General features: G+C 35.2%; 96 protein-coding genes (1 of these 96 running past the window's edge). 52 read left to right on the top strand and 44 right to left on the bottom strand.

The features are described from left to right. Window positions 1–1,404 (top strand): PKD domain-containing protein (locus tag EGI22_RS18850; RefSeq protein WP_369010885.1); only part of this gene is annotated, 1,404 nt, incomplete at its 5' end. Window positions 1,405–1,542: 138 nt separating this feature from the next. Here the strand turns inward: EGI22_RS18850 and nifJ are convergent. From nifJ to EGI22_RS18885, 7 genes are all read right to left on the bottom strand, one after another. Beyond that, complete coding sequence (gene nifJ / locus EGI22_RS18855) at window positions 1,543–5,103, bottom strand: pyruvate:ferredoxin (flavodoxin) oxidoreductase (protein WP_255069999.1); 3,561 nt, start codon at window positions 5,101–5,103, stop codon at window positions 1,543–1,545. Continuing rightward, window positions 5,100–6,737: an NAD(P)-binding protein gene (locus EGI22_RS18860; RefSeq protein ID WP_255070000.1), complete on the bottom strand. Its 1,638-nt coding sequence runs from the start codon at window positions 6,735–6,737 to the stop codon at window positions 5,100–5,102. The genes nifJ and EGI22_RS18860 overlap by 4 nt, the downstream gene beginning before the upstream one ends. A gap of 158 nt (window positions 6,738–6,895) precedes the next feature. Then, window positions 6,896–7,456, bottom strand: a complete 561-nt coding sequence (frr, locus tag EGI22_RS18865; RefSeq protein ID WP_255070001.1) for a ribosome recycling factor — start codon at window positions 7,454–7,456, stop codon at window positions 6,896–6,898. Between the two features lie 2 nt (window positions 7,457–7,458). Further along, the gene (locus EGI22_RS18870) at window positions 7,459–7,896 is read right to left on the bottom strand and encodes a hypothetical protein (RefSeq protein ID WP_255070002.1); all 438 of its coding nucleotides are present in this window, start codon (window positions 7,894–7,896) and stop codon (window positions 7,459–7,461) included. After that, window positions 7,880–9,109, bottom strand: coding sequence for an AAA family ATPase (locus EGI22_RS18875; protein WP_255070003.1), 1,230 nt, complete (start codon window positions 9,107–9,109; stop codon window positions 7,880–7,882). Before EGI22_RS18875 ends, EGI22_RS18870 begins: the two co-directional genes overlap by 17 nt. 2 nt (window positions 9,110–9,111) lie before the next feature. Beyond that, on the bottom strand, window positions 9,112–9,822 hold the full coding sequence (gene pyrH / locus EGI22_RS18880; RefSeq protein ID WP_255070004.1) for a UMP kinase: 711 nt from the start codon (window positions 9,820–9,822) through the stop codon (window positions 9,112–9,114). 52 nt (window positions 9,823–9,874) lie between these two features. Beyond that, window positions 9,875–10,768 (bottom strand): DMT family transporter, encoded by an 894-nt coding sequence (locus EGI22_RS18885; protein WP_255070005.1) that lies wholly within the window; start codon window positions 10,766–10,768, stop codon window positions 9,875–9,877. A gap of 89 nt (window positions 10,769–10,857) precedes the next feature. On the opposite strand from EGI22_RS18885, the gene EGI22_RS18890 reads away from it, so the two are divergent. After that, a complete protein-coding gene (locus EGI22_RS18890; protein ID WP_255070006.1) occupies window positions 10,858–11,964 on the top strand; it encodes a redoxin family protein in 1,107 nt (368 codons plus the stop codon). 45 nt (window positions 11,965–12,009) lie between these two features. Here EGI22_RS18890 and EGI22_RS18895 read toward each other — a convergent pair whose 3' ends face one another. Beyond that, window positions 12,010–13,854, bottom strand: coding sequence for a histidine kinase (locus tag EGI22_RS18895; RefSeq protein WP_255070007.1), 1,845 nt, complete (start codon window positions 13,852–13,854; stop codon window positions 12,010–12,012). 182 nt (window positions 13,855–14,036) lie between these two features. On the opposite strand from EGI22_RS18895, the gene EGI22_RS18900 reads away from it, so the two are divergent. The 4 genes from EGI22_RS18900 to EGI22_RS18915 all read left to right on the top strand — a co-directional run bounded on the left by EGI22_RS18900 (window position 14,037) and on the right by EGI22_RS18915 (window position 18,659). Next, window positions 14,037–14,666 (top strand): response regulator transcription factor, encoded by a 630-nt coding sequence (locus EGI22_RS18900; RefSeq protein WP_255070008.1) that lies wholly within the window; start codon window positions 14,037–14,039, stop codon window positions 14,664–14,666. A gap of 107 nt (window positions 14,667–14,773) precedes the next feature. Continuing rightward, window positions 14,774–15,094: a LytTR family DNA-binding domain-containing protein gene (locus EGI22_RS18905; protein ID WP_255070009.1), complete on the top strand. Its 321-nt coding sequence runs from the start codon at window positions 14,774–14,776 to the stop codon at window positions 15,092–15,094. A 2-nt stretch (window positions 15,095–15,096) separates the two neighbouring features. Beyond that, window positions 15,097–16,794 (top strand): hypothetical protein, encoded by a 1,698-nt coding sequence (locus tag EGI22_RS18910; protein ID WP_255070010.1) that lies wholly within the window; start codon window positions 15,097–15,099, stop codon window positions 16,792–16,794. Window positions 16,795–16,805: 11 nt separating this feature from the next. Further along, the gene (locus EGI22_RS18915; RefSeq protein WP_255070011.1) at window positions 16,806–18,659 is read left to right on the top strand and encodes a S8 family serine peptidase; all 1,854 of its coding nucleotides are present in this window, start codon (window positions 16,806–16,808) and stop codon (window positions 18,657–18,659) included. Between the two features lie 389 nt (window positions 18,660–19,048). On the opposite strand, the gene EGI22_RS18920 is transcribed toward EGI22_RS18915, so the two are convergent. Continuing rightward, a complete protein-coding gene (locus tag EGI22_RS18920; protein ID WP_255070012.1) occupies window positions 19,049–19,612 on the bottom strand; it encodes a thioredoxin family protein in 564 nt (187 codons plus the stop codon). Between the two features lie 80 nt (window positions 19,613–19,692). Here EGI22_RS18920 and EGI22_RS18925 point away from each other — a divergent pair, with 80 nt between their 5' ends. The 4 genes from EGI22_RS18925 (at window position 19,693) to EGI22_RS18940 (ending at window position 24,099) form a co-directional block, all read left to right on the top strand. Continuing rightward, window positions 19,693–20,205: a mechanosensitive ion channel domain-containing protein gene (locus EGI22_RS18925; RefSeq protein ID WP_255070013.1), complete on the top strand. Its 513-nt coding sequence runs from the start codon at window positions 19,693–19,695 to the stop codon at window positions 20,203–20,205. A gap of 57 nt (window positions 20,206–20,262) precedes the next feature. Continuing rightward, window positions 20,263–21,615: an RsmB/NOP family class I SAM-dependent RNA methyltransferase gene (locus tag EGI22_RS18930; protein WP_255070014.1), complete on the top strand. Its 1,353-nt coding sequence runs from the start codon at window positions 20,263–20,265 to the stop codon at window positions 21,613–21,615. 249 nt (window positions 21,616–21,864) lie between these two features. Then, entirely contained in the window at window positions 21,865–22,860 is a 996-nt protein-coding gene (locus tag EGI22_RS18935) for a glycosyl transferase (protein WP_255070015.1), read from the top strand. Between the two features lie 3 nt (window positions 22,861–22,863). Continuing rightward, window positions 22,864–24,099, top strand: coding sequence for a glycosyltransferase family 4 protein (locus tag EGI22_RS18940; protein WP_255070016.1), 1,236 nt, complete (start codon window positions 22,864–22,866; stop codon window positions 24,097–24,099). A gap of 5 nt (window positions 24,100–24,104) precedes the next feature. Here EGI22_RS18940 and EGI22_RS18945 read toward each other — a convergent pair whose 3' ends face one another. The 3 genes from EGI22_RS18945 to EGI22_RS18955 are packed head-to-tail and all read right to left on the bottom strand — an operon-like array spanning window position 24,105 to window position 26,513. Further along, entirely contained in the window at window positions 24,105–24,584 is a 480-nt protein-coding gene (locus EGI22_RS18945; protein WP_255070017.1) for an SRPBCC family protein, read from the bottom strand. Window positions 24,585–24,595: 11 nt separating this feature from the next. Continuing rightward, window positions 24,596–25,672, bottom strand: coding sequence for a glycoside hydrolase family 99-like domain-containing protein (locus EGI22_RS18950; RefSeq protein ID WP_255070018.1), 1,077 nt, complete (start codon window positions 25,670–25,672; stop codon window positions 24,596–24,598). Then, window positions 25,665–26,513 (bottom strand): 2OG-Fe(II) oxygenase, encoded by an 849-nt coding sequence (locus EGI22_RS18955; RefSeq protein ID WP_255070019.1) that lies wholly within the window; start codon window positions 26,511–26,513, stop codon window positions 25,665–25,667. The genes EGI22_RS18950 and EGI22_RS18955 overlap by 8 nt, the downstream gene beginning before the upstream one ends. A 283-nt stretch (window positions 26,514–26,796) precedes the next feature. Between EGI22_RS18955 and EGI22_RS18960 the strand changes: the two genes are divergently transcribed. The 10 genes from EGI22_RS18960 to EGI22_RS19005 all read left to right on the top strand — a co-directional run bounded on the left by EGI22_RS18960 (window position 26,797) and on the right by EGI22_RS19005 (window position 36,686). Beyond that, entirely contained in the window at window positions 26,797–27,900 is a 1,104-nt protein-coding gene (locus tag EGI22_RS18960; protein WP_255070020.1) for a thiolase family protein, read from the top strand. Window position 27,901: 1 nt separating this feature from the next. Continuing rightward, on the top strand, window positions 27,902–29,206 hold the full coding sequence (locus tag EGI22_RS18965) for an AMP-binding protein (protein ID WP_255070021.1): 1,305 nt from the start codon (window positions 27,902–27,904) through the stop codon (window positions 29,204–29,206). Window positions 29,207–29,319: 113 nt separating this feature from the next. Continuing rightward, the gene (locus EGI22_RS18970; RefSeq protein ID WP_255070022.1) at window positions 29,320–31,224 is read left to right on the top strand and encodes a TonB-dependent siderophore receptor; all 1,905 of its coding nucleotides are present in this window, start codon (window positions 29,320–29,322) and stop codon (window positions 31,222–31,224) included. Window positions 31,225–31,277: 53 nt separating this feature from the next. Next, window positions 31,278–31,688, top strand: coding sequence for a 6-carboxytetrahydropterin synthase (locus EGI22_RS18975; protein WP_255070023.1), 411 nt, complete (start codon window positions 31,278–31,280; stop codon window positions 31,686–31,688). Between the two features lie 9 nt (window positions 31,689–31,697). Then, window positions 31,698–32,795 (top strand): lipid-A-disaccharide synthase, encoded by a 1,098-nt coding sequence (lpxB, locus tag EGI22_RS18980; RefSeq protein ID WP_255070024.1) that lies wholly within the window; start codon window positions 31,698–31,700, stop codon window positions 32,793–32,795. A gap of 9 nt (window positions 32,796–32,804) precedes the next feature. After that, window positions 32,805–33,287, top strand: a complete 483-nt coding sequence (locus EGI22_RS18985) for a hypothetical protein (RefSeq protein WP_255070025.1) — start codon at window positions 32,805–32,807, stop codon at window positions 33,285–33,287. 79 nt (window positions 33,288–33,366) lie between these two features. Beyond that, window positions 33,367–34,812 (top strand): Fe-S cluster assembly protein SufB, encoded by a 1,446-nt coding sequence (sufB, locus tag EGI22_RS18990; RefSeq protein ID WP_255070026.1) that lies wholly within the window; start codon window positions 33,367–33,369, stop codon window positions 34,810–34,812. Between the two features lie 62 nt (window positions 34,813–34,874). After that, a complete protein-coding gene (locus EGI22_RS18995) occupies window positions 34,875–35,741 on the top strand; it encodes a DUF5694 domain-containing protein (protein WP_255070027.1) in 867 nt (288 codons plus the stop codon). A gap of 58 nt (window positions 35,742–35,799) precedes the next feature. Next, entirely contained in the window at window positions 35,800–36,231 is a 432-nt protein-coding gene (locus EGI22_RS19000; protein ID WP_255070028.1) for an antitoxin Xre/MbcA/ParS toxin-binding domain-containing protein, read from the top strand. Continuing rightward, window positions 36,228–36,686: an RES family NAD+ phosphorylase gene (locus EGI22_RS19005; protein ID WP_255070029.1), complete on the top strand. Its 459-nt coding sequence runs from the start codon at window positions 36,228–36,230 to the stop codon at window positions 36,684–36,686. Before EGI22_RS19000 ends, EGI22_RS19005 begins: the two co-directional genes overlap by 4 nt. 48 nt (window positions 36,687–36,734) lie before the next feature. Here the strand turns inward: EGI22_RS19005 and EGI22_RS19010 are convergent, their stop codons facing one another. Then, window positions 36,735–37,490 (bottom strand): SDR family NAD(P)-dependent oxidoreductase, encoded by a 756-nt coding sequence (locus tag EGI22_RS19010; RefSeq protein WP_255070030.1) that lies wholly within the window; start codon window positions 37,488–37,490, stop codon window positions 36,735–36,737. A 31-nt stretch (window positions 37,491–37,521) separates the two neighbouring features. On the opposite strand from EGI22_RS19010, the gene mtgA reads away from it, so the two are divergent. Then, complete coding sequence (gene mtgA, locus EGI22_RS19015; protein ID WP_255070031.1) at window positions 37,522–38,280, top strand: monofunctional biosynthetic peptidoglycan transglycosylase; 759 nt, start codon at window positions 37,522–37,524, stop codon at window positions 38,278–38,280. Here the strand turns inward: mtgA and EGI22_RS19020 are convergent. The 3 genes from EGI22_RS19020 to EGI22_RS19030 all read right to left on the bottom strand — a co-directional run bounded on the left by EGI22_RS19020 (window position 38,277) and on the right by EGI22_RS19030 (window position 40,275). Next, window positions 38,277–38,624 (bottom strand): MmcQ/YjbR family DNA-binding protein, encoded by a 348-nt coding sequence (locus EGI22_RS19020; protein WP_255070032.1) that lies wholly within the window; start codon window positions 38,622–38,624, stop codon window positions 38,277–38,279. The two genes, mtgA and EGI22_RS19020, sit on opposite strands and share 4 nt — an antisense overlap. Window positions 38,625–38,676: 52 nt before the next feature. Continuing rightward, window positions 38,677–39,186 carry a DUF4494 domain-containing protein gene (locus EGI22_RS19025; protein ID WP_255070033.1) on the bottom strand — a complete coding sequence of 170 codons (510 nt, stop codon included), beginning with the start codon at window positions 39,184–39,186 and terminating at the stop codon, window positions 38,677–38,679. 183 nt (window positions 39,187–39,369) lie between these two features. Beyond that, entirely contained in the window at window positions 39,370–40,275 is a 906-nt protein-coding gene (locus EGI22_RS19030) for an ROK family protein (RefSeq protein ID WP_255070034.1), read from the bottom strand. A 191-nt stretch (window positions 40,276–40,466) separates the two neighbouring features. Here EGI22_RS19030 and EGI22_RS19035 point away from each other — a divergent pair, with 191 nt between their 5' ends. The 4 genes from EGI22_RS19035 to EGI22_RS19050 are packed head-to-tail and all read left to right on the top strand — an operon-like array spanning window position 40,467 to window position 43,206. Continuing rightward, window positions 40,467–41,297, top strand: a complete 831-nt coding sequence (locus EGI22_RS19035) for an ATP-binding cassette domain-containing protein (RefSeq protein WP_255070035.1) — start codon at window positions 40,467–40,469, stop codon at window positions 41,295–41,297. A gap of 17 nt (window positions 41,298–41,314) precedes the next feature. Beyond that, window positions 41,315–42,130, top strand: a complete 816-nt coding sequence (locus EGI22_RS19040; protein WP_255070036.1) for a hypothetical protein — start codon at window positions 41,315–41,317, stop codon at window positions 42,128–42,130. A gap of 5 nt (window positions 42,131–42,135) precedes the next feature. Continuing rightward, entirely contained in the window at window positions 42,136–42,504 is a 369-nt protein-coding gene (locus tag EGI22_RS19045) for a GntR family transcriptional regulator (protein ID WP_255070037.1), read from the top strand. Between the two features lie 3 nt (window positions 42,505–42,507). Continuing rightward, on the top strand, window positions 42,508–43,206 hold the full coding sequence (locus tag EGI22_RS19050) for a DUF2807 domain-containing protein (RefSeq protein ID WP_255070038.1): 699 nt from the start codon (window positions 42,508–42,510) through the stop codon (window positions 43,204–43,206). Here EGI22_RS19050 and EGI22_RS19055 read toward each other — a convergent pair. From EGI22_RS19055 to EGI22_RS19070, 4 genes are all read right to left on the bottom strand, one after another. Further along, on the bottom strand, window positions 43,203–44,309 hold the full coding sequence (locus EGI22_RS19055; protein ID WP_255070039.1) for a glycerate kinase: 1,107 nt from the start codon (window positions 44,307–44,309) through the stop codon (window positions 43,203–43,205). The genes EGI22_RS19050 and EGI22_RS19055 overlap by 4 nt on opposite strands. Beyond that, window positions 44,309–45,055 carry a LytTR family DNA-binding domain-containing protein gene (locus EGI22_RS19060; protein WP_255070040.1) on the bottom strand — a complete coding sequence of 249 codons (747 nt, stop codon included), beginning with the start codon at window positions 45,053–45,055 and terminating at the stop codon, window positions 44,309–44,311. Before EGI22_RS19060 ends, EGI22_RS19055 begins: the two co-directional genes overlap by 1 nt. Continuing rightward, window positions 45,052–46,101 carry a sensor histidine kinase gene (locus tag EGI22_RS19065; protein ID WP_255070041.1) on the bottom strand — a complete coding sequence of 350 codons (1,050 nt, stop codon included), beginning with the start codon at window positions 46,099–46,101 and terminating at the stop codon, window positions 45,052–45,054. The genes EGI22_RS19060 and EGI22_RS19065 overlap by 4 nt, the downstream gene beginning before the upstream one ends. A gap of 109 nt (window positions 46,102–46,210) precedes the next feature. Next, window positions 46,211–46,846 carry a histidine phosphatase family protein gene (locus tag EGI22_RS19070; protein ID WP_255070042.1) on the bottom strand — a complete coding sequence of 212 codons (636 nt, stop codon included), beginning with the start codon at window positions 46,844–46,846 and terminating at the stop codon, window positions 46,211–46,213. 47 nt (window positions 46,847–46,893) lie between these two features. Here EGI22_RS19070 and EGI22_RS19075 point away from each other — a divergent pair, with 47 nt between their 5' ends. Genes EGI22_RS19075 through EGI22_RS19085 form a run of 3 tightly spaced genes read left to right on the top strand, consistent with a single transcriptional unit; the run spans window position 46,894 to window position 49,139 of the window. After that, window positions 46,894–47,307: a hotdog fold thioesterase gene (locus EGI22_RS19075; RefSeq protein ID WP_255070043.1), complete on the top strand. Its 414-nt coding sequence runs from the start codon at window positions 46,894–46,896 to the stop codon at window positions 47,305–47,307. Between the two features lie 56 nt (window positions 47,308–47,363). Then, a complete protein-coding gene (locus tag EGI22_RS19080) occupies window positions 47,364–48,167 on the top strand; it encodes an outer membrane beta-barrel protein (protein WP_255070044.1) in 804 nt (267 codons plus the stop codon). A 51-nt stretch (window positions 48,168–48,218) separates the two neighbouring features. Beyond that, window positions 48,219–49,139 carry a patatin-like phospholipase family protein gene (locus tag EGI22_RS19085; protein WP_255070045.1) on the top strand — a complete coding sequence of 307 codons (921 nt, stop codon included), beginning with the start codon at window positions 48,219–48,221 and terminating at the stop codon, window positions 49,137–49,139. Here EGI22_RS19085 and EGI22_RS19090 read toward each other — a convergent pair. Both EGI22_RS19090 and EGI22_RS19095 read right to left on the bottom strand, forming a co-directional pair. Further along, window positions 49,126–50,289, bottom strand: coding sequence for an MFS transporter (locus EGI22_RS19090; protein WP_255070046.1), 1,164 nt, complete (start codon window positions 50,287–50,289; stop codon window positions 49,126–49,128). The two genes, EGI22_RS19085 and EGI22_RS19090, sit on opposite strands and share 14 nt — an antisense overlap. 125 nt (window positions 50,290–50,414) lie before the next feature. Continuing rightward, a complete protein-coding gene (locus EGI22_RS19095; protein ID WP_255070047.1) occupies window positions 50,415–50,867 on the bottom strand; it encodes a beta-carotene hydroxylase in 453 nt (150 codons plus the stop codon). Between the two features lie 138 nt (window positions 50,868–51,005). On the opposite strand from EGI22_RS19095, the gene pafA reads away from it, so the two are divergent. Next, complete coding sequence (pafA, locus tag EGI22_RS19100) at window positions 51,006–52,610, top strand: alkaline phosphatase PafA (RefSeq protein WP_255070048.1); 1,605 nt, start codon at window positions 51,006–51,008, stop codon at window positions 52,608–52,610. A gap of 66 nt (window positions 52,611–52,676) precedes the next feature. Here the strand turns inward: pafA and EGI22_RS19105 are convergent, their stop codons facing one another. Next, complete coding sequence (locus EGI22_RS19105) at window positions 52,677–55,481, bottom strand: pitrilysin family protein (protein ID WP_255070049.1); 2,805 nt, start codon at window positions 55,479–55,481, stop codon at window positions 52,677–52,679. A gap of 304 nt (window positions 55,482–55,785) precedes the next feature. On the opposite strand from EGI22_RS19105, the gene EGI22_RS19110 reads away from it, so the two are divergent. From EGI22_RS19110 to EGI22_RS19120, 3 genes are all read left to right on the top strand, one after another. Beyond that, window positions 55,786–56,514, top strand: a complete 729-nt coding sequence (locus EGI22_RS19110; protein WP_255070050.1) for a DUF4290 domain-containing protein — start codon at window positions 55,786–55,788, stop codon at window positions 56,512–56,514. Between the two features lie 3 nt (window positions 56,515–56,517). Next, window positions 56,518–57,822: a UDP-N-acetylglucosamine 1-carboxyvinyltransferase gene (gene murA / locus EGI22_RS19115; RefSeq protein ID WP_255070051.1), complete on the top strand. Its 1,305-nt coding sequence runs from the start codon at window positions 56,518–56,520 to the stop codon at window positions 57,820–57,822. A 154-nt stretch (window positions 57,823–57,976) separates the two neighbouring features. After that, complete coding sequence (locus EGI22_RS19120) at window positions 57,977–59,269, top strand: DEAD/DEAH box helicase (protein WP_255070052.1); 1,293 nt, start codon at window positions 57,977–57,979, stop codon at window positions 59,267–59,269. Between the two features lie 78 nt (window positions 59,270–59,347). Here the strand turns inward: EGI22_RS19120 and lysS are convergent, their stop codons facing one another. Next, window positions 59,348–61,063 carry a lysine--tRNA ligase gene (gene lysS, locus EGI22_RS19125; protein WP_255070053.1) on the bottom strand — a complete coding sequence of 572 codons (1,716 nt, stop codon included), beginning with the start codon at window positions 61,061–61,063 and terminating at the stop codon, window positions 59,348–59,350. Between the two features lie 189 nt (window positions 61,064–61,252). Between lysS and EGI22_RS19130 the strand changes: the two genes are divergently transcribed. From EGI22_RS19130 to EGI22_RS19155, 6 genes are all read left to right on the top strand, one after another. Then, window positions 61,253–63,913 (top strand): carboxypeptidase-like regulatory domain-containing protein, encoded by a 2,661-nt coding sequence (locus EGI22_RS19130; protein WP_255070054.1) that lies wholly within the window; start codon window positions 61,253–61,255, stop codon window positions 63,911–63,913. A 39-nt stretch (window positions 63,914–63,952) separates the two neighbouring features. Then, window positions 63,953–65,515, top strand: coding sequence for a glycoside hydrolase family 10 protein (locus tag EGI22_RS19135; protein WP_255070055.1), 1,563 nt, complete (start codon window positions 63,953–63,955; stop codon window positions 65,513–65,515). Continuing rightward, the gene (locus EGI22_RS19140) at window positions 65,512–66,045 is read left to right on the top strand and encodes a DinB family protein (protein ID WP_255070056.1); all 534 of its coding nucleotides are present in this window, start codon (window positions 65,512–65,514) and stop codon (window positions 66,043–66,045) included. Before EGI22_RS19135 ends, EGI22_RS19140 begins: the two co-directional genes overlap by 4 nt. After that, window positions 66,038–66,649: a hypothetical protein gene (locus EGI22_RS19145; RefSeq protein ID WP_255070057.1), complete on the top strand. Its 612-nt coding sequence runs from the start codon at window positions 66,038–66,040 to the stop codon at window positions 66,647–66,649. The genes EGI22_RS19140 and EGI22_RS19145 overlap by 8 nt, the downstream gene beginning before the upstream one ends. Before the next feature lie 715 nt (window positions 66,650–67,364). Continuing rightward, complete coding sequence (locus EGI22_RS19150; protein ID WP_255070058.1) at window positions 67,365–68,456, top strand: slipin family protein; 1,092 nt, start codon at window positions 67,365–67,367, stop codon at window positions 68,454–68,456. Window positions 68,457–68,510: 54 nt separating this feature from the next. Beyond that, window positions 68,511–68,840 (top strand): protein tyrosine phosphatase, encoded by a 330-nt coding sequence (locus tag EGI22_RS19155; RefSeq protein ID WP_255070059.1) that lies wholly within the window; start codon window positions 68,511–68,513, stop codon window positions 68,838–68,840. Here the strand turns inward: EGI22_RS19155 and EGI22_RS19160 are convergent. Beyond that, a complete protein-coding gene (locus EGI22_RS19160) occupies window positions 68,823–69,836 on the bottom strand; it encodes a YafY family protein (protein WP_255070060.1) in 1,014 nt (337 codons plus the stop codon). The genes EGI22_RS19155 and EGI22_RS19160 overlap by 18 nt on opposite strands. 92 nt (window positions 69,837–69,928) lie before the next feature. Here EGI22_RS19160 and EGI22_RS19165 point away from each other — a divergent pair, with 92 nt between their 5' ends. Further along, window positions 69,929–70,702, top strand: coding sequence for a nucleotidyltransferase domain-containing protein (locus tag EGI22_RS19165; protein WP_255070061.1), 774 nt, complete (start codon window positions 69,929–69,931; stop codon window positions 70,700–70,702). A gap of 47 nt (window positions 70,703–70,749) precedes the next feature. Further along, on the top strand, window positions 70,750–72,258 hold the full coding sequence (locus EGI22_RS19170; RefSeq protein ID WP_255070062.1) for an RtcB family protein: 1,509 nt from the start codon (window positions 70,750–70,752) through the stop codon (window positions 72,256–72,258). Here EGI22_RS19170 and EGI22_RS19175 read toward each other — a convergent pair. Both EGI22_RS19175 and EGI22_RS19180 read right to left on the bottom strand, forming a co-directional pair. Next, the gene (locus tag EGI22_RS19175; RefSeq protein ID WP_255070063.1) at window positions 72,255–74,906 is read right to left on the bottom strand and encodes a glucosidase; all 2,652 of its coding nucleotides are present in this window, start codon (window positions 74,904–74,906) and stop codon (window positions 72,255–72,257) included. The genes EGI22_RS19170 and EGI22_RS19175 overlap by 4 nt on opposite strands. Window positions 74,907–74,992: 86 nt before the next feature. Continuing rightward, a complete protein-coding gene (locus EGI22_RS19180) occupies window positions 74,993–75,766 on the bottom strand; it encodes a biotin--[acetyl-CoA-carboxylase] ligase (protein ID WP_255070064.1) in 774 nt (257 codons plus the stop codon). 93 nt (window positions 75,767–75,859) lie between these two features. Here EGI22_RS19180 and rsfS point away from each other — a divergent pair, with 93 nt between their 5' ends. The 4 genes from rsfS to EGI22_RS19200 all read left to right on the top strand — a co-directional run bounded on the left by rsfS (window position 75,860) and on the right by EGI22_RS19200 (window position 82,166). Next, entirely contained in the window at window positions 75,860–76,252 is a 393-nt protein-coding gene (gene rsfS, locus EGI22_RS19185; RefSeq protein WP_255070065.1) for a ribosome silencing factor, read from the top strand. Window positions 76,253–76,283: 31 nt separating this feature from the next. Further along, a complete protein-coding gene (gene ftsH, locus EGI22_RS19190; RefSeq protein ID WP_255070066.1) occupies window positions 76,284–78,308 on the top strand; it encodes an ATP-dependent zinc metalloprotease FtsH in 2,025 nt (674 codons plus the stop codon). A 153-nt stretch (window positions 78,309–78,461) separates the two neighbouring features. Beyond that, window positions 78,462–80,705 (top strand): hypothetical protein, encoded by a 2,244-nt coding sequence (locus EGI22_RS19195; protein ID WP_255070067.1) that lies wholly within the window; start codon window positions 78,462–78,464, stop codon window positions 80,703–80,705. A gap of 69 nt (window positions 80,706–80,774) precedes the next feature. Then, entirely contained in the window at window positions 80,775–82,166 is a 1,392-nt protein-coding gene (locus EGI22_RS19200; RefSeq protein ID WP_255070068.1) for a WG repeat-containing protein, read from the top strand. 39 nt (window positions 82,167–82,205) lie between these two features. On the opposite strand, the gene ggt is transcribed toward EGI22_RS19200, so the two are convergent. Beyond that, on the bottom strand, window positions 82,206–83,981 hold the full coding sequence (gene ggt, locus EGI22_RS19205) for a gamma-glutamyltransferase (RefSeq protein WP_255070069.1): 1,776 nt from the start codon (window positions 83,979–83,981) through the stop codon (window positions 82,206–82,208). A gap of 151 nt (window positions 83,982–84,132) precedes the next feature. Here ggt and EGI22_RS19210 point away from each other — a divergent pair, with 151 nt between their 5' ends. Together EGI22_RS19210 and EGI22_RS19215 are read left to right on the top strand one after the other, a co-directional pair. Further along, on the top strand, window positions 84,133–85,374 hold the full coding sequence (locus tag EGI22_RS19210) for an ABC transporter permease (protein ID WP_255070070.1): 1,242 nt from the start codon (window positions 84,133–84,135) through the stop codon (window positions 85,372–85,374). A gap of 131 nt (window positions 85,375–85,505) precedes the next feature. After that, window positions 85,506–86,318: a universal stress protein gene (locus EGI22_RS19215; RefSeq protein ID WP_255070071.1), complete on the top strand. Its 813-nt coding sequence runs from the start codon at window positions 85,506–85,508 to the stop codon at window positions 86,316–86,318. Between the two features lie 52 nt (window positions 86,319–86,370). Here EGI22_RS19215 and argS read toward each other — a convergent pair whose 3' ends face one another. Then, the gene (gene argS / locus EGI22_RS19220) at window positions 86,371–88,146 is read right to left on the bottom strand and encodes an arginine--tRNA ligase (protein WP_255070072.1); all 1,776 of its coding nucleotides are present in this window, start codon (window positions 88,144–88,146) and stop codon (window positions 86,371–86,373) included. A gap of 100 nt (window positions 88,147–88,246) precedes the next feature. On the opposite strand from argS, the gene EGI22_RS19225 reads away from it, so the two are divergent. Together EGI22_RS19225 and EGI22_RS19230 are read left to right on the top strand one after the other, a co-directional pair. Further along, window positions 88,247–89,131, top strand: coding sequence for a YicC/YloC family endoribonuclease (locus EGI22_RS19225; RefSeq protein ID WP_255070073.1), 885 nt, complete (start codon window positions 88,247–88,249; stop codon window positions 89,129–89,131). A 3-nt stretch (window positions 89,132–89,134) separates the two neighbouring features. Continuing rightward, entirely contained in the window at window positions 89,135–89,713 is a 579-nt protein-coding gene (locus EGI22_RS19230; RefSeq protein ID WP_255070074.1) for a DUF4126 domain-containing protein, read from the top strand. Here the strand turns inward: EGI22_RS19230 and EGI22_RS19235 are convergent. The 14 genes from EGI22_RS19235 to EGI22_RS19300 all read right to left on the bottom strand — a co-directional run bounded on the left by EGI22_RS19235 (window position 89,700) and on the right by EGI22_RS19300 (window position 105,564). Then, window positions 89,700–90,161: an Lrp/AsnC family transcriptional regulator gene (locus EGI22_RS19235; protein WP_255070075.1), complete on the bottom strand. Its 462-nt coding sequence runs from the start codon at window positions 90,159–90,161 to the stop codon at window positions 89,700–89,702. The genes EGI22_RS19230 and EGI22_RS19235 overlap by 14 nt on opposite strands. Window positions 90,162–90,297: 136 nt before the next feature. Next, entirely contained in the window at window positions 90,298–91,026 is a 729-nt protein-coding gene (gene bla, locus EGI22_RS19240; protein WP_255070076.1) for a subclass B1 metallo-beta-lactamase, read from the bottom strand. 1 nt (window position 91,027) lies between these two features. Next, window positions 91,028–91,828 carry a pyrroline-5-carboxylate reductase gene (gene proC, locus EGI22_RS19245; RefSeq protein ID WP_255070077.1) on the bottom strand — a complete coding sequence of 267 codons (801 nt, stop codon included), beginning with the start codon at window positions 91,826–91,828 and terminating at the stop codon, window positions 91,028–91,030. 68 nt (window positions 91,829–91,896) lie between these two features. Then, window positions 91,897–93,048, bottom strand: a complete 1,152-nt coding sequence (locus EGI22_RS19250; RefSeq protein ID WP_255070078.1) for a TlpA disulfide reductase family protein — start codon at window positions 93,046–93,048, stop codon at window positions 91,897–91,899. 38 nt (window positions 93,049–93,086) lie between these two features. Further along, window positions 93,087–94,529: an Asp-tRNA(Asn)/Glu-tRNA(Gln) amidotransferase subunit GatB gene (gene gatB, locus EGI22_RS19255; RefSeq protein WP_255070079.1), complete on the bottom strand. Its 1,443-nt coding sequence runs from the start codon at window positions 94,527–94,529 to the stop codon at window positions 93,087–93,089. 127 nt (window positions 94,530–94,656) lie between these two features. After that, window positions 94,657–97,200 (bottom strand): TonB-dependent receptor, encoded by a 2,544-nt coding sequence (locus tag EGI22_RS19260; RefSeq protein ID WP_255070080.1) that lies wholly within the window; start codon window positions 97,198–97,200, stop codon window positions 94,657–94,659. A gap of 99 nt (window positions 97,201–97,299) precedes the next feature. Continuing rightward, on the bottom strand, window positions 97,300–98,196 hold the full coding sequence (gene gldN, locus EGI22_RS19265; RefSeq protein ID WP_255070081.1) for a gliding motility protein GldN: 897 nt from the start codon (window positions 98,194–98,196) through the stop codon (window positions 97,300–97,302). A 20-nt stretch (window positions 98,197–98,216) separates the two neighbouring features. Further along, on the bottom strand, window positions 98,217–99,815 hold the full coding sequence (gene gldM / locus EGI22_RS19270; RefSeq protein ID WP_255070082.1) for a gliding motility protein GldM: 1,599 nt from the start codon (window positions 99,813–99,815) through the stop codon (window positions 98,217–98,219). Window positions 99,816–99,874: 59 nt separating this feature from the next. Then, window positions 99,875–100,687 (bottom strand): gliding motility protein GldL, encoded by an 813-nt coding sequence (gene gldL / locus EGI22_RS19275; protein ID WP_255070083.1) that lies wholly within the window; start codon window positions 100,685–100,687, stop codon window positions 99,875–99,877. 46 nt (window positions 100,688–100,733) lie between these two features. Further along, on the bottom strand, window positions 100,734–101,822 hold the full coding sequence (locus tag EGI22_RS19280) for an SUMF1/EgtB/PvdO family nonheme iron enzyme (RefSeq protein WP_255070084.1): 1,089 nt from the start codon (window positions 101,820–101,822) through the stop codon (window positions 100,734–100,736). 208 nt (window positions 101,823–102,030) lie between these two features. Continuing rightward, window positions 102,031–102,981 carry a type IX secretion system membrane protein PorP/SprF gene (locus tag EGI22_RS19285; protein WP_255070085.1) on the bottom strand — a complete coding sequence of 317 codons (951 nt, stop codon included), beginning with the start codon at window positions 102,979–102,981 and terminating at the stop codon, window positions 102,031–102,033. 80 nt (window positions 102,982–103,061) lie between these two features. Then, a complete protein-coding gene (locus EGI22_RS19290) occupies window positions 103,062–103,838 on the bottom strand; it encodes a uroporphyrinogen-III synthase (protein ID WP_255070086.1) in 777 nt (258 codons plus the stop codon). Between the two features lie 67 nt (window positions 103,839–103,905). Further along, window positions 103,906–105,066: a DUF4271 domain-containing protein gene (locus tag EGI22_RS19295; RefSeq protein WP_255070087.1), complete on the bottom strand. Its 1,161-nt coding sequence runs from the start codon at window positions 105,064–105,066 to the stop codon at window positions 103,906–103,908. A 48-nt stretch (window positions 105,067–105,114) separates the two neighbouring features. Beyond that, window positions 105,115–105,564, bottom strand: coding sequence for a methylglyoxal synthase (locus tag EGI22_RS19300; RefSeq protein ID WP_255070088.1), 450 nt, complete (start codon window positions 105,562–105,564; stop codon window positions 105,115–105,117). Window positions 105,565–105,684: 120 nt separating this feature from the next. Between EGI22_RS19300 and EGI22_RS19305 the strand changes: the two genes are divergently transcribed. Then, the gene (locus tag EGI22_RS19305; protein ID WP_255070089.1) at window positions 105,685–107,142 is read left to right on the top strand and encodes a magnesium chelatase; all 1,458 of its coding nucleotides are present in this window, start codon (window positions 105,685–105,687) and stop codon (window positions 107,140–107,142) included. Between the two features lie 23 nt (window positions 107,143–107,165). Here EGI22_RS19305 and EGI22_RS19310 read toward each other — a convergent pair whose 3' ends face one another. Beyond that, on the bottom strand, window positions 107,166–109,295 hold the full coding sequence (locus tag EGI22_RS19310; protein ID WP_255070090.1) for a gliding motility-associated C-terminal domain-containing protein: 2,130 nt from the start codon (window positions 109,293–109,295) through the stop codon (window positions 107,166–107,168). Window positions 109,296–109,616: 321 nt separating this feature from the next. Here EGI22_RS19310 and EGI22_RS19315 point away from each other — a divergent pair, with 321 nt between their 5' ends. From EGI22_RS19315 to EGI22_RS19325, 3 genes are all read left to right on the top strand, one after another. After that, on the top strand, window positions 109,617–111,281 hold the full coding sequence (locus EGI22_RS19315; protein ID WP_255070091.1) for a lamin tail domain-containing protein: 1,665 nt from the start codon (window positions 109,617–109,619) through the stop codon (window positions 111,279–111,281). Window positions 111,282–111,654: 373 nt separating this feature from the next. Next, window positions 111,655–114,849: a TonB-dependent receptor gene (locus EGI22_RS19320; protein ID WP_255070165.1), complete on the top strand. Its 3,195-nt coding sequence runs from the start codon at window positions 111,655–111,657 to the stop codon at window positions 114,847–114,849. Window positions 114,850–114,900: 51 nt separating this feature from the next. Then, window positions 114,901–115,343, top strand: partial view of a RagB/SusD family nutrient uptake outer membrane protein gene (locus EGI22_RS19325; protein WP_255070092.1) — the 5' end (the start) only. The gene runs 1,285 nt beyond the window's last position; the window shows 443 of its 1,728 coding nt (coding positions 1–443); it begins with the start codon at window positions 114,901–114,903; its stop codon lies off the right edge, out of view.

The following is a 115,343-nucleotide window of genomic DNA, read 5'->3' on the forward strand; positions in this document are numbered from 1 at the left end:
ACATTCACAACTACCAATGCAGCAGGCTGTGATAGTGTAGCCACTTTGTTGTTGACCATAAAAGAAGCAACAACCAGCGAGACCACAGAGTCAGCTTGTGTAAGTTTTGACTGGAATGGAACCACTTACACTGAATCAGGTACATATACATTCACAACTACCAATGCAGCAGGCTGTGATAGTGTAGCCACTTTGTTGTTGACCATAAAAGAAGCAACAACCAGTGAGACCACAGAGTCAGCTTGTGTAAGTTTTGACTGGAATGGAACAACCTATACAGAGTCAGGTACATATACATTTACAACAACGAATTCAGCAGGCTGTGATAGTGTAGCCACTTTGTTGTTGACCATAAAAGAAGCAACAACCAGTGAGACCACAGAGTCAGCTTGTGTAAGTTTTGACTGGAATGGAACAACCTATACAGAGTCAGGTACATATACATTTACAACAACGAATTCAGCAGGCTGTGATAGTGTAGCCACTTTGTTGTTGACCATAAAAGAAGCAACAACCAGTGAGACCACAGAGTCAGCTTGTGTAAGTTTTGACTGGAATGGAACCACCTACACTGAGTCAGGTACATATACATTCACAACTACCAATGCGGCAGGATGTGATAGTGTAGCTACTTTGTTGTTGACTATAAAGGAAGCAACAACCAGTGAGACCACTGAGTCAGCTTGTGTAAGTTTTGACTGGAATGGAACAACATATACAGAGTCGGGGACATATACATTTACAACTACGAATGCGGCAGGATGTGATAGTGTAGCCACTTTGTTATTAACCATAAATGAAGTATCAACAAGTGAAACAACAGAGTCAGCTTGTGTAAGTTTTGACTGGAATGGAACAACATACACGGCGTCGGGTACATATACGTTCTCAACAACCAATGCAGCAGGCTGTGATAGTGTAGCCACTTTGTTATTGACAATCAATTCACCAGCCACTTTGGTTATTACTAATCCTAGTACAGCTGCAAGTGTTGATTTAACTGCTCCTGCTGTAACGGCAGGAAGTACCTTGCCGCTTGGCACTGTGTTATCGTATCATACAGATGCTGCAGGAACTTTGCCTTTAGCAACACCAAGTGCAGTTACTACAAGTGGTACTTATTACATAAAAGCCACTACGGCTGAAGGCTGTGAGTCGATTGCTGCGGTGGAGGTCACTGTTAGTACTTGCCCGGACGATATAGTTCTGGTAAGTCCAACAGATGATAAAACAACAACAGGTGTTTTGATCGAAGCTGGTAAAACTATTGGAGCAACGAATAAGATTGAAACGGGTGCAGGAGTGATATATGGAGCAGGTAATTCAATTACTTTAAATCCAGGCTTTGAGACTAAAGGAGGCTCAGTATTTAAAGCAGAAATTGGGGGCTGTGGCAGTCATTAAAATTTCAGTTTATTAGGACTTTCTAAATACAAAAAAACAAATGCAGACCTTTTTGAGGTCTGCATTTTTTAATTTATTTGAAGTTCAATTACTATTTAATGAGCTTTTCGAATTCTGTCTGATTTGCTAAATTCAACCTTAAAACACCGGTGAAAACTCATGAGCACCGAAGCCGGCCATGTCTTCATAGGTTTTCCAGCGGAGGTTTACTATTTCTTGTGCTATTTGCATCAATTTTTCGGCTTCTTCAGGGTTGGTTTGTTTTAAAACCCTGTAGCGGAGTTCATTGTAAGCATAATCTCTGAATTCTGTGCTTGGTTTTGGAGAATCCAAAATGAATGGGTTCAAATGGTTTTTTCTTAAAACAGGATTATATCTTATCAATGGCCAATAACCGCTCGATACGGCCAGTTTTTGTTGGTATAGGCCTTTTTCCATATTGATGCCGTGGGCAATGCAATGGCTATAAGCCAATATCAACGAAGGACCATCATAAGCTTCGGCTTCTCGTAATGCCAAGAGCGTTTGTTGCGGATTGGCACCAATGGCGATTTGAGCTACATAAACGTTGCCATAAGAAACAGCCTGTAAGGCTAAGTCTTTTTTGCCTACACGCTTTCCAGCAGAGGCAAATTTGGCGGAGGCTGCCGTAGGCGTTGCTTTTGACATTTGGCCGCCAGTATTGGAGTAAACTTCAGTGTCTAAAACTAAAACATTTACATTTTTACCACTGGCAAGGGCGTGGTCAAGACCACCAGATCCTATATCATAGGCCCAACCGTCTCCTCCTATCAACCAAATACTTCGGTGTACCAATTGATCAGCCACAGAATATAGGTGTTTGGCTTCAGGTTTGTCAATTTTATGCAAGGCAAATTTTAACAAACTAACCCTATGCCTTTGTTGGGCTATTTCGCTTTCAATAGTTTGAGGAGCCGTTTTGAGTTCTCTTACTAAGTTCTCGCCTAGTTCTGGTTTAAGGACTTCCAATAACTCGTAAGCCATGTGCAGCTGTTTGTCAGCTGTCATTCGCATGCCTAATCCAAACTCTGCATTGTCTTCAAAGAGTGAGTTTGACCAAGCTGGGCCTTGACCTTTTGCATTGGATGTCCAAGGCGTTGTCGGTAGGTTTCCTCCATAGATAGACGAACATCCTGTGGCATTGGCTACTAAAAGTCTATCGCCAAATAACTGTGTGAGAACTTTGACATAAGGTGTTTCTCCACAGCCTGCACAGGCACCCGAAAACTCAAAGAGGGGTTCGAGAAATTGTACACCATGCACAGTTGAATAATTTACGCCTGGTCTTTCATTTACGGCTAATTTTTCGAAGAAATCAATATTTTCTCTTTCGGTACTTAAGTCTTTTGGTTTTTCTCCCAAATTTATCGCTCTTGTATTTTCATCAACAATAACTGGGCAGGCTTCATAGCAAAGGTTGCAGCCTGTACAATCTTCTAAATATACTTGTAGTGTGTATTTAGTTTCTGGAAATCCACGAGCATTTACTGGTGCAGATTTAAAATCTAAAGGAGCATCTGAGAGGTGGTCTTTATGGTAAAATTTAGAACGAATGACACTGTGAGGGCAAATAAAACTACAGTTTCCACACTGAATACAAGTTTCTTGGTTCCAAATAGCTACAATGTCAGAAACATTTCTTTTTTCCCATTTGGTAGTGCCATTTGGGTAGGTACCATCTATTGGCATAGCACTTACTGGAATCAAATCTCCATGCCCAGCAATCATCTTTTGGGTTACATCTCTTACAAAAGCGGAAGCATTTTCAGCTGGATTCCATTGTTTTTTGTCTATGGCGGTTATCACATTTGGCACATTTACCACAAATAAATTGGCCAAAGTTTGATCAACGGCTTCAAAGTTTTTTTCTAAAACTGCTTTGCCTTTTTTGTAATACGTTTTTTCTATGGATTTTTTGATTTGTTTTATGGCTTCCTCTTCTGGCAAGACACCCGAAAGCTCAAAAAAACAAGTTTGCATTATTGTATTTATTCTCCCTGCCATACCTGTTTTTTGAGCAACTTCCGTGGCATCAATCACATAGAGTTTTATTTGCTTTTCGAGAATTTCCTTTTGAACATTAAAAGGTAGTTTATCCCAGACTTCATGAGGTCCAAAAGGGCTATTGAGTAAAAATGTTGCACCAGGCTTTGCATAGGTTAACATCTCCTCTTTTTCAACAAAGTTGAATTGATGACAAGCGATAAAATCAGCTGTTGTAATAAGATAAGGAGCTTTTATTGCGTTTTTACCAAATCTTAAATGGGAAACGGTTTTAGCACCTGATTTTTTTGAATCATAAACAAAATATCCTTGGGCGGAAAGCTCAGTGTTTTCGCCAATTATTTTTATTGAATTTTTGTTTGCCCCAACTGTTCCATCGGCACCCAATCCAAAAAATAAGGCTTGTGTCCAATCGGATTCATCAAGTTTAAAATAGGGGTCGTATGTTAAGCTCGTAAAAGTTACATCATCATTTATACCTAACGTAAAGTGATTTTTTGGGATTTCTGATTTTGAATTATCAAAAACTGCTTTGACCATTGCGGGAGTAAATTCTTTAGAAGAAAGGCCATATCTGCCACCCAAAATTTTGGGTATTTCTGCTAAATTATTGCTAGAAACAGCCTCCATTAATGTAATCATAACATCTTGATAGAGAGGCTCTCCTGTGGCACCTGCTTCTTTTGTTCTATCCAAAACAGCTAGGGTTTTACATGTTTTAGGTAAGACCTCAATAAAATCGTCCGAAGGAAATGGTCTAAATAAGCTTATTTGTAAAACCCCATATTTTTCGCCAAATCCATTCAAGAAATTGGCCGTTTCTATGGCCGTTTCTACGCCAGAGCCCATTATTACGATGATATTTTCGGCGTTTTCTGCTCCGTGGTATTTTACGGGGGCATAAGATCTGCCTGTCAATTCTTTAAATTTTGCCATCTCCTCTTTGATTATTTTCGGAATAGCATTGTAAAAAGGATTAACAGTTTCTCTGCCTTGAAAGTACACATCAGGGTTTTGAGCTGTACCTCTAATAAAGGGTCGCTCAGGATTTAGACCACGGTTGCGATGTTGAATTACTAGGTCATCATCAACCATGGCTTTTATTTGATTATCAGAGAGAAATTCAATTTTATTTACTTCATGCGAAGTCCTGAAACCGTCAAAAAAATGTATAAAAGGAATTCTGGCTCTTAAAGTGGTAGCTTGTGCCAATAGTGCCATATCATGGGCTTCTTGTACGCTGGCAGCTGCCAATAAAGCAAAACCTGTAGTTCGGGCAGCCATTACATCTTGATGATCGCCAAAGATAGACAAACCCTGTGCCGCCAAAGATCTTGCCGCAACATGAAATACCGCTGAGGTGAGTTCGCCAGCTATTTTATACATATTGGGCAACATCAACATCAAACCTTGCGAAGCGGTGAAGGTGGTGGTCAAGGAACCCGTTTGCAATGCACCATGAACGGTACCAGCAGCACCAGCTTCACTTTGCATTTCTATTACTTCGGGGACATTTCCCCATATATTTTTTATGCCTTTTGCTGACCATTCGTCGGCAAACTCTGCCATAGTAGAGGATGGCGTAATAGGGTAGATGGCACAAACTTCATTTACCCGATAGGCCACATATACAGCGGCTTCGTTTCCATCTAGGGTTACTACTTGCTTTTTCATTGTAAAATATTTTCAGTTTCTTGAACGATATCTATTGCATGACAAGGGCATTGCTCGGCACAAACGCCACATCCTGTGCATTTATCGTAGTTAAATTCGTATCTATTTCCTTTGCCTAGTTTTATAACGGCATCTTCTGGGCAGGAACCCAAGCAACCATCGCATTCAAAGCAGTTTCCACAGGAAAGGCACCTTTGGGCTTCGTATTTTGCTTCATCTTCGTTGTAGCCAGCTATTATTTCTTCAAAATTTTCCACAGCAACTTCTGCTTTCAAATGAAGCTGAAGTTTAGGTTCGGCTATGGTTTTGTACCAAACATGTAATTGCTCAATACCCACAAGTGCATTGCTAGGATTTTTGTGATATTGCTCGTTTTTCAACCATGCATCTATATTTCTTGCAGCTTTTTTTCCATGACCTGTAGCAATCGTTACAGTTCTATCACTTGGTACCATATCGCCGCCAGCAAAAATACCAGCATAGCCCGTCATCATATTTTGATCTACAATAACCGTTTTGTCTTCTTTAAAAGAAATGCCAGGAATAGTACTCAAGAAGTCCGTTTCGGTTTCTTGTCCTAATGCCAAAATAAGAGCATCAGCTTCTAAGGTTTCGAATTCACCCGTAGGAACTGGTTTTCCATCGATTACATCCATTTTTTCGACAGTGATCGAGGTTTCCTTCAAATTTTTAATGCTTCTTAGCCAATGGATTTTTACTCCTTCGCTTAGAGCCTCTTCGGCCTCGAAATCATGTGCAGGCATGTGCTCTCTGTCTCGTCTATAAATAATCATAGCTTCTTCTGCCCCCAGTCTTTTAGCTGTCCGGGCAGCGTCCATCGCGGTGTTTCCTCCCCCATAAATAGCCACTCTTCTGCCTAGCAATGGCGTGTTACCGAGTTCTACGTCTTTTAAAAAACTCACGGCATCTAGGATTTTTCCGGCGTCGCGAGCGGGGATATTTGTTTTTTTGCCAATATGAGCACCGATGGCAATGAAAACTGCGTCAAAATTTCCTTCTTTTTTTTCTTTTAAAATATCTTCTATTTTTTTATTCAAAATGATTTTTACACCATAATCTTCAATGCGTTTTATTTCTGCTCGAAGTATATTTCGGGGTAATCTGTAGGCTGGAATTCCAAAGTTCATCATTCCTCCTGCTATTGGCCTAGCTTCAAAAATAGTGACATCATGCCCTAATCTTCTTAAATGATAAGCTGCAGAAAGTCCACTTGGTCCTGCACCAATGATCATTATTTTTTTACCTGAATCTGGATTTTGTTTCTTAAAACCCCAATTTTCTTCAATCGCTTTGTCGCCTAGAAAACGTTCAATAGCATGAATACTAACGGTTGTATCCAAACTGCCGCGATTGCAAGCCGATTCACAAGGATGATAGCAAACTCTGCCATGAATTGCTGCCATGGGGTTGTCTTGGGTAAGCGTTTGCCAAGCTTCATGGTTTTTGCCTTCTTGGGCTAATGAAAGCCAAGCTTGAATGTTTTCTCCAGCTGGGCATGCGTGATTACATGGAGGAAGAAAATCAACATATTTTGGGATTTTGGTTCTAAACGAACCAGTGCCTTCACCGTGTTGGTATAGGTCAGTTTTACCTGTTAGGTCTGTATTGGGCATGACATATTAAAAATTAGGTGAAGCAAGCTATAAACACCACGCCTAAATTAATATGATGAAGGTCAAGAAGATAGATGATTTAAATCGAAGCGATTAATCAACAAAAAGCCCGATTGTTTTAATCAGGCTTTTGAAAAAAAAATATCTTACAAAAAAATCTATACTTGCATGATGTCTGTTTCCTTGTGGGCAAACATTTGATCAGTTTTGTCTATAAACTGATTCGTAATTTTTTGAACTTTCTCTTCTCCCATTTTTATAGCATCCTCTGACACACCGTCATTTTTTAGTTTTTTCAGGTCGTCGTTGGTTTCCTGTCTAACTTTTCGGATGTTTATTTTAGCTACTTCTATTTCCGCTTTCACTTTTTTTACCAAGTCTCTTCTTCGTTCCTCTGTCAGAGGAGGTACATTCAATCGGATAGTCTCCCCATCATTGGCAGGGTTTAATCCTACGTTGGAATTGATGATAGCTCTTTCTAAGTCACCGATGGTCTTTCTTTCAAAAGGCTTAATTTGAATAGTACGAGCATCAGGCGTTGTGATTGAGGATACTTGCGAAAGTGGCGTCATTATACCATAATATTCCACTTGGATACCATCAAGCATAGTTACGCTAGCTTTACCTGCTCTTATTTTTGATAACTCTATTTGGGTGTGTTTCATGGCTCTTTCCATACTATCCTGAGCCATTTCCAATAACATGTCTATTTCTTCCATTTTTATTTATAAACTATCTGATTGTTCTTTTTAATTATATTTTTTGTTCCAAATTCTTTCGCAAGTTTTTTATATCCATTTGAGAATAAGTCATTCTTGTTAAATTCCTTTTGTACAATTATTGCAACATTCTTAAACTGAAAATCTAATTGAGATTTTAAAAATACAAAGGTATTATAAATTTGTAAACAAGCTTTGTCAAAATTTTGTCTTCCTTTTAGCTCAATAAAGAGATTTTCTTTTCTTTCACATATTAAAACTAAATAATCAGATTTACTTCCTATTTCGTTTTTAAGTAAACCATTGTCGATTTTTATAATATGAAATAGCTCTGCTAATTTTAATTCAAAACTTGAACCATGCTCTTCAATCTTGGTTTTTTTTGAAATTTCATGTTTCGGCCCAAATGGATTACAAGTAGAACTATTTTTCTGACTCATACTCAATTTCTAATAATTGGCTGTATTCATCATTTAGAATGCCAGAAGTTTGTGTTAATTCTTCATGGTCAAATATCTCAGCTTCCTCAGAATATACGCTTTTCAATTCTCCGTCCTTTAGTCTACCCACAAAAACACGTTCCTTGTCCAACCAAATATCTTTGGGAATTATTTTTTCTACCTTATCTGGCCTATTTTGTCCAATTCTATGGGCATTAATCAAAACGTTGATAACACCAATAATGTAGTGGGAGTGGGTGGTGATGAAAAGTTCAGAGTGTGATTTGTTAAATAACTTCGTAAGGTATTTTATCAAATTCTTTTGTTTGTCTGGGAAAAGATGACTTTCGGGTTCTTCTATAAACAACCTGTTAGGTTCATCTTTTTTGTAAATTTGAAACAGGCAAACAAGAAACCAAAAAACTTCTTTTTGACCAGATGATAGCAGCTGAAAAATAATGTTTTGTTTATCAGCTATTTGAAGTCCATATCTGTTTGCATCAATCTTTTTTATTTTTCCACCAATAATACTTACCAACTCATCTATTTTTATACCTCTTTCAAGAATGTCTTTCAGAAAGAACTGAGCTTCAGTTATTAAGTCAAGAAAACTTTTCTGATATATGGGTAAATATTGTGATTCAAAATTTAAGGTTCCTCTTCCCTCAGGGAAATAGTATTTTTTTAATGAAACTATATTTTCAAATTCATAATTTAGGACTGATTTAATTTCGTCTCCAAAACTATACTTGAGTGATGTGAATTCAACAGTATGAGAGTTTTTATCTTTAATTTTATTCTCAAAAAAAGATTTAAGTTGACTTAAATAATCAAATATTCCATCAATTTTTCCACTATAATTCACTTCGAAAGAAACAGTATGAATTGGGGTTGTTAGTGGTACGAATTCAATTGATTTTTCACTATCATATTCAAATTTAATATAACTATCAGTACTAAAAGTTGTAGGAAAATCATAGGATAAAAAAGACCAATAGGAAACACCAATGGCGGATTTTAACTCATCATTTGTTAGACCAAAAGAATCTAAATATGCCTTTGAAATGTTCTCTGGTACTTTTAAAAAAAAGTAAATTAACTTAGCTAAAGTACTCTTGCCAGATGCATTTGGGCCAATAAAGACCATAAAGTCCTTGATTTCAAGGTCTATGTCTTTAAGTGGGCCAAAGTTTTTGACAATTATTCTTTGCATATTTATTTCACCAATGTTCCTATATTTTCTCCGTTTATTAGTTTCATCAGATTGCCGGTTTGGTTCATGTCGAAAACTATTATCGGCATTTTGTTCTCTTTACAAAGCGTAAAGGCCGTCATATCCATTACTTTTAAACCTTTGCTGATTACCTCAGAAAACGAAATCTCATCGAATTTTGTTGCCTCAGGGTTGGTTCTTGGATCGGCAGAATATACACCATCTACGTTTGTTCCTTTCAGCAAAACATCTGCTCCAATTTCTACTGACCTCAAAGCTCCGCCTGAGTCTGTTGAGAAATAAGGATTTCCAGTACCTGCACCAAAAATCACCACACGGCCTTTTTCGAGGTGTCTTATGGCTCTTCTACGGATAAATGGCTCAGCGATTTGCTCCATTTTTATGGCCGATAATAATCTGGTTTTAACACTCTCACTTTCCAAAGCACTTTGAATCGCCATGCCGTTGATAACTGTAGCCAACATTCCCATATAATCGCCTTGTGAGCGGTCGATGCCCGATTTTTGTGATGCACCTCTGAAAATGTTTCCGCCGCCTATTACTATCGCTACTTCGCAGCCAGTTTCTACTACTGCTTTTATCTCTTTGGCGTATTGTTCTAGGATGTCAGGATTGATGATTTGGCTTTTGTCGCCACCGTTTAAGGCTTCGCCACTAAGTTTAAGGAGAATTCGTTTGTATTTAAGAGCCATTGCTTATGATTTTATGCAAAGATAATTTCTAATTTATAAAAAATCGGAATACCTATTTCTTTTTATTTAAAAGATAGATGCCGATAAGTATAATTGCCATACCGAAATAATGCAGCAAATTGATGCTTTCTCCGTCAAAAAGGCCAGCAACGGTAGCTACAATAGGTATGAGGTAGGTTACAGATGAAACAAAAACTGGGCTGGAGATTTGCAAAACATAATTGTATAAAAAAGCTGCAAATCCTGAGTTTAAAGCTCCAAGAATAATGAAATAGAACAATAAAAGGTGGTTTTCAGGCAAGAATATCTTTTGAAAAAAGTCTGTCCCCAAAAGCATAAAAAAGGCAATAGAACCCACAAATAATAATGAAAAAGCACTAATGACTATGGGTTTTACAAAGCCCAAATAATGCCCAACTACGTTGCCGTTTAAACCATACATTAAGGTTGCCCCAAGGATCATTAAAGCATAAGGGTTGTTGAAGTTTAAAGAGAGGGTACCACCACTCAGGATTAATATTAAGCTACCTACAAATCCCAAAACGATACCTGAGATTTGAGAATTTAGAATTTTTTTTGAGAAAAATAATGCTCCCGTAATCAGTACAAAAAGTGGTGTTACGGAATTTAGTGTGCCAATTAAAGAGCTATTGAGCTTACTTCCTGTAACGCCAAAAATGACAGCTGGAATTAGATATCCAAGTAATCCAGAGGCAAGAATTGGTAGTGTTTTGTCTTTGGGGTAGTTTTTTAAGTTTTTTATTGCAAAAGGTAAAAATGTTAAACCAGCAATAAAAATACGTCCAGCTCCCAGTTCAATGGCGGTAAAATTAATAACGATTTTTTTAACGAGAATAAACGATAAACCCCAAACAACTGCAAGAAATAATAATAATATCCAAGAAATCAGGGTTTTGTCTTCGTTTGCTAATGCTTTGCGTATCAAGGAGATGAGTTTTTCTGCAAAATTACCTTTTTTTTGATAGTATTCTATTAAATGTGTAGTTTTAAACTTATTTCAACCTTTTTATAAAAATGAAAAATTTATACCTACTTTTTGTGGTGCTATTCACCGCAAATTTTACTTATGCTGAAGATTATAAAACCTTAGAAATCGGCTCGAAAGCTCCTGACTTTAGTTTGAAAAGCGTTGATGGCAAAATGTATAACCTTCAGAGTTTTAAATCTGCTGAAATATTGGTGGTAGTTTTTTCCTGCAATCATTGCCCAACGGCTCAGGCTTATGAGGATAGACTGATAGCTTTTCAAGATAAATATCAAGTCCAAAAGGTGAAGTTGGTGGTTATAAGTCCAAATGATGACCAAGCTGTTCGGTTTGACGAGTTGGGTTATTCAGACTTAAGTGATAGTTATGATGAGATGGTAATACGAGCGAAAGAGAAAAAGTACAATTTCCCTTATTTATATGATGGAGGTACGCAAAGTACGGCTCATGCCTATGGTCCTACAACTACACCTCATGCATTTGTTTTTGACAAAGCTAGAATCTTACGATATGTTGGTAGAATAGACGATGAGGAGCATATTGGCCGAGCTAAAGTATTTGATCTAGAGAATGCTACAGATGAACTTTTGGCTGGAAAAGAGGTAAGTAAGCCAACAACAAAAACTTTTGGATGCTCAATAAAATGGAAATCTAAAACTGATTGGAAAGTAAAAGAAGTGGAAGGTTGGGCGAAAGAGCCTGTGGCTTTGGAAAAAATAGATATTCAAGGAGTTAAAAACCTAATAAGCCATACTGATGGAAAATACCGATTGATAAATTTTTGGGCCACTTGGTGTGGACCCTGCGTGTCGGAGTTTTCTTCCTTGGTAGAAACCGACAAAATGTACCGACAAAGAGATTTTGATTTTGTGACCATCACGCTTGACGATCATAAATCACATGAAAAAGCCTTGTCGTTTTTGAAAAAGAAAATGGCTTCTAATAAAAACTATATTTTTGGCTCGGAAAATAAATACGACCTCATAGATGCCGTAGATGCCAAATGGCCAGGTGCCTTACCATTTACTATTTTGGTTTCACCAGAAGGTGAAATCGTTTTTCGTCAAAGTGGCATAATTGACCCAATAGCCTTAAGAAAAGCGATTGTTGACAAAATAGGGAGGTATTATCCATGATTTGGTTAAGGAGACTTAATAGATTCTTTCACTTAATCCGATGATTTAAATATTGGCAACAACAATGCTTATTAAGCTGCCTTCGTTTTTAAAGCTTTTTATATCTATTGTTCCATCAAGTTCAACAATTCTTTCTTTTATACTTGTCAAGCCAAATCCATTTTGCTTTTGTTTGTCAAAGCCAATGCCATTGTCTTGGGCAATCATGCGAATTTTCCCATTGTTTTCTTCCAAGGTCAAAGAAGCATTTTTTGCTTTTGCATGCTTACTGATATTGTTCAAAATCTCCATGGCAATGGCGTATAATTGCGACTTTAATCTGTCTTTTATTGGAGTTGTTAGCTTATAATACAGCACGTAGTCGACATTATCAGATAAATTCATTTTTTCAACCAGTCGATTAAGAGCACTCTCCAGCCCTTCGGTTTCAAGCACTTTAGGTGATAAATTATGTGAAATATGTCGTACTTCATTATAGGCATCAGAGGTCATGTTTTTTACATTAGAATAAAGCTTTCTTTCACGCTCGGTAAGTGATTTAGGGTCCAAAGCTTCTAAATTCATATTAATAGCTGAGAGCACGGAGCCCAAGTTGTCATGTAGGTCTGAAGCCAGCCTTTTTCTTTCCGAACTTTGGCCTTTGGCCATGGCCTCTTTTACCTCATTTAGAGCATCTTGTAATTCACTCGTTCGTTCTTCAACTTTCTTTTCAAGGTTCGTATTGAGCTGTTCTATTTTTTTGTTTTGAGAATCTATCTCTTTGTTTTTAGAATTCAGAAGTCGATTATTATAATAAATACCACCACCTATTAAAATTAAGGAAATAATGCCGCCCCAAAGCAAGAATTGCTGTAGCTGTTTATTTTTAAGACTTGCGTTTAGATTTTCTATCTCCAGCGATTTGTTTTCAGCTTCATATTTGAGTTCCAGCGTTTCGGTTCGGTCCTTTATTTCCATGGTATTGAGAGAATCTTTGGCTATCTCTTTTATTTTCATGCACTTAAGTGCATTTTTTGTGTCACCTATTTCTTCATAAATTTCACTCAGATTTACAGCCACACTTTTCAGAGGCCCCCAAACTTCATGCTTCTGCAATATTTCCAAAGCCTTTTCGCCGTAGTAAATAGATTTTGGGTAGTTTTTTTGCCAGCCGTAATAGTCGCAAAGGTTCACATATTCAGTAGCATACAAGCTGGGGTCGCCCGTAGATTCAAAAAAAGGAATCGTAGAGGTAGACAACTCAATAGCCTTGGCATAGTCACCTGCATTGCCCAAGTTCACCGCATAATTGCTCTTTACCATATTTATCACGTACTCATCCTTGAGCTTTTTACCTTCTGCTAATGCTTTTTCAAAATACGGATAGCCTTCTTTATCTTTATTTTCTAAATGATAGCTGTTTCCGATAGTCATGTAACACAAAGCCACATATTTAAACTGCTCGGCTTTCTTAAACTGCTCCGTTGCTTTCAAAAGCCATTCTCTCGTTTTGGGTCCATTACCAGATCTTAAAAAGGAAAAACCTATCTCTTTGGAGGCACTTGCTATAGTAAGAGGATCGTTGATTTGCTCACCTAGTTTTAGGGCTTTAAAGGCAAAGTCTGTAGATAATTTAAAATTGCTTTTTGCATCGTAAGCTTCTGCTGTATGCTGGTACGCCCTAGCTAGCTCTTTTTCGAATCCCGGTTTGTTTGCCAGTAATATTGTTTTTTCAGCATAAAATAAGGTGCTGTCATTTTGTCCCATTTGGGAGAACACATCAGTAATCTCATTTAAAGTTTCGATTTGGTTTTTTGAATTTAATAGTGCTTTTTTTAGTGAGTCCAAAGGCTCTTGAGCAAATGTGGTGTTGAAAGAAAAAAGGCAAATTAAAATTATTAGTTTATTCATAGTAAGGATTATAATTAGGCTTACAAACAAAATTATGATATTAATTTGAGGTATTCTTTGCCATAAAATAAAATGTTTTAGGGAAAATATTGAAAATTGTCATACTTTGAGGTGACAAAAAAATCACCAGAAATAAGGGTTGTGAGTTTTGTAATTCTACTGTTTTTTTGAAAAAAAATTAAATGGCATCAATTAACATTTTTATTACTGACGATCACTTGCTTATTCTTGAAGGACTTTCTGCGATTTTAGAATCGATAGAGGGGATCGAGGTGGTTGGTATGTCTCAGTCTGCAACAGCTACATTAGAAAAATTGCAAAGTATTCAACCTGATTTACTAATTACGGATTTTCACATGCCTGGTGTTAGTGGTCAGGAGTTGCTACGGGAAGTGAAAAAGAAGTACCCTAAAATAAAGGTATTGATCCTAAGCATGCACGAGGAAATACCTGAAATAGTGGACCTTATCAAGGACAAAGCCGACGGTTATATTCTAAAGAATTCAGGAAAAGAAGAATTTATTGTAGCCATACAAAAAGTAATGGTGGGTGAGAAATACTTTTCATCGTCAATAGTACACCAACTACTGAGAGATTTGAACAACCCTTTATTAGATACCAAAGCCTTATCTAACCAAGAGTTAAAAATTGCTAAAATGCTAGCCAATGGTTTAAGTAGTCCTATAATTGCTGAACAGTTATTTATAAGTGTTAATACAGTAAATACCCACAAAAAAAGAATCTACGCGAAACTCAATATTTCAAATCTTCAAGAGCTCGTAAAATTAGGGGCTCAGAAAGGTTGGTTTTAGAAATCCAATCTTTGTCACTGTATAAGGTGACACAAAAATCACATTATTAGGGAATTGAGCTTGAATAGTAAACGGCTTTACTTTGTGGAAGAAAACTAAGTAAAGCAATGAAATACAAATTTGAAAACGTAAGAGCTATTCAAAAAGCTGAAATTTCACCTCAAGATATAATATTAATAAAAGCCGACTTTAATTATACTGTTTTTCATTTGAAAAATGGCAAAAAATTAACTTTAGCTAAAACCCTCTTAGAGTGTGAACAGATGCTAGAGTCTTATGGTTTTTTACGGCCTTCTAGGTCAGTTTTAATTAATCTCAGCTTCTTGAAGACCATCAATGATTCGGAAGTGGTGATGGTTAATGACTTTATTTCTCCGGTGTCAAGGAGAAGAAAAATGAATGTATTATCAATAATTAAACAAAAATAAACATGAAAATTTTAGACTATGTAATCATCTTTTTTCTGTGTTTTGGCCTGAAACTGTCAACGGCTCAGTCTATTACGATTTCTCCTGATAACAGTGAAATGATAAAACTAGATAGGAATGGAGAATCTTATCAGAAGTTTTTTCACAACAACCTGTATAAGGCTTATCTTGGAATAGTAGGTGCTGAAAATTTTTATTTAAATACCACATTGGACAACAATCTCGGAAAATTACAATTTGGTACAAAAAATATAAGTCGATTAGTGATTCACCCTACCGGCAAAATTGGTGTTGGGATTTCTGATAATGTACCTATATCTAATCTTCAAATAGCTGGAGGTACAGAGGATCTGGCAAATAGTGGAGGTGATTTTTCTATTGGAAGTAGTTCGAATCATTTAAAAATTGGCGTTGCAGTTTCTGGTTTAAATTCTGGTTTTGCGAGACTATATGCTGCTGGTACTACGCCAAATCTAATTTTTGGGGCTGATAATAAAGATATTATGTCAGTTTCTTATTCAGGTGTTGGCATAGGAACCTTGACACCTTCAGAGTTTTTTGAAGTAGAGGGTGGGGATGTTAAATTTTCGAACAATAATTTACTCCTTAAACTAAAAAATACTAGTATTACAGGTAAATCAGAACTTAGATTTTTGAATTCTTCAGATGCAGCTAAAGCATATGTTTTATATGACCAGTCTATAAATAAACTAAATATTGGGCATTATGAAGCTTCTCAATCAACGGGAATGTATGTAGATAATAGCAATAGTTTTGGATTTGGAATAAATACGCCAACCGCTAAAATGCACCTTAAACACACTTCCTACAATGCTACGCCTACTTTGACATTGGAAGAAAACACTAGCAACCAAGGTGCATTAATAGAATTCAAAAATAATAATACAAACAAATGGTCTATTCTTGGAAACCCGAATGCGAGTGATGTCTCTGCATTATTTAAAATCGGATATTCTTCGGCATCGGCTGGCGAAATACTCACACTAAGTGGTGATGGAAAAATGACCCTTAAAGAAGGCACGACAAACAAAATTGAATTTTTTGCCAATAATACATTTAGCGGTAGTCGAATGACCATGCGTGATGTAAACGGTAATAGATCTATTGAAATGTTTTCCACAGATGGTAGTTCAAACAAACCAGGTCGATTAACTTTTAGAAACCCAAGTGACGATAGTATAATAATGGACTTAGATGCAGATTACTCCAATTCAGGAAAGAGTAGGATCAGAGTTGATGAACTGGAAATATTGGGGGGGGCAGATTTTGCGGAGTTTTTCAAGATTAACAATACAGGTGCTGTGGAGCCAGGGACAGTGGTTTCTTTAGATGAAAAAGAACATGGCTCATTGGTGGTTTCAACAAAGGCCAATGATTCAAAGGCCATTGGGATTGTGAGCGGTGCCAATGGCGTGTCAGCTGGAATTATGCTGCATCAGAAAGGTAACTCAGTGGTAGATGGATCACATCCAGTAGCAATTGCTGGTAGAGTTTATGTAAAGGCAGACGCTAGCAAAAAAGCGATTCGATTAGGAGATCTTTTAACTACTTCGGCACTGGATGGTCATGTGATGAAAGCTACTTCAAAATCTCGTAAAAATGGAGCGGTAATAGGAAAAGCACTCTCTGAATTGACAGCTGGGGAAGGTTTCGTTTTAATTTTATTAGGTAACCGTTAAAAAAAATTAAGATGAAAAATTATTATTCTTTGATACTTTTAATTTTGGGTTTTCTTAATATTTTGAAAGCTCAAACTGTGGAAAAAAGAACATTAGATTCCTTTTTTTATTATTCTGATAGTATTAAAACTATAAATTCCATTAAATTTAATTCACAAATAGATTTACTCATTCAAAATGATTTAGGTGAGATTCGTGTTGATATTTCCTACAAAATAGATGAGCTTAATAGTATTAATAATGCGAAAATTGATACAGCTTTATTGCAAAATTATGGATTTAAAGTTTTGACTGTATATAAGAATCATGCAATCGCATTGATTTCATTTGATAAACTGATGCAATTAAGTGAAAAGTTATCATCTGATTATTTTATAACCCCAATTTATAATATTACTGCAGGACAAAAAACTAAAAGTCTTCCTATAAGTGAGGGGCCAGAACTTCAAAATAGTAGCAGTTATATAAATGGTACGAGCTTAGGTGGCGAAGGAATTAAAATTGCAATAATCGATGCCGGATTTCAAAGTATAAACTGGGCAATCACAAACAATATTGTAAAAACGCCCGTATACATGTGGGCAAATGGTGGCCAAATTACTGATATTAATATATTAAACAGTGGTCAAAGTGTTCATGGAACCGCAGTTTTTGAAGCAATCTTTAATCATGCTCCTAATGCTGAATTTGAATTGTATGATATTGATATATCTGCTACCTCTCAAGCAGCAGCAATAACTCAAGCACTTGCAAATGGGTGTAAAATTTTAAACCTTTCAGTTACTTGCTTTGACGATAAATTTACCGATAACTCAGGTGTATGGTGTGATGCGGCTAACACTGCCAGTCAAAATAATGCGATTGTCTTTAAATCTGCTGGAAATTCAGCTAAAAAGACTTGGGTGGGTCAATTCAAAGATTCTAATAACAACAATTTGCATGAATGGTTAGATTTGGATGAAAAAAATGTTTTTAACCCAAACGACCCTTTCTTTCTCCGATTAAGCTGGGAACTTTTATTTGGAGCTGATTTAGATCTGCTTTTATACAGAGTAGATACTTTGTCTAATGGTACTACCCAAAATATACTTGTTGGATCAGGAACAAATAATGGTTGGAACTATGAAACGGTATCTTTGAACCCAGGCACTAATAAATATTTTTTCCAAGTTAGAAATCAAAATCCTAGTGTAAAGCCGAAATTCAAAATCACCACTAATTTAGGTATATCAAGTTACCAGTATTACACTGAAGAAAGCTCTGTTGACTCACCTCATTCAACAAACCCAAATGTAATGACAGTTGGTGCGGTTGATTCTACTAAATATTTATCACCTGCCTTCTCTACTGATATAATTACAAGCTATAGCTCACGTGGACCAAGTATTAGCGGTAATTTAGCACCAAATTTTGTTGCTCCGACAGGTACATATTCATTCGTTTATGGTGGTGATTTTACTGGTACAAGTTGTTCCTCTCCAAACGCAGCAGGCATGGCCGCTGCATTTTGGTCTGCTCACCCTTATTTAATTGCCAGTGGAGTATGTGAAATCATAACTCGAAAAGCTGAAATGTATAAAGATTGGGGAGATGCCGGTCCGGATAATATTTATGGGAATGGCGGAGTTTATCTTTATGATTATGTACCCAATACTTACTATGTACATCAAGAAGGGGGCAATATTGTACTGCCATCTCTTCCATATAGAAGTTTACAAACGGCTCAGAATTCAGTCCCGACCAATTCCAGTCTGTTTTTATTGGATAAGACAAATGTATTTACTCAAACCTTAGGTGTTGGGTCAGCAGCTAATAAAAACATTAAATATATTACAGCAAAAGGCTTTGGTGCTGTTGTTAAATAAAAAATCAAATGTCATGATTTTTTGTAAATCTTGGGATATAGTTTTAGCGATGGAAACAATTTCCTAAAAGTTTTAATTTTCCATAGCATTTTAATAATTAAGCATATTTGAGCTAATGACAAGCCCTGATTTTACATGAAAATCAGGGCTTATTTGTATTTATATATATATAGAAAGATGTATCCCAATAAAAACTATATTTTTTGCTCAGAAAATAAATACGACCTCATAAATGCCTAAGATGCCAAGTAGCCTATTGCCTTACCATTTACTATTTTGGTTTCACCAAAAGGCGAAATCGTTTTTAGACAAAGTGGCATAATTGACCCAATAGCCTTAAGAAAAGCTATAGTTGATAAAATTGGACGGTATTATCCGTGATGAAAAGATCAAACTTTCCATTTAATATTACATCCCATACTCGGAAATTGAATTTCTGAAACCATTTGATTGGCTAAAATTGCATTTAATGCTCCTCGAATATCTTTACCAGTTAATGGTTGTGGATTTTCTACTCGAGGTCTCGACTCATCTAATCGGCCACGGTAAGCTAGATGTAAGTCCGCACCAAAAATATAGAAATCTGGCGTACATGCTGCATCATAAGCTTTGGCAACTTCTTGCGTTTCATCAAATAAATATGGAAAATCAAGTTGCCATTCAGTCATGAACTCCTTCATTTTATCTGGGCCGTCTTGCGGATAAGCTTCTATATCGTTTGAACTTATGGCTATAAAACTTACTCCTTTAGCTTCATAATCGTTCAATAGTTTTACTATTTCGGGCATCACGTGCACTACATAGGGGCAATGGTTACAAATAAACATAATCAGCGTAGCATTTTTACCTTTTAATTCATTCAGTTTTTTAGGTGAATTTGTAAAGGTGTCTATGAGTTCAAATTCTGGTGCCACCGTGCCCAGGTTTATCATATTAGACGGAGTAAGTGCCATATTGTCTTAAATTAGTATCTCCAAATATATCAATTTGTGTTCTATTTTGGGTACTTTTGTGAAATTAATTAAAGGAAAATATGTTTGAAACGAGGTTTTTCGAAATTATTGCTTCGATTGTAACAATAGTGCTAGTTTTGGGTTTAAGAGCATTTTTACGTGAAATAATCCGGAAACATACACACACCAAAGGCTTGGAAATTGGCCAAAGAAAATATGCCAATAAGTTTTTTAATTTTATCTCTGTAGTTATTCTCTTTGTGGTTTTAGGCATTATTTGGGAAGTTTCGTTTAAGGGTCTTTCGTTTTATTTTGCTTCTATTTTTACCATTGTTGGTGTGGCCTTATTTGCCAATTGGTCTATATTGAGCAATATTACCACATCTATTATCTTGTTTTTTAATTATTCTTTCAAGATTGGCTCCGAAATACAAATCATGGACAAAGACGATTCTGTTCAAGGGACAATTATAGATATTACATTTTTCTCTATTCAGATATTAACAAAAGAAGGCGACATTATCTCGTATCCGAATAATATAGCCATCCAAAAGCCGATAAAATTATTTAAGAAAATTGAATTTGAGGACTAAGTTCTTTTTAATTAAAAACTCTTCCGATTTCTTTTATCAAATGTCCAAAGACCATCAATGACACTTCCAGAAAAATTTATAGAAAATATGCAAACAAGGCTTGGGGAAGCTTTGCCAGATTTTCAGAAAGCATTAGATACTGTACCACCCGTTAGTATAAGATTTAACCCTGCTAAAAGCACCCAAAAAACGGTCCTAGAAATTGAGGAAACTATTCCATGGTCAGAAAACGGTCGATATCTTAAATCTCGCCCAGTTTTTACCTTAGACCCCGCCTTCCATGCAGGTGCATATTATGTGCAAGAGGCCTCTTCTATGTTTTTGGAGCATGTTTTTAAACAAGTTGTACACCGTAAAGGACCCATTAAAGTATTAGATCTTTGTGCCGCTCCAGGTGGCAAAACCACGCTTTTGGCTTCACTTTTAGGTAAAGATGATTTTCTAGTGGCAAATGAAGTTGTAAAGAATCGGCTAGGGATTTTGAAAGAAAATCTGAGCAAATGGGGCTTTAATAATTTGATTATTTCAAACCAAGACCCTGAGACTTTTTCGGATTTAGAAGGTTTTTTTGATGTGGTTTTGGTAGATGCCCCTTGCTCTGGTGAGGGGATGTTTCGAAAAGATCTCAATGCACGCAACGAATGGTCTGAGGCACATGTCCAAATGTGTTCGGCTCGTCAACGGAGGATTTTGAGTGCTGCAGCAATGTTGGTAGCACCAAATGGTGTTTTGATTTACTCTACCTGTACTTTTAACGAACATGAAAATCATGATAACGTAAAGTGGCTCAATAGAACGCTTGATTTTGAAACTTTGAAAATTGAAACGCCTGACGAGTGGAATATTGAGGAAAAGGAAAATGGTTTTCAGTTTTTTCCACACCGAAACAAAGGAGAAGGTTTTTTCATAGCTACCATGAAAAATTTGAGTCGTGAGGCTCGGTTTGTAAAAGGAAAACCTGATTTTAATAGATTAAAAAGAGAACAAAGAGCATTGCTGGAAGCCTGGATTAAGCCTGAAGTATTTTCTGAACTTGAGTTTTACTACAAAAATGATGGGAATATTATTGCTATGCGTACTGCCCTTTTAGGACAATATGGCTCAGTTTTACGAGCTTTAAGCAAGCGTTCTTCCGGATTTGAAATAGGAATTTTCAAAGGTAAAGACTTTGTGCCTTCACATGCTTTTGCTTTGTCTGATATGGTTTCTGGTAGTATCAAAAGATTAGAACTAGAAGAAAAAGAAGCTTTGAAGTTTTTGAAAAAAGAAAATTTCGATTTTGAGGAAGGAGAAAACGGCTGGCTTTTAGTAACTTATGGCAACCTGGGCTTAGGTTGGATAAAAAAAATAGGAGATAGAATGAATAACTATTTGCCAACAGAGTGGAGGATAAGGATGGAGGTGGAGTAATGGAAAATGAGATTCGAATGGTTAGATGTGAGTGATGAATTTGTTTCAAAATTTTAGATAATCGTATTAATAAAAAATCTTTTGTTGGAACCTTCTTCTAAAACGCGGACTCTCAATAACCAATAACCAATAACCAATAACCAATAACCAATAACCAATAACCAATAACTAATAAACATTTTATCCAATTAACACCTTATAAATTAGGATAAAACCCTTAATTTTGGATTTTCAAACAAACCAAACCCAATGTCTCAAAAGTTCGCGTTTACTATTTGTTCTATCAATTATCTGGCTCAAGCTCGTGTTTTGGCAGAATCATTAAAAAAGACCAATCCAGATTATGAATTTGTAATTGGCTTATGTGATAAAATAGACGGAAGTGGGGTGGATGTTTCAAAATTGTCTAATTTTAACCTCTTGGAAGTGCATAAAATAGGCATTGATGGTTTTGAAGAAATGTGTGACAGATATGATATAACAGAGCTAAATACTGCAATTAAGCCTTTTTATATAGATTATTTCTTCAAGTCTCGACCAGATATTGATTCAGTTATTTATTTTGACCCAGATATCGAGATTTTTGATAAATTGAAAGGTTTGGAGGAAGGCTTAGCCAACAATAATGTCATCCTTACACCTCATTTTTATACACCGATTTTTGACAAAAAGACCCGAACCGAACAGCAAATGTTCGTAAACGGTATCTATAATTTAGGTTTTCTGGCAGTCAGTCGCTCGGAGGAGACCGACAAATTTATGCATTGGTGGATGACCAAACTCAAAACTGAGTGCTACATGGATATCCAGAACGGAATGTTTGTAGATCAGTTGTATTGTAACATGGTGCCTTTGTATTTTGAAGGCGTTAAAATTGATAAATATCCTGGATATAATATTTCGTATTGGAACTTACATGAAAGGAACTTTACATTCGAAAACGGCAAATATTTTGTAAACGGCCAACCATTGGTTTTTTATCACTTTAGTGGAATAAATGTAAAAGATCCTCAAAATATTTCTCGTTGGCAAGATAGATTTGACCTTAACAATAGGCCAGATTTGGTGGAGATATTTAAAAGTTATAGAGCCCAACTAGCAAAAAACGAAAACGATTATTTCAGAACTATACGTTGTTTTTATCTGAAACCGGTGCCAGTTCCTCCTAAAAAAAGCTTTTTGAAAAAAGTATTGACTTCTAGCACTTTTAGGATTTATAATTTCTTCGATAAACTACCGATTTAAAGCATGGATATTCTATTAGTAACAGTGGTTTTTCCGTACCCAATCAATGATGGGGGGCGAAGTGGCACTTTTAAAATGATAGAATTTCTCCGAAAAAAACATAAAATTACTCTCGTTTGTCCATCGTGTACTGCTGAGAATCATCAAAAACTTGGTAAACTTTGGCCTAATGTAAAACTCTTGACTTTTAATAGCCCAGATATTGCCAGTGGCTTTAATATTAAGGGATTTATAAAAAGTCTCGCAGGAAAAAAGAAACCAACAAAGTTGGAGCAGTTTAAGCAAAATATGGTGCTGAATACTACGGATTTGGTAAAGTTTTATTTTGCAAATCTTATAGAATTGTTTCAAGCTGAATTGGCTTCAAAAACCTACGATTTGGTTCAGATTGACTTCATTGAGTTGGCTCCTTTGGTGCATTTTATGCCTAAAAACTTGCCGAAAATATTTGTCCATCATGAGCTTAGATATGTCCGAATGGCCCAAGAGTATGCGACCTTAGGTTATGAGGATTCTTCAGAAGAATGGAAAATTCAAAATACCAAAGTCTTAGAAATCGGTCTTTTGTCAAAATTTGATAAAGTGATTTGTCTTTCAAAAATTGATAAAGATACACTAGTTTCAGAAGGACTTGAAGAAGCTAAAGTTGAAGTTTCTCCATTACCTGTTGATATTAAAGAACATCCTATCAATCAGCCTTTTGAATTTAAAAATAGATTGGTGTTTTTAGGGCCTGACGTACATTTTCCTAACCTAGATGGAATGGATTGGTTTTTAAATAATTGTTGGATTAGCTTGCTAAAAAAACACCCAAACCTTCAATTGAGCATTACAGGTAAATGGTCAGAAGCAGCGAAAAAGATGTTTGTTCAATTTTCAAATTTGCATTTTGAAGGATTCGTGCCTGACCTTGCTGGATTGATGAAAGGCTCCATTATGATAATTCCCTTGAGGATTGGAAGTGGAATGCGTATGAAAATATTGGAAGGGGCTGCATGGCATGTACCGATGGTGAGTACATCAATAGGTGCCGAAGGATTACCAATGCTCAATCAAGAAAATTGCATTTTGGCTGATAGTTCAGTAGATTTTACAGAAGGTATTTTAAATCTTATAAAAGACGAAGCTCTTCAAAATAAATTGGTTAATGCCGCAAAAGAAATCATAAAGTCAGGCTACTCAATAGAAGAATGTGGGCAGATTAGAGAGCGGATTTATAATGAGATTTCAAGCAAATGATGATTTTATTCTTTTGCTAAAATGTCTTTCCATTTTTGAGATTCTGCATATTCTTTAATAATTTCATTTCTCTCAATTAGGAATTTTCTCAAGTAATTTTTCAAAAATAAAGAATCAGCTATCCTTCCTAATATTCCCAAAGGAGAGATATATTCAAAAATGTCGATCATTATAATAATATTGGCGGTCTCTGAGAATAGATGTTGATGTTTAAAACTTTTGAATATGCCTTTTTCCATTTCATCTATGAAAAATTGAGGTTTTTGCATTGAAGTAATTTTGGAGGTTAGCGTTTGATAAATTCCAAAATGTTTTGCTCTCCAGGTAACACTTTCATTTAAGTTTATTAAGCCTCCTTTTATTCCGGCAACTGCTTCTTCTTTAGTATTTTGTGTAGAAATTTTATGCAAATCTATACTTCTTGATAAATCGAAAACTATATCTATTTTTGAATTTATTTTTGTTGTTAATTCAATTGTGGGCATTTTTTTTAATTTTATTTCCCAAATACATCCTTTACCGCTTCCAAAAACTTCCTTCCGAACTTCTGACAAGGTTCTAAATGATTTCCTTCCGCCCATTCGTTCCAAGCATTAATAAATACAATTTGTTCGTCTTCAGGAAAATCCTTTACATCATTTTTTGCATCAATCAAGGAATCTTTAAAGTCCTCAACGTTTTGATTTCGAAGAACGATGGCATTGGATTTTTTACGTGCGGTATTGTCAAATCCAACCAATACACACGGAAAACCCTTGTATTTTATTTTATGAAGTTTTACGCGGTCTTTGTATTGTTTGTAATCATAAATCTTCAAACTAGTGCTCCAAATTCCTTGTAAAAGATTGCGAATAAACTTTTTAGGCGTAGGCCCGTCTATCCAAAATTCCGAAAGGACATTGTGCCTCGCTTGGAAATGAATGGCCATATCAAAGCCCAAATCATACGGATTTCTATCTGCATCATGTGAGTTAGATGCCACAAAATAAGGTTTTTCCACTCCATGAGCTTTGCATACTTCCTCAAAAATCGAGAATGTTTGTTGAGGATTGGGTAAGTCGTAAGGTTTGTAAATCAAAAACAAAGGTCTATTTCCGACTTTGATGTATCGCGGATCTTTGAAAGATTCAACCAACCATTCTGCATGAGCTCTATCATCTTCAGGGCTATATATTTGTGCAGCAAGAATATTGGCTTCTGCTTCAATGCCTTCCCATCTTCTCGACCAACTTTCGTTTGCCCAAAAATAACAAAACGGAAAGTCAGGTTTTTTATCCTTTAAAATAGCATCTATGGGTTCATGCATTAGCCTTTTTCCGTGAAACCAATAGTGATAATAGCAAAAACCATCAATATTGTATTCCTTCGCCAAATCAACCTGAGCTTGTCTAGTTTCAGGCAATCTAAGATCGTAAAAACCAAGGTCAGTGGGTAACTGCGGCTGATAGTGGTTCTTGAAAAGTTTTTGAGCAGAAGTTACATTGGTCCACTCCGTAAATCCCTTTCCCCACCATTCGTCGTTTTCAGGAAACGGGTGGAATTGAGGTAAATTTATTGCTAATACTTTAGGCATTTTTTCTTTTAAGCAAGTTCGTAATAAATGGAGGCAGAATTTGCCCCATCACCCAGTTGAAGTTTTTGGTCACTTTTACACCGTCATAGTTGTCGCGGTTAAAGTGCGTGCCTTTCGGAACTTCCTCGCCTGGTCTTGCTAAAAATAAAGTTGATTTTTTTCCTTTTATTATTTCATGTTCTGGTCTACCTACTGTGAAATAAAAAAGGCCTATTGACTTTCTTGTCATGTTTTCAGGACAATTTAGAACATCCGGAACACCATGATAGTTGTAGTCTGTTACGTCAAAAACGGCAAGTCTATTAAATATCGGTGCTATTTTTTGAACACAAGTCGTCATATCCGTATCCCAAAGTTCCAAATGGCCATTGTATTCGTCTAACCAGTTTTCGTTAAGGTAAATTATGGCATTTACACGTCTTGATAGATGGGGTAATTTGCCATGTTCATTAAAATCCGCATGAATTCCGAGTTTTCCGCCACGCTTTAGTTGATGCAAACCGCCGCCTAGGAAGTATGGGTCAGGCATAAGGTTTTTGATGCCTGTCAGTGTTTCTAAAAAGTATAAAAATGGGGCAGAATTAAACTGATAAAGCAACTGAGATGTGAAATCAGAAACTTTTTCTTCGCCTTGGGCTTCTAGTTTACCTTCAAAATAATTTTCATATTCTCTCCATATTTTTTTGTCAGGTGAAGGGAAGTCTTCCAAAACCTTTTTTAAAGGTTCAGGGTCCATGAAATTGTCTATGGCAATATGCGGAAAAGGCTTCGCATTTTTATATTCACTGGCTTTGGATAGGGCTAATTTTTCTAGGTCTGAAGTATTAAAATACAGTTTCATAAATTAAATAAAAATTATTTTTCCTTTTAAATATGGATTCTCGAAGCTTAAGGATTCTTGATTTATTTAGACAAGATTTATTGTGATAAATAAATTTGTGTAAAGATAAAGTATTTGTACAAAATACTGAAATGCTTTGCTTTTAATTTGAGTTTTGGGAGCTAAAAGACTTTTATGGTAATTCAGAATTTGAGTTAGCTGAATATTGTAGAATTTTGAAATATTAGTTGATTCTGTTAAATGTTCATTTTGAAAATCTCTAAATTGCAGAAAAATTTAGGCTTTGACATACATTTTTGACGCTATTCGGCTGCCAATTGGTAAAGCAAATGGAATTTATAAAAATATAATTCCAGAAGAGCTAATGGCTTTTGTCTTAAAAAATCTCCTTATTAGGAATAAATTATATTCCGAAAATATAGATGAAGTGATTTTGGCCAATGCTTTTGGAACTGGCGGTAATATGGCTCGATTTGCAGCACTTTCGGCTGGTTTTTCAATAGAGAATTCCGTTTTTACAATAGATTCACAGTGCTCAGGTGGTCTTAAATCCCTGGAAATTGCCAATGCGTATTTAACATCTGGAATGAAGAATTTGATAATTGCTGGAGGAATGGAAAGCAAGTCTTTTGCTCCCACAAAAGCCTACCAAAGTCAAGATCCAAGGTTTCAACTAGAAAATCCTTTTTTTTCTACCGCACAATTTAGCCCAAATCAAGAAAGTGAATTTCCATTAATAAAAGCTGCGGAAAATGTGGCCAATAAATATCAAATTTCAAAAGCCGAAATGTTAGAATGGGCAACAGCTTCGCATAAAAAAGCTTCCTCTGATTTTTCAAAAAATGCAGTTGAATCATTTGTTGTAAAAATAAATGAAAAGCATGAAGATCAATCTATTAAAGGAAATACAGATTTGGATAAATTGGCGACTGAAAATATGATTGACCGCACAGTTTCTGCTCATTATAATGATGGTGCTGCAGCTGTTTTAATTGGAAATGAAAATGAATTACTAAAGCCAATTGCTAAAATTTTGGCTGTAGAATCTGTTGGATGTTCACCTGTGTATGCCCAAGAAGGTGTAATAAATGCTACTGACAAGCTTCTAAAAGTTGCTAATTTAAAAATTCAAGAGATAGACTTGTTCGAGATAAATGAATCTTTTGCTCTAATTCCCCTTATTTTTGCAAAAGTTTTTGGCGTTGCAAAGGAAAAAATAAATGTTTTGGGTGGGAATTTGGCCCATGGGCATCCATTTGGGGCTTCTGGTACCATAAATCTGATACATCTTTTGGCTAGTTTAAAACTTAAAAACAAAAAAGTAGGTTTAGTAGCCATACCAGCTGCTGGAGGACAGGCTACCGCAATGTTGGTCGAAAAATTATAAAATGTTATTAGAAAAATTTAAACATTTTGAATTAAATAAAATCGCTCTGAAAGGAAGCGGATTTAGTTTTTCTTATGCTCAAGTTTTAGAAATAATAAAATCAAGAGCGGGCTTTTTCCAAAAAAGAAATGAAACTTTTTTGCTGTGTCATACCCTTGAAATAGAGAATTTGTTGAATTTTCTGGCCATTATGGCTGCAGGTAAAAAGGCGGTAATGGGAGGAAAGAGCTTGGATTTTAATCAAAAAGACAGCTTTTCAAAGCAACATAATCTAAAAATCATCGACTTTGTTCCTGTATCTGAACAAAGAACTGAGGATTTCGAAAAACCTAAACCTTCGGATTTGTTTTTGGGAGTTTTGAGTTCGGGTACAAGTGGTCAATCCAAACTCATTTGGAAAGATTATCAAGCATGGTTTTCTGCTTTTCCACATCAATCTACGATATTTGGACTGAATCAGGAAGACAATGTTTTCGTTTTGGATGCATTGGCATATTCTGCGAATTTAAATACCATATTGCATGCTCTATGGTTAGGCTTAAGTGTGTTTTTAGGTAAAATTTCGGAGGCTTCAAAGTGGCAAGAGGAGATGGTGAAAAACGACATAAGTTCAGTTTTTTTGGTGCCATCGCATATTCGGCTTTTAATGGCTAATCATTCTGCCGAAATACCTAGATTAAAATCATTGGTTTCTGCGGGAGAAAAGTTAGATGCTAAACTTGCTCAGTCTATTTTAATTAAATTTGAAGGTGTTTTGCTCACTGAATATTACGGAGCGGCCGAGTTGGGTCATATTTCGTATATCCAAAATCAAGATATAATTAATCATCCAACTTCAGTTGGTAAAGCCTTTCCAGAAGTTGAAATCAAACTAAAAGAAAACAAAATTTGGGTAGAAAGTCCTTATGTTTCGCCTAATTATAGAGCCAATGCTACAGTTTCTGACTTTGGTGAAATAGATACAGATGGTTTCTTATATGTTTTGGGACGAGAAGGTCGAATGTTTAATAGACGAGGACTCAATATTTTTGCTGAGGAAATCGAAAATTCTGCTCTTTTACATCCATTTGTTTTAGAAGCAGTTGCTATTTCTAGCCCAAATCGCGAGCATTCAATCGATTTAATTGTAGTCAAGAAAGAGCCAATTTCTAAATCTGAACTTCGAGATTTTCTCATCAAGAAATTACCACAAAACAAACTTCCCAATAGAATTTTATTCAAAGAGTCTTTGCCAAGAAATCCATCTGGCAAAATAGACATAAAAGCACTTTCAAAAAGACCTGTCGAAGAAGAGATTTTTGCATAAAACTGCTTTTTTTAAAATTCTTAGATCATAAGAAACTGATTTTAAGATATTTTCATATTTTTCCTTTACAATGGAAGGAATCTTTTTCTTGTTTTTTATTTAAAATTCCAAAAATGAAATTTCTTTTTACTATACTTTTTTGTCTCGTTTTTTCTTTTTCTCAAGCTCAGGATTCTACTCAAATCGATTTGTCAGAACTTACTGTTACGGCTAATATTAACAAAACAGAACTCAAAAATGTTGGCAGAAATATCACGATAATAGACCAAAAAACTATCAAAGAATCTCCAGTAAAGACTTTAGATGGTATTTTGCAATATGCTCTCAATGTGGATGTTAGATCAAGGTCTTCTTTTGGTGTTCAGGCAGATATAAGTATTCGGGGCGGAAATTTTGACCAGACCTTGATATTGGTAGATGGCGTAAAAGTTAATGATCCGCAAACTGGTCACCATAGTTTGAATATTCCTGTGCCGTTTAGTATGATTGAAAAGATTGAAATATTGCAAGGTGGTGCCTCAAGGGTTTTTGGGCCGAGTGCTTTTGCTGGTGTTGTTAACATTATCACCAAAAAAGTCTCAAAAAACACATTGTCTCTTCAAGCTGTTGGTGGTCAGTACAATATGCAAAATTTGGGAATTAATGCTGGTGGTGTTTTTAATCAAAATTCTATTGGTTTAGCATTTGATTACCTAAAAAATGATGGTTACGCACCTAATACTTCCGTAAATAAAAAGACTTTCTCTGGTTCAATTGGACATATTTATAATAAAGGTTCTTTGGATTTTTCTGTTGGTAATTTAAGCAATCATTTCGGTGCTTCTAACTTTTACCATCCCAAATTTTATAATCAATATGAGGAGGTGGAAGCTTGGTTAAATAATTTGACGTGGAAACATAAGTTTTCTAAAAATCTAACAGGTGTTTTCATGGCCAATTATCGTCAGCATCATGATTTGTACGATTTTGATAATTATAGAAATACTGAAAAGCTTTCATCCGTAAATTTTCATAAAACAGATGTGATAGATATTGAATGGAAATTTAAATATTTCTCAAAGTTTGGTCAAAGTGCCTTTGGAGCTGAATACCGCAAAGAGTCGGTTTTATCAAACCGATTAGGAGATAATTTGGGAGAAAATATTGCCATTGAAGGTCATGAGGGTGTTTTTTACACAAAAGCAAAAAGTCGCGACAATACTAGTTTTTTTTTAGAACAGCTCAAAAATATTGGAAAACTGAGTTTGGCAATTGGAACGCTTGCTAATTACAACTCGAGTTTTGGTTTGTCTTTTTATCCAGGTATGGATATTAATTATTTGTATTCAAAAAACATTTCGGTTTATGGATCATTAAATCGGTCTCTCCGCTATCCAACTTTTACTGAGCTGTATCTCAATACTGCTACAGTCAAAGCTGATCCGAATTTAAAACCTGAGAAAGCTTTGAATTTAGAATTAGGCTTAAAATATTTAAAAGAAAGATATTCAGCTACTTATGCTGTGTTTTATAGAAAAACTTCCGATGCTATTGATAAAGTTAAAAGGCCTGAAATGCCTGTGCCAACTATAGAAAATATTAACAATATCAATATGTTTGGTTTAGAATTAAGTCAAAACTATGCTTTCTCCAAAGATGCAAAATTTATTGAGAAAATCAGTTTTAATTATGCATTCTTGAAAGCTGACAGAAAAGAGGAAGGGTTTCAATCTTTTTATACCCTAAATTATTTGAAACATAAGCTTTCGTTTGGCGTTTTTTTAGAACCTATAAAAAACACTCAGTTAAGTATTTGGTATACCTTAAAAAGTAGAGCTGGAAACTATCAATGGGATAACAATTCTCCTCTTTTAGCCTATCCTGAGGTGCATTTGGTGGATTTAAGGCTTAATAAAAACTTTAAAAAAATACGGGCATTTGGCGATGTCACCAATTTGCTCAATAAACAATATTTTGAATATGGATTTGTTGCTTTGCCAGGCAGATGGATATCTGTAGGAATAAATGCTGATTTTTAATTAGTTTTCAAGATTTTGATGGTAATTTTGCACCGTGAACAATACTTATTAGAATGATTCAGATCACAAGAAGAGAGACTTTTAATGCTGCCCACAGGCTTTATAATCCTAAATGGACCAAAGAGAAGAATTTTGAAGTGTTTGGCCCTTGTTCCAGAATTCATGGCCACAATTGGGAGCTTTTTGTAACTGTAGAAGGTGAAGTGCAGGAAGATACAGGGTTTGTAATAGACCTTAAATTGCTTCGAGATATTATGCGTGAGCATATTGTCAATAAAGTTGACCATACTTATCTCAATGAGGATGTTGATTTTTTGAGTGGTCAATTGCCAAGTACTGAGAACTTTGCAATAGCTATTTGGAAGATTTTATATCCAATTCTTATGGATAATTATGGTGTTGTTTTAGCAAAAATTAAACTTACAGAGACAGATAACCACTTTGTGGAATATTATGGAAAATAGCCTTTTTCTATGAAATATTTTATAATTGCAGGCGAAAAATCAGGCGACATGCATGCTGCCAATCTTTGTGAAGAGATTTTCAGAAATGATGATTCGGCTGAAATTATAGGTTGGGGTGGAGAAAGTATGGAAGCTCAAGGCGTAAAAGTGCTAAAAAATTATAGAGAATTGGCTTTTATGGGTTTTTTGGAAGTAATCAAAAACCTTTTTACGATTCTTGGTTTCTTAAAATTAGCAAAAAAACAAATTTTGGATTTTCAGCCTGATATATTGATTTTGGTTGATTATGCTGGCTTTAATCTAAAAATAGCCAAATGGGCAAAGAAAGAGAATTTCAAAATTGCCTACTATATTGCCCCAAAAGCATGGGCTTGGCAAGAGTCTAGAGCCAAATTATTGCAGAAATATGTAGATTTGGTTTTGGTTATTTTTCCTTTTGAAAAACCTTTTTTTGAAAATTATGGCATAAAAACTGTTTTTGTAGGAAATCCGCTTTTTGACCAAATCAGATATTTTGAAAAAGAGCAAGATTTTAAAGAGAGAAATGGTCTCAATCAAAAGCCAATCATTGCATTGTTGCCAGGAAGTAGAAAGCAAGAAATAGAAAAAATGCTAAGTCAAATGTCAGAATTAGCTAAAAATATGCCTGAATTTCAGTGGCTTGTAGCTGGAGTTTCTGATTTTGATGCTGAGTTTTATTATAGTTTTGGAAATGAATTTAAACTGATTTTCAACAAAACTTACGACATTTTATCAATTGCTACCGCAGCAGTAGTTACGTCTGGAACTGCCACTCTTGAAACGGCCCTTTTTAAAGTTCCTCAAGTAGTGGTTTATCGTACGAGTAATTTTAGCTATCAGATAGCCAAAAGATTGGTGAAAATTAAGTATATTTCATTGGTCAATTTGGTGGGGGAAAAAGCTGTAGTGAAAGAATTGATTCAAGATGAGTACTCGATTGAAAATACAAAAGCAGAACTAGAAAAGTTGATTTTTGATAATAAATACAGAGAAAATCAGTTAATGGAATACGATAGAATTATAAAAAAATTAGGCACTGCGGGAGCTTCTAAAAATGCCGCGATAGAAATTTTAAAAATAAAATAATTATTTAGAATGAAGAGTTTAGGCTTATTGTTTTTGGGTGTCTTGTTGGTGTTTTCTTGCAAAAAAGATCCTGTGGTAACAGTTGAAAAATCAACTTTAGAGTATCTTACAGGCACATCTTCAAAAAAATGGATAGTAACTGAAGGAATAGTTTCTTTTGAAGGTACTCAATTGAACCTTGTAGCCAACCAACCACCTTGTATTACAGACAATGTCTTGGTGCTTAATACTAACAAAACTTATGAATTAAATGAGGGAGCATCTAAATGCGACCCTTCTAAAGATCCTGATGTAATAATTAAAGCCAATTGGAGTTTGGTTGAAGAACCAAAAACGATAACTATTGACAAGTTTATTTTCTTGGGTTATGTTTTAGAAAATTCAAAGTTTCTAATTACTAGTATAGATGACAACAAGTTTGTAGGAGAAACAGAAGTTACATTACAAGGAAAAACCTACAAAGCCAACATTACTTTTTCGAAAGTAAACTAATTATTTATATTTGTTCTAAACAATCCGAACATATTTGTCGATTTTTGTGTTAGAATTGAATACCGAAAATCATTTTTAGATGAGCAAAGACATGGATTTGTTGGAGGAATTAACCACCTCCGACTATAAATATGGGTTTTATACAGACATTGAAGCAGACGAAGCTCCTCCAGGCTTAAGTGAGGACATCGTAAGATTTATTTCTGCAAAAAAGAAAGAACCGCAATGGATGCTTGATTTGAGATTAGCGGCATACCAGGAATGGTTAAAAATGATAGAACCTACTTGGGCCAATGTGCATTATATAAAACCTGATTTTCAGGCGATTAAATACTATTCTGCCCCAAAGCAAAAAGTTACTATCAATAGCTTGGATGAAGTTGACCCTGAATTGAGAAAGACTTTCGAGAGATTGGGGATTTCTCTAAAAGAACAAGAAAGACTAACTGGTGTGGCTGTTGATGCGGTTATAGACTCTGTGTCTGTTGCGACTACTTTTAGGGCTAAATTGGGCGAAATGGGTATCATTTTCTGTTCAATTTCAGAAGCCATTCATGATCATCCTGATTTGATTAAGAAGTATTTGGGTTCAGTTGTTCCTGTTAAAGATAATTTTTATTCTGCATTAAACGCAGCCGTTTTTTCTGACGGTTCGTTTTGTTATATCCCAAAAGGCGTTCGTTGTCCAATGGAGCTTTCCACTTACTTCCGTATAAACGCTGCAGGAACAGGTCAGTTTGAGCGTACGCTTATTGTGGCTGACGAAGGTTCTTATGTTAGTTATTTGGAAGGTTGCACCGCACCGAGTAGAGACGAAAATCAATTGCACGCTGCTGTAGTTGAGATTTTCTGTCATGAAAATGCCGAAGTTAAGTATTCAACTGTACAAAACTGGTATCCAGGCGATAAAGAAGGTAAAGGTGGTGTTTATAATTTTGTTACAAAAAGAGGAATCTGTTTTGGAGATAATTCAAAAATATCTTGGACACAAGTAGAAACAGGCTCTGCAGTTACTTGGAAATACCCTTCAGTTATTCTAAAAGGGGATAATTCGATAGGTGAGTTTTATTCAGTAGCCGTAACGAACAACTACCAACAAGCTGATACAGGTACCAAAATGATACATTTGGGTAAAAACACCAAAAGTAGAATTGTGTCTAAAGGTATTTCGGCTGGAAGAAGTCAAAACTCTTACAGAGGCCTTGTAGAAATATCGAAACGAGCTACAAATGCTAGAAATCACTCCCAGTGCGACTCTATGCTTCTGGGCGATAGATGCGGAGCTCATACTTTCCCATATATTGAGTGTAATAACTCTACTGCTACAGTAGAGCACGAAGCCACGACCTCAAAAATCGGAGAAGATCAGTTGTTTTATTGTAATCAACGCGGTATCGACTCAGAAACTGCTGTTGCTTTGATTATCAATGGTTATGCTAAAGAAGTTTTAAATCAACTACCAATGGAGTTTGCCGTGGAGGCACAAAAGCTTTTGGCGATTTCGCTCGAGGGTTCTGTTGGTTGATATTATTAATATATTTATTCAAGAAAGCTGCCTTTTGGCAGCTTTTTTGTTTTACAGCAAATATGAAAAAGCTATTGAGTGTTTTGTTTTGGTGGTTTTTATTTGGTTCAGCTTTTGCACAAGAGCAAGCCAAAATAAAAATCGCCATTATGGGCACCTTTCATTTTGGCGAATCATCTGATTATATAAGTTTGTCTCATCCGGATTTGCTAACTAGAAAAGGGCAAAGAGAAATTGATCATTTGGTGAAAAAATTAGCCAAGTTTTATCCAAATAAGATTTTTGTGGAAAATACGCCTGATACACAAAGTTTTTGGGACAATGTGTATGCTGATTTTAAAAATGGCAAAGAACCGCAAAGCTCTGAAATATTAAATAATGAGGTTTTTCAAATCGGAATTAAACTGGCAAATGAGATAAATGACCCTTTTGGGGTAATTTGTGTCAACTACCTTCAGCCTGAGCAAAGTGGAGGTTTGAAAACTTCGAAAAGCCCACTAGATACTTTATATACTTTGTATTCTAGTATGTTGCAGCGGCAAAAGCCAGACCTTGGGCAGTTTTTTGTTCAAAATCCATTGGTCAAGCAATCACTTGATAATTTTGTAAAAGACAATAAAGAATGGTCAAAGCATTCGCTTGAAAAGCACATCTTGGAATTGAATAGTGTTGAGTCTTTAAATACGCTTCATTATCTAAATATTACCTCTTGGATGGACCAAAATCCGAATGGGGTAGGAGCTGAGCTTACTTCAAAGGAATATTTTAGAAATGCTAAAATCCTACAAAATATTCTACATAAAATAAATCCTTATGATAAGCATATTTTGATAATAATCGGTGCAGCACATGTAAAGCCACTTCAAGATATGATTTCAGCACACCCATTATTAGAAATTGTAAAAATAGAAGACTTGTTGAAAAAATAGACAAAAAGTTTTTTATTTAAGACAAATGTCGTATATTTGGTTTGAAAATATAAAATATATGAGTGTTTCAATATTAGAGGATGTATTTGTGGCTTATGGTGAGCCGGTTATTCCTAGTTCGGTTTTTGATATTATCAATACCGTAAGAGAAGGTTTAAAATATACAATATTCCAAAAAATAGCCAAAAAGATGCCCTTCACAATGGTAGAATGGTCACAATATCTTCATATTTCTGATCGTACGATGTTGCGTTATAAAAACGACAATGCAGCTTTTGATGCTTTACAATCTGATAAGATTTTTCAGCTATCCTTACTTTATGATAAAGGCGTTGAAGTTTTTGGAGAGGGTGCTTTCTTTAATATTTGGTTAGATACCAATAATATAGCCTTAGGCGGTGCGAAGCCTAAAGAATTGTTAGATAATTCATTCGGCATTAATCTTCTAAATGATGAGCTGCTTAGGATAGAGCACGGTGTTTTAGCATGATAGTATTCAGATTAAGCAAGTCGCGGTTTTCCAAAGATTTAAGTGGAAGAGGAGCTGAATTGGCTGGAGGTAGGTGGAATAGTAAAGGTCTACCAATGCTTTATACCTCCTCATCAAGAGCATTATGTACTGCTGAGATTGCAGTCCATAGTCCATTGGGTATTGTACCGATGGATTATGAAATTATAGAAATTGAAATTCCTGATAGTTCTATTCAAATTATTCAAGTAAATCAACTGCCAGGCAATTGGAAACAGTTCCCCCATCAGAATTTTACCAAAAAACTGGGTGATGAATTTCTGAAAAATAATGAATTTCTTGTATTAAAAGTGCCATCCGCAGTAGTTTCGGGAGATTTTAACTATTTAATAAATCCATTTCATACTATTTTTTCGGAAATAAAAATTATTAAAATCGAACCTTTTGAGTTTGACAGAAGGCTTTTTGTTCGATAAAGTTTAGCTTTTACAAATCTAAATTGTTGACATTTTTTACTTCATTGCTCAATGAACATAGCTTCCTGCATTAAAATCTATTGTGCTTCCTGTAGCGTGATCCATCAAACCAGATGCTATTAATGTAACCGTAGAGGCAATGTGCTCAGGTAGTGTGAGTTCGTTTAATGATAATTCTTTTAAAATACTTTCTTCGCCATGCGTGGCTATAAAACTTTCTGCCATTGCTGTTTTAGTAAAGCCTGGGGCAATAATAAAAGACTTAATATTGTATTTTCCGAAAGATCTGGCAACGGTTCTGCCCAATGAAACCAAACCGCCTTTAGAGGCTGCATAAGCTAAATAATCTTCGGTTTCGCCTCGGAATGCCGCTCTGGAAGCAATATAAACCATAGTACCACTATTATTGCTTTTGAAATGTTGCAAACCAAGATGTGTCAAAATACCAACTGAATGAAGATTGATGTTCATGGTTTTATGCCAAATTTTCATCCAATTCTCATTGCTATCTTCTACTATGTGTTCCTTAAATATCCCGGCATTGTGTACTATCATGTCAATTTTACCCATTTGATTTACTACCTCCTCAAAAAATCGCAAAACTTCTGTTTCTTGACTTAAGTCGGCTTGAAATATTTTTGAATTATTACCTTCTTTTAAAAGGTTAAGGGCACCTTTTTCTCCATGATTATAATGTATCGCAACTTCGGCACCTGCCTTTATTAAGCTTTCGGCAAGTGCATAGCCGATACCACTTGAAGCTCCTGTTACAATTATTTTTTTATCTCTTAAATCAATTTGCATACTTTTGTGAAATTCTAATTAAAACCAATAGATGGCTGCGAAAAATACTTTTCGAAAAACTCCTCCAAAAATACGTAAAAAGCCTTCGCTTTTAATAAAAATCAAAAGCCTTGTTTATAAAGTTATCTATTATTTTTTAATAATATCGGTAGGAAGCGTTATCCTTTTTAAGTTTATACCTATACCCTTCACCCTAACTATGGTGGATCAAAAATTTTCTTCATTGTTTAGTGGGGATGATTCCGAAATCCATTATTCTTGGCGTTCTTATGATAATATTTCAAAAGAAATGCCATTGGCGGTAGTTGCTGCAGAAGATCAGCTTTTTCCAGACCATTTTGGGTTTGATTTTAAATCTATGCAAAATGCTTACAAGAATAACCTAAAAGGCAAAAAAGTAAGAGGTGCAAGCACAATCAGCCAGCAGGTAGCTAAAAACGTGTTTCTATGGCAAGGGAGGTCATATATTAGAAAAGGTTTGGAGGTTTACTTTACTACCTTGATTGAGATTATTTGGGGTAAGAGGAGAATATTGGAAGTTTATATTAATGTGGCTGAAATGGGTAAGAACACCTTTGGTGTAGAGGCAGCTTCTCAAAGATATTTTGGTGTATCTGCTAAAAATATAAATAGAAACCAAGCGGCAAAGCTAGCCGCTGTATTGCCAAGTCCCAGAAAATGGTCAGTCACAAAACCTGGACCGTATGTGTCGCGAAGAGTGCCAAAAATAATGGGTCAAATGAGAGCTTTGGGTGGAGTTTCATATATCAAAGACCTAAGGAAGTTTTAAAGGTCTTCAGAAATCACCAATTCTGCTAAGTTTTTCGGAGCTACAGAGCAGTATGCAGCCTTTAGCAATCCTTCTATTATTTCTTGCGAAAGGTCTAAATAGTGAAGGTGTGTCCAACCCATTTTACCCCATTTGTTGGGTACGGAAAATATGGAATCAGGATTTATTTTCGAAAAAATACCTTGTTCTTCAGGGGAGAATTTAAGCGTCGCTCGGTTTTCTTTTTCGTTTATGGTAGCAAAAATTTTCTTTTTAATTCTGAACGAAGATTTATCAAAATGTGGAGCTTCCTCTGCCTGCGGAAGAGCCATGGCTAGCTTACGAAAATCTGATATACTTGTCATTGTTAAAAAAAATTGAGTGTATCAATTTTGCTTTGATACACTCTTTATAATATTATTCTTCAGTACTTTGACCTATTTCTGCCATGACCTCACTTAAAGGTTTCAAGTTAGAAGGAATCGGTTTTTCCTCTGGTTCAGCCTCTTCATAAGGTATTACGTCCAATATTTTGGTAACATTAATGTCAGATATTATATAATCTTGAACCGAACCTAGTTTTTCAATCATCAAACCATACACTTCCTTAATGTCTTGTGCATTTAATAAAAATACAAACGGCACTTTTTTCTCTTTTTGAGATTTTTCATCAAAAACTATGTACTGAGCTCTAGCTTTCCACCAAAGTTCGGCATTGTTTTCAATAAAAAACACTTCGTTAAATTTCATTTTTGTTAATCCAACCAACTGAAAATCTTGCAATTCGGCCGCACAATACGCATAAGCTCTCGCCTCTGCATCGGTATAGGAAACTGCATCAAATAAATATGCCTGATTGATGGTCTTGTTGCCACCTTTTTCGTCTTGTTGTATAAATCGTATTTTTGCTTGGTACCACGTAGCCATTCTGTATATCTATTTTCTAAATGTAAAAATTATTTTCTCTTTTAAAATCTTCTCCAAATCAACAATTATCAAAATTGCCAATTGATCATTAAAACCTTCCAAGCAACCACCAAACCAATAAACTAATCAATCAATAACTAATCAACTATTCAACCAATCAACCAATAAACTAATAACAAATCCCTAAACCCTAACCAACTCTGCTGCTCCAAATACCCCAGCACTATCCCCAAGTTTTGGTTTTAAGAAAACCGTTTCTACTTTTCTGTCGTTGAAAATATAGTTTTCTATTTGTTTTACGCCTTCGGTGTACAATAAATCAATATTGCTTACACCGCCTCCCAACACTATAACATCTGGGTCTAAGACATTGATGATAGAACTGATGGCTCTTGCAAAAGAGGTCATTAAATGGTCAATAGTCGCCGTAGCATGTGGGTCGGAATGATCCAAATGGCGTTGATATATTTCTTTCAGTCTAAGTTTTTGGCCTGAAAGGCCTTCGTAATACCGCTCTAAGGCTGGCCCGGCAAATACTTTTTCGTTGCAGCCACTTTTACCACAATAACATGCTTCTCCGTCAACGTCTAATACAATATGTCCCCATTCGCCACCTATGCCATGTTTTCCGCCTATCACTTTGCCATTTACCACTACGCCACCGCCTACGCCTGTTCCCATTATTACACCAAATACAACCTCGGCATTGAGGTCTTTGGCTGCTCCCATGGTTGCTTCTGCTAAGGCAAAGCAGTTGGCATCGTTTGCCATTTCTATTTTTATTTTCAAAAGATCTTCGAGGTCTTTTTTCATAGGTTGGCCATTCATGCAAACTGTATTACAGTTTTTCATGGTTTGCAAACCTGGATCTAAAGTGCCAGGTGTGCTAAAGCCAATCGCTAAAGGTTGGAGGGAAGTTTCGGTTTTAACCGAATCAATCAGAAGGCCTATTTGTGATAAAATATGTTTATAGCCTTTATCTGCTTCTGTATCAATACGTTTTCGTATAAGTATTTCGTCGTTTTCGGCATTGATTACTATGCATTCAATTTTGGTACCTCCCAAATCCACACCCCATATATATTCCATAATTGTTCTGTCGTAAAATTTCAGCTAAATAAAGGTTTTTTGGGCAGAATAGAAAGGAAAACTTTGGTGAAAATGCCAATTGTTTGAAGAATTATGGACCATTAAATAGTTTTTAAAATATTTTTCAAAAAATATTTGGAAATAAAAAAAATAGATTCCACATTTGTAGTGTACTATTAAACTAATACACTATGATTTCCATTCAAAATCTTTCTTTTAAGTACAATAGAAAAAGAACTTTATTCGAAAACCTGAATCTGGAATTAGAATCGGGGAGTATATATGGGCTGCTGGGTAAAAATGGTGCAGGAAAATCAACCTTACTTTATAATATAACCGGCCTTGTGTTTCCACAAAAGGGTGAGATAAACGTTTTGGGTTTTAAGCCTCGGAATCGTAAACCTAGTTTTTTGTCTAATGTTTATTTTTTGCCTGAAGAGTTTGCCCTTCCTTCTATTTCTATCTCGCAGTTTCTGAAACTAAACGCTCCTTTTTATCCAAATTTTAATTCAACAAAGTTTTATGAATTTCTAAATGAACTGGATGTGGAGGCTTCTTCAAAATTGAATGATATTTCGTTTGGACAACAAAAGAAAGTCATGATAGCCTTTGGCTTGGCATGCAATACAAAACTTTTGATTATGGATGAACCTACCAATGGCTTGGATATACCTTCAAAGAGCAAGTTTAGGAAATTGGTGGCTGCGAATATCAGTGATGAAAAATTGTTTATCATTTCTACACATCAAGTTCGGGATTTGGAAAGCCTTATAGATCAGGTTATTATAATGAATGAGAGCAATATGGTACTGAAAGCATCGATGGAAAAAATAGGGCAAAAGCTCAGTTTTAAAACTTTAGATGACCCACAGGAAGAAGTTCTGTATTCAGAAGAATCCATACTTGGAAAGGTTGGTGTGGTTCTAAATACTGAGGAGCAAGAGAGCAAAATAAACATGGAGCACCTTTTCGGTGCGGTTATGAATAAAGGAGGTTTGGTTAAAGAAATTTTTAGTAAATAATTATAAATCAATTTATTATGAATGATATTTTTAGTTTTCGGAGGTTTTGGTATTTGTTAAGAAAAGAATTTGTTGAAAAGAGAGTATTTCTTTTGGGGATAGTTGGTGTAACATTGATTATTTTTTTATTGGCCTATGTTTCTGCGGATGTCGATAATGAAATAATGCAATATCAACATATATGTCTATTTTTAGGAATTATTTTGGGACCCGCTATTTTGGTGAGTTATATGCTCGGAGGATTTTCTGGAAAGAGTAAATCTATTCAATATTTAACCCTCCCAAGTTCATTCTTTGAGAGGTGGTTTTTAATTTTCTTTATTACTTTCTTTTTGTACGTCCCTTTTGTTTTACTTTCCCTTAATTTTTTTGATTTTTATTTTGTTTCAGATTTGCGAGAACTTGCATTGAGAAAACAATTTTCTGCAGAGGTTATTGATAGTAAGTTTAAATTTATTGACTCAATTATTAATCTTAAAAATGGGGTTTTCAAAGGTTATCTTCTTGTTTTAATCATACTGACAGGGCTTTTTACTTTGGGTGGTTTATTTTTCAAAAAACTATCTTTCTATAAAACTGCTTTACTGATTTTTCTTGTTTTTGTATTTATTATTTACTTCCGGAATATTACTACAGCCTATATTTTAGGTGAAAAAATCAACTCCAATATTAATAATTTTGGAAATGTAACGGTTGTTTTGAAAAATGCAGAGAGAGTTTATGTATCGTCTTCAGAAAATATTTCATTCCTAATTAATAATTTCGTTAGGATTGTTTTGCCGCTCTCACTTTGGTTAATTGCTATGTTAAGATTTAAAGAAAAAGAAATTTAATTCCTATGGATTTTAAAGATAAACAAGCAATTTATTTGCAGATAGCAGGATATGTTTTCGAGCAAATTCTACTTGGAGAAATACCTATTGGCGGAAAAATGCCATCCATAAGAGACTTGGCTGTGCAAATTGAAGTGAACCCAAACACTGTTCAACGGACCTACGATTTTTTACAACAAAAAGAGATTATTTCTACTAAAAGGGGGATTGGTTATTTTGTAAATGAGGATGCTCGAGAAAAAGTTATTGCATTCAAAAAAGAGCAATTTATTTCGGATGAATTGCCCATTGTATTTAGAAGTTTACATCTTCTGGATATTGATTTTGACGACTTGAAACAAAAATATTTAACATATATAGAAAACAATTTTTAAAAAATGAAACTAAGCACAAAACTTCTACTCGGCCTATTGTTATCTTTTATGATATTGGTAGTTATCAATGCCTTTTCCGTCAAAAGTAATTTAACGAAAATGGATAAAAATGAACAGTTTCTGAATTATGAAAAGTTATCAGATTTGCCTTTTAAATATTTAAAAGTTAATGCACCTGAAGGAGCCACAGGCAGAGTGAATATTTTAGAAAGCAATAAGTCTCAATTGTATGTTTCGCATAGTTGGGCAGACAAAGTGATTTATAAAATCAATAATGATACACTTTTCGTTGAGTTTCTAAAAGATCCTGAAGGGAAACCATACACTTATGACCAATTTGAGAAATTGGTGATTGTTACTTGTCCTGATTTGAACAGTTTAGAAACTAATAATGTATCTATATCTATTGATAGTCTTAGGCAAGATAAATTAAGCCTGATAGGGAAAGGATATGGTTCTTTTGAATTTAGGAAAATGAATATTAATGATTTTGATATTGATTTAGAAAGTCATGCATCTTGTAACTTTTATGTTAATCAATTTCAAAAAATAAGATCTTTAAAGGCAAGTTTAATAGATACAACTTCTTTAAATATTAGGGCAATAAATGCTGAAAGAATTGAAATAGAAAACGGCCCAATGACAGGATTGGAAGTAAATGGTGCTACTTTGAAGCTTTTAACAAAACAAATCAAATATTAATCTTTAAAAAACAAACCAATTTCTTTTCCAGTCTCAAATAGTAGGTCAGCTGCAATTGCTTTCGCATATTCAAGCGACATTTTAGGCTTTTTAATTTGGTAAACTTTGATAACATTGGGTTTGTTTTCAATATTGGTTTCGACTGAACCCCCAATCAATATCACCTTTTTGTTTTTGGCAGTTTCAAGGAGACGAGCAATGAGTTTGCCGTTCCAGGTTTGTTCGTCTATCCGGCCTTCGCCTGTTATGATTATGTCTGCTTTTTGGATTTTTTCTTGAAGGTCGCATATTTCAAAAACCAAGTCTGCGGCAGAAATCACTTTTGCATTAAGAAAAGCCACAGCTCCACCACCCAATCCACCTGCTGCACCAGCTCCTGGAATAGTTTGCACATCAATGTTTTGGGTTTTTGAAACTATCTCACTTAGATTTTTAAGACCCGAGTCGAGCATACGAATTTGGTCCTCAGATGCACCTTTTTGTTTTGCATAAATATACGCCGCACCATTTTCGCCATAAAACGGGTTGGTAACATCGGTAGCTACTATAAACTCGGTTTGTGATAAATCGATAGCTCCGCTATATGAATAACTCGCTATTTCAATTAATGATTCACCTATAGGATTTAAAGTATTTCCATCTTTATCATAGAAAAAATAGCCCAAGGCCGCCGCCAATCCAATACCGCCATCGTTTGTGGCTGAGCCTCCTATAAACAATATGATTTTCTTTGCTTTTTGTTTTAAAGCATCTAAAACCAATTCACCTGTACCGAAAGTACTTGTTTTGTCAGGATTTCTTTCTTCTGGTTTTAAGCATTCTAATCCAGAGATTTTGGCCATTTCTATAAAAGCCGTTTTGGTTTTTTCATCCCAAAGATATTCTGTTGGGAGCTTTCTAAACAAAGGGTCAGAAGCCATTATTTTAACTTCTTTTTGTGTGGATTTTATGGCTTCCAGTGTGCCTTCACCTCCATCTGCCAGTGGTAGGATTTCAATTTGAGCTTGAGAAAAAGTTTGAGAAATGCCCTCAGCAATGCTTTCGGCTACTTTTCTAGCCGAAAGAGAGTCTTTAAAAGAATCTGGGGCAATGAGAATTTGCATTATAAACTCATTAAGTCTTTAAATTTTATAGCTTGGCGTCTCGAAATTTCAATTTTCTCTAATTGGGTGCTTTTTTCCCCACCTTTCAGTGTTACCAAAAGTCCACCTGAGAACCAAGGTTCTATTTTTTCGACCCATTGTAAATTGATGATGTGCTTGCGGTTGGCTCTGAAAAAGCTTTTTGGATCAAGTTTTTCTTCCAAACTATTCAATGATTTCAAAATCATCGGTTTTTGGTCTTCAAAATGTAAACGAACGTAGTTACCCATGGATTCGAACAAACGCACTTTTCCGAGTTTTACAAACCAACATTTTTCGCCATCTTTTACAAAAACTTGGTCGTTTTCTGTCAAATACTGTACGTTGGGGTCCGTATTTAGTTTTTGGGTGCGTTTTATTTCAGCCTCAACTTTGGTGATAGCTTCTGCCAATCGACTGCTGTCAATAGGTTTCATCAAATAGTCCAAAGCATTGTATTCGAATGCTTTAAGGGCGTATTCGTCATAAGCAGTGGTGAAAATGACCTCTGGTACACGGTCTTCTATTATTTCCAAAAGCTCGAAGCCATTTTTACCAGGCATCTGAATATCAAGGAATAATAAATCGGGTTGATGCTCATCTATAAGCTCAATCGCCTCGTCGGCATTTGCCGCTTCTGCCACCACATTTATTTTTGGAAACTCCTCTAAAAGTCTTTTTAGCTCGTTTCTCGCTAATCTTTCGTCGTCAATTATGATTGTTTTCATACGCTTAAAGGTATATTTATGACAGCACAAACTATTTGGCTGTCTTCTTGTGAAATTTGAAAATCGGCCTTTGAGCCATATAATAATTTAAGTCTTTTTTCTGTGTTTACCAATCCAAAGCCGCCGTCTTCTTGGTTGTTTTCTGTCTTTTTTAATACGCCAGTATTTCTAATTTTTATAACCAAGTTATTGTCTATTTTACTGGTATTTACTTCTACAAATCCCCAGCGTGTGGCTTTTTGTACCCCATGTTTTATGGCATTTTCTACCAAAGTTTGGAGCATCATAGGTGGCACCTGAATATTTAGCGTATCTTGGTCTACGTCCCACATAATTTGTAGACGCTCTTCATATCGTACTTTTTCGAGTTCTAGATAATCTTCTATTGTTTTCAATTCTTCTTTTAGAGAAATGGTAGTTTTTCGGTCAGCAACCAAAGAACTTCTCAGAATATTTGAAAGTTGCGTTATCCCTTTTTGGGCTTTTGAAGGATCTTCCAATATTAATGCTCTTATACTATTGAGGGCATTAAACATAAAGTGTGGGTTGATTTGTGCCCTCAAAATTTTAGCTTCAGAAGCTTCTATGGAGGTTTGTAGCTTGATTCTTTCTATGGCATCTATTCGGCGTTCGTTGGTGTAAGAATAGAAAATATACACCAAAACCCAAATTAATACGGGTTTGCTTAGATTGATTACATAGGCAATATCTCTTAATATCCAGTTGGCTTTGCTAGTATCTATTATTGTTTCGTCAAGGGTGATATTAATAGCTGTTAGTAAAAATGTGATAACAAAGATACCTACGGCACTTTGCCAGATTAGTTGCGGTATGGAAAGTTTTATCCAACTATATTTTTTAAAGATTACCCTAAAGAAATGAGTTAAGCTTATACTGACTAAAATGTTTATTATTAAGTTAAAAAATAAGCTCTCAAGCTCAGCATAGTTGAAATTCCAAAACAAGAAATAATTAATAAAGTCAGATAGAAAAAAAAATGTCCATCCACCTATCTGAAAAAGCCAATATGATTGTTTGAAATTCATCAATTAATAATTTCGCCAAAACTACAAATTAAGAAAAACTAAATTACATCTTCTTGATTGTCGGAGATATAAATAGTCGAAAGGCAAATATATTGGATGTTTTTTGAAATCAAAGAGACTCAAGCAACTCTAAATGGCTTACATCGTTTTGAGAAAGAATCTCAAATTCGTTTTTTGTATAGCAATATTCCAATTTATACAAACAGGTATTTTGATGTGGGAAACTATCCATTTCTGTTAATGGAAGATTTGTGATTTGAGAAAGTAAAATTCGCATAGCTCTGCCGTGCATGGCTATCAGAATTAATTTTTCATCAGCATTGTCAAGAATTCTTTTTATGGCAACCTTTTGTCTTTCAGCTACTTCTACAGGACTTTCTCCTCCGATGGCTTGTAGGTTGGTTTCGCCCTCTCTCCATTTTTGAAGCAGACCTGCATAATAGGCATTGTCTTCTGAATTTGGTATTAGCCCCTCTTTTTCTCCCCAACTTATCTCGTTCAGTTCAGGGATTATTTCGTGCGGAAGGCCCATTTTTATAAACTTTTCAACTGTTTGATGGGTTCTTATCAGTGCCGAAGTGTAAATTTTTTGGAAAGGCACATCTTTGTAATGATTATAAAATGCCTCAGCTTGCCTTCTTCCGGTTTCATTTAAATCAGCATCGATTCCACTTCCTTGCACTATTCCTCTTTTATTGTATTCGGTTTCTCCGTGTCTGATTAAATAAATTTCCTTTTTTGACATTGATAAGATTCTTATAATTGATAATTTTGACAAAATTAAGAAATAAGATGTTTAATAAAAGTTTTGATTTGGAATACATTCAGAAATTGTCCGCTAATACAATTAATGAGACTTTGGGTATAGAAATGTTAGAAATAGGTTCGGATTTTATTGTAGGCAAAATGCCTGTGGACGCTCGCACTCACCAACCTTTTGGGATTTTGCACGGAGGAGCATCAGTAGTATTGGCTGAAACCTTGGGTAGTCTGGCTTCTTTTTTATGTTTGCCCAATCAGAAAGAACAAAAAGCAGTAGGTTTGGAAATAAATGCCAACCACATCAGAGCGGTAAAATCAGGTTGGGTTTATGGAAAAGCAACGCCCATTCATATTGGTTCCAAAACGCATATTTGGGATATAAAAATCAAAAACGAAGAAGGAAAGATGGTTTGTATAAGTAGATTAACCACGATGATTATTTAGTAAAATGTATCCTTTGGCTCAATTTTTGCAGTGTTTTTCGATGAAATTTATCTAATATGCCAAAAGTTTTATTTTCGTTTTTTTTATTTTTAAGCCTTAGTTCCTTGGGTCAAATTATTTTGCCTGATTCGGCAAATATGCCCATAGATACTAGCTTAAAAGCCAAAGAAGTTTTTTTCGATACCTTAAGTTATTCAGAAGAATACCGTCGTGACGTCTGGAGATTTACTTATGGCGTAAGGGGAGGCGTAAGCAGAGGCAAATACATCATAAGTGAAAATACGATTGACAGAGTTGGCTCCAATGGCTTGCCAATAATTGGACAAGATGGCAAAATTGTCAAGAATAAATTTGTAAATAATGCTACTTTTAATACCGGTTACAGTGCTGGTGTATTTGGAAGGTTTATCCGAGGAGCATTCTATATTCAACCTGAGTTAATTTATTCTGCCAAAGCCGGGAAATTTGATATTTTAAAAACAGATGGTAGTCTATATAAAAGAGTAAACGGTAAATTTTCTTCGATAGATGTTCCCTTGTTGGTAGGTATAAGGTCAAATAAAGCGAGAGTATTTTTTGGGCCGACTTTTAACTTTGCTTATAAGTTGAATTCCGAAATGAAAGATGCACTAGGCGAATTTGTTGATAATCAAAAACTTAATCATAAGTTCTTTAATCGCCCGATCATGAACTTCAACGTTGGTTTAGGTTTCGAATTTAAAGCATTTTTTATAGATGTCAGGTATGAGAAAGGTATCAAATCTTATACTCTACAAACGCTCGGACCGAGCAATTCTCCAAAAGTATTTGATATGAAAGCAGATGCTTTTCATATAGGTATTGGTTTTATCCATAAATAATTTCATTTCTTTGGTAATTCTATTCTATTTTTGGAAAAAATCTAAGAATAGATGAAAGCATTGGTATTAGGTGGTGGTTCTTTGAAAGGAGCTTGGCAAGTAGGAGCTATACAGGCAGTATTAGAAACAGGTTTTAAGCCTGATATGATTTACGGTATTTCTGCTGGTGCACTTAATGCCGCCTTTATGGTAAATGAGGCTGGGCATCAATTTAAAAAAACAAATACTGTTGATTGGGATTTAGTAAATAAGAAACTACTTAAATTTTGGTTAGAAAACATTACCAAACCTTCTGATATAGGAATCCTAAAGTCAAAATGGTCACTAGGTATAGATACACTTTTGAGTAGGTTTGATGGTCTATTGGATACCAATCCTCTTCACGAAAAACTCAAAAAATACATTGATTTGACCACTTTACGCAGAAGTCCAGTTGCGATAAAAGTAGGTTGTGTAAATATACATTCTGGCGAAATGCATTATGCTGATCCGCTTGAGCAGCATTTTCTAGATTATCTTAGAGCGAGTAGTTCATTGCCTATCATTATGCCAGGGATTCAGATAGGCAAAGACAATAAAGAAGTATATTTGGATGGTGGATTGAGAGAGGTAGTTCCTTTGAAAAAAGCCATTGAAGATGGAGCAACAGAGATTTATGCCATAGCTACGCATCCTAAAAAACGTGCCATGGAACCCATAAACTATAGAAATCTAATGACTTTAATTGAGCGAATCAAGGATATTTCGGTCAATCAATTTGAAAACAATGATTTGGAATGGGCAGAAAATTATAATAAAAACTTGATGTCAGTAGCTGGATTTAGCATCAATAAAAAGGTAAATCTTACGGTAATCAGACCAGACGAAACTGTTGAAATAAAACTGACAGATTTTGATATAGATGTTATTAAAAAAATAATCAAAGAAGGCTACGAAAAAGCTTATATGGTTTTGAATGCTAAAAAAGCGTAACTCTTTTTGATTGTATCACCCAAACTATTCCTAAAATGCCAATTAAACCAAATGCGATTTGTAATGAATAGGCTTTGGAAATGAAACCAATCAAAACTGGACCAAAAAGAAATCCTCCCATAGCAAAGGTATTCATTATGGCTAAACCCGAACCCTTGGCCATATTGGGAACTCTGGATGCACTTGCGTAAAGAATTGGAGCACAGCAAGATACTCCAGCTCCAACTATTGAAAATCCTAGGATTGAGCTAAATGTGTATGGAAGGAAAATAGCAATGGAAATACCAATTACACTCAAAATTCCCCCAAAAAATAGTATTTTGTTGGCTCCATATATCGGGATTATTTTATCTCCGAGTAGTCTGCCCGCAGCCATAAATAATGAATACCCCGTTAACCCCCAGCCTTGATAAAAGCGACTGGTTTCAACGACTTCTCGCATATATACCGCTGTCCAATCGGCCATGGAACCTTCGGTAATATTTACACACAAGCCAATAATTATCATCAATAAAAAGCTTCCCGTAGGCATTTTGAATTTAGCCTTTGGGCTTTCTGCCAAATTTGTTTCGTCGGGTAATTGCAAAACGGTTTTTCTAGCGAAAAGCAAACCAAAAACCAAAATACCGACTACAGCTGCCATGTATAATCCCGGAATAACACCTAAACCGCTAAAAATACTAGAAACCAATGAACCAACCATTAGTCCTAAACTGAACATGCCATGGCAAGTGCTCATAATTTTGATTTTTTGGAGGTGCTCTATTGCTCCTACGCAAGTGTTCATAGACACATTGGTAATAGAAATAGCGGCTCCTGTCAGAAATAAAAACAGGGCTAAAAAGAAAAGATTTGGGGCATTTAAGATTAAAAGATATCCGAAAAGTAAAAAGCTCCATCCCAATAATGTGCTTTTTTGCATTCCGTTTTTTCTAATTAATAAAGCTGCTATTGGGTTCATTGTCAAAGCTCCAAAAGGAAGTGACAAAAGTAATAGACCTAGTTGAGCATCATCAAGGTCGAATTTGTGTTTTACAAAAGGTATAAAAGTAGCCCAAGTACCAAATAATAAGCCCAATGTAATAAAGGCCAATCCTACCGCGAAACTCTGTTTATTGCCAAAAAAATCTTTGCTAATATGCGAAAACATATTTTTTTATTAATTGAGCCGCAATTTAGGGATATTAAAGAGGAATAGTTTCGAGCCAAAAAAGAATTTCCCGAAATGGATTCAGCTAAATAGAAAATACCATATTATATTTTGGAAAAGCACAATTAACGATTTTTCTCGTATTTTTTGGGAGCATATAAAAACCCAAATGCTTCTGCACCTTCTTTGGTATGGATTTTATGGTGCACATAGTGGGCGTGCATTATACGTTTCATGTATTTATTACGAGCAGTATATTTGATTTTGACTCTTCTGTGTACTATCAAATCATGGAAAATAAAATAAAAAACGCCATACATTGTGATTCCTAATCCGATAGGAAACAAATACCAAAAGTCAGGGTTCAAGTCTCCATAAATGATTAAGGAAGCTGCAATCGGTGCAAAAACCAAAGCGTAATAGTCGTTTTTTTCGAAAAAACCTTTGTGCATATTGTGATGGTCTTGATGCCAAACCCAGCCAAATCCATGCATTATATATTTATGAGCAAACCAAGCTACACCTTCCATTAAACCAAATACTACGAGTACTATTCCTGTATTTATTATAAAATCCATTTGCTATTTAATGATTCTTGAAATTACCAGACTTATTGAATAAATCGATTTGATAACATAAAATTAAAACATTGATTTTATGAAATTGTTTAAAGGCTCAAATAAAAAATCTATTTTTGTTGAAAATTAACAAACGGAATGAAACTAAAATTATTAGGTTTATTGATGCTGTGTTTTTTAGCAACACAAGCCCAAAAACCAAAAGCAGAAAAACCCAAATTGGTTGTTGGAATAGTCGTTGACCAGATGCGTTATGACTATTTGTATCGATTTTATTCAAAATATACAGCAGGTGGATTGAAAAGACTAATGACAGAAGGCTACAATTGTCGTAACAATCAATATCATTATGCTTCTACAGTTACTGGGCCTGGACACGCACATATTTTTAATGGCTCTTCGCCTGCCATTAGTGGGATTGTTGGCAATGAATGGTACGATAAAACCATAGGCAAAACTACTTATGTTGTTTCTGATTCAACTGCTAATGTTGTTGGTTTAGGATCTGCTACGGCAGGCAAAATGTCACCTCGAAACATGAAAGTTAGTTCTATTACTGATCAGTTGAGAATTGCCAGCCAATTCCAATCGAAAGTTATTGGAGTAGCCATAAAAGATCGCGGTGCGATTTTGCCCGCTGGACATACTGGCCAAGCATATTGGTACGATGCCGGCTCAGCAAATTGGATTACAAGTGATTTTTATTTAAAACAATTACCAGCTTGGGTAAATAGTTTTAATGATAAAAAAATTGCCCAAGAGCTTGTTTCAAAGCCTTGGGAGACAATGATGCCTCTTGATAAATATACTGAAACTGAAGAAGATGATCAACCTTATGAAGCTACCATGTCAGGTGAGCCAAAAGCTGTTTTTCCGCACAAAGTAACATTGGGTGGCATTGCCACTTCTCCTTATGGCAATGACCTAACACTTAAATTCGGTCTGGCAGCTATTGATGGAGAGAATTTGGGAATGGGCCAACAAACTGATTTTTTAACCTTGAGCTTTTCGTCACCTGATTATGTTGGACACTCATTTGGTGCACAATCAAAAGAAATTGAGGATGTTTATCTCAAATTAGACAAAAATATAGCTGAGCTATTGTCACATCTTGATAAAAAGCTAGGGATTGGAAACTACACAGTTTTCCTTTCAGCTGACCATGGCGTGGCAGAGATACCAGCTTTTCTGAAAAAACACAATGTTCCTTCTGGATTATTTTTAGGCGGCGAATTGGAGAAAAAAGCAGAAGCTGCATTAGGTGCAAAATTTGGCGAGGGAAAGTACATATTAAGTGCTGATAATTATCAAATGTATTTAAACATGGATTTGTTAAATCAGAAAAGCATTTCGGTGGATCAGGTGACACAAACGCTTAAGACTGAATTTCTAAAAACAGAAGGAATATACAATGTTATAAATCTTTCAGAAGGAAAAGCGAATGATGTTCCGCAAGTGTTTAGAGATAAACTTACCAATATTTATAATCCAAAACGAAGTGGTGAAGTTATGGTTTTGGTAGAACCTGGTTGGTTTGCAGGATATGTTAAAGGTACTACGCATGGCACTATGTATCCTTATGATACACATGTTCCCTTGTTGTTTTACGGTTGGGGTATCAATAAAGGTGAGAATTTAAACATTACCCATATTTCGGATATCGCACCTACTATCGCTATGTTGTTGAAAATCCTTGAGCCAAATGGTTCTATTGGGTCTCCAATAACTTCGGCTTTGAAATAATTCTAGAATTAAAAACAAAAAAGGCTGCTCCATTTCTGAAGCAGCCTTTTTTATGAAAGAAAAATATTATTTGTCTTCTGGCAACAATATCATTTTGATGATATTATCTCCGCTTAAATATTTCTTTGCAGTTGCTTTGGTACTTTCAACAGACACTTTATCAAGCAATTTGTCTTCTGTCAATATCTCTGTGATTTTATCTCCGTTTTGATATTTCGAAGTTAAGGCATTAAGCCAATAATCGTTGTTTTTCAAATTGGTTTGGAAATCAAGCTTTTGCTTCGATACAAACTTCTCAATATCAACTGTCTCAGCTCCGTTTGCTTTGATTTTTTCTATTTCTTTCATAGTGATATCAACCAATTTGTCAACATTGGCAGGGGAACACCCATAACCGATTCTGAAAGTGTAACGAGGCATTGGCACTCGGCTTGTGCTTCCGTTTGCATAAGGTGAATACACGCCACTTTCTTCTTCTCTTAGTTTCTCTGTAAGCTTTATGCTCAAAATGTCGCCTAAGGCTTTGATTTGTAGCTCTTCAGCATCATTCGGAGCATAGGTTCCTGTAAAACTCAAAAGCACTCTTGCTTTATCTTCTGTGCCTTTTTTTACAATCTTGGTCACTTTTCCTGTAGGAGGGTTAATGTTCAAATCACGGAAAGTTTCTTTTTTATTTGTTCCCGGAATCCCACCTAAGTAGGTTAATAAAAGTGGCTTTATTTTTTCTATATCAAAATTTCCTACAAAAGTGAATTCAAAATCAGAGGCATTGTTGAATCTTTCTTTGAAAACCTCCATAGCTTTTTCAGGATTTACACCCTCCATTCTTGCCGAAGTCATCGGTTGGCCTCTAAATGCGTAATTGCTCATCACAGACTGTACTGAATCCCCAAAAACTTTTTCGGGCGTTGGTGATTTTTCCATGTTAATTAAAAAATCCCTCTGGTTTCCTATAGCACCAGCAGCTGCTTCAGGGTCTAAATTGTTGTTTGTAAATCTATTGTAAACCATCTGAAGTGCCGTTTCGAAATCTTTTACTGAAGATGACCCAATAATAGCTTCTGAATTACTACCTATCACGGCATTTACTTGTGCGACTTTGCCAGACATAAACTTGGTCAATTGGCTAGCTTTTAAATTTCCGTTTCCACTTACAGATGCCATATATGAGCCAAAAGAAGCATTCATGAAATCTTTGTCGTCGTACAACGAACTTCCACCCCAACTATTACCTCTGAACTTAATTTCGTCGTTTTTGAAATCAGTAGGTTTTAAGTTGACTTTCATGCCATTGTCAAACACTAGCTCTGTTACTCCTACCGCTTCTACTTTATTTTCCGAAACTATTTTTCCAGCTTTTGGCATTTTTGATACCAAAGAAGTTGCTACTGCTTCGTCAACATAAGCAGTTATGTTTGAACCTGTGTTATCTATCCACTCTTTCAATTGGGCTTCAGTCGGTAATTTGTCTTTGTCTTTTTCAGACCCTATTAATGCTAAAACTCTATTGTCTTTAGTTATTAGCTTCTTAACCAATGCATTAACTTCAGTTAGTTTTATTCCCTCTAAATATTCTTTTACAAATGCATTGTCAAAACTGATATCAGTCATAACCACATCATTAAGAAAACACTGAACCAATTCTTCAACAAAACTCTCGGAGTCTGTTTTGTCTTTTTCATTAAACTGTTTTTCTACTCTGCTTTTATAAGCCAATTTTGCCCTTTCAAGCTCTGTTTCTGTAAATCCAAATTTCGAAACTCTTTCGTTCTCATCTAAAACCGTTTTAAGAGCTTTTTCTACATCGGCACCTTTCGCTACTGCCATTACAGTCAATGCGTCCAGATTTCCCAAAAACGATGAATAATTACTCATACCGAACTGATAAGGCGGGTCAGCTTTTTGCATTAATTCTTGTAACCTTTGGCTTATCATCGAATTAAATAAGGACGCCATTATAGATTCTCTTCTGTTTTGAGCAGTTATTTCTTTCTTTTCTGGTTGTAAATAATACAATTGAACCATATTGTAAGGTTGCTCCTTATCTGTAATTACGATTGCTTCGGTCGTTCCTTTCAATGGAACTTCATACTTTATTCTTACTTTTTCATTTTTAGGGTTTTCTATTCCACCAAAATATTTCTTAATCATGGCTTCCATTTGAGCTGGGTCAAAGTCGCCCACTGCTACAACTGCCTGTAGGTTAGGTCTGTACCAATCATGATGGAAGTTTCTTACAGAAGAGTACGGAGCATTCTGAATGATAGAATCTAAGCCTATAGGTAATCTTTGAGCATATCTAGATCCATTAAATATCACAGGCAATAGTTTCTCTTGGATTCTAGATTGTGCACCTTTTCTAAGTCTTGATTCTTCTAGTACAACACCTCTCTCTTTGTCTATTTCTGTATCTTCTAGTGTAGCATGTGCTGCCCATTCAGATAGTACCATCATAAACTTATCCAGTTTTTCGAGGGTATCAGTTGGTACAGGAAGCATGTACACCGTTTCGTCAAAACTCGTGTAGGCATTTAAATCGGCACCAAATTGAATACCATTTTTTTCAAGGAAATTGACCATTTCATTTTTTGGGAAGTTTTTAGTTCCGTTAAAATCCATGTGTTCCATAAAGTGGGCTAAGCCTCTTTGGTTTTCGTCTTCAAGGATAGAGCCAGCTTTCAAAACCAATCTCAATTGTGCTCTGTTTTTAGGCTCTACGTTTTTTCGGATGTAATACGTGAGACCGTTAGATAGTTTTCCTACTTTCACAGCAGGATCCATAGGAAGTTTTTCTTTTAAGCTTATTTGCTGACTTGTAGCTAGTTGGCTTGCAAAAAGTAAAAGTGATAGGCTGTAGATCAGTCTTTTCATAAGGGATTTTGTTTTGTTTAAGATTAATAAAAAGATTTATATAAGAAAAAAAAGATAGTGAATACTTTCTTAAATATCCAAGTGCAAGATATAAAAAGGTTTAATAGTTTATGTTATTTTTCAAACTAAAACGTTAGTATTTAAATAAAATTTAATGCAGGTTTTAATTTTTATAAAAATTAACAAAATTTGATTAAATTTGTGTTTGAAAAAACTATTCTACAGTTTGAAATTTAAGATTCTTCCTGTTTAATTTAATTTAGCTTTTTGGATATATTGTCAAAATCCCCTACAGGATATTTTTATGAAAGAATACGGAAGTAATGTTCAGAAATTGGTCGAACAGATCATATCTATTCCTGATAAAGAAAAGAGAACCAAGCACGCTCATATTTTGGTTGAACTCATGAGGCAGATACATCCTCAAATGCGTGATGGAGCCGATTATAGCAAAAAACTATGGGACGATTTGTACATCATGGCCAATTTTGATCTTGATGTAGATAGTCCATATCCACCGCCGCCTAAAGAAATATTGGGTAAAAAACCAATGCAGATCCCTTACTCACAGACCAAACTAAAGCATAGACTTTACGGAAGAAATCTTGAGCTTTTGGTGCTTAAAGCAATGTTGGCAGAAACCATGGATGAGCGAAAAGCGTTTATTTCGTATTTGGTGAAATTGATGAAATCTTTTTTCCTAAATTGGAACAAGGATACTATTGAAACTAATGTTTGTCTGAATCAAATTTTGGATTTGTCAGGCGGAAAGCTAAAGGCAGAAATTGACGATCTTCGTGCAAACGGAATTTGGGAAGATGCAAGCCCGAAAGACGGTAGCAATGGAAACAATTGGCCAAGACAAAGTTTTCAAAACTATGCATCTAGGCCAGATCGTGGAGGAAACGATAGAAGAGATAGGAGTGGGAATAATAATCGAAATCCTAACCAAAGGCCAAACAATCCAAATAGTAACAACGGTAACAATAAAAACCGTTTTAATAATAACAATAATAGAAGAAGACCTATTTAATATATGGCCTCATTTAAGATAAAAGGTGGTAATAAATTGCAGGGAGAGTTAACCCCTCAAGGGGCTAAAAACGAAGCTTTGCAGATTTTATGTGCGGTTTTGTTGACAAAAGAACCTGTGATAATCCATAATATTCCGAACATCAGAGATGTAAATAAGCTGATGGAACTTCTGGAAGACATGGGTGTGAAACGAAGTAAAGTTGGTGAGGGAAGCTACAGGTTTGAGGCTGATCAGGTTCAGTTTGAGTATTTTGAATCTCAAGAATATAAAGAAAAAGCTGCTGAGTTAAGAGGTTCAGTAATGTTATTGGGACCAATGTTAGGTCGCTTTGGAAAAGGAAAGGCACCTAAACCAGGCGGAGATAAAATAGGAAGAAGGCCTTTAGATACGCATTTTATTGGTTTTCAGAAACTTGGAGCAGAGTTTAATTATGACCAAGACGATTTTTTCTATTCTATAGATGGCTCAAAAATGAAAGGCTCGTATATCTGGATGGAAGAAATTTCTGTGACAGGTACAGCCAATGTTTTGATGGCCGCAGTTTTGACAGAAGGAACAACTACAATATACAATGCGGCTTGTGAGCCATACCTTCAGCAATTGTGCAAAATGCTTAACAGCATGGGTGCAAAAATCTCAGGAGTTGGTTCTAATCTATTGACCATAAAAGGCGTAAAAGAATTGGGTGGTTGTGAGCATACCATGTTGCCTGACATGATTGAGATTGGTAGTTTTATTGGGCTTGCAGCAATGACAGGTTCTGAAATCACCATCAAAAACTGTCGAATTCCAGAATTGGGTATTATTCCAGATACATTTAAGAAATTAGGTATCCAAATGGAGTTTAGGAATGATGATATCTATATTCCTGCACAAACCAATTATCAAATAAATACTTTAATAGATGGTTCTATTTTAACTATCTATGATGCTCCATGGCCAGGATTTACGCCTGACTTGATTTCTATCATCCTAGTAACTGCCATTCAAGCCAAAGGAACTGTTTTGGTTCATCAGAAAATGTTTGAGTCAAGATTGTTCTTTACGGATAAACTGATAGACATGGGCGGGCAAATAATTCTTTGTGACCCACATAGAGCTACTGTAGTAGGTTTAAACAAAGAGAAAAACCTCAGAGGAATCAGGATGTCATCACCAGATATTAGAGCAGGAGTTGCATTACTAATAGCTGCACTTTCGGCAGACGGAACGAGCATTATTGACCACATAGAACAAATAGATAGAGGTTACCAAAATATCGATACCAGGCTAAATGCCATTGGGGCCGATATAGTTAGAATGTGATTTTTGGAATAGAAATATTAAAATAGCTGCCTTTTTGGCGGCTATTTTTGCTTATAAGGTTAATGGGAATGTAACATTACCACAATCCAACAAATAAACCGTACCTTTGCACCTTAATCGAAATACCGTTTTTGGTATTTCAAAATACGAATTTATGTCATTTGAAAATTTAGGACTCTCCAGTCCGATACTGAAAGCAGTAAAAGAAAAAGGTTATATCACTCCCTCACCAATACAAGAAAAAGCTATTCCACTTGTTTTAGATAGAAAAGATATTTTGGCTTCGGCCCAAACGGGTACAGGCAAAACAGCAGGTTTTACGTTACCAATTTTGCAGATTTTGTCTACAACACCCAATCAAGGCAGAAGAAAAATCAGGTCCTTAATTTTGACCCCAACGAGAGAATTGGCTGCTCAGATTTATGAAAATATTAAAGAATACAGCGTTTATTTAGATATTAAAGCTACGGTAGTTTTTGGTGGTGTAAATATAAATCCTCAGATTTCAACTTTGAAAAACGGAATTGATATCTTAGTTGCTACACCAGGTAGATTATTGGACTTACACGGACAAAGAGCCTTGTCGCTTGCCAATGTTGAGATTTTGGTTTTAGACGAAGCCGACCGAATGCTGGATATGGGTTTTGCAAAAGATATCAAAAGAGTGCTAGCATTGGTGCCAGAAAGACGCCAGAATCTATTGTTCTCGGCTACTTTTTCTTTGGAAATCAAGCAATTAGCAGCTGGTATTTTGCACAATCCTGAAATGGTGGAAGCATCCCCTGAGAATACTACAGTCGAAAAAATTGAACAGAGAGTAATTTTGGCTGATAAGAATCGCAAGCCTTCGATGCTTGTGAAAATGATAAAAGAAGACAATTGGGATCAAGTATTGGTTTTCACAAGAACCAAACATGGTGCTAATAAACTTACAGAGAAACTTCAAAAATCAGATATTACTTCTGCGGCCATTCATGGCAATAAGTCACAAGGAGCCCGGACAAAAGCTTTGGATGATTTTAAGAAAAATGAAATACAAGTTTTAGTAGCTACTGATATTGCTGCCCGAGGTTTAGATATTCCACTTTTGCCTCATGTTGTAAACTATGAACTACCAAATGTTCCTGAAGATTATGTACACCGCATTGGTCGTACGGGTAGGGCAGGAGCAAGTGGTGAAGCTGTTTCTTTTGTTTGCAGTGAAGAGTATGATTTCCTAAGAGGTATAGAAAAATTGTTAGGTCAGAAGTTTGAAAGAGAAACAATGTTGGGTTATGAACCTACTGAGGAGGAATCAATAGCTCCTTCAAAGGCCGAGCATAGACGCCCAAATAATAACTTCAGAAAGCCAAACCCTCAAAGTGGAGGTGGAAGGTCGCCGCATAGTGGTGGAGGGAGTTCAACCTCTGACAGCAAAAAGCCTAAGAGGTTTTTTGGTAAAAGGTAATAAAATTCTATTTTGAAGCATAAAAAAAATCAGCGACCCCACAGGAATCGCTGATTTTTAGTTTAAAACTTTCTCTTTTTACCCAATCCAAGCCTCAACTTCCTCTTTGCTTGGCATTTTCGCATCTATTTTTAGTTTTTTACGCATACCGCCTAAGTCATTGAAAACTTTATTGGCATTTGCTCCTTTTAATGCTTCTATAGTATGGAAACCCATTTTTTGTAAAGCAGGAATCCAAACAGCTGGTACGCCAACAGCAATATAATCTTCTTCTGAAGCTACCTCAACTCTTTTCTCAGGTCGCATTTGAGGGAAGAAAAGTACTTCTTGTATACTTGCATTATTTGTCAACATCATCGTTAATCTATCGATACCTATACCAATTCCTGCAGTAGGAGGCATGCCGTATTCTAAAGCCCTAATAAAGTCCTCGTCAAGCACCATAGCTTCTTCGTCACCTCTTTCGGCTAGTTTTAACTGCTCCTCAAAACGCTCCCTTTGGTCTAAAGGATCGTTAAGCTCAGAGTAAGCGTTGGCTATTTCCTTTCCATTTACAAACAACTCAAAACGCTCCACCAATCCTGGCTTGCTTCTGTGTTTTTTAGTCAATGGAGACATTTCCACTGGATAGTCGATGATGAAAGTTGGCTGAATCAAGTGAGCCTCTACTTTTTCTCCAAATATCTCATCTATCAATTTTGCCTTGCCCATGGTATCGTCTATTTCCATCCCCCATTCTTTGCATTTTAGACGAAGCTCTTCCTCAGTTGAAGCATCTACATTTACGCCAGTGTGTTTTTCAATGGCCTCAATGATAGACAATCGCTCAAATGGTCCTTGGAAATCAATTGTGTGGTCACCTAAAGGGAATTTAGTGTTTTCATGTACAGCCAATGCTACTTTTTCAAACAAAAGCTCAGTGAACTCCATCATCCAGTTGTAGTCTTTGTATGCCACGTAGAACTCCAAAGAAGTAAACTCCGGGTTGTGCGTACGGTCCATTCCTTCGTTTCTGAACATTTTGCCAAATTCATAAACGCCATCAAAACCACCAACAATTAATCTTTTAAGATACAATTCGTTGGCGATACGCATAAATAAAGGCATATCTAGCGTATTGTGATGTGTTTTAAAAGGTCTTGCCGATGCACCACCATGAATGGGTTGCAATATGGGCGTTTCTACTTCTAGCCAGCCTTTGTTGTCAAAAACCTGACGCATGGTGCTAACTATTTTCGCTCTTTTTATAAAAATATCACGGTTTTCAGGATTTACGATTAAGTCAACATATCGCTGACGAAATCTCTGCTCAGGATCAGTAAAACCATCGTGAATGTTACCTTCTTCATCTCTTTTAACTACTGGAAGTGGTTTCAAAGATTTTGAAAGCAATTTAAATGAGCGAACATGTATAGAAATTTCTCCAGTTTGCGTCTCGAAACAAAAACCGTTGATACCTACGATATCACCTATATCTAGTAATTTCTTAAATACTGTATTGTAAAGTGTTTTGTCTTCATCAGGACAAAGATCGTCTCTTCTTAAATAGATTTGGATTCTACCAGTCTCGTCTTGCAATTCTGCAAACGAAGCCGAACCCATGATTCTAAAGCCCATCAGCCTTCCAGCTACGCTAATGTCTTGAAAATCAAACTTATTGTGTTTCCAATGCTTTAAAATATCTCGAATAGTCGTATTGGTATTGAAGCTTTCTGCTGGATATGGGTCTATACCCATTTTCATCAGCTCCTCTCTTTTTTGCCTTCTTAGTATTTCTTGTTCGCTTAAAAGCATGTTTTTATTTCTTGTTTTCTTGAAAATCGTGCAAAATTAACATTTTTTGGGCATTTCTTTTTCATAAATTTGAGTTTATTGCCCTGTTCCATTTATTTTTAATCAAAAAAAATATTTTCCTAAGATATTATTCAAGAAATTGCTTTTTTTGTCGTTGGTTATAAAAAATTAAAACTATCTCCTTATAAAATGAAAATTAAAAATCTACTTTCTTTTCTCTTTTTTTTCTCCATTACTTCAACAGTTATTGCTCAGAATATCACAATAATAGGAAATGTAAAAGATGCTGAAACAAAAGAAGGATTACCATCTTGTAACATCTTTGTTAACAGTACCACTATTGGTGTTAATTCCGACTTGGAAGGTAATTTTAGATTTAATGGATTGAATTTCAGCGAGTTTGATTTAGTGTTTACTTATGTTGGTTATGTTTCTGTTACTAAAAAGATCGTTGCAAAAGAAGGAGAAACCATTACTGTAAATGTTGAGTTGAAACCTTCAGACAATATGTTAACTGAAGTTCAGGTTAAGTCAAAACGAGATAAAAAATGGGAAAAGCAATTAAAAAAGTTCAAGAATTATTTTCTAGGGTACAGTGAATTTGCCGATAAATGTGAGATAGAAAATGCCTGGGTAATAGATTTCGAAGAAACGGATGAAGGTTTTTCGGCTAAAGCTCAAGAGCCAATAAAAATTGTAAATACAGCACTAGGCTACCAAGTTTCATTTGAACTCATAGATTTTTTTGTAGGTAAAGACGTACATAGAATTGGAGGCAATGTGTATTTCACAGAATTGGTGCCTAACAACAAGGCTAAGCTCGAAGAATGGTACGCCAATAGAGCTTTATCCTATAAAAAATCTCCAGCTTTTTTGTTCAAATCTCTAATTGATAATAAATTAGAAGGGGATAGGCTTCAATTGTATATTCCGAAGCCCGGTTCGAACGCTATTAGAACGGATAATTTTGATATTGAGTTAGGAAAAAGTGTTATTAGTTTTGATACAAAAAACTTAGTCGGAAATGGTAAAAGTCCTGAGATTAAAAAGATCTATATTCCAAATGAACTGGAGGTTCATAATCAGGGTGTTAAGTCAGACCTAAGGACTTATCAAGGAGTTGATTATGGTATAAGTTGGATGCAAGTAAAAGGCAATAATGTATATGTAAATACTAACGGCATGCCTTTCAATGTAAAAGACATTGTAGTTTCTGGCGATATGGATTATTTGAAGGTTTCTGGGATATTACCTACGGATTATGACCCAAGCAGTTCGGCAAATGAAGCCTATTTTCTTAAATTTGAGAAACCACCTTTTGCCGAAAAAGTACACTTGCATACAGACAGGACGGCTTATTTTCAAGGAGATAAGATTTGGTACAAAGCCTATTTGAATTATACTTCATTTGCTGCCAAAGACTCTGCAAGTAAAGTTTTGTATGTGCAATTAATAAACCCAAATCAGGAAATTTTAGAAAACCAGAAGCTGGAAGTTTCAAATGGATTTGCTTATGGGAATATTGAACTACCTGCCGATTTACCCAAAGGGAATTATCAAATCAGAGGTTTTACCAATTATATGCGGAATTTTGATGGAATGATGTTTTCTGAAATATTGCCAGTTTTTTCTAGAAACGAGATGCCAGAATATTCCACAGCCGAACCATCTGATTCTATTGTATTAAGGGTTTTGCCAGAAATAGATTCTTATGATCTGAAAACAGGAGAATTTACACTTTCATTTAAAGATTTGGCTCAAAATCCTATGGGGGCCAATTTCTCTGTTTCGGTCAACAATCCCAATTTTGCTCCTGAATTTGATTTTTTTCCTAAAATTTCATCAGATTTAAATTTAAAAGAAGTTCAAAAAGTGAGAGAGTTTCCTTACCGTATGGAATATGGATTAGAAATAGATGGGGTGTTTTTGGATAAAAAAAGAGTACCACAGAAAGGTGAATTGAACGTTTTTGTAAATAATCTTCAAAACTTTAGTTCTACATCGGCAGATGCTAGTGGAAACTTTGTGTTCAAAAACCTAAGCTTTTATGGTGATGCCGATATCTATCTTCAACCTGTTTCTAAAAAACAAAAAGAAAATATTTTCATCATAAAAAATGATAATGATTTTCCTAAAGTTTCACCTAGTCCGAAAATTGATGAAATAAAAAAGAAAACTTCCAATTTGCCATATTTTGAAGATATTAAAGAAGAAGAATTGGTAGCAGCGGAAGAGAAAAAGGTTGAAAGAAATACGCAGAAAATGCTCTATGGTAAAGCTGATTATGTGATTGAGGAATCGGAGATTAATTACAATAATGGTATTACTGGGGTTATCAATAGTATTTTAAGAAAAGTGCCAAGTGCAAGAAACTCTAATGGAAGTATTGTTTTAAGAGGTGGAGCAGCATCTGTTTTTAACTCTAATTTTGCTCTGGTTTTGATAGACGGAGTGCCAATGGGAAGCTTAAATTCAGTTCAAGTCAATAATATCGCAAAAATCGAAGTAGTTTCGAGAATGGCACCTATGTATGGAGATTTAGGGAAAAATGGAATAGTTTCGATTTTCTTAAAAGACAAGAAAAGTGCAAATGAAGAGATGATAGGAAAAAACTTTACTCAGGTTGCCTTGAAAGGCTACAATAGGCCGGAGGTATTTATTCCCGCCAGAATCAAAATGATAAATGAAACCAATAAGCCAACTATATATTGGAACCCTGAAGTAATAACCAATGAAAAAGGCTTGGGGCATTTTAGTATTGGTGAAAATGCCACTTTACCCTTGAAGGTTTGCATAGAAGGAGTGACTCAAAATAATATTCCTTTTAGAAAAGTGTTTTATTTAAAGTAAAATAAGCCTTAATTTGGGTTTGAAATTGAAAAGTTCTTGATGAAAAATAGAAAATTGCTCGTTATTTTGGTCGTGATATTAGGGCAATGTACACCAAAGTCAACCCCAAAACAACAGACTTCTATACTACAAGATACCGAAATACCCAACAAAAGGGAGTTTAGGGCAGCTTGGGTTGCTACAATCGAGAACATTGATTGGCCATCGCGTAAAACGCTAAGTACGGATCAGCAGCAAAATGAGTTTGTGTCAATTTTGGAAATGCACCAAAAAACAGGTTTAAATGCCGTTTTGGTACAAGTCAGAGCAGCATCTGATGCTTTTTATGCTCGCAGCAATGAGCCTTGGTCTGAATGGCTCACCGGTACTCAAGGTAAAGCTCCAGAACCTTACTATGATCCTATGCGGTTTATGATTGAAGAAGCTCATAGCCGCAATATGGAGTTTCATGCATGGCTAAACCTAAACCGTGGTACACAAAGAAATGCTAAATCTGTGGCTAGAGACAATATCACTAATCTGCATCCGGATTGGTTCTTAAGTTATGGTGGTTATAAACTCTATAATTTTGGATTACCTCAGGTCAGAGAATATTTGGTAGAATTAGTCACAAATATGGTAAAAGCCTATGACTTAGACGGCATTCATTTTGATGACTATTTTTACCCTTATGCGGTGGCAGGAGAAACCTTGGAAGACGGAAATGCCTTTAAGAAGTATGGTCGGGGTTTTGATAATATAGAGGAATGGAGAAGACATAATATCGATCTTTTGATAAAAGATATTTCGGATGCGATTAAACATGAAAAAAAATGGGTGAAGTTTGGCATAAGCCCATTCGGAGTTTGGCGAAATGCTTCCAAAGATAAAGAAGGTTCGATGACTGAAGCTGGGCAAACCTCCTATGATAATCTTTATGCAGATACTAGGAAATGGGCAAAATACGGTTGGATTGACTACATAGCTCCACAAGTATATTTTGCTTTTGACCATCCCAAAGTGCCTTATAAAACTTTGGTAGATTGGTGGAAAGACAACCATGGCAATCGGAACCTATATATAGGCCATAGTGCCTATAAAGTTGATAAAGAATCAAAAGAGAAAAGTTGGAGGAGTGCATCACAAATTGGTAAACAAATAAGATATAATCATTCTTCCTCAGATATTTCTGGTAGTATATTTTTTAGTACTAAATCTCTGACAAATAGGAGTTTGGGAATAAGTGATACGCTCAAACAAATCTACAAATACCCAGTTTTGCAGCCTATTATGCCTTGGAAAGACAATATTCCTCCGAATAACCCGGCCGAGCTCGAGGCAAAAAGGGTGGAAAATATCGGAGCCGTTATAACTTGGAAAATGCCCGAAAAAGTAGCTAGAGATAGAGATGAAATTCAAAGTTTTGTGCTTTATAGATTTGAAGAAAACGAAGTTATAAATCTTGAAAACCCTAAGAAAATAGTATCCATTATTCGAAATGTGGGCATTTTGAGTTATGCGGATAATAAAATTTCGAAAAAAACGAGTTATTTTTATGTAATCACAGCCCTGGATAGACTTCATAATGAAAGTAGCCCAAGCAATCAATTTTTTCTAAAATGAGTACAACAGAAATTTACCAAAAAATTGAATTGGTATTTGCAGACTATGCAGAAAGTCTGGATACATATTCTCCTAGACAGTTTGAATTTAAAGCAAACGAAGAAACCTGGTCTTTGGCTCAGATGTACGAGCATGTATGTCTTACAAGTAAGAAGTTTTTCTTGGCCAATACCAAAAGATGCCTAGAAAAAAGAAATGGACAAGAAAGTGGAAACAAAAACAGTGGTGGCGAAAACGTATTTAAATATGGAGGTTTTCCGCCCAAAATGAAATTTAAAATGCCAGCTGCTGTAGCCGAAATACCTATTCATGGCCAATCTATTGAACATTATAAAAAAGAGATTGAGGAGATTTTAAGTTCCGCTAAAATGTTTTTGGAAGCTGTAGAATTTGATCTTGGAACTTACAAAACGCAACATCCTGCCTTGGGGATGTTAAATGCTAAAGAGTGGTTTCATAGTTTAGAGATGCACTCTAGACACCATCTAAACCAAAAAGCCGAACTAGAGGCTTTGGCATCTCATGTCTGATATCAAATATAGACTTTACCCAACTTTGCTCAACGAGTTTGGCAAATACCTAGGTTCTCCAACCCAAGAAAATCGCATAAGCCTGATGAACCGTATCAATAGGGTGGTAGACTTTGATGATGCTACGCTCAAGAAATTCAAAAAGGGAATATCGTTTGAAGATGCTTTGCTAAAAAACAAACCGCACAAGTTTGACCAAAGAATTGTAGACGAGGCAATAGCTATGCTTCCCGAAAATAAAATAGCTCAAATGCCCGTAAAGTTTAACCACGGCAACATCCAGTTTTACGGATATGCTGATGTAGTAGGAGAGGGAAGAGTGATAGACATAAAGACTACTGCTAAATACACCGCTCCCAAGTTCAAGTTCAATTTCCAGACGCTTTACCTCTATGGACTAAAAGATAAAGGTTGTAAACAAATGGAATACCTCATCTACGATTTCAATAAAATACATATAGAAACCTACACACTAGACACTTTTGATTTCTCTCTAATGCTCCACCAAATGGAGCTTTTCACCGAATTCCTAGAAGATAACCGCCACTTCATCAAAGACAAAAAGATCTTTGTGCAGGAAGTGAGTGGGGGATTGTTTGGGTGAAAGTTTTTTTGATTGGTATAAGTGACTTATTTTCAATTACTTGCAAATATTTTGTTTTTTTTATTTATCTACGCAAATTCATTGCGTACTGCTTTCTCAATTTTGTATCATCAAATTATAGAAAACAATTGAGAAGGTCAATTAAAGGGTTCGAGTCCCTTATGTTTTGCGATAAAAGGTGATTTCTTGAACCTGATGTGGGTATCCGCATGCCCCATAGTATTTGAGAAGTAACTTTAAATATGCTGTCAGAAATATTGCTTTTTATCACCATTTGTGTGTCGAGGGTTCGAATCCCTCTCCTTGGTAAAGGATAACTCAGTCCGGTAGAGTAACAAACTTATGCAGGTTCGAATCCTGCCTAACTTGTTAAAGTTAGTAGCTAAATGGATAAGCAGTTGATTTTGGTTCAACCAAAAAGGGATTTACCCTCCCAAAAGGGTTACAGCCAGTCTGAAGTTTTCTAGCTTGGATTCAAATCGAAATCTGGAAATTCAGACAAAACTTGAAAAAAGAGGATACCGAATAGAAAAGGTTTTAGCTTTTTGGATAGGCAGTATTTTATTTAGTTAAGGAGACTCTTTTGAAAACTTAATTTAATAATTTATTAAATATTTAAAAACTAGATTTCTAATTCTAAACTTAATCTGATTTCCGTTTTCATGAAATGAAGACTTTGGACTGGTTATTTTTAAATTTTAAACATTTATAGAAAATGAAAAAAGTAAGAGTAAGCATCAATCAAATAGGATTGGTATTAAAAAATGATGAATTCGTTGAAATCTTGACAACAGGAGTTTATTGGTTTTGGAAAAACGAAAGTGTTTATGTGTATGAGAAAGGTAGCTTGTTCATTGCTCCTATTGATATGAATCTATTGTTGCAACATCAAGAGATTTTAGACGCCTTAGAAATCGTTGAAATTGGAGACAATGAAATTGTGTTACAGTTTGAAGATAATGTATTTAAGTCTGTTATGACAGCCGGAAGATATGCATATTGGAAAGGCTTGAGAAATTATAGATTTGAAAAATATGACATTTCAAAAATAGAAATTGACGCATTTTTTGATAGACAATTATTGACAAGGCTTTCAAATTACGTAAGGACTTATACTATTGAATCTTATGAAAAAGGCCTTTTGATAGTTGATGGCAAATTAGTGAAGATATTGGAAGCTGGAACTTATTACTGGTGGAAAAATGCCATTTCTATTCAAGTTGCTAAAACGGACGTAAGGCAATTGCAGCTAGAAGTTTCTGGGCAAGAAATTCTAACCAAAGATAAAGCAACTTTGAGATTGAATTTTTATGTTCAATACCAAGTTACGGATATCGAAAAAGCTCTTTTTAGAAATAAAGAGTACGAAAAGCAACTGTACATTTTAATGCAATTTGCATTGAGAGAGTATGTGGGTGGATTTTCATTAGACGAGCTTTTGGATAAAAAAGATTTGGTTTCTGAATATGTCATTAAAAACGCAAGTGAAAAAGTGGCTGACTTAGGAATTGAACTAAAAAATGCGGGAATCAGAGATATAATCTTGTCAGGTGAAATGAAAGACATCATGAACCAGGTATTGGTTGCTGAGAAAAAAGCTCAAGCAAACATCATCATGAGGAGAGAAGAAACGGCTTCAATGAGAAGTTTGTTGAACACTGCCAAATTGATGGAGGAAAACGAAACCTTATGGAAATTGAAAGAAATGGAATATGTTGAGAAAATTGCGGATAAAATCAACACAATTTCAGTTTCAGGAAATGGCCAGATTTTGGATCAGTTGAAACAGATTTTTGTTAAAAACTAATGTGAACACAGTTTGTATTTCGATACATTCTGTGTTTTTTGTTGATATTTGCGGATGGAAAAACTTTTATTTGTATGCTCTAGAAACAAGCGTCGAAGTCTGACTGCTGAAATGGTCTTTCGAGATAATTTAGATTATGATGTAAAATCGTGCGGTACAAATAATGGTGCAAGAGTGAAAATTACAATTGGACTAATTGGTTGGGCCGATAAAATCATTTTTATGGAAAAAAGGCATAAAGAAATTGCTTCCTTTTCATTTGGAGATTCACTTTCAAAAAAACAAGTTCACGTCTTGAATATCAAAGATATTTATGAATTTATGGATCCGAAACTTGTCACTAAAATTACCCAAAAAATGCATGAGCTATACTTCGTAGTTTAGAAGCATTTTTGAAATTCTTTTCTTTAAAATTTCCTTTAGTTTAATAGGTTCCAATATTACCATACCTTCTCCAAAACCCAAAATTTCACGCTCGATTTCAAAGTTGTGTTGCACTTTTAGACTAATAATTATTCCATCATCTCTCTCTTCTTCAAGTACTTGTGAATGATGAAGCGGTTTAGTTAATACATATGGAGCATGATTTTTATTGACAAATAATTTGATGATAATTGGTCTGAGATTGTGGCTAACAGTTACTCCAAAAACATTTTTATAATAATCCTCTGAATTGAGATTTTCATTCAGTATAAATTCCTTATCAAGCAAAGTTTTTACGGCTATTATTCTATCTATTGCCAAATTTTGAATTATTTTCTTTGAATTCTTAACACCAACCGCAAACCATCTGTTTCGAAATTCTTTCATCCACCACACATGAAACTCAAACGATTGAGAGTCTATAGCTGTAAATGATTTGTAAGTAATTTCGATTGGTTTCTTTTGAATAGCTGATTGATAAATAATTTCCAAAAACTCTAATCCCTTTAAATTGTCATTTTTCTCAAAATCAATAATAGGTAATGATTTTTTTGTTGAAGAGTAAACATGATCTTCTAATTTCTGAACTACATCATTTAGCTGAGAAAAATGTGAAAAACCTTTGAATTGTTTAAGCATTTCTACAGCTTCGTTCATCTTAGATAAATCAGATTCTGAAAGGGGAATATTGGTAATACTATAATTTGGATCTTCATAGGTATAATACTTTTTGTCAGATACAATAATGGGAGCAAAATAGCCAAGTTTATCACTTCGCATCATTTGGATGTCAGCCTGAATGGTACGCTTACTAATGCCTTTTTCTGAACCTTCATATTCATACAAAGCATCCGAAACAGTCTCAATAATATCTTCCAAAGTCCATTTTCGGTTGCGTCTTTGTAAACAACTGTCTATTACTTTATACCTAATTAGTGCATTTCTATTTAGAGGCATATTGTTTTTTTTACAAAATATTAAAAAATATTTTATCTACGCAAGAAGAATGCGTAGAAGTGTGTGTATTTTGGGTATTAATTTGAAATAGAATGAAAGAAGAGATATTAAAAGAACTAAAAAGATTAGAAGAACAATATGAAATAAAGATTTTATTTGCTGTAGAAAGCGGTAGTAGAGCATGGGGGTTTTCTTCAACTGATAGCGACTGGGATGTTCGATATATTTATGTTCACAAATTAGATTGGTATTTAAAAATAGATCAATTGAAAGATAATCAAGAGGAAATTTTAGAAAATGATATTGATTTGGCAGGATGGGAATTAAAGAAAGCTTTAAAATTATTTAGGAAATCAAATCCTCCTTTGCTTGAATGGTTAAGAAGTCCCATTGTTTATAAAGATGAATTTTCTTTTTTTGAATTGTTGGGCGAAATGTCAAAAGAATATTTCAACTCGCAATCCTGCATGCATCACTATTTGCACATGGCGGAAGGTAACTTTAAAACCTATTTGCAAAATGACTTGGTAAGAATAAAGAAATATTTTTATGTGTTAAGACCTATTTTGGCTTGTGATTGGATTTTTAACAAAAATTCAGTTGCTCCAATGGAATTTCAGTTATTGGTAGAAAGTGAAGTGAAAGAAATTGAAATAAAAACAATAATAAAAGATTTGCTATCTCGTAAAATTTCAGGTGAAGAATTGGATATTGAACCCAAGATTCAAGTGATAAATGATTTTTTGGAAGCAAAAATTGTTTTTTATTCAAATTATTTAAAACTGAATAAGAATACTAGTAAGCCTGATACAGAAAGGTTGGACATGGTGTTTACAAAAACTCTTCGGATGGCCTGGGAGAAATAAAAAAAAGAGACGTTATTAAATTTTGGAATAGCAATATTTAAAAAAAAATGGAATCAATCAAAATAAAAGAACTAGGAAATATACCAGAAGAGCTTATCAAAGATTTTGATAGAGTTGCAAGTGGTCTTATCGAACATCAAGATTTTTCTGAAGAAAAAGTTTTAGGATTGTTCGCACAAATGTTAGAAAATCCAAAAAAGTACGCATATTCAAGAAATAAGGTCACCAATTTGGCGAAGAAAGTATTTGAACTTCAAAAAAGCGGAATTGAGATTGAATTGACAGAATTCGGCAAGTCTTGTTTGCCTATTGAGCAAACAATGTCGCTTGAAGAGAAACCAATTAGAGAATCTATGGAGTTTAATTTGCGAGAAGATAATTTAAATTATTCTATTTTTGGAGCAGATTATATAGAGCAAGGTGCTTTAAATCAAATGAATACAGCATTGAGTTTACCCATTTCAATCGCTGGTTCTTTAATGCCTGATTCCCACCAAGGTTACGGATTACCAATTGGAGGAGTATTGGCAACAGAGCCTGACAAAATAATTCCTTATGCAGTTGGAGTAGATATAGCATGTAGGATGTGCTTGTCTGTTTTCGATATTCCTGTTGACTTTTTCAAGAAAGAACCTCATTTGTTGAAAAAAAGCCTCATGGAAAAAACAAAATTTGGAATTGGTGGCGAAATAAGAGATAAAGTTGATGAGTCTGTGATGGACAAAATTGAATGGACTGCCACCAAGGTTATAAGAGATTTGAAAGATAAAGCCTACAAACAATTGGGTACCTCAGGTACGGGAAACCATTTTGTTGAATGGGGAATAATTGAAATCACAGAAGTGGATGAGACTTTAAATTTGCCCGTTGGTCAATATCTTGCATTGTTATCGCATTCTGGTTCAAGAGGGTTTGGAGGGACAGTTGCCGGTATTTACTCAAAAATTGCGAAGCAAAAGACTATTTTGCCAAAAGAAGCGTCTCATTTGGCTTGGTTAGATTTGAATACAGAGGAAGGTCAAGAATATTGGATAGCCATGAATTTGGCTGGAGACTATGCGTCTGCAAATCACCATGAGATACACGCGAAACTAGCTATGGCGATTTCAGCTAAGCCTATATTGATGGTTGAGAATCATCATAATTTTGCTTGGAAAGAAGTATATAAAGGTAAAGATGTGCTGGTTCATAGAAAAGGAGCAACTCCCGCTAATAAAAATGAGTTAGGAATTATTCCTGGTTCAATGACTGCTTCTGGGTTTGTTGTTAAAGGTTTAGGAAGTGAATCCTCAATCAATTCTGCTTCACATGGGGCAGGAAGGTTGATGAGTAGAACTGCGGCCTTAAATTCTATTACCAAAAGTTCAATGAACAAAGTATTAAATGATTTTGGAATTGAATTAATTGGAGGTGATTTAGACGAGGCACCCATGGTCTACAAGGACATAAACGATGTCATTTCAGCACAAAAAGATTTGGTTAAAGTTTTGGCTAAGTTTACCCCAAAAATTGTAAGAATGGCTGATGCGAATAGAAAAGAGGGGAGAGAGGATTAATTCACCTTCCCCTCACTCACCTCCTGAATCAAATCTGCCACAAGACCTGTCCAGCCTGTTTGGTGGGCTGCACCAAGTCCTTTGCCATTGTCGCCATGGAAGTATTCAAAAAATTGGTAATAATCGGTAAATTCTTTGTCTTTGTTGAGCTTTTCGTTGCCACCCATAAACGGTTTTTCGCCGTTTTTGCCTTTCTTAAATATATTGATCAATCGCTCCGAAATCTGCAAAGTGGCTTCTCTAATGGTCATTATCTCTCCCGAATCAGTCGGGTATTCTACTTCGTAATCTTCCCCATAATATTTTGAGTATTTATGTAAAGAGTCTATAATCAAATAGTTAAGTGGAAACCAAACAGGCCCACGCCAATTGGAATTTCCGCCCATTATGGTCAAGTCAGATTCTCCAGGCGTATAGGTTACATTTAGGTTTTCTCCGTGAAGATTGAAATGGTAAGGATTTTCTAAATGAAATTTCGACATACTTCTGATACCATAATCTGATAGGAACTCAGACTCATCAAAAAGACGCTTGAATACCATTTTCATACGGTGACCTCTCAAGAGCGACAACAAATGCGTTTCGCCTTTGCCTGGTTCATGCCATCTGGATATCAAACCTGCCAAATCTGGTCTGTTTTTCAAAATCCATTCCACACGTCGCTTAAAGTCAGGCAATTTCTGAAGCAATTGGTCATCTATAATTTCTACTGCACAAAGTGGGATAAGTCCTACCAATGATCTGATTTTCAGGAATAAAGTGTTGGCGTCTGGCGTATATATTTTGTCGTAGTAAAACTGGTCTTCTTCGTCCCAAAGGCCATTGCCCTCTTCGTCCATAGGTTTGTTTATGGCTGATGCAATATATAAGAAATGCTCGAAAAACTTCGAAGCCATATCTTGATAAGCTGGCCTTTCTAGTGATATCTCACAGGCAATTTTTAGCATATTTAGAGTATAAATAGCCATCCAGCCTGTGGCATCAGCTTGTTGGAGTTTTACGCCAGGTATTTGTGCATTTCTGTCAAAAACACCAATATTATCCAATCCTAAAAATCCACCCCCAAATATATTCTTTCCATCCTCGTCTTTTTGGTTTACCCACCAAGTGAAATTGAGCAATAGTTTATGGAAAATCCTCTCCAAAAATCCCACATCACCTTTTCCGCCGTTCATTTCTTTGTCTGTCTCGTATACCTTCCATGTAGCCCAGGCATGTACAGGAGGGTTTACGTCAGAAAAATTCCATTCGTATGCAGGAATTTGTCCATTGGGGTGCATATAATATTCCCGTAAAACCACAGCCAATTGCCTCTTTGCAAAATCCGGGTCTATTCTAGCCAAAGTAGCTGTATGAAATGCCAAATCCCAAGCTGCAAACCATGGATATTCCCATTTGTCTGGCATCGAAAGTATATTGGCCATATAGGCATGTTTCCAAGGACCGTTTCGTTCAAAAGCCCTCCCACGGAATTCAAATGGCATCTTTGGGTCGCCATTCATCCATTGGTTGATATTGTAGTAATAAAACTGCTTGCTCCACATCATTCCAGCAAAAGCCTGCCTCTGGATTGCTTTTTCCTCGTCTCGCTCTATGGTTTTTTGGATTGTTTCGTAGAAATCATCCGCATCATTTTTTGATTTCGTAAAAACTTCTTCGAAATCGCCAAATGGATCTTTTAATGCTGTTTCTTCCGAAAATCTCAAACAGAAAGTTTCCGACCCACCAGCTTTTATTATTCTAGTATATTTGGCAGATACTTTTGTGCCTATATGGTTGGGATTAATGGCCGTTTTTATTCCATTTACCACATAGTTGTCTATACCGTCTTTTACAAATTGTCCGGAATTTTCTTTTCCAAAAACTCGCTCCATGTTGGTTTCGTTTTCACAGAAAAGCAACTCGTCGGCATCTTTACAGTAGAGTTTCATTCTTTCAAACAACCTGTGGTTTACCTCAACCTGTTTGTTTGATATGCCAGAAAGTATAGGTTTTTTGTCAAACTCATCGTAACCCCATGACCAAGTATTTCTAAACCAAAGCGTAGGCAAAACAGTAATTGGAGCACTTTTCTTGCTACGGTTTTTTACAGTTGCTTTTATGAAAATATCGTTTTCTTCTTTTTTTGCATACTCTATAAAAATGTCGAAGTAGTTGTTGTCATCAAAAATACCCGTATCAATAATCTCAAATTCGTCTTCCTTGATACTTCTTTTGTGGTTTTCAGTAGTGATTTTTTCATAGGGGAATGCCGCAAAAGGATACTTGTACAACATTTTCATATAAGAGTGCGTTGGCGTGCTGTCTAGATAATAGTATAGCTCTTTTACGTCTTCTCCGTGGTTTCCTTCGTTATTGGTAAGGCCGAAAAAACGTTCTTTTAATATACTATCTTGGTGGTTCCAAAATGCAAATGCAAAGCAAATATGTTGTTTGTTGTCTGATATTCCGCCTATTCCGTCTTCACCCCAGCGATAAGCTCTTGAGCGTGACATGTCATGGGTTAGGTAATTCCAAGCGTCGCCGTATACGCTATAATCTTCTCGCACGGTTCCCCATTGTCTTTCAGAAAGATAAGGTCCCCATTTTTTCCAACCTTTATTGTCTGCCCTCTCCTGAAGTCTATTTCTTTCTGTATTAAATCCCATCTTATTTTTAGATTCCTTATTCTTTGGTTTATAGTATTAGGTTGTATTTTGCAAAAATATTGTTTTGAACTACTTCTCCAAACTTCTCATTCTTTTTCATTAAAAAGATATTCAATTTCCTTGATATCGTAATATTTTTGACCCGAATCAGATTCTATTTCTAGCATTCCAGCATTATTTATTCCAGTTATTTTGCCTTCAAAAATCATTCCTTTCGCTATGAATTTCCTTAATTCATTCATTCCAAATAAGTTATTAAGGTATTTTTCTAAAATTATAGCCGAGTTATTGCGTTTTAAGTTTTCAAAATTCGATTCAAAAAACTCACAAATTCTTTCGGCAAGCAGTTCAATGGTATTGAAAATGTTAGAATCTGACATAATTAATGAAGTTGCTCTTGGATTTTCAAATACTTTCTGATTTAAATTTATTCCTATTCCAATTATTGAATGATTCATTTTATTTCCAATCAGGCTATTTTCAATTAATATTCCTCCTGTTTTTTTTTCAAGAATATAAATGTCATTTGGCCATTTTATTTTTATGTTTTTATATCCAAAACTTTGGATTGCTTCTGCGACTGCTACAGCAGTGCATATACTTAAATAGAATTGGTTTTGGATTTTCAAGAAATCAGTTTTCAGAATAATAGATAGCAATAGGTTTTCTCCAGGTTTACTTTCCCATTTATTTCCTCTTTGGCCTTTTCCCGCTGATTGATGCTCTGTGATAATGACAGAACCATCAATAAATTCTGATTTTTGAATTATTTCGGCTGCTATGTCGTTGGTAGAATGACAAGTTGGCAGAAAAATTAGATTTTTCCCGACAAATAAAGTTTTGGGCTGAATTTTGACCAAAATATTTTAATTTAGCGTTTTATAGAAAATCTGTGATGTAAGAATCTTCGTTTGTATTCTCACCGCTCGCAAATTTAACCAATTTACAGTTTAATGAAGAAAAAGATTTCAAGTGAGGCGTTGTGTGATTCCGTAATAAATGGAATGCAAGAGAAAAAAGGTTTTGATATCGTAAAAATGGATCTTAGAAAAATACCTGGCTCAATTACCGATTTCTTCGTGATATGCTCAGGAAGCTCTGATACACAGATAGATGCAATAGCAGGCTCAGTAGATGAAGAAGTGTCAAAAAAATGCAAAGAATCTCCATGGCACAAAGAAGGTATCCAAAATAAAGAATGGATTTTGTTAGATTATGTTGACGTTGTAGTCCATGTTTTTAAAAAAGACCGCCGAGAGTTTTATGATATCGAATCACTTTGGGGCGATGCCGACATTTCTTATTACGGTGATACACTCGTTGCCTCAAAAACTCCTCTCAATTAACATTAATTATTGATTTTATTTAAAATTTAATATGTCTGAAAGCAACAACAAAAACTCTTCTGGTCAACCACGGAAGAAACTTACACCAAATCCAGGTGGATTACAAGGTTGGGTAGTGGCAGTTTTGATTCTGGCCATTATGGGATTGGTATTTTTCAGTAGTACCAATAAACTAGGTTCTGTTCCATATAAAACTTTCGAGAAGATGGTTTTGGCAGGAGATATAGAGAAGGTGTATTTAGTGAAAGGCACCAACACTTTGGAGGTGAACCTTAGCCCTCAAGCACTTACTAAGCCCGAATATCAAGAAAAATTAGGTAATAATAAATTCTCTACTGGGCCACATTTGAAAGTGGATATTGTTTCTGAAGACTCATTTATGTATGAGTACAATAATTTCCTTAAAACTGCCGAAATACCGGATGATGCTAAGGGGAAATTGTACCCTGAAACTATGACGAGAAGTGACTATATGAACATTTTTTGGCAGTGGTTTCCTATCTTGTTTTTCTTCGGATTGATGTATTTTATCATGACTAGGATGTCAGGAGGTGGAGGCCCAGGTGGGGCATTGTTTAATATCGGAAAATCTAAAGCGGCACTTTTTGATGCTGATAATAAAGTAAAAGTAACGTTTAAAGATGTTGCTGGACTAGACGAAGCCAAAGAGGAGCTTACTGAGATAGTAGAGTTTTTGAAAACACCAGGGAAATACACCGAGCTAGGTGCTAAAATACCAAAAGGAGCCCTTTTAGTAGGCCCTCCGGGTACAGGTAAAACATTGATGGCCAAAGCAGTAGCTGGTGAGGCTAGTGTGCCATTTTTCTCACTTTCAGGCTCTGACTTTGTAGAGATGTTTGTAGGTGTTGGTGCAGCTCGTGTGCGTGATTTGTTCAAACAAGCCAAAGAAAAAGCACCTTGTATCATATTTATAGATGAGATTGACGCAGTGGGTCGTTCGAGAGGAAAAGGCTCAATGCCAGGTGGAAACGACGAAAGAGAGAATACTTTGAACTCACTTTTGGTGGAAATGGACGGTTTTGGATCTGATTCAGGCATCATCATTTTAGCTGCAACTAACCGCCCAGATGTATTGGATTCAGCACTTTTGCGTGCAGGTAGATTTGACAGACAAATAAGTGTTGACGTACCTGACATGAACGGCCGTGAGCAAATATTCAAGGTTCACATGAAACCTATTAAGTTTTCAGAGGGAGTAGATCCTAAAAAGTTGGCAACTCAAACGCCTGGTTTTGCGGGTGCTGAAATTGCTAACGTATGTAATGAAGCAGCCCTTTTGGCAGCTAGAAGAGGACAGAGTCAAGTTGAAATGAAAGACTTTCAAGATGCAATAGATAGAGAGATTGGTGGTTTGGAAAAACGCAATAAATTGATTTCTCCTGAAGAAAAAGAAATTGTAGCTTTCCATGAGGCTGGACATGCTATCACTGGATGGTTTTTAGAGCACGCCAATCCATTGGTTAAAGTAAGTATAGTACCAAGAGGTATCGCGGCATTGGGTTATGCTCAATATTTGCCAAAAGAGCAGTATCTGTATCGTACGGAGCAACTGTTCGACGAAATGTGTATGGCTTTGGGTGGTAGAGCTGCAGAGGAGGTGGTATTTGGAAAAATCTCAACAGGTGCATTGAGTGACTTGGAGAAAATCACCAAAATGGCTTATAGCATGGTTACTATCTATGGTATGAATGACAAAATCGGCAATGTGTCTTTTTATGATTCAAAAGGTCAAGGAGAGTATTCGTTTACAAAACCATATTCTGAATCAACTGCTCAGATGATTGATCAGGAGGTTAAAATATTGATTGATTTGGCATATACCAAAACCATTGAATTGCTGAAAGAGAAAAGAGGGATGTTGGATATTTTGGCTCAGGAGCTATTAAAACGAGAGATTATCTACCAAGCTGACTTGGTTGGATTAATAGGTGAGCGACCTTTTGATAAGCCTACTGTTTATCAGGAATTTATGGATAAAAAGGACGTAGTGGAAGAGGTGATAGAGCCCGCCGAGAATGCAGAAGAAACAAAATAAAAATTAAACCCGAGCAATCGGGTTTTTTTTTGGAGTTTTTTAGAGTTTTTTTCTTTGAATACATAAATTGCATTTTAGATTTTTACAAATCGTTTTTTAAATAGGCACAGTATTTGTATTTATTAGATAAAACCCAAAATGTAGCCTCCTAATATGCAAAAGTTCAAGTTTTTAGTTTTATTTTTAATAATTTTTGGTCAATCTTTTGCCCAAAATACCTTTGATTCAGAAAAAATATTTATTCATACTGATAGAGATAATTATGCAGCTGGCGATACCATTTGGTATAAAGTGTATCTATTTGACGCCGCCACGCATCAGTTTTCTCAAAAGAGTAAAGTAGTGTATGTTTTGTTCCAAAATCCTTTGAACAAAATCATCCAAGAGTCAAAGATTGCTGTAATAGATGGAAAAGCGAATGCCCAAATTATACTTGCCAAAAACACAAATGCAGGAAATTATAAATTCACGGCATATTCCAGTTTAATGAGAAATTATGGTGAAAATGCTTTTTATTCTAAAACAATTAAAGTTTCAAGTGTTATTCCCGCCTTGGCAAGTCCAATTGCTAAAAAGCAAATAGCAAAGCCAGAGGTGTTGTTTTTTCCTGAAGGAGGTAGTTTAATAGATGGCATCTCAAGCAAAGTAGCTGTAAAACTCAATAATTTTGCGAACCTACCTAAGACTTTTGAAGGAAAAATAGAAGATAGTACAGGCAAACTTATCACAACTTTCTATCCTGATTTTCAGAGAATTGGTAATTTTATTCTGAAACCAGAAGGGGGAATGAAGTATTTTGCTGTTTTCAAAAATGGTTTAGTAAACTACAAAGAGCCTTTGCCTGATACCAAGCAACTTGGTTATGTTATTTCAGCAGAAAATGTGGTGTTCTCTGGAGGAGTTTTGATTAATGTATTTACCAATGTCAACGAACCTGCAAAGCTCAAACTTGTTGCCAAACAAAGAGGAGATGTCCTTTTGACTTTACCTTTCGAGAGCACTAGTTCAAACTTTAAGTTTGTATTAAAAAATGAATTAATACCGAATGATGGAATAGTAGAAATCTCTATAATTGACGAAAGTGGCTTTAATTTGAGCAATAGATTGGTGTATTATCTAAAGCCAAATCCAGCGAGTTTTGTTGTTAAAAATTACAAGAAAAATCTTCTCAAAAAAGGAAAAGTTAGCTTCGATTTGTTTTTAGAAGATTCAGAAGGTAATTCATATCCAAATTTTGATTTTTCATTAGCGATCAACGACGTCACTCCTCCAAATACTTTTAGCACAAAAATCCAAGATTTACAATCTTATTTAGTTTTCGATGCAGATTTTGAAGAAAATATTCAAAAATTGGATTCCCTGTTTTCGTTTGAGCCTACAGTTTCTAAATTTTATCTTGACAATCTGATGATGACTTTGGATTGGAAAAAAGAGAAAACAAAAGAAGACTTTATAGCAGAGAAAAGCTTATCTATGATTGCTAAGGTTTCTATTGCTGATTCGGTTTTGAAAAATGAAATCGTTGATCTTTTTACTTGGGATAAAATAAATATGAAATATTCTTCGGTAAGCACAGATGCAGAAGGCTACCTGAAAATAAATGGACAGTGGACAGATTCTGTAAAAGTATTGGCCAGGAATAGGAATGGGCAATTTTTAAATTTAAAATTTGACGAAATTTATAACCCAAATCCTGAGGTTTCAATAAGCAAGGCTCCTATAAATGCTAATGCATCAGCAGCCAAAACTCCTGTTAAAGCCGTTCCGACCAAGCAAAATGTCTTAAAGGAAGTGGTGATAACTGGTGCGAAGGTAAAGGATTATAAAAACGATTATCGTCGTAAGGCTTACAATTGGGAACCTGATGCTGGACGAGCGATTGTTATAGATTCTAATTTTACAGGTTCGAGTATACAAGATTTGATAGGATTTACTTTGCCTGAATTGCAAAATCAAACCAACAAGATTTGGATTATGATTGACGGCGTAAGCGTGCCTATGGATTTTTTGAAATTGCTAAAACCAGCTGATGTTGTCTGGTTAGATTTGGTAAAATCAACAGAAAAGACAGCTAAGATGGGTCTAAAAGATTTTGAAGTTATAAACGTTTTGACCGCAAAAGGGAAAGATTTAGCAAACATATTTAATGATAATAATGCCCAGAATTATATTGGGTATACTTACTCTAAAAAAATATATAACCCAATATATCTTAAGCCGATTGCTAAAGTTGACAGAAGGAAGACTTTGTTGTGGAACCCTAACTTAAAAACAGACAAAAACGGAAAAGCCAATGTCTCATTTTACAATGCTGACCTTACAAAAAAATATTTAATTACGATCTATGGCACTGACGGCAAAGGAAATATGCTTAGTCAGAGGATGCTTTTGAAATAAGTTTCTTTTTGAAATATTGAAGTAAATTGTATAATTTGAATTAGTTTTCAAATCTTACAATTTACGCTTATGAAAATCCAACTTTTTACTTTCCTTTTCTTTTCTTTATGCTGCTCTTTTGCTCAAGAAAAATCTGATTTTAATCTCAGTAGCTCAGGTTTTGAGTATAATGACGCCAATGAAGTTGATTTTGCAAAAGATACTATATTTTATAGACTTTTTCCCCAAAAAAATGGCTTAGTTGTCAAACAAAAAATTACTGGTAGGAAAGGTAATTTCAAAGCAATTACTTGTCTATTAGATAAAGATGGCAAAACAATTGTTCCTTACAAATATGACGATATAGGAGATTTTCACGAGGGTTTAGCAGAAGTTTCTATTGGAGGATATTGCCAAAGCTGTCGGAATGGAAGGTATAATACTGTTACTATAACAGGGAAACACGGTTTTATTGATGAAACTGGAGAGGTGGTTATTCCTTTAGTTTACAAATTTGTAGACAAGTTCTCAAAAGGTCTTGCTCCTGTGAGGACTTTATATAATGCCTATTATATCAATAAAAAAAATGAGATAAAATTTACGATAGATACCAAAGGTTTAAATTCAATGTATGCTTTTATTGGAAATTATTCTCAAATTAATTTTAACGAAAAAGGCCAAAGTAGAGGGATTTATTCAGTCTACTCTAGTATTTTTGTAAATTTCATTGATGCTCTAGGAAGGTATCAAATTCCTAAATATTTTAAAGAAATTCAAGTTTATAGAGGAGAAGATACCCTTTGGGCTTTTAAAGATTTAAAGAATAAATACGGTTTTTGGAATGAGAAAAATGAAATAATTTATTCGCCATCTTTTGATGAGATAGAATATGGTTTTTGGAAATCAAATATATTGGTAAAAGAAAATAATCAATACCAATTGATTAAAGCCAAAGGAAAAGAAGATGTTTTTAGAGAAAAATTCGAAGATTATTGTAAAACCAAAACTGATACACTTTGGATAAAAAGAGGCATTCATTGGCTAAAAATTTTAGAATCTGACAGCGTTTTGTCCAAAATTAAAGCAGATAAAATCAAATATTGGCGGAATAAAAACTATTTAATCTTCGGTTCTACTGGATTGGTGGGAATAAGTAATACCAATGGGAAAGAGGTTTTAAAAACATCTTTTCAGGAAATTGGTGAGCGTTGGTCGGAAGGCAAAACCTATATTAAAAATAAAGACCTTTATGGAGCGATAGACTCGACTGGTACTATAATTTTACCGATAGAATATGATAAAATAGGTAAGTTTATTGATGGCCAAGTTATGGCAATTAAAGGTATTTATTCTTTTGATTTTACGAAGGAAGGTCAATTAATAAAGAAATATTGGTCTATCAATTTTATATTGAAATTGTTTGTAGGTGGTATATTTCTTATCGGAATATTGATTTTTTTTATTGCCAAAAAGTATTTTTAAAAAAGAGCAACGATAATAATCATTGCTCTTTTTTACCCCTTAATATCCTACACTCGTATTATCAGCTCTTGGATCTGACGCACCTTCTAATGTGCCATCAGGATGTACCAATACGCAATCCATTCTCCCAATAGTGCCTTTTTGTTGGTCTATTATGTAGCCTTTGTCTCTAAGGGTTTTTAGCGTGTTCTCTGAAAAAGCATTTGGCTCAAAAACCGTTCTGTCAGGTAACCATTGGTGGTGAAACTTCAATGCGTTTACAGATTGCTGCATACTCATTTTGTGTTCGATTACGTTCAATATGGTCTGATATACGGAAGTTATAATGGTGCTGCCTCCTGGCGTACCAACGACCATAAAAAGTTTTCCGTCTTTTTCAACTATTGTTGGAGTCATAGAGCTTAGCATTCTTTTTTCTGGTTGTATTTCGTTGGCAGTTGAGCCTATTAAGCCAAACATGTTTGGTACGCCTGCTTTTATGCTAAAATCGTCCATTTCGTTGTTCATCAAAAAACCACCTCCAGCTACTATTACTTTGCTTCCGTAGGAACCGTTCAATGTAGTAGTTATTGATACAGCGTTTCCTTCTTTGTCAACTACAGAGTAATGTGTTGTTTCTTTCGACTCATAGCCTGGAAGGTTACCGCCTTCAATGTCTTTGCTGTTTGTAGCTTTTGTGCTGTCAAAGTCCGCCCAACGGCTTTTTAAGTATTCTCTGCTTATGAGTTTATCACTTGGTACATCTACAAAGTCAATATCGCCCATCCATTTGGCTCTGTCGGCATAAACACGCCTCTCGGCTTCTATCATCACTTGGGTAGTTTTTGCCGAGTTCCATCCCCACTGCTGAAGCGGAAAAGGTTCTACAAATCTAAGCAATTGTAATAAAGCCACTCCACCGCTTGAAGATGGTGGCATTGTTATCATTTTATAGTTTTTATAGTCAGCTATAATTGGTTTTCTCCACGCCGAATGGTACTTGTTGAGGTCTTCTTGCGTAATTATTCCGCCACCTTTGGCCATTTCGTCCACCAAAAGTTTGGCTACTTTGCCTTCATAGAATCCCGCCCTTTTGTATTTCTGGATTTGTTTTAAAGTTTCTGCCAAATCAGATTGTATCAATAGATCGCCTATTTGCCATTTACTTCCGTCTGTTTTTTTGTAATATTTTAAATCAGCACCATTTACATCTTTAAATACAGCAGCGTTGTTATTTAAGCCTAGTGCTTCTCTTTCGGTTTGAATTACACCTTTTTCAGCCAAGCGAATTGCTGGAGCCAATACTTTTTCCCAAGAAAGTTTTCCGAATTTTTTGTGCATTTCTACCATTCCATCTACCGAACCAGGTACTCCGCTTGCCAAATGCCCTTTTAAACTAAGTCCCTGGATTACATTGCCGTCTTTGTCCAGGTACATGTCTCGATGAGCTTTCAAGGGAGCTTTTTCTCTAAAGTCTAAAGTGAAAGTCTCTCCATTTTTAAGTCTGATTACCGAAAATCCCCCACCGCCAAGATTTCCTGCAAATGGATGAACAACGGCGAGAGCAAAATGTGTCGCTACCGCTGCATCTACTGCATTTCCGCCCATTTTCAATATTTCAATGCCTGCAGTAGAGGCTTCTGGGTGAGCGGAGGCTATCATACCGTTTTTTGCAAAAACTCCTTTTTTGTCAGAGTAAAAAGGTTTTAGGTTTGCATCTTCTTCAAATAGGCTAAAAAGGTCTTTGCTTTGTTCGTTTTGGGCGGGTTTTTGAGTAGTTTTACAAGCAAAAACAAACCATAGAATGGCTAAAATTAGGTATTGGTTTTTTTTCATATAATAGGTTTTTGTTGATATAAGATATTTTTGATTTCCATCAATCACGGATATTTACCGTTAAGTTAAGTGTTTTGTGGCATTTATAAAATTACTTAATTCTATTTCCTTTTTTTTTGCAATTTTTACTTAATAAAAATAAAATTCCGGGATGCTGTTTTTAAAACTTACGTTCGAAAGTTTAAGGTTCGCTTGGCAGGCTTTAAAGTCCAATTTATTACGGACTGTTTTGTCATTATTGGGTGTTACCATTGGTATTTTTTCTATTATTGGCGTGTATACCATGGTAGATTCTTTGGAAGCGAACATTAAAAACAGTTTGAGCTCCATAGGTGACAAAACTATCTATGTGGATAAATTTCCATGGCAATTTGGGGATGGTGAATATCCTTGGTGGAAATATTTTAATAGACCTCGACCAAAGTACTCGGAATATAAATATTTGAAAGAAAATCTTGAACATGCAAGTGCAGTAACTATAATGGACTGGTCGATTGCACAAATAAAGTTTGAAAGCAATAGTTTTAATTCCTTGGTGCAAGGTATTACCTATGATTTTAATCTTATTTCAGAAGTGCCAGTTATTTCGGGAAGGTATTTTACGCCTACCGAGATAGAGTCTGGTAGAAATGTAACTGTATTAGGTGCTGAAATTTCAGAATCACTTTTTGGGGATGAAGATCCGATTGGGAAACAAGTGAAAATAAAAGGTGAAAACTTTACAGTAATTGGCCTTCAAGAGAAAAAAGGAAAACAATTGGTAGATGTGGGTGGTAATCCTGACCAAAAAGCCTATGTGCCTTTTGTAAAACATAAACGAATGTTTTCTTCTGGGAATCTGTATGGAATGATACAAGTGCAAGCTTTTGATACGGACGAAAAAATGGTAAACCTAGAAAGTGAAATCAGAGGAAAGATGAGAACTTTAAGAGGTTTGAGGCCTTTGGAGGAAGACAATTTTGCCTTAAATAGACCAGATGCCGCCGCAAATTTTCTTACAACCATTTTTGGCTCAATCCGTACTGGTGGATTTGTAATCGGCCTTTTTTCACTTTTGATTGGAGGCTTTGGTATCGCCAATATAATGTTTGTATCTGTAAAAGAACGTACCAATATTATTGGAATTCAGAAATCTCTAGGTGCCAAAAACTTCTTTATTCTTTTCCAGTTTTTGTTCGAAGCTATATTTCTCTGTTTGTTAGGAGGTTTATTTGGTCTAATACTGGTATACTTTGTCAGTTTTATTGATTTAGGATCATTAGATATCGTTTTGTCTTCTTCAAACATTATGTTTGGTTTGATTATTTCGAGTATTATTGGAATTGTAGCAGGTTTGATACCTGCTTCTCAGGCTGCTAAAATGGATCCAGTTATAGCTATTAGAGCTAAATAATAGTAAGATTTACTATGTTAATATTATTCTGATTTTTTCAAAAACTGTTGCTTGTCATTTTGGTTTGAATTTTTTGTCATTCTTTTGAAATCTTATAGATTTTATCTTTGTGTAATAAAATTTCTCAAATTATGAAAACGATATTAGTACCTACTGACTTTCATGCTGCTGCTGAAAACGCAATGGCTGCCGCCGTGAAATTAGCGAAAAATATGAACGCCAAAATCAATCTGATGACAATGTTTAAATTTCCAAAGTTTAAATATCAACTGGTTGAGTCTGCTGTTTATAGCGAAGAAGAGTATTATGCTTTGCTAAAAGAGGATGCAGAGCGAGAAATTAAACGCTGGCAGGAATGGTATCCAGAAGTTAAAATCGAAGGAATTATCGAGGAGGATTTTGAAGATTTAATTCCAGCTATTTTGAGCGAAGGTGCAGATTTGATTGTAATGGGTTCGGAAGGTGCCAATGGTTGGAAAGATTATTTTTCAGGCACAAATGCCCAGAACGTGGTCCGAAAAGCTGACTGTCCAGTATTAGTAATGAAAGAAAACACGAGTTTTGAGAAAATAGAAAACGTGTTGTTCGTTACGGATTTCGAAAAAACTGGTTTTATAGAGGTAGCTCAGAATCTTTTTAACTTGGAAAATACCAATAACAAGTTTTTGTTTGTGGATGCAGGCGAAATCACAGACGATAGGGCAGAGCTATACGATACAGCTAGAGATATTGAAAAACTATACGATATTAAGAATTTTGATTTTGAGATATACAAACACGATTCTATTGCAAAAGGAACGGTTGAGTTTGCTCAATCTCGTGACATAGACCTAATAATAATGTTTACACACGGCCGCAAAGGCTTTGAAAGATTTTTATTCGGAAGTATTGCTGAAGAAGTTGTAAATATCTCAGAGATTCCCGTTTTGAGTATTTTGGAATAGTTTTGAATGGTTTTTATATTAAAAAAACGACATCTTATTGATGCCGTTTTTTTTACATTCTTTCAGGCACATCAATTCCCAAAAGTCCCATCGCATGTTTTATGGTTTCGGCCACTTTCTTGATTAAGCCTAATCTCAAATATTTTGAATCTTCGTTTTCTTCATTCATTACCGAATGTTGGGCATAGAAAACATTAAATGTTTTAGCAAGCTCGTAGGTATAATTGGCCAATTGAGCTGGAGAATATTCCGCCGCCGCAGCTTGTATAATACTTGTATAATCTTTCAATAAAAACACCAATTCTTTTTCTTCAGGATTTAAAAAATAATCGCCTACAAGGTCAAATATTTTATCGTCAGATATTTCTCCTTTTCTCAGGATAGACTTGATCCTCGCATGCGTATATTGTATAAATGGACCCGTATTTCCTTGGAAATCAATAGATTCCTCTGGATTGAAAAGCATCCTTTTCTTTGGTTCCACTTTCAATAAATAATATTTTAAAGCCCCCAAGGCCAACATTCTAAACAAACGCTTAGATTCTTCAGATTCCAAGTCTTCTATTTTGCCTTTTTCAGCACTCATGGCCTTTGCGGTGGCTATCATATCTGATACTAGCTCGTCTGCGTCTACTACAGTTCCTTCCCTCGATTTCATTTTTCCTGAAGGCAAATCCACCATACCATATGACAAATGATAGCAGCCGTGTGCATAAGCTCTTCCGAGTTTTTTCATTATGGCAAAAAGCACCTGAAAATGGTAGTCTTGTTCATTGCCAACTACCCAAATTGACTTATCAGATTTGAAGTCGTCGAATTTAAGGTCAGTTGTTCCTAAATCTTGGGTTATATATACTGATGTTCCATCACCTCTAAGCACCAACTTATGGTCAAGTCCTTCCTCAGTCAAATCAATCCAAACACTTTTGTCTTCTTTTTGGTAAAAAACGCCATTCTTTAGTCCTTCTTCTACAAGTGTTTTCCCTAAGAGATAAGTGTCTGATTCGTAATAGGTTTTGTCAAATTCTACCCCTATTTGCTTATATGTTTTTGCAAAACCGTCGTAAACCCAACCGTTCAGTTTTTTCCAAAGTTCTATTGTTTCAGGGTCATTTTGTTCCCATTTTAAGAGCATTTCTTGAGCTTCCACCATTATCGGAGCTTTCTTTTTTGCATCCTCTTCTGTAGAACCATTTTCAACCAAAGAATTTATTTGGTTTTTATAGGCTTTATCAAACTCTACATAATATTTTCCTACCAAGTGGTCACCTTTAAGACCAGCCGATTCTGGTGTTTCGTTTGCACCAAAATTTTGATAAGCCACCATTGATTTGCAGATATGTATGCCTCTGTCGTTTACCAAACAAGCTTTGGTGACTTGATAACCAGCGGCTTCCATTATTTTAGAAACTGAAAATCCCAAGAAATTATTTCTTAAATGACCCAAATGTAAAGGCTTATTGGTATTTGGCGAAGAGTATTCAACCATTACCGATCCCTTTTTATTTCCTAAATCTTCCCCTGTTTTTTCTTTTAACAAATCATTCAAAACTTCCACCCAAACTTCATTTTTGAGTTTTAGATTCAAAAAACCTTGAACTACATTGTAAGATTCAAATTCTTTATTGTTTTCTAAAAGGTAGGTGCCAATGGTATTACCGATTTCTATAGGAGATTTTTTTAAGCTTTTTACCAAACTAAAAAACACAAATGTGTAATCGCCTTCAAACTCCTTTCTGGTTGGTTGTAGACTTACTTTTTCGTTCGCTCCAAAAAGCGTATTTATTGCGATTTCTATTTTGCTTCCTATTACACTTAATATATCCATCTGTTCATTCAATTTGGCTGCAAAATTACACTTTTTTGACTTAAAATGCCTTTTCCAATCGATTAATTCCTTAGTTTTACAAAAAAGAAAATCACTATTTATGTTACAATCAATGACGGGTTTCGGCTCTGCCACCCTCGAAACCGACAAGATGGCCGTTTCGGTCGAAATCAAAACACTCAACTCTAAGTTTTCAGATATCTACTGTAGGTTGCCAAGAAGTTTTTCAAACCGTGAAATAGAAGTTAGGAATTTGCTTCAAAAAGAATTAGAAAGGGGCAAAATAGAAATGAACTTGAACGTAGTCCCTAAAGACGAAGAAAGTGCTGGGACGACAATCAATAGGCCTTTGGTAAAAGCATATTTTAAAGATTTAATACAGACAGCGAGCGAATTAGGTTTTGAAGCATCCAAAACAGAAGTATTGCGGATGGCTACAATGATGCCAAATGCCTACAATACCAATGCTTTAAGTGCTGACGATGCAGAAGAAGAGTGGAAATTGATCATGAGTTTAGTGGCTAAAGCAATAAAAAACTGCCAAGAATTCAGATTTCAAGAAGGTCAGATTACTAAAATTAAGTTTGTAGAATATATTGACATCATTGATGCATTATTAAAACTGGTAATCGAACAAGATCCAAAACGTTTACCTGCTATTCGTGAGCGACTCGAAAAGTCAGTGGCCGATTATATAAATAGTGAAAATTTTGACAAAAATAGATTTGAGCAAGAATTGATTTATTATGTTGAAAAATACGATATTTCAGAAGAAAAAGTAAGGTTGTCTAATCATTTGGAGTATTTCAGAAAAGAAGTTGAGATAGCATCTAATGGCAAGAAATTGAATTTTATTGCCCAAGAAATTGGCAGAGAAATAAACACGATCGGCTCAAAAGCTAACGATTCTGTAATCCAACGTCTTGTTGTTCAAATGAAAGATGAACTCGAGAAAATCAAAGAGCAAACGATGAACATTTTGTAAAAAATGGAAGAAATTGTCGCTTGGTTGCCAGGTTTGTTTTTAGGCGTAGCACTGAGTGCAGGCACTGGTTTTCGTATTTTTATTCCACTATTGGTTTCTAATTTGGCTGCAAAGTTTGGCTTGGTTTCTGTCTCGGAAAATTTCCAATGGATGACCAGCAATTCCACTACTATTGTACTTTTGGTAGCCACTGTCGTTGAAATTGCCTCTTATTATATCACTTATATTGACAATTTATTGGATTCTATCGCTATGCCAGCTTCTGTGGTAGCGGGTACTTTGCTTACTACACAATTTTTGAAAATCGAAGATCCAATGCTTCAATGGGGTTTGGGAATATTGGCGGGTGGGGGAGTAGCTGGTACAATCCAATCTGGCACTACGCTTTTACGCTTAGGTTCTACAAAGTTTACGGGTGGTTTGGGAAACGGGATTTTTAGTACAATTGAAAATATCCTATCTGTTTTTATCTCACTAATATCAATTTGGGTTCCTTTAATAATGGGGGTTTTTGCTATTCTTTTTGTTTTTTGGATTTTGAGGAAACTCTTTAAAAGAAAGAAAAAGACTACTCTCCAATAATAGACGAATGTTTAGCTTCTGTTATCACAAAGTGTGACTGAGCACTACCAATGTTGGATATGGCGGCCAATTTGTTGAGAATGAAGTCTTTGTATTCTTCCATGTCTGATACAATCACTTTCAACAGAAAGTCAGAACCTCCTGATACACAATAACATTCTACTACCTCAGGCACAGTTTGAATATCTGCTTCAAACTGAGTCAAGAATTTTTGAGCGTGTTCTTTTAGAGATACATTACAAAAAACAATAAGATTTTTATTGAGCTTCTTTCGATTTAATTCAATAGTATATTTCTTAATAAATCCATCTCTTCTCAATCTTTTGATTCTCTCATGTATCGGCGTAGTGGTCAAATTGAGCTCAACGGCAATCTGCCTATTGGTCATCATTCCATCTTTTTTGAGAAGTTTTAAAATCTTCAAATCCACAGGATCTATATCAATCATAGAATATTTTTCTTTTTAAACTCAAAAATAGGGTTAAATTCTAATTTTGAATAAGAATAGTGGAATTATTTTCTTTAAAATAATCGCATTGGGAATTAGAAAGTGTAAATTCTAAATTTTTGAAAAATATACAAAATCACTTCACTTCAAACAACTCAATCGTATAATCCAGAAGTTCCGTGCCGCCAACTTTCCCATGGCCTGGTATAACATGTTTGATTTGAGGAAATGTGGTTTTGAGATTTCTAATTGTGTTTGACCATTCTTTTTGGTTGGCATCTCCAAGGTATCCTTTACCAGCTGTAACTTCTTTTACCATACAGCCTCCAAATAACACTTTTTCTTTTGGTAAATAACTAACAATATTGTCTTTGGTATGAGCTTCGCCAACAAACTCGTTTATAATCTCGCGTTTTCCTATTTTAATTTTGAGATTACCATCAAATCCGATCTGAGGTATTTCTACACTGTCTTTTTTAGCGGCATCAATTGTTTTATTGCTAGCATAGCTTTTGATGCCTTTTTTATGAAAAACTGCTAAGCCTCCAAGGCAATCATTGTGAAAATGATTAATTACTATGCCTTCAAGCTTTATTTTATTCTCTTCAAGTGTTTTCAGTAGCAACTCAGAGCCTTCTTTATCGGCAGGGGTATCAAATACATAGGCTTTGTTTTTATGAATATATACCATTCCATTACAAGCCACTTTACCCCAAGTTTCTGTTTGTAAAAAAGAAATATGGGTATAAATATTCTTTTTAATTGGATAAAAAACCAATAAGTCTTCATTATTACTTATCAGTTTTTTGCTAGGATTACAAGAAAAAATAAATGGTATAAATATTAAAAACAATAGTTTTTTCATCTTATTTCGATAGTTCTTTGGCTCTTTTTTCAGCGTTCAATATTCCTCTTTCTAATCCTAAACCTATCTCCGCTTCAGCGAATGTACTCAAAGCTGCCTCTGTTGTTCCTCCTTTCGAGGCTACTGCCTTTATTAAGTCGTCAAGACTCAACTCGGCATTGTTTATCAAATGATAAGCTCCAAGCATGGTTTGTTTTACCAATAATCTCGATAGGCCTTCATCAAAACCCATTTGCTTTCCTGCTTCTACCATGTGTTTTACAACATAATAAAAATATGCCGGACCGCTGCCACTAAGTGCAGTAACGGCATCTATCATACTTTCGTCTTCAATATATACTGACCTACCAGTGGCATTGATTAGGTTTTCAATTTTCAAAAGTTTTGAAAAACCAATTCCTTCTGAAGCACAAAAGCCTGTGATGCCTTGTCCAAGCATGGCTGGCGTGTTTGGCATGGCTCTAACTACCAGTTTGTGGTTTAATTCATTTTGGATTCTCGACATCGTGATTCCGGCCATAATTGACAAAACCACCTGGTCTTCTTTTAAAAAATCCTTTAATTCCGCAGCTACAACACTAAAATCTTGAGGTTTTACTGATAAAATCACTAAATCATATGCTCCGAGGGTTTCGTTTACAGTATCTACAACTACTCCCTCTTTTGATTTTTTTAGTATTTCAGACCTTTCTGGGCTTTTTTCTATCAATAAAAGATTGTCCTTTTTTACCAAATCATATTGAATAAATGACCTCGCAAAAGCCATTCCCATATTTCCACATCCAACAATCGCTATTTTCATTTGAGTATTTTTTTTATAAAAAAAATAGCCTCAGTGTTATTCTGGGCTATTTTAATGTCTTTTTTTATTTATTTTTCAACCCATTCAACCATCTCATTAAATACCGCATCGGTACTGCCAAGATAGCCAGAGCCTTTATGTTTTACTTTTCCGTCTTTGTCTATACAAAATTTGGCCGGAATACCTTCTACGCCATAAGCTAAAGCGGTATTGTTTCCAATATCTAGAACAGGATTCATGAATGTAAAACCACGGTTTGTTACAAATTTATTGACATGATCTTTCCATTTGTCAGCTTCTACTCTTTCAAAAGTATTTACAAACAAAAACACTACATTTGGATCGTCTTTATATTTTTCAACTGCTTTTTTCATACCAGGGAAAGACATAATACATGGACCGCACCAAGTAGCCCAAAAATCAAGAATGACAGTTTTGCCTTTTAATTGTGAAAGTTTAATCTTGGTGCCATCAAGTTGTGTAAGTTCAAAGTCTGGAGCTTCAGAGCCCACAGTACCTACACTAGCTTGATTAACGGTTTGGATAAACATTTTGGCAAAGTAATGCGTTTTTCCTTCTTTTAACAATTGGTCTTTTAATTCAAACTGGTATTCTCCACCAAAATCTGGCTTTAAGAAATTGTTTGCAGCAATGATTCCCGCCAAAGATGTACCCATGCTTTTGATTTTGGGCATTATTTTTTGCTTATGAATATCCAAAGCAGTCTGGTATTGGCCACGAAGGTCGTTTTTGTCTTTTTCAGATTTCGCTGCCTGGAATTTTGAGTCAATCCCGTTTACATAAACAGAAAACTGTTGCATATCCGCCATCAATTCATTGAATTTCGTCATGTTATCTGAACCTTCAATTTTTGCTGTTGCTGCTTTGTCTGGCGTAGCTGATCCATCGGCCGTTATGGTAAGGTTTTCTCCACCATCTAGTATCAAACCTATTACTTGTTCGTTGGCAATGTTTAATTGGTAAATACCCGGTTCGGCTATTTTGGTATCAAAACTAAAGGCCTTTCCCGTAAGTTTTACGCTGTCTATCTTAGCTCCGATATTTCTTTCGTTCATCCTTTCAAGATAAACCATGCCCGAAACATCATTGCTTATGGTGCCTTTTATTTTAAGCGGAAGGTTGGTAGAAGTGTCACTAACCTGAGAATTACAAGAAGTAAAAACTCCAATGAATAATGCCAATAAAATATTTTTTTTCATTCTTTTTTTTATTCTGTGCCTTCAGATGCACAATTAATTTATTTAAGTTTATCCGCAACCAAACTATTGATTACTTTAGGGTCAGCAGATCCTTTAGATTTTTTCATAACTTCACCAACAAAAAAACCAATCAAGCCTTTTTTGCCTTTTTTGTATTCTTCTACTTTTGTGGCGTTTTGAGTTAAAACCTCATCTATCCAAGAACCCATAGCGTCAGTATCCTTTGACTGTATCAGGTTGTTAGACTTTGCCAATGCAATAATATTACTTTCAGGAGAGGATATTAACAGACTCATTAACATTTGTCCTGCCGAATTGCTAATTTCTCCTTTGTCAATATTTTCTATCAATTCTGCTAGCTTCGAAGGTTTTACTGGAAAATCTATGATTTCCATATTGTTTTCATTCAGATAGCCTTTGATAGATGATAATATCCAATTGGATACACTTTTATAGTTTTTTGTAAAATTACTCGTCTCCAGAAAATATTCACAAAGGGCTCTTTCTTCTGTCAAAAGGTAAGCATGCTCTTCCAAAATTCCCATCTCCTTACTGAATGTTTCAAACAATTCATAAGGAAGTTTTGGCATATTTACTTTGGCTTCTTTTATTTCTTCGTCTGTCAAAACAATCGGTGCCAAGTCGGGTTCAGGGAAATAACGATAATCATTCATGGTTTCTTTCACTCGCATTCCAAAAGTTTTTCCTTGGTCAGGGTCAAAACTTCTTGTTTCCTGAATAATAGTGCCACCATTGTTCAATATTTCAGCTTGTCTTTCTATTTCGTATTCCGCAGCTTTTTGCAAAAATCGAATAGAATTCATGTTCTTAATTTCCACTTTGGTACCCAGTTTCTCGCTTCCTTTTGGCTTTAGTGAAACATTTAAATCTGCTCTAAGCGAACCTTCCTCCATGTTTCCATCGCTTATGCCAAGGTATCTAACCATTTTTCTGATCTCAGCAAGATACGAGGCAGCTTCAAGGGGTGAGGTCATGCATGGTTCCGAAACTATTTCTAAAAGTGGTGTTCCAGCACGATTATAATCCAGATATGTAAAGTTTGGGTTTAAATCATGTATTGACTTTCCAGCATCTTCTTCAAGATGTATATGGTGAATTTTGACAGTGTGACTGCTGAAAACCTTGCCTTGTTTAATCTTAAATTTCACTTCGCCACCCAAGCAAATAGGTGATTTGTCTTGCGAAATTTGATAACCTTTTGGAAGATCAGGATAGAAATAATTTTTTCTGTCGAAAAAATTGAATTTATTGATTTCGCAATCAAAGGCTAGTCCCAATTGTATGGCATATTCAACTGCTTTCTCGTTCAGTTTTGGCAAAACTCCAGGATGAGCCAAAGTAAGCACACTAATATGCGTGTTCGGATCACCTCCAAATTTGTTAGCGTCCGAAGCAAATATTTTGCTCTCTGTGAATAATTGACAATGAACCTCTAAGCCTATTACGATATCGTATTCCATGCAGTAAATTTTTACAAAAATAATGCAAAAAATGAGGAAATGGCTTTTTGGAGGTTGGAATATATAAAAAAATGCGAGTTAGAAGCTGTTTTGCTCTAAACTCGCATTTTCGTTACGAAGATTTAAATTAGAACTTAAAGTTCAATTTACCATAATAAAAAGCTCCATTATTTCCCATTTGAACAGGATCCCAAGCTCCACCAGATTCAGTGTAATAGCCTGAAGACATATCCGGATAAACATTGAAAATATTGTTTGAGCCAAGAGTTAATCTGACGTTTTTAGATACTTTGTAATTTAATGATACATCGGTAGTGGTTTTCGCTTTATAAATATCATTAAGGCTCACATCATAATTCCAGTCTGCTAATTCCACTCTTCCAAATCTTACCAATCTCACCATTGCACTCAATTTGTTGATTTGGTAATCAATAGTTAGATTAATTTTCGAAGGCGGAGCAGATGCTCTAAGGAAATATTGCTCTCTTAAGTCAAAATAGGTATCAGCTTTATCTGCTAATTTAGCATTGGTGTTTATTTTGTCTATTGTCAATTGATTAAAGTTCATCGCTAAACTTGTTGTCAGTATTCCGTTGCCTACTTTGTCTCTATTGCTCATAATGATGTCTATACCTTTGGTAGTTGTATTTACAGCATTCGTGAAAAATTGAGCTTTAGCTACGTTAATATCTTTAAGCAATTGTCCTATTTGTTCGTCTTCATCTGAGAATTGGCCTGTCAATACTATCCTATCTTTGATCTGAACCCAATAACCATCAACAGTTAAGGAAAATGTATTATTTGGTCTAACAGTGAATCCCAAACTGGCGTTTTTAGATAATTCTTGTTTCAAGGCTGGAATACCCAATGCTTTGGTAACCGCACTGTTATTTCTAGCTATCAAAACCTCAACTGGGTTTCCATTGATGAAGTTTGTTACGGTTTGGTTAAAATTGATTTGAGGCAAAGAAGGAGCTCTAAAACCAGTACTTAAAGTTCCTCTAAATGTTATAACATCATTGGCTTTGATTCTTGCTGAAAGCTTACCGTTTATCGTATTTCCGAAATCTGAATAATTTTCGAATCTTACAGCCGCTCCCATCATTATTTTCTTTGTAAAATCGGCTTCGGTATCAAAATATACGCCGATATTCGATCTTGATGCTTTGGTTTCATCGCTTGGTTGGAAACCTGGGAAACCTTGTGAACCACCTGGAACGCCTGGAATATAGCTTTTCCAAGATTTTTCTTCTCCTGCATGAATTGCATAATGCTCGATTCTATGTTCTGCTCCAAACGCAATATTTAGACCTGACATTTTATCTTTCATGAATTTCGAAAATCCTAAATTTATAGTGTTTTGGTTTAAACTAAATCCACCAGCATCAAAGGTAGTAGGGGAGGTAGCTCCAAGTGAAGTGTTCAATGTATTTGACAATGAATAACCGAATTGGTTGCTTCCAAATGTATTGCTCAAATCAATATCCCATCCATTTTTTTCTGTTCTAACTCCAGCCGCAATCGAATTGTCTTTGATATTGGCCTTGATCAATGGGTCAAATCCGTTTGGATAAATAGAAGCAATATTTCTGTCGTCATCTGCAAATCTTGTCCATGCGTAGGATTCCCCCTTTCTTTGGTTTGTTCCTCCAAAAACATAAACTGATGTGTTTTTATTAACAGGGAAATTTGAGTTTAAATACAAAGAGGCATTTGCCGCTCTAGGGTCTCCGAATTCTCTCCTTGCCAATTCATCAACGGCCGCATTTGCTCTGTTGGTATGGTCTCTGTAGTTGTAATCTGCGGTTAGATTCACAAATCCTCCATCACCTACTTTTATGCCATAGTTTGCATTGATATTGGTGTTTAATCCATCGAATTTTTTATCATCAAATCTATAGCTGGCTTTGTACATTCCCGCATTTGTGTTAATTTCTAATTGTTCAGTGCTTTTTTTCAAAACAATATTTATTACTCCAGCAATAGCATCAGAACCATATTGAGCAGCGGCTCCGTCTCTAAGTATCTCTATTCTTTCTATTGCAGCCGCAGGAATTGAATTTAAGTCAGTACCAGTGTTTCCACGTCCTCTAGTACCATATATGTTTACCAATGAGCTTTGGTGTCTTCTTTTTCCATTAATTAAAACCAAAGTCTGATCTGGCCCTAAGCCTCTAAGTGATGCAGGGTCTACATGGTCAGTTCCATCTGAGCCCGATTGCCTGTTGGAGTTAAACGAAGGTGCGGCAAATTGCAATAATTGATTGATATCTAATTGCCCAGTTTTTGAAGTAATGTCTTTTAAATCTATCACGTCAATTGGTGCGGGTGTATCTGTAGCAGAACGATTAAGGCTTCTTGAGCCAACCACTACTACTTGGTCTAAAAGATTACCTTCCTCTAGGGCAATTGTGCCATTTAATTCCGAACTTTTAACTTCCTTAGATTTATAGCCTATATAGCTAATTTGGAAAGTTGAAGTGCTTTTTGAAGGTGTAATGCTGAAATTTCCGTTGGCATCTGTTGTTGTGCCATTGTTTGTGCCTTTTTCTATTACTGTTGCACCTATTAAGGCCTCACCAGAATTGTCGGTTACTTTCCCTTTCATGCTTTGAGCAATAACCTGAAAAGTGAGCAAAGTAAATAATAAAAAGAGTGAAGTTTTTTTCATAGTCTTATCAATTGGTTAATTTTTGCAAAAATAAGATTAAAAAAAACAAAAAAGGCCATTTCCGAAGAAATAGCCTTTTTAATTATCAATTGGTATCTTTTAATATTCCCAAAGATTGTTTTCCCACTCTAACAATTCATATTCTAATTGCTGAGATTTTTGTAAACCTTCTTTTGGTGATTTATAAACTTGATCTAAATATTTATTTAAAGCGTTAGATTTTTTGATTATTCTACCGTTAAATAGCCTTAGTTCGAATGCATCAGCTAAGTTTTTGTGTTGAGCTGTGTTTGCCGCATTGTACCAAATACAGTTTGGATTAAGTCTGAAATAAGACTCAAGTTCTTTATATTTGAAAGAAGCTAATTCTTTTTCTAATCCATCACTTGACAAATCTGCAGGTATTTTTATAGTAATAGTCTGAATATCAAAATATTGTCTGGATCTTTGTTTGTCAAAAATCCAATCTTCTTTTACTTCAATAATATAAAGGTCGCTTGCAAATAGTTCATATCCATCAGCGTTTGCACTTGAAGTAGCTTGAGTTTCAGTATTGCCTGAATCTTGAGAAGTAGTCTCAGTGGCTGAGCCACCGCCTCCCCAGCCGTCATCTTCGCCTGAAGTTTCAGAACCAAAACCAGCTTCGATTTCTTCTTTTGATAGACCGCCGCCTTCAAATTTCTTTGTTAGTCTTCGAGTAAATTCTTCTAAGGTAATTTTAGTTGATACCGAATCATTGTCATAAGGCTCTAATACACCTGCTTTTACGCCATCTATTAGATGTTTGGTGATTTCTGTTCCTTTTGCAAAAAGTGGCTGATTAGCTTTCTCGTTCAAATCTAATCTTCTCCAAAGCGTAAGTTTGTACATCACGTTTGACTCGTGAACCGGACGCAAAGACAAAGGATTTATTCCATTATCTGATTTTTCCTGAGCAAATACTGCACTAAATGCAACAAAAGCTAAAAGGCTCGTTAAAACTGTGATTTTTTTCATTGAATCAATTATTTGTTTTTTTAGTTGAGAGGAATTTGGAAAGTCATTTCTCCAATGTTCACTTCTTCTATTTCTCCCTTAAAGTTCTTTCTTTCTACTTTGTTGATTGTTATGAGCAATCTGTCTCCTGCTTCAGCTTGTGAAGCCAATTGACCAATATTAACATTTCCAGATACATTTTCCATTTTTCCTTTTGGTCTAGTTCCAGCTGCTAAATAAACATTGAAGCTAGATACTCTAAACGCTGCATCCTCTGGATTTGTTGCCTTAAAGTCTTCATCTGCTACTGCTGAAACACTTACTATTCTTACAGAACTAGCTTTCATTCCTCTTTTTGTTATTTCATCAGTTATTTTAGCACCATTTGCGGTTGCTACAATAGTTGGTTTTGGCACCTTTCTAACGTTAAACGGAAAACTACCTAAAATTATTCCATCATTGTTTATATCTAATGCTACTTTGGCAGAGTTTGGTACAATAGTTACTTTACCGCCACCACCAGGTATAAATTCTGCTCCAGAACCGCTGAAGGTAGGTTTGAATAAACTTCCCAAGCCAGCAGAAGATGTTTGCAATCTATTGGCACATTTCAGATACAAAGGCGGCATAGATTGAGACATGATCTCCACAGAAGGCTTAAGTACTGTATATTCCTCCTCTTGCGTTACAGTTTCTTTAGTACCATCTGGTTTAGGATAAGATACAGTTGCAGTATAACTTCTTTTCATTTGTCCGTTTGCATCAAACTGTCCTCCTTGAGTTCTTACTTCATAAGTTCCTTTTCCTTCTTTTACGGGAAGAGCAGATCCATTTATGCTGATACTTGGAGTGATTGCACTAGAGTAAGCTCCAATCGCGATGTCAGCTTTATAAGTTTGACCTGCGACTACTGTTCTAGAGTCTGGTATAACAACCGCAAATATTTTATCAAATTTGATTTCTTTGGCTCCAACTTGTAGGGCTAAATAATCCAAAACTTCTGATTCGTATCTTCTAATATCTGATTGTTTTTGACTTAGACCTGCTAATGCTGCTGGAACCGGAGTTTGAGCGAAAAGCAATTCAGCAAAATCTTTACTTCTTGTGATCAAGTCAGTTTTAGCCATACTTGGGTCATCTTTTGCATCTAAAGCTAAAGAATTGAATTTAATGCTAGGTGCTACTTTTTGCAAATCTGCTACATAGGCCTCTAACTTAGATTTTAACTCGTATCCTTTTTTGTTTTTTACAAAAATATTAGCAACTTTTTCTTCTTCCGCTAAGTTTTTTATACCTCCAGTTTCAGGGTCAGTTCCACCACCTGCTTCTTGTACTATGATGGTTTTTAGGCCTTCCATGTAAGTTATTAATTCAGCAGTTTTCTTTCTTATATCAACGCCTTGGTTATATAATTGTCTATATTCAGGTTTTTCACCTGCTTTTTCAACGGCATCGTTCATAGCCGCCAATGTTCTGGTATTAGAATCATCTGACGCTCTATTGGCTTGCTCTAGTGAATTGTTTAACAAAACAAATTTTTCTAGTATCGCATTACTGACTTGAAGGGCTAGCATCGCAGTCAGAACAAGATACATCATGTTGATCATCTTCTGACGTGGGCTATCTTTACCACCTGCCATATTCGTTATTTTTGAATTTTAATATTTTATTTTATAGGGAGCAATAATCTGTTCAAGAATTATTGTTTCATCGCTGATAACATACTTCCATAAACATTGTTCAAGGAAGCCAAGTTGTTAGTCAATTTGTTCAACTCAGACTTAAACTGCATAGTGTCTTTAGATGCTTCTTGCATATCTGACATTGCCGATGATAAGTTGCCATAGAAAGAGTTCATAGACTTCAAATGTCTGTTAGTATCTTGTAGTTCTATTTCATATACAGCATTAAGAGCTCCCATATTTTGTGATATTTTCTGGAACTGATTTCTATATTCTTGTGCGTCTTTGGTTGCATCTGACATACTCAACATTGAGTTTGTTACGCTACTTAAAGAAGAACTCATTTCACCAATTTTTCCTGAAGCATCTTTTACTTTAGATGTAAACTCATTTGTAGCTACAGTAGTGGAAGCTAATTCACCCATATTTGAAACTGAAGTTGACAAATTTTGGAAACTGCTTTTTAAACCGTCGAAAATATCTGGTGTAATTTTAGCATTTGCAAGCATATCATCCATTTTAGCAGTAAGTCCTAGACCTGCTGGAGCAGCTGTATTTGAACGAGTTGGTAGTTCACCTTTGAATTCACCTGAAAGCTCAGGGTAAACTTTTTCCCATTGGTATTCTACTGATGGTCTTAAAAAAGATTGAAGTGCATAAATTACGAAAATTACAACTTCTGTTCCTAATCCAATTGGAAGCATCCATCCTGCCCAATCATAGTGCATGATTTTACCCATTGCACCTAAAATTACAACTGCGGCTCCGATACTGTAAAAGAAAGGAATATATTTGTCCCAAAATGCACTTGGACCTGTACTTGCTGCCATGATTTACTTTTGTATTTTTTTTTGTTAATTTATTATTTTACTAGAATTATTCTCTTCCTGGTACAGATCCTAATCTGTCCATTACACATCTGAAACCAATGTATGATCTTGTAGACGAACGATACTCAAAAGTCGTAGTTCCAGTTTCTAAGAAATAAGCTACATCTTTCCATGAACCTCCTTTTACCACTTTTCTTGGCTCATCATCTTTGTCATAAGACGGGTTTAAGTCCCAAGTAATTGGCATGTAGGAATCAGAAAAAGCATCTTGAGTCCATTCCGCCACGTTACCAGCCATATTATACAAACCGTAATCGTTTACATTAAATGCATTTACAGGAGCTGTATATTGGTATCCATCTTTTTGATAATTACCTCTATATGGTTTGAAATTAGCCAAATAACATCCTTTTCCGTTTGCTACGTAAGGATTTCCCCAAGGATATTTCGCTCCATCTTTTCCACCTTTAGCTGCCCATTCCCATTCAGCTTCAGAAGGTAATCTAAATCTTGGAGATTTAAATTGGTCATTTTCAGCTCTGTAGTTGTTATACAATTGGGTTCTCCATTTGCAGAAAAACTGAGCTGCATCCCAACTAACGCCTACCACTGGGTACATATCAAAAGCCGGATTTCCGTAATAGTTTTCTGTCAATTGGTCACCATTATGATAGGTAAAGTCTTTTTTCCAAACCGTGGTGTCAGGATAAAGTTTAGACATTATAAACTCTTCTCCTAAAACAGATATTGAATCGGCCAAAATTGAATTTACGAATTGTCTGTATTCATGATTAGCAATTTCAGTATCGTCCATATAAAATGGAGAAATAGTGATTCGTTTGTTTAAAGTGATACGGGCAGACATGATGTCCTCGTCCGTTTGACCCATCGTAAACGATCCTGACGGAATCAAAACCATACCACTAGGTGCAGTTTGCTTATATCCTTTTCTGGCAGAAGCTATAATTTCACCATTACGGATTCCGTCTAATGGATCTGAGCTATCGCCTCCTTTTTTCTTTCCTAAGCCTACTTTGTCCATTGTTTTATTGAGAAAACCACAGCTTTGTAATAAAACCACTGGAGCCATTATCAAGAGGGCTTTAACTAAAATGTTTGAAAATTGCTTGTTCATAATCGAAAACAAGATGATTAATTTATTTCTTAAATTATAACTGCCTAAACGTATTTTTTTTATTCAATATTGTGTTTCGAGGTAAAATCTAAACACAGATTTAAACATAAAAAATATCTTTACAGAAATCATGCCAATGATAATCTTATATCTTGTCAATCAAAGCTGTTTAATTAAAATAATTTACTACAAAAACTATGCCGTTTAATCATATATTGTAACGGGGAGTCTTTATAATAGATTTTTTGCCAAATCTTAATGCATTCAGGGAATATCTTAGAAATATCTCATGAGAGGCGTTAGATTTAGCGATTGTGCCAAAGTTTACAATATCAATACTATAACCAACTTTTACATTGTTTTTTAAAAAGTTTCCTCCTACAAGCACAGATGCGGCATCTTGCCATCTATAATTTATGCCTGCCCAATATTGTTGGTTATAAGTAGCTAATAATCCTAATTCAGTTGAAACTTGTTGGAAATCCGACTTAATAATTATCATTGGACTGATATCTAAAGTATAGGTAACTCCTAAATCATATTTTCCAGTGAAATAGACCGATCTTTTATCTTTAAAAACATCAGAAATATCGTTGATTTTATAACTAGGTTCTAAAATATTTTTAACTGAAACACCTAATTGATAACTCGGATTAAATAAATAGACCCCAGCATTTATATTCGGGGAAAACGAATTAATGGTTGTATTTGGTATAAGTGGATCTTCTAAATCTCTAGGACGATAGTTTTCGCCCATTAGCTTCAGATTACTAGTGCCTACACTTAATCCAAGTCCAATCACATTACTATTTATTTTTTTGTGATAGGAATAAGCAATTTGAAATTCACTTTTAGATTGGATTTTTGAGAATTGATTATTGGAAAAATAAATTCCAACTCCTCCCTTGATTTTAGAAAGCGGCATATCTGCCGAAAAAACCGATGTGAAATTGCTTCCACCTTGATCAAAGTCTGCTAGGTAGCCGGTGTATTGAGATCGCATTGTGGCTTGTATATTAGCCTTGGTGCTTTGTCCAGCTGCTGCTGGGTTGATATAAAACTGATTGAAAACATACTGTGTAAACTGAGGATTGTTTTGAGCAATTCCAGCTGTACAATATGTCAAAAAAAGTAATATGTATATAAACTTTTTTTTCATTCAATTATATTAGGAAAATAAATGCTTCCTCTGACAATAACATCCAAATCAAGGATTTATTTTTTGTCAGTCATTAAATATTACAAATTATTGGCTTTTTTGATATATAACTCCAATGCTCCTACCATAGAGGGTGCATTTGGTAATGGTGCCTCGATATCTAAAATAAAGCCTAGATCCTTTATTGCTTTTGCCGTAGTCGGACCAAATGCCGCCAAACGTGTATTGTTTTGCTTCCATTCAGGGAAATTATGTACCAAAGAGTTGACACCTGAAGGGCTGAAAAAGCATATAATATCATAAAAAACCTCGGTCAAATCTGATAAGTCTGCCGGGCCTGTTTCGTACATTATTGCTTCTGTTAAAGAGATTCCATTTTTTTTCATAATGTTCGGAACAGAATCATTCCTGATATTTGAGCAAGGGAATAAATATTTCTCATTTTTATGCTTCAAGAAAAAAGGCTCTAAGTCTGCAGCCGTTTTGTTTCCCGAGAAAATTTTCCTTTTTCTGATAGTTATATACTTCTGTAAATAGTTGGCAGTTTGCTCAGTGATACAAAAATACTTCATGTCTATTGGTATTTCAACCCTCATTTCTTCGCATATTTTAAAGAAATGATCAACTGCATGTCTACTGGTGAAAACTATTGCTGTATGAGCTAAAATATCTATTTTTTGTTTTCTAAACTCTCTGTGGTCAACTTTTACCACATCTATAAAATTACGAAAGTCAACTTTAAGGTTGTAAAAGTCTGTAAGGTCATTATAAGTTAGAGACTTTTCTCCTGGATTGTCAAGCGTAATTAAAATACTGTCAACTTTTTTTAACCTACTGTCTTTTTTGTTATCTGTCATCTCACTCTGCAGTAAAAAATTTAAATTAGTCTTTGGGTATTTAATATATTTTGGGTTTTTATTGATTTCAAAGGAAAATCCTTAAACCTAATACTATTGGAAATCCTTCCACGATGCAAAGGTAAGAAATTAAGTAAAGAGTTTTGATGTTTCCGCTTCTAATTATAGTAAAATAGATTAGTGTAGTCCTTAAAATATAGAATATTACCAATGAAATTGCGAAAATGGTCTTGAAGTTTTCTTGCAAATTTATAAAAGAATTGAAACAAATTAACAAAACAATTAAAGCCCCAGTGAAAAAATATAATGATGATTGGATTATTTTAAAAAAATGAATGTCGATGACTTTTTCTATATTAAAAAGTTTTCCTATTAGGTTGAGATAAAAAAATTTTAAAAGGAAAGATATAAATACTAAAAGGCTTATTTTGAAAAAGTTAGTTGTTGTGATTCCAAAGGTGTTGCCAGTCTGGAAAAGGAAATTTTCTTTAAATAAATTAAGTCCATTGGTTTGTGATAGTATAATAATAAATCCAGTAATTAAACTTAGAAGAATGACAAACATCATATTGGGCCTATCCATTGGTTTATTTATCAAAAAGGAATTCTCCTTTGGGATAAAGGCCGTTAAGTCCTTAAAGCTATAATATTTTCTAAAAGCTTTTGAGTAATTATTAGAAATAAAACTTAACATTATTATGTTCACTAAAAATACGATCACAAGACCACTATTGAAAAGAGAGCTATTTCTAGGAAATAAATTTAGGTATGAGGAAGAAGATTTTTCTAATTTTTTTGATGAAGTGTTAGTGGGATAACCAATGAAAACTTTGTTGTTTTCTGGATTTCCATTTCCATATATGCTCAGCGTGTTTTCAGACTTTTTTAATTCATTTACCAAATCATATAGTTTAAATATTACCCACTCGTCTTTTTTTAATGTTTTCTTTAGTGAGTTATCAAAGAAAAGGTAGTTTCCTTCTGTTTCGGTTTTAATCAAAAGATAGGCTCCAGGGTAATCATTGAAATTGATTTGAAGCGAATATGCTTTTTTTGAATTGCCATTTTCGGCAATAAAAGGTGTAAATACTTTTAAATTTGGATTGTATTCAATCCAATCTTTTTGAAAATCATGGATTATATTGTATCGATTGTCAGGACCCGACGGTACTGCATATACAGTTATGGATATACCTAATATGAATAATACTAAAAATAGGTGCTTCAAGTCCTCGATTTTTTTTGCAAAATTACCAAAATTGATTGATTTCTTGGATTAAAAATTATTTCTTTTGACATATTTTGAATAATCAGGTATTTGTAGTTCATATTTTTCATGAAATAGGCTGGAGGTGAGCAAGAAGTCAGCTGTTGATCTATCACTTGCAATAGGGATATTCCAAACGACTCCGAGTCTTAATAGTGCTTTAATATCAGGATCATGTGGTTGTGCTTCCATAGGGTCCCAAAAGAAAATCAAAATGTCAATTTTTCCTTCCGCTATCATCGCCCCAATTTGTTGATCTCCGCCCAGTGGACCACTTAAGAGTTTAGTAACGTGTGTGTCAATAGCTTCTTCTACAAGTCTACCAGTTGTTCCAGTGGCGAATAATTGGTGTTTTCTTAAAATATTTTTATTGTATTTTGTCCACTCTATCAACTCTGCTTTCTTGTTGTCATGAGCAACCAAGGCCACTCTTTTTCTTTCTTCTAAAATTCTATTCATTTTATAAATAATTTGGCCAAAGATAAATTTGAAATTTCAAAATCTTTATATTTTTTTTGATTTCGACTTTGCCAAACCTTTTATCGACATTTACAGTTAATAAAAATAAACATAATTTTCATGGATATTTCGAAATTGAAAACTTTAGGTGATCTAAAAAAAAGCAAATACATTTCAAAAAGTATAAAGCAGGAACTAAGGGATAATCTGATTTCTAAGCTAAAAAATAAAGAGGATATTTTTGAAGGTATTTGGGGGTATGAAAATACTGTTATTCCAGAAATTGAGAAAGCGATTCTTTCCATGCATAATATCAATTTTCTTGGATTAAGAGGTCAGGCTAAAACTAGAATAGCAAGGTTGTTTACACACTTGTTGGATGAAAATATTCCTATAGTTCAAGGTAGTGAATTAAACGATGACCCAATGAATCCTATCTCTAGGTTTGGAAAAGATTTAATCAAGGAAATGGGAGATGCGACACCAATAGATTGGTTACCAAGAGCTGCCAGGTATTCGGAGAAATTAGCTACCCCTGATGTGTCTGTTGCTGATTTAATTGGAGACGTTGATCCTATAAAAGCAGCAACACTTAAGCTACCTTATTCGGATGAGAGAGTAATTCATTTTGGTTTAATTCCTAGGTCCAATCGTTGTATTTTTGTTATCAATGAAATACCGGATTTGCAAGCAAGAATACAAGTTGCCCTATTTAATATTCTACAAGAAGGTGATGTACAGATTCGAGGCTTTAAACTTTGGCTGCCTTTGGATATTCAATTTGTTTTTACAGCAAACCCTGAAGATTATACCAATAGAGGAAGTATAGTCACTCCTTTGAAAGATAGGATTGATTCTCAAATAATTACGCATTATCCTAAAAGTATAGAAATAGGTAAAAAAATAACCCAACAAGAGGCCAAAGTAAAGGCTGGCCAAAAAGATATTTTCATAGATGAAATTCTGAAAACTTTAATAGAAAAGGTAGCTATTGAGGCTAGGAATAGTGAATTTGTAGATGCTAAGTCAGGAGTTTCTGCAAGGATGACTATTTCGGCTTATGAAAATCTTATGAGTTCGGCGGAGCTGAGAGCCTTGAAAAATAATGAAAAGTCTTTATTTGCCCGTGTTTCTGATATTTATGGAGCTATTTCTGCAATTAATGGGAAAATTGAGTTAGTTTATGAAGGTGAACTGGAAGGGCCAGTTTTTGTGGCTCATAACCTAATAGGAAAAGCAATTCGTTCAGAATTTATCGCGTTTTTTCCAAATCCTGAAAATAGGAAAAATGAAGATTATAAAAAGATTGTTGAATGGTTTGGTAATGGAAATACGCTCACTTTCCTATCTAATGAGTCAAATAAAGAATATGGAAATGCCCTTAATAAAGTAGATGGATTAGGGCAATTGGTTAAAAAATATTTTCCAAATAAAACCAAGCATGAGCAAGAGTTTTTGATGGAATTCGTCTTACACGGTATGGCAGAGTATTCACTAATATCTAAGCAAGATATTGATGAAGGTGTTAAGTTTAACGACTTGTTAGATAGTATGTTGAGTAAAGATGATTTTGAATAAAAAAAGGCCGAAAGGCCTTTTTTTTATCTTAATAACAACACGGATCCTGTTTTTGTGAATACTTCGCCTGTGTCGCTAACAGCATATACTGTATAGGCATAGGTTCCTGGAGGGGCTGGGGTAAGTCCATTTTGTTGGGTTCCATCCCAAGCTTCTGATAATGAATTCGCTTCAAATATTGTGCCTCCCCATCTGTCAAATATTTTGAAACTACCAGTGGATACAAACTTTCCATTTATTTTAAAAATCTCTGATTCTGCAGGGCCTTGTCCATCTGGTGTAAATGCAGTTGGAATATAAATACCTGGTGGTACTTTTAAGATAAATGGATTAGAATATGAATTGATGAATTGGTCAGTATATAGGTCAGTTGTAACATATTGCCTTCCCATAACTCTAAATTTAATTTCCGATTGGCCAGAAGAATTCAATAATTCTTGAACAGACTCTTCAAGTTTCTCGGTAGTTTGTAGAGGTATAAATGAACTTAAACCTTCATCAAAATATTCTAAAGAATAGTCTACGGGTGAAGAACTGGTGAAAATATCCGGCGGAATTAGGTATGGGGTCCAGTTTAACATTCCTTGGCTTTTTGAACTTAAAGAAATTGTACAGAAAGGATCTGACAGTTCAGTAGTTACACCACACTTGTCTTCAATTAAATATTTATAGCAATATGATTTTACATCTGCCGAGATAGCAACGTCATCAAACACATTGGTGTTTCTTTCGCCTAAAGGAATGAAATTTTGACTGTCGTTTTCTGCTCTATAGAATTTGTAAATATTTTGAAGACTTGTATTTGGGTCGGTTACAATATTTATTCTCACCATTTGCTCGTCATTCGGATCAAATCCAACTTGAACTAAATAATTTGGCTTAGGTGCGGTTTGGTTTGACTTCATGTTTACTTCCACTTGAGCTGATCTTATATTAATCGGCCAATCCGTTCCATTGAAACTGATCACTGGATATTTGTAAGCTACTCTAAACAAATAGATATTGGCACAATCGACCGTGTTGTCTGAATATGTCGTAGCCGTCGGATTGGTGAAGGGAATGTTGTTTAAACAGCTGGTACAACCTTTTACATCTCTTGCAATAGATAGTTTAGATGGAATTCCATTGGGTTCAGTAGGGGTATTCCATTTTAGATCAATGCTTGAACTTGATTTTATAGTTGGCTTTAGATTTACGCTACAAATCGTATTCACAGAAAATACATCTAGTCCACATGAGTTTTTACTTTTAATTTTAAAACAATATTTTGCATTGGGATCTAAGCCAGTTATTGTGGCATTTCCATTTAGGCCTTCTGCTAGCTTAGTAAATGTATTTGTTACGCCATTGTCAGGTGCAACCATTATGTCATAAGTTTCACCAGGAACAAATCCTACAAACTGGAGCTTGGCTTCTTTACCTCCATTTTCACCATCAAGCGTGTGAATCAATGTAGAACTTCCAGCATCTGGCTGAATTAGTTTGAAATTTGTTGGACATACTTGACTTCCATTTCTGATATAGATACCTTGAATTTTAATATCATTAGGCGTACCAGGATATGTTTTTTTTCTTTCTAAAGGTAAAGGAGTTGACGCCGTATTGATAATGGCCGTGGTTCCATCCCCCCAGTCAATTGTATACCTATTATGTTTGTTTTCTGCGGCATCTGGAATGGTTAAAGTAACAGTGTTTCCCCCGCATGCAGATGCCGTTACAGTTGGTTCAATAGTCCTTATATTTTCTTGTAAGATACAACTTAAGTATTTATTGCCATTTTTGTCCCCTTTCATCAATATCCAATGAAAACCCAAGTCCAATGGCTGGGTTACTTTATTGCCCACTCCAGGAACTCCTTTTGTTGATGTGTTGATATCAAAATTATCATCAACATCAAAATAGAAAATGGGATTGTCAACTGTTATGCCTGTTGCTGCATCTCTTTTGTTTGTTACTACGACATTTGTCAATGTACTTCCACCTAGACCAACACATGAAATAGGCGGAGCAATGCTCATGTCTCCAGCAAATAGATATCCGCTAGTAGGGGTAGTACATATTTTTGGTTTAGGAGGCGGGTTTTGTGCTATGGCTCCATGAACTACCAATAAGCAAACGATAAATTTTATCGCCTTATTTATTATTTGGGGCATAATAGTAATCTTTAATCTTTTAATATTCAATTCAATAGCTTTGAATGTAAAATTTATCAAAAATCATGCCGATTTAACTGTGATGTGGATTTAGGTAGTTTACTTAGTTGTGTGCTAACTAGGAGTTTATAAAATCACTTTTTTGAAAAAAAATATTAAAAGGCTACATTTTGGCTTGTTTTTTGCTATAAGGGCGAAGCTCCTAAAAACTAGATTATTGAATAAAAATCTTTAGAGGAAATGTTTGAGATTTTTAATTTTTTTTAATTTCTTAGTGGCTTTATTAAGACTTAAAATCCATTTTAAATGGTATCCATATTTATGAAATTAAAAATATTTTTCTTTTTGTTTGCAATTCAATGGGTTTGTATAGCTCAATCAAATGAAATAATAATAACGGAAATTTTTGCAGATCCAACACCTTCTCACGGGCTACCTGAACGAGAATATATTGAAATTTTCAACGCTACTTCAAAAGATATTTCTTTAAAAGGGTTTAAATTTTTATATGGTAATTTTTCTGCAACATTTCCTGATTCTATTTTAAAGTCACATTCCTATGCTATTGTATGCCGTAAAGGTTATGAATCAGATTTTAGGCCATTTGGTAAAGTTATTGCTCTTTCTAATTTTTCTTTAACTAACGATGGGAACCTTTTAGTTTTGAAAACTTCAAATGAGGAAGATGTATTTTTCGTGAATTATAGTAGTTCTTGGTATGCCGATGGTTTTGATCAGGGATATTCTTTAGAAATGATAGATATGAACTTTCCTTGCGTTGGAAAAGCCAACTGGACCTCAAGTTTGTCAACCAATGGTGGTTCGCCCGGTATTACGAATACTGTTAACGGTTCGAAGCCTGATTTGAATGGCCCTACACTTCTGAATTCTTCCCTTGATGAAAACACTATTGTTTTGAATTTTGATGAAAATCTTTCAGAGAGTTTTCTTCAAGAACAAAATAGTTTTGAAATAGTCGAAGGAGATAATAAAATAAAAAATGTAGTTTTTCAAAAATACTTCAATTCTAAGGTAACTATAAATATAGAATCCAAACTTGAAATAGGAGAGAGCATTAAGCTGCTGATCAAAAATGTGGAAGATTGTTCCGGTAATTTATCTGAAGATATTTATTTAGATTTTAGAAATTTGTTACCTGCAAAAGAAGGTGAGATCCAACTATCTGAAATACTCTTTAATCCTAAAACGGGTGGTGAGGATTTTGTAGAACTATACAACATGTCTGAGAATACCTTGAATTTAAAAGGATGGTCTGTAGCAAGATTAGATATAAAAGGAGAAGTTGTTGAAGTATCGGAATTGTCAGATTTTGATTTAATAATTCAACCTAAAGGTTTTATTGCTTTTACAGAGAATAAATCTTTTTTAATTCAAAACTACCCCAATAGTGGAAATTTGGTAGAAATTCCCAAAATGCCCTCTTTTAATAATGATCAAGGGACGGTTATACTTTATGATTCCGAAAGCAAAGAATTTGATAGATTTACATATTCTGAAAAAATGCATCAAAGCTCTATTGTAAATCCAGATGGGGTTTCTCTTGAAAGAAAAAATTTTAAAGATAATAGTGATTTTTGGTTTTCTGCTTCTGCAGATGCTGGTTTTGCAACTCCGGGAATGGTAAATTCACAAACAGAGAACGATCAGTTAAAAAATACTTTCAGCGTAGAGCCAATAGTTTTCAATCCATATCAACCTGGCCATGATGATTTTACAAATATTCATTATAAATTGAATGAATCAGGATCGTCTGCTTACATTGAAGTTTTGGATAAAAATGGGAAATCTGTTCGAATTTTACATAATAATCTCGTGCTAGGAACAGAAGGTAAAATTTCTTGGGATGGGAAAGATAATCAAGGCGAAATTTTGCCAGTTGGTTATTATGTTTTTAATGTAAAGTTGTTTTCCAAACAAACTTCTGAATCTTATCTTATAAAAACAGTAATCGGTTCTAATTATTAATTTATTTTATTAAACATTTTGGTAAAAAAACAATAATGTAGCAACATTAAAAAACGATTAAATTTAAAGAATTTAAACCTTTTTTTGTCTTTTTGTAAATTGTGATTATCTCCTTTTATTTTGTGACTTTTTTTAGAAAATATTCATTTTAAGCTTATTAAACTGCATTTTTTTCTTTTTTTTTATTTTGTAACACCCTAACGTTTAAATTTTTTATTGATTTATTGCAATTTTTTTTAATTGTTTGATTGACATTTCATTTATAATCCTTAATATTGCACTATTCAAACAATAAGTTTGAATTAATCAATCTATTTTATCATTTTAACCATCAAGTTCTATGAAAGTAAAACTTTATTTGAGGTCTTTCTTGATGCTTATGTTTGGTGTGGCACTTACGTCACAGTTTGCATTTGCCCAAGGAAGAAAAGTAAGCGGAAGAGTTACCGATTCAGGTGACAATTCTGGTCTCCCGGGAGCTTCAGTTACCATTAAAGGAACCACCAAAGGTGTGGCTACAGATGGAAACGGAACGTTCTCTATTGACGTAAGAGGCGGAAGCGATGTCTTAGTAGTAAGCTTCGTAGGTTACGCCGCACAAGAGATTGTTGTAGGAAGTCAAAGTGTAATTAATGTTGCCCTTGTTACTGATGCAGCTTCATTAGAAGAGTTAGTTGTTACTGGTTACTCTATCGACAAAAGAAGAGAGTCTACGGGAGCTATCTCTACAGTAAAATCAAAAGACTTAACAGTATCACCTACAGGTAATGTTGAGCAGCAATTGCAAGGTAGAGTTTCTGGTTTGACAGTTATTACTAACGGCCAACCGGGTACTTCTAGCCAGATTCGTATTCGTGGATTTGGAGCATTTGGCGGTAATGAGCCTTTGTATGTTGTGGATGGAATGCCAGTTAGTTCGACAAATTTTTTAAATCCTGATGACATTGAGTCTACCACAGTATTGAAAGATGCATCTGCTGCTTCAATTTATGGTGCTAGAGCTGCCAATGGTGTAATCGTTTACACTACTAAAAAAGGATCTAAAGGTGCAAAGAAATTGAACGTTACTTATGATGGCATGTATGGTGTTACAGATCCAGGTAACGGACAGCCAATGATGAACCCTACAGATTTTGCGACATGGACTTGGAACGCGAAAAGAAATTCTGGAGAAGCTTTTGGTCACCCTCAGTTTGGTTCAGGTTCTACTCCAGTTATACCTGATTACATCAGTGTAGGTGGTACTCCAGGTGTTATAGGCTCTGTTGATTTAGCTGCTGAAAAATTGAAATATAATGTAAACCCAGCTGCTGGTTCTATTTATCAAGTAATCAAAGCTAACAAAGCTGGTACTGACTGGTATGGTGAGATTACACGTATGGCTCCTGTTCAACGTCATTCTATTGGTTTTAATGGTGGTGGTGAAAACAGTCGTTTTTATGTAGGTATGGGTATGCAAGATCAAAAAGGTATATTGTTGAGTAGTTCATTAAAGCGTTATTCATTAAGAACTAATTCAGAATTTGATGTACTTAAAAAATTGAGAATTGGTCAAAATATGCAAATGACTTATTTGCAGGTATTAGGCTTGACAGGTGCTAATGGTGGTCAAGGTATCGCAGCTGATGAAAATGATATTCTTCAAGCTTTCCGTATGCCTTCTATCATACCTGTGTATGACGAGTTCGGTGGATATGCTGGTACTGCAGCAAAAGGATTTAACAATCCTCGTAACCCTGTAGCTAACCAACAAGGACAATTGAATAACCGTAACAATCAAGTTTTAGCTGCTGGTAATGTTTACGCTGAATTTGATCCAATTCCAGGATTGACTTTACGTACTTCATTAGGTGGTAACTACGGCAACAATTATGGTTTTGGTTATGGAAGATGGCAATATGAAAACTCTGAGAATAACTCAGCGTTTAGTTATAATGAATTTGGCGGATATAGCTTAGCTTGGACATTTACTAATACTGCTAGTTACAAAAAAACATTTGGTACTAGTAATATCGAAATTTTAGCTGGTCAAGAGGCTTTGAATACAGGAGCTGGTAGAAATATTAATGCAAACGGTCTGAATCCTTTCTCTACTGACCCTAACTATGTTACAATTACTACATTGGGATCAAGAAACCCACCTAATAGTAGTTTGTTTAAAGGAGTAAACTTTAACTCATACTTCGGTAGAGCTATTTATACTTTAAATGACAAATATATTATAACAGGAGTGATACGTCGTGACGGTTCTTCAAGATTTGGTGCTAACAATCGTTATGGTATTTTCCCTGCGGTATCTGCTGCTTGGAGATTATCTTCTGAGCCTTTCATGAAAGATCTTCCTTGGGTACAAGATTTGAAAATTCGTGGAGGTTATGGTACTATGGGTAACTCAAACAACGTAGATCCTAATAACCAATATAGTTTATATGCTACTAGTGTAAGTAACTCAGGTTATGATATCACTGGATCAAACTCAGGTATTGCGGCTGGTTATTACAGGTCTCGTATTGGAAACCCTAATGCGAAATGGGAGACTTCAATCTCTAAAAATATTGGTATCGATGGATCATTCCTTAGAGGTAAATTGGACGTAATTTTTGACTTATGGCAAAAAGATACAAAAGATTTATTATATCAATTACCTATCACTGCTACTTCTGGTTTCCAAGCATCTGCTCCTTCAGTTAACATTGGTAAAATGGTAAACAAAGGAATTGATATCTTGGTTAGTAGTCGTGGAAAGATAAATAGCGATTTAGGTTTTGAATGGACAGTTACAGGTAGTTTCTTGAAAAACGAAATTACGTATATTGCTGATGGCCAAACTTACTTGACTAACGTGAATCCAGGATTTAGAGGTGTTAATCCTATTCGTAATCAATTGGGTTATGGTTTGTCTTCGTTCTACGGATATAAAGTACAAGGATTATTCCAAACTCAAGAAGAAGTTAATTCAGCCCCTGCTCAAGATGGTAAAGGTGTTGGACGTTTCAGATACGAAGATTTGGATGGCAATGGTAAAATTGATGCTGCAGACCGTACTTATTTAGGAAGTCCAGTTCCTAAGTTTACAGGTGGTTTGAATTTTACTTTTACTTATAAGAACTTTGATTTGAACTCTTATTTGTATACTTCAATGGGTAATAAAATATTCAACTTCTCTAAATGGTATACAGACTTCTATCCTTCTTTCTCAGGTGCAGCTATCTCTGAGCGTGTGAAAGATTCTTGGAGCCCATCAAATACTGGTGCTACAACGCCAATATTTGAAACAGCATCAAACTTCAGTACAAATACGCAATCTAACTCTTTCTATGTTGAAAGTGGTAACTATTTGAGATTCCAAAACGTGTCATTGGGTTATACTTTACCTAAGAATTTGTTGGCTAAAGCTAAATTGACTAAAGTTCACTTCTATGCTTCTACTAACAACATATTTACAATAACTAAATATCAAGGTTTGGATCCTCAAGTTGGTGGTAATGCTGATACTAACTTTGGTATCGATGTTGGTAACTCTCCAATGACAAAAAATTACACATTTGGTCTTAATTTAGGTTTCTAAGTTTTGAAAAAATAGAATAAATAAATTTTAATCAAAAAAATTCATTTAAAAATGAAAAGAAATATTTTAGTAAAATTAACATTAGGCGTATCCCTGTTGACCATGATTGGTTATTCGTGCAAGGATACTTTCCTAGAGGTGCTTCCGACTGGCTCTATTGCTAAGTCGCAGTTGACCTCAAAAAATGGACTTGAGGGAGCTTTGATAGCTGCTTACGGTCAAATGAGTGGTTACGGTACACGTATGGTTCACCCAAACAACTGGGTTTGGGGTAGTATTCGTGGAGGAGATGCCAACAAAGGTACTGACCCAGGTGACTTCTCTGATATCAATCCTATTCAACGTTTTGAGTATTTATCTACTCAGGGTGTTATCAATGATAACTATCGTGGACTATACGAAGGAGTAGCTAGAGCTAATAGTGTTTTGGCTTTATTGCCGGATGCTCAGTCTGATATTACTGCAGATGATAAAAAACGTATCGAAGCTGAGGC

Source organism: Lacihabitans sp. LS3-19, assembly GCF_024343575.1.
Lineage (GTDB): Bacteria > Bacteroidota > Bacteroidia > Cytophagales > Spirosomataceae > Leadbetterella.

What these genes read in the sequence shown, in the direction of transcription:
- EGI22_RS19120 (WP_255070052.1), top strand. Translation starts at nt 57,977, where the DNA reads ATGTCATTTGAAAATTTAGGACTCTCCAGTCCGATACTGAAAGCAGTA.
- EGI22_RS19075 (WP_255070043.1), top strand. Translation starts at nt 46,894, where the DNA reads ATGTTTAATAAAAGTTTTGATTTGGAATACATTCAGAAATTGTCCGCT.
- EGI22_RS19010 (WP_255070030.1), bottom strand. Translation starts at nt 37,490, where the DNA reads ATGCAAATTGATTTAAGAGATAAAAAAATAATTGTAACAGGAGCTTCA.
- EGI22_RS18985 (WP_255070025.1), top strand. Translation starts at nt 32,805, where the DNA reads ATGAAGAGTTTAGGCTTATTGTTTTTGGGTGTCTTGTTGGTGTTTTCT.
- lpxB (WP_255070024.1), top strand. Translation starts at nt 31,698, where the DNA reads ATGAAATATTTTATAATTGCAGGCGAAAAATCAGGCGACATGCATGCT.
- gldN (WP_255070081.1), bottom strand. Translation starts at nt 98,196, where the DNA reads ATGAAAAAAATCACAGTTTTAACGAGCCTTTTAGCTTTTGTTGCATTT.
- EGI22_RS19320 (WP_255070165.1), top strand. Translation starts at nt 111,655, where the DNA reads ATGCTTATGTTTGGTGTGGCACTTACGTCACAGTTTGCATTTGCCCAA.
- EGI22_RS19055 (WP_255070039.1), bottom strand. Translation starts at nt 44,309, where the DNA reads ATGCAAATTCTCATTGCCCCAGATTCTTTTAAAGACTCTCTTTCGGCT.
- EGI22_RS19260 (WP_255070080.1), bottom strand. Translation starts at nt 97,200, where the DNA reads ATGAAAAAAACTTCACTCTTTTTATTATTTACTTTGCTCACTTTTCAG.
- frr (WP_255070001.1), bottom strand. Translation starts at nt 7,456, where the DNA reads ATGGAAGAAATAGACATGTTATTGGAAATGGCTCAGGATAGTATGGAA.
- pyrH (WP_255070004.1), bottom strand. Translation starts at nt 9,822, where the DNA reads ATGGCTCTTAAATACAAACGAATTCTCCTTAAACTTAGTGGCGAAGCC.
- bla (WP_255070076.1), bottom strand. Translation starts at nt 91,026, where the DNA reads ATGAAAAAACTATTGTTTTTAATATTTATACCATTTATTTTTTCTTGT.
- EGI22_RS18900 (WP_255070008.1), top strand. Translation starts at nt 14,037, where the DNA reads ATGGCATCAATTAACATTTTTATTACTGACGATCACTTGCTTATTCTT.
- mtgA (WP_255070031.1), top strand. Translation starts at nt 37,522, where the DNA reads ATGGCTGCGAAAAATACTTTTCGAAAAACTCCTCCAAAAATACGTAAA.
- EGI22_RS19035 (WP_255070035.1), top strand. Translation starts at nt 40,467, where the DNA reads ATGATTTCCATTCAAAATCTTTCTTTTAAGTACAATAGAAAAAGAACT.
- EGI22_RS19280 (WP_255070084.1), bottom strand. Translation starts at nt 101,822, where the DNA reads ATGAACAAGCAATTTTCAAACATTTTAGTTAAAGCCCTCTTGATAATG.
- gldM (WP_255070082.1), bottom strand. Translation starts at nt 99,815, where the DNA reads ATGGCAGGTGGTAAAGATAGCCCACGTCAGAAGATGATCAACATGATG.
- EGI22_RS18995 (WP_255070027.1), top strand. Translation starts at nt 34,875, where the DNA reads ATGAAAAAGCTATTGAGTGTTTTGTTTTGGTGGTTTTTATTTGGTTCA.
- gatB (WP_255070079.1), bottom strand. Translation starts at nt 94,529, where the DNA reads ATGGAATACGATATCGTAATAGGCTTAGAGGTTCATTGTCAATTATTC.
- EGI22_RS19300 (WP_255070088.1), bottom strand. Translation starts at nt 105,564, where the DNA reads ATGAATAGAATTTTAGAAGAAAGAAAAAGAGTGGCCTTGGTTGCTCAT.
- EGI22_RS18895 (WP_255070007.1), bottom strand. Translation starts at nt 13,854, where the DNA reads ATGAATAAACTAATAATTTTAATTTGCCTTTTTTCTTTCAACACCACA.
- EGI22_RS19000 (WP_255070028.1), top strand. Translation starts at nt 35,800, where the DNA reads ATGAGTGTTTCAATATTAGAGGATGTATTTGTGGCTTATGGTGAGCCG.
- EGI22_RS18955 (WP_255070019.1), bottom strand. Translation starts at nt 26,513, where the DNA reads ATGAAACTGTATTTTAATACTTCAGACCTAGAAAAATTAGCCCTATCC.
- EGI22_RS18965 (WP_255070021.1), top strand. Translation starts at nt 27,902, where the DNA reads ATGTTATTAGAAAAATTTAAACATTTTGAATTAAATAAAATCGCTCTG.
- EGI22_RS19065 (WP_255070041.1), bottom strand. Translation starts at nt 46,101, where the DNA reads ATGAATTTCAAACAATCATATTGGCTTTTTCAGATAGGTGGATGGACA.
- EGI22_RS18920 (WP_255070012.1), bottom strand. Translation starts at nt 19,612, where the DNA reads ATGGCACTTACTCCGTCTAATATGATAAACCTGGGCACGGTGGCACCA.
- rsfS (WP_255070065.1), top strand. Translation starts at nt 75,860, where the DNA reads ATGAAGAAAAAGATTTCAAGTGAGGCGTTGTGTGATTCCGTAATAAAT.
- EGI22_RS19210 (WP_255070070.1), top strand. Translation starts at nt 84,133, where the DNA reads ATGCTGTTTTTAAAACTTACGTTCGAAAGTTTAAGGTTCGCTTGGCAG.
- EGI22_RS18930 (WP_255070014.1), top strand. Translation starts at nt 20,263, where the DNA reads ATGACACTTCCAGAAAAATTTATAGAAAATATGCAAACAAGGCTTGGG.
- EGI22_RS19155 (WP_255070059.1), top strand. Translation starts at nt 68,511, where the DNA reads ATGGAAAAACTTTTATTTGTATGCTCTAGAAACAAGCGTCGAAGTCTG.
- sufB (WP_255070026.1), top strand. Translation starts at nt 33,367, where the DNA reads ATGAGCAAAGACATGGATTTGTTGGAGGAATTAACCACCTCCGACTAT.
- ftsH (WP_255070066.1), top strand. Translation starts at nt 76,284, where the DNA reads ATGTCTGAAAGCAACAACAAAAACTCTTCTGGTCAACCACGGAAGAAA.
- EGI22_RS19165 (WP_255070061.1), top strand. Translation starts at nt 69,929, where the DNA reads ATGAAAGAAGAGATATTAAAAGAACTAAAAAGATTAGAAGAACAATAT.
- EGI22_RS19195 (WP_255070067.1), top strand. Translation starts at nt 78,462, where the DNA reads ATGCAAAAGTTCAAGTTTTTAGTTTTATTTTTAATAATTTTTGGTCAA.
- pafA (WP_255070048.1), top strand. Translation starts at nt 51,006, where the DNA reads ATGAAACTAAAATTATTAGGTTTATTGATGCTGTGTTTTTTAGCAACA.
- EGI22_RS19200 (WP_255070068.1), top strand. Translation starts at nt 80,775, where the DNA reads ATGAAAATCCAACTTTTTACTTTCCTTTTCTTTTCTTTATGCTGCTCT.
- EGI22_RS19150 (WP_255070058.1), top strand. Translation starts at nt 67,365, where the DNA reads ATGAAAAAAGTAAGAGTAAGCATCAATCAAATAGGATTGGTATTAAAA.
- EGI22_RS19105 (WP_255070049.1), bottom strand. Translation starts at nt 55,481, where the DNA reads ATGAAAAGACTGATCTACAGCCTATCACTTTTACTTTTTGCAAGCCAA.
- argS (WP_255070072.1), bottom strand. Translation starts at nt 88,146, where the DNA reads ATGGATATATTAAGTGTAATAGGAAGCAAAATAGAAATCGCAATAAAT.
- EGI22_RS18870 (WP_255070002.1), bottom strand. Translation starts at nt 7,896, where the DNA reads ATGAGTCAGAAAAATAGTTCTACTTGTAATCCATTTGGGCCGAAACAT.
- EGI22_RS19095 (WP_255070047.1), bottom strand. Translation starts at nt 50,867, where the DNA reads ATGGATTTTATAATAAATACAGGAATAGTACTCGTAGTATTTGGTTTA.
- EGI22_RS19135 (WP_255070055.1), top strand. Translation starts at nt 63,953, where the DNA reads ATGAAAAATAGAAAATTGCTCGTTATTTTGGTCGTGATATTAGGGCAA.
- EGI22_RS19060 (WP_255070040.1), bottom strand. Translation starts at nt 45,055, where the DNA reads ATGAAAACAATCATAATTGACGACGAAAGATTAGCGAGAAACGAGCTA.
- EGI22_RS18860 (WP_255070000.1), bottom strand. Translation starts at nt 6,737, where the DNA reads ATGCCCAATACAGACCTAACAGGTAAAACTGACCTATACCAACACGGT.
- EGI22_RS19215 (WP_255070071.1), top strand. Translation starts at nt 85,506, where the DNA reads ATGAAAACGATATTAGTACCTACTGACTTTCATGCTGCTGCTGAAAAC.
- EGI22_RS18935 (WP_255070015.1), top strand. Translation starts at nt 21,865, where the DNA reads ATGTCTCAAAAGTTCGCGTTTACTATTTGTTCTATCAATTATCTGGCT.
- EGI22_RS18905 (WP_255070009.1), top strand. Translation starts at nt 14,774, where the DNA reads ATGAAATACAAATTTGAAAACGTAAGAGCTATTCAAAAAGCTGAAATT.
- ggt (WP_255070069.1), bottom strand. Translation starts at nt 83,981, where the DNA reads ATGAAAAAAAACCAATACCTAATTTTAGCCATTCTATGGTTTGTTTTT.
- murA (WP_255070051.1), top strand. Translation starts at nt 56,518, where the DNA reads ATGGCCTCATTTAAGATAAAAGGTGGTAATAAATTGCAGGGAGAGTTA.
- EGI22_RS19140 (WP_255070056.1), top strand. Translation starts at nt 65,512, where the DNA reads ATGAGTACAACAGAAATTTACCAAAAAATTGAATTGGTATTTGCAGAC.
- EGI22_RS19175 (WP_255070063.1), bottom strand. Translation starts at nt 74,906, where the DNA reads ATGGGATTTAATACAGAAAGAAATAGACTTCAGGAGAGGGCAGACAAT.
- EGI22_RS18925 (WP_255070013.1), top strand. Translation starts at nt 19,693, where the DNA reads ATGTTTGAAACGAGGTTTTTCGAAATTATTGCTTCGATTGTAACAATA.
- EGI22_RS19170 (WP_255070062.1), top strand. Translation starts at nt 70,750, where the DNA reads ATGGAATCAATCAAAATAAAAGAACTAGGAAATATACCAGAAGAGCTT.
- EGI22_RS19070 (WP_255070042.1), bottom strand. Translation starts at nt 46,846, where the DNA reads ATGTCAAAAAAGGAAATTTATTTAATCAGACACGGAGAAACCGAATAC.
- EGI22_RS19250 (WP_255070078.1), bottom strand. Translation starts at nt 93,048, where the DNA reads ATGAAAAAAAATATTTTATTGGCATTATTCATTGGAGTTTTTACTTCT.
- EGI22_RS19020 (WP_255070032.1), bottom strand. Translation starts at nt 38,624, where the DNA reads ATGACAAGTATATCAGATTTTCGTAAGCTAGCCATGGCTCTTCCGCAG.
- EGI22_RS18890 (WP_255070006.1), top strand. Translation starts at nt 10,858, where the DNA reads ATGAAAAATTTATACCTACTTTTTGTGGTGCTATTCACCGCAAATTTT.
- EGI22_RS18875 (WP_255070003.1), bottom strand. Translation starts at nt 9,109, where the DNA reads ATGCAAAGAATAATTGTCAAAAACTTTGGCCCACTTAAAGACATAGAC.
- EGI22_RS19285 (WP_255070085.1), bottom strand. Translation starts at nt 102,981, where the DNA reads ATGAAAAAAAAGTTTATATACATATTACTTTTTTTGACATATTGTACA.
- EGI22_RS19230 (WP_255070074.1), top strand. Translation starts at nt 89,135, where the DNA reads ATGGAAGAAATTGTCGCTTGGTTGCCAGGTTTGTTTTTAGGCGTAGCA.
- EGI22_RS19080 (WP_255070044.1), top strand. Translation starts at nt 47,364, where the DNA reads ATGCCAAAAGTTTTATTTTCGTTTTTTTTATTTTTAAGCCTTAGTTCC.
- nifJ (WP_255069999.1), bottom strand. Translation starts at nt 5,103, where the DNA reads ATGAAAAAGCAAGTAGTAACCCTAGATGGAAACGAAGCCGCTGTATAT.
- lysS (WP_255070053.1), bottom strand. Translation starts at nt 61,063, where the DNA reads ATGCTTTTAAGCGAACAAGAAATACTAAGAAGGCAAAAAAGAGAGGAG.
- EGI22_RS18940 (WP_255070016.1), top strand. Translation starts at nt 22,864, where the DNA reads ATGGATATTCTATTAGTAACAGTGGTTTTTCCGTACCCAATCAATGAT.
- EGI22_RS19030 (WP_255070034.1), bottom strand. Translation starts at nt 40,275, where the DNA reads ATGGAATATATATGGGGTGTGGATTTGGGAGGTACCAAAATTGAATGC.
- EGI22_RS18975 (WP_255070023.1), top strand. Translation starts at nt 31,278, where the DNA reads ATGATTCAGATCACAAGAAGAGAGACTTTTAATGCTGCCCACAGGCTT.
- EGI22_RS19110 (WP_255070050.1), top strand. Translation starts at nt 55,786, where the DNA reads ATGAAAGAATACGGAAGTAATGTTCAGAAATTGGTCGAACAGATCATA.
- EGI22_RS19025 (WP_255070033.1), bottom strand. Translation starts at nt 39,186, where the DNA reads ATGGCTACGTGGTACCAAGCAAAAATACGATTTATACAACAAGACGAA.
- EGI22_RS19305 (WP_255070089.1), top strand. Translation starts at nt 105,685, where the DNA reads ATGGATATTTCGAAATTGAAAACTTTAGGTGATCTAAAAAAAAGCAAA.
- EGI22_RS18970 (WP_255070022.1), top strand. Translation starts at nt 29,320, where the DNA reads ATGAAATTTCTTTTTACTATACTTTTTTGTCTCGTTTTTTCTTTTTCT.
- EGI22_RS19130 (WP_255070054.1), top strand. Translation starts at nt 61,253, where the DNA reads ATGAAAATTAAAAATCTACTTTCTTTTCTCTTTTTTTTCTCCATTACT.
- EGI22_RS19160 (WP_255070060.1), bottom strand. Translation starts at nt 69,836, where the DNA reads ATGCCTCTAAATAGAAATGCACTAATTAGGTATAAAGTAATAGACAGT.
- EGI22_RS18915 (WP_255070011.1), top strand. Translation starts at nt 16,806, where the DNA reads ATGAAAAATTATTATTCTTTGATACTTTTAATTTTGGGTTTTCTTAAT.
- EGI22_RS19225 (WP_255070073.1), top strand. Translation starts at nt 88,247, where the DNA reads ATGTTACAATCAATGACGGGTTTCGGCTCTGCCACCCTCGAAACCGAC.
- EGI22_RS19050 (WP_255070038.1), top strand. Translation starts at nt 42,508, where the DNA reads ATGAAACTAAGCACAAAACTTCTACTCGGCCTATTGTTATCTTTTATG.
- proC (WP_255070077.1), bottom strand. Translation starts at nt 91,828, where the DNA reads ATGAAAATAGCGATTGTTGGATGTGGAAATATGGGAATGGCTTTTGCG.
- EGI22_RS19085 (WP_255070045.1), top strand. Translation starts at nt 48,219, where the DNA reads ATGAAAGCATTGGTATTAGGTGGTGGTTCTTTGAAAGGAGCTTGGCAA.
- EGI22_RS19090 (WP_255070046.1), bottom strand. Translation starts at nt 50,289, where the DNA reads ATGTTTTCGCATATTAGCAAAGATTTTTTTGGCAATAAACAGAGTTTC.
- EGI22_RS19005 (WP_255070029.1), top strand. Translation starts at nt 36,228, where the DNA reads ATGATAGTATTCAGATTAAGCAAGTCGCGGTTTTCCAAAGATTTAAGT.
- EGI22_RS18910 (WP_255070010.1), top strand. Translation starts at nt 15,097, where the DNA reads ATGAAAATTTTAGACTATGTAATCATCTTTTTTCTGTGTTTTGGCCTG.
- EGI22_RS19310 (WP_255070090.1), bottom strand. Translation starts at nt 109,295, where the DNA reads ATGCCCCAAATAATAAATAAGGCGATAAAATTTATCGTTTGCTTATTG.
- EGI22_RS19235 (WP_255070075.1), bottom strand. Translation starts at nt 90,161, where the DNA reads ATGATTGATATAGATCCTGTGGATTTGAAGATTTTAAAACTTCTCAAA.
- EGI22_RS19040 (WP_255070036.1), top strand. Translation starts at nt 41,315, where the DNA reads ATGAATGATATTTTTAGTTTTCGGAGGTTTTGGTATTTGTTAAGAAAA.
- EGI22_RS18945 (WP_255070017.1), bottom strand. Translation starts at nt 24,584, where the DNA reads ATGCCCACAATTGAATTAACAACAAAAATAAATTCAAAAATAGATATA.
- EGI22_RS18950 (WP_255070018.1), bottom strand. Translation starts at nt 25,672, where the DNA reads ATGCCTAAAGTATTAGCAATAAATTTACCTCAATTCCACCCGTTTCCT.
- gldL (WP_255070083.1), bottom strand. Translation starts at nt 100,687, where the DNA reads ATGGCAGCAAGTACAGGTCCAAGTGCATTTTGGGACAAATATATTCCT.
- EGI22_RS19045 (WP_255070037.1), top strand. Translation starts at nt 42,136, where the DNA reads ATGGATTTTAAAGATAAACAAGCAATTTATTTGCAGATAGCAGGATAT.
- EGI22_RS19315 (WP_255070091.1), top strand. Translation starts at nt 109,617, where the DNA reads ATGAAATTAAAAATATTTTTCTTTTTGTTTGCAATTCAATGGGTTTGT.
- EGI22_RS19290 (WP_255070086.1), bottom strand. Translation starts at nt 103,838, where the DNA reads ATGACAGATAACAAAAAAGACAGTAGGTTAAAAAAAGTTGACAGTATT.
- EGI22_RS19145 (WP_255070057.1), top strand. Translation starts at nt 66,038, where the DNA reads ATGTCTGATATCAAATATAGACTTTACCCAACTTTGCTCAACGAGTTT.